Origin of the sequence: Burkholderia sp. BCC0506 (assembly GCF_902833145.1) — a bacterium.
Classification (GTDB): Bacteria; Pseudomonadota; Gammaproteobacteria; order Burkholderiales; family Burkholderiaceae; genus Burkholderia.
Window position 1 is genome coordinate 113593 of record NZ_CADFEN010000010.1, and the last position, 113046, is coordinate 226638.

The following is a 113046-nucleotide window of genomic DNA, read 5'->3' on the forward strand; positions in this document are numbered from 1 at the left end:
GGCGCGCGACCGCCTGATTCCGTATGCGGGCAAGACTGCCCGGATCGACGTGCCTCCCGTCACGCTCACGCTGCTGGTGCAGCCCGACGGTTACCTGTCGGCCGTCGACGCTCACGACGCGCAACAGGTCGATGTGTCGATCGCGCTCGCCGGCGACACGGTCGCCGCGTTCCTGCAGGGCGGCCAGGCGGCCGTGATGAAGCACGTGAAGATCGAAGGCGACGCGGAATTCGCGACGCAGATCGCAAAGCTGGCCGAGCACCTGCGCTGGGAACCGGAGGAAGATCTCGCGAAGCTGGTCGGCGACGCGGCCGCGTACCGGATCGCGACGGTCGTGCGCGACGCCGGCGCGCGCGCGCGCCGCACCGGCCGCAACGTGCTCGATTCCGTCGCCGAATACTGGCTCGACGAGAACCCGCAAGTCGTCCGGCGCGCGTCGCTCGGCGGCTTCGACGCCGAACTGGCGCGCGCACGCGATGCGCTCGCGCGGGTCGAAAAGCGGGTCGAGCGACTCGAACAAAAAATCGGCGCGCGCGCGGGTTCCGGCCCGCGCGGCGCGCACTGAGGGCCGCAGGGCATGCGCATTTTCCGTTTCATCAAGATTGTCTACACCGTCATCCGCTTTGGTCTCGACGAAGTGATGCTGTCCCGGATCGACGACCGGCGCGTGAAGCTGCTGTTGCGGATCACGACGATCGGCCGCCGCTTCTCCGATCCGCCCGCCGTGCGGCTGCGCCACGCGCTCGAAAGCCTCGGCCCGATCTTCGTGAAGTTCGGCCAGGTGCTGTCGACGCGCCGCGACCTGCTGTCGGTCGATTTCGCGAACGAACTCGCGAAGCTGCAGGACCAGGTGCCGCCGTTCGATTCGGCCGTCGCGATCGCGATCATCGAGAAGTCGCTCGGTGCGCCCGTCGACGAGCTGTTCGACGAATTCGAGCGCGAGCCGATCGCGAGCGCGTCGATCGCACAGGTGCATTTCGCGAAGCTGAAGCAGGGCGCGCATGCGGGCAAGGCGGTCGCCGTCAAGGTGCTGCGCCCGAACATGCTGCCGGTGATCGATTCCGACCTCGCGCTGATGCGCGACATCGCGACGTGGACCGAGCGCATGTGGGCCGACGGCCGGCGCCTGAAGCCGCGCGAGGTCGTCGCCGAATTCGACAAGTACCTGCACGACGAGCTCGACCTGATGCGCGAGGCCGCGAACGGCAGCCAGCTGCGCCGCAACTTCGCGGGCCTCGACCTGCTGCTCGTGCCCGAGATGTTCTGGGATTTCTCGACGTCGCAGGTGCTCGTGATGGAGCGCATGACCGGCGTGCCGATCAGCCAGGTCGAGACGCTGCGCTCGGCCGGCGTCGACATCAAGAAGCTCGCGCGCGAAGGCGTCGAGATCTTCTTCACGCAGGTGTTCCGCGACGGCTTCTTCCATGCGGACATGCACCCCGGCAACATCCAGGTGAGCCTCGACCCGAACACGTTCGGCCGCTACATCGCGCTCGATTTCGGGATCGTCGGCGCGCTGTCCGATTTCGACAAGAACTACCTCGCGCAGAACTTCCTCGCGTTCTTCAAGCGCGACTACCACCGCGTCGCGACGCTGCACCTCGAATCGGGCTGGGTGCCGCCCGAGACGCGCGTCGAGGAGCTCGAAAGCGCGATCCGCGCGGTGTGCGAGCCGTATTTCGATCGCGCGCTGAAGGACATCTCGCTCGGCCAGGTGCTGATGCGCCTGTTCTCGACGTCGCGCCGCTTCAACGTCGAGATCCAGCCGCAGCTCGTGCTGCTGCAGAAGACGATGCTGAACGTCGAAGGGCTCGGCCGCTCGCTCGACCCCGAACTCGACCTGTGGAAGACCGCGAAGCCGTATCTCGAGCGCTGGATGACCGAGCAGATCGGCCTGCGCGGCTGGTACGAGCGCTTCAAGGTCGAAGCGCCGCAGTGGAGCAAGACGCTGCCGCAGTTGCCGCGCCTGATCCACCATGCGATGGCCGCGCGCCACGACGCGCCGCGCGCCGCGAGCGAGGAGCTGATGCGCCAGATCCTCGTCGAGCAGAAACGGACGAACCGGCTGATGCAGGCGTTGCTGATCTTCGGGCTGGCCGTCGGCGTCGGCGCGCTCGTCGCGCGCGTGCTGCTCGCGCTCGCGTACGGCACCTGACCGGGGAGCACGGCGATGTCCGCTCCGAAGCAACCTGCCGCACCGTCGGCCGCCGATTTCACGACGCGCGACCCGGGCAGCGCGTCGTTCTGGAACGAGCGCTTCGAGCGCGGCGTGACGCCGTGGGAATTCGGCGGCGTGCCGGACGGCTTTCGCGTGTTCGCGCAGCGGCGCGAGCCGTGCGCGGTACTGATTCCCGGCTGCGGCAGTGCGCAGGAGGCCGGCTGGCTCGCGCAGGCCGGCTGGCCGGTGCGTGCGATCGATTTCGCCGCGCAGGCGGTCGCTGTGGCGAAGGCGCAGCTCGGCGCGCACGCGGACGTCGTCGAGCAGGCCGATTTTTTCGAGTACCGGCCGCCGTTCGACGTGCAATGGGTGTACGAGCGTGCGTTCCTGTGCGCGTTGCCGCCGAGCCTGCGCGCGGGCTATGCGGCGCGGATGGCCGAGCTGTTGCCCACGGGCGGCGTGCTGGCCGGCTATTTCTTCGTGGTCGCGAAACCGAAGGGGCCGCCGTTCGGGATCGAGCGTGCCGAACTCGACGCGCTGCTTGCGCCGTATTTCGAGCTGGTCGAGGATGTGCCCGTGACCGATTCGCTGGCCGTGTTCGACGGGCACGAGCGCTGGCTCACGTGGCGCCGCCGCTGATGTGCGGGCGTCGCGGCCATTGCCGGAGCGCGCCGGGGTTTCGGCTATAATTCAAGGTTTTGCAAGCCGTTTCCAGTTTCTGCGGGAAAAATATCATGCCGATCTACGCCTATCGATGCGAAGCGTGCGGTTTCGCGAAGGACGTGCTCCAGAAGATGAGCGATGCGCCGCTGTCGCAATGCCCTGAATGCGGGAAGGATGCCTTTCGCAAACAGGTGACCGCCGCCGGTTTCCAGCTGAAGGGCTCGGGGTGGTATGTCACCGATTTCCGCGGCGGCTCGGGCGGCACCAGCGCACCGGCGACGGCGTCGGGCGACGCGGCGCCCGCAGCACCGGCGGCGGAGGCCGCGCCTGCTGCTGCCGCGCCTGCCGCGGCGAGCGGTTCGGGCAGCACGACGACGACGAGCGCCGCGCCGGCTCCGGCCGCGACGCCCGCCGCCGGCAGTTGACCGTCGCGGCCCGGCCGGGTCGCGACCAACCCGCGCTTCCGGCGCGGCTCATTGACGGCAGATGATGAAAAAGACGACCCTGAAAACGGTGTTTCTGACCGGCCTGCTGGTTCTCGTCCCGCTCGCGATCACGCTGTGGGTGCTCGGCCTCATCATCGGCACGATGGATCAGACGCTGCTCCTGCTGCCCGAATCGTGGCAGCCCGAGCGGATGCTCGGCTTCCATCTGCCGGGGATCGGCGCGGTGCTGACGCTCGCGTTCATCTTCGTCGTCGGGCTGGCCACGCAGAACTTCATCGGCCAGAAGCTCGTCACGTGGTGGAACGCGGTCGTGCGTCACATCCCGGTCGTCGGGCCGATCTACACGAGCGTCAAGCAGGTATCGGACACGCTGCTGTCGAGCAGCGGCAATGCGTTCCGCAAGGCGCTGCTGATCGAATACCCGCGCCGCGGCTCGTATACGATCGCGTTTCTGACCGGCACGCCCGGCGGCGACGTGGTCAACCATCTGACGGAAGAGTACGTGAGCGTGTACGTGCCCACGACGCCGAACCCGACGTCGGGCTTCTTCCTGATGCTGCCGAAGAGCGAAGTCATCGAACTCGACATGTCGGTCGATGCCGCGCTCAAGTACATCGTCTCGATGGGCGTCGTGGCGCCTTCGGCGCCGGCTCCGGCGCCCGCCCGCCGTCCCGTCGAGCCGCCGCTGTAAGTAAAGAATCATCGCCCGGGCCGCGCGTTGCGGCGCCCGTTGATCAAACCGAACGAAAGCAAACATCATGTCGATGCGTACTGAATACTGCGGTCTCGTGACCGAACACCTGCTGGGCCAAACCGTGTCGCTGTGCGGCTGGGTGCAGCGCCGCCGCGATCACGGCGGTGTGATCTTCATCGACCTGCGCGATCGTGAAGGCCTCGTGCAGGTGGTGTGCGACCCGGATCGTGCCGAGATGTTCGCGACCGCCGAAGGCGTGCGCAACGAATTCTGCGTGCAGGTCAAGGGCCTCGTGCGCAACCGTCCGGAAGGCACGGTCAACGCCGGCCTGAAGAGCGGCAAGATCGAAGTGCTGTGCCACGAACTGAACGTGCTGAACGCATCGGTCACGCCGCCGTTCCAGCTCGACGACGACAACCTGTCGGAAACGACGCGCCTCACGCATCGCGTGCTCGACCTGCGCCGTCCGCAGATGCAGCACAACCTGCGCCTGCGCTACCGCGTCGCGATCGAGGCGCGCAAGTACCTCGACGAGCAGGGCTTCATCGACATCGAAACGCCGATGCTCACGAAGAGCACGCCGGAGGGCGCGCGCGACTACCTCGTGCCGTCGCGCGTGAACGCGGGCCAGTTCTTCGCGCTGCCGCAGTCGCCGCAGCTGTTCAAGCAGCTGCTGATGGTCGCGAACTTCGACCGTTACTACCAGATCACCAAGTGCTTCCGCGACGAGGATCTCCGCGCCGATCGTCAGCCCGAATTCACGCAGATCGACTGCGAGACGTCGTTTCTCGGCGAGCAGGAAATCCGCGACCTGTTCGAGGACATGATCCGTCACATCTTCAAGACGACGATCGACGTCGAACTCGACGCGAAATTCCCGGTGATGCCGTACTCGGAAGCGATGGCGCGTTTCGGCTCCGACAAGCCGGACCTGCGCGTGAAGCTCGAGTTCACCGAGCTGACCGATGCGATGAAGGACGTCGACTTCAAGGTGTTCAGCACGCCGGCCAACGCGAAGGACGGCCGGGTCGCGGCGCTGCGCGTGCCGAAGGGCGCCGAGCTGTCGCGCGGCGACATCGACGGCTACACGGAATTCGTGCGCATCTACGGCGCGAAGGGCCTTGCGTGGATCAAGGTCAACGAGAAGGCGAAGGGCCGCGACGGCCTGCAGAGCCCGATCGTCAAGAACCTGCACGACGCGTCGATCGCGGCGATCCTCGAGCGCACCGGCGCTGAAGACGGCGACATCATCTTCTTCGCGGCCGACCGCGCGAAGGTCGTCAACGACAGCCTCGGCGCACTGCGCCTGAAGATCGGCCATTCGGAATTCGGCAAGGCGAACGGTCTCGTCGAGGCGGGCTGGAAGCCGCTGTGGGTCGTCGACTTCCCGATGTTCGAATACGACGACGAAGACGCGCGCTACGTCGCCGCGCACCACCCGTTCACGAGCCCGAAGGACGAGCACCTCGAGTACCTCGAGACCGACCCGGGCCGCTGCCTCGCGAAGGCGTACGACATGGTGCTGAACGGCTGGGAAATCGGCGGCGGCTCGGTGCGTATCCACCGCGAGGACGTGCAGAGCAAGGTGTTCCGCGCGCTGAAGATCGGCGCGGAAGAAGCGCAGGCGAAGTTCGGCTTCCTGCTGGACGCACTGCAGTACGGCGCGCCGCCGCACGGCGGTATCGCGTTCGGTCTCGACCGCATCGTCACGATGATGGCCGGCGCCGATTCGATCCGCGACGTGATCGCGTTCCCGAAGACGCAGCGTGCGCAGGATCTGCTCACGCAGGCGCCGAGCCCGGTCGACGAGCGTCAGCTGCGCGAGCTGCACATCCGTCTGCGTCAGCCGGAGCAGCCGAAGGCGTAACGCGCATTCGCACCTCGTCGTGTGTGCGGCCACGCACGCACGACACCCATGAAAAGGCGCAGCAATGCGCCTTTTTCGTTTTTTGCGGTACAGTCGCAGCACTTGCCGTACGTTCGGAGCACCGGGTCGACGCACGGCCTCGTGCCGCATGAAACCAAGATGACGAAGCCGCCGAAAATCCCCGAATCCGTTCTCGTCGTGATCTACACGCCCGACCTCGATGTGCTCGTGATCAAGCGTGCCGACCAGCCCGATTTCTGGCAATCGGTCACCGGTTCGAAGGACACGCTCGACGAGCCGCTCGCGCTCACCGCCGCGCGCGAAGTGGCCGAGGAAACCGGCATCGCGGTCGGCTCGCCGGATGTGCCGGCCGCCGCGCTCGTCGACTGGCATCACCGGATCGAATACACGATCTATCCGCAATACCTGCACCGCTATGCGCCGGGCGTCACGCGCAACGTCGAGCACTGGTTCGGCCTGTGCGTGCCGCATCGCGTCGACGTGACGTTGTCGCCGCGCGAGCATGTGGACCATGCATGGCTGCCGTTCCGCGAGGCGGCCGCACGCTGCTTCTCGCCGTCGAACGCCGAGGCGATCCTGCAATTGCCCGCACGCGTGGCACTCGCGCGTGCGCCGCACGGCTCGTCCGCATGAATGCGGAGACCCGCAAGCGCTTCGCGCAATTGCGGCAGATGTTCCTGCAGGAGCGCGGCTCCGCGTCGCGGCTCGCGTTTACGGTCGGCAACACGGTGCGGCTGTGCGAAACCGGCGGCGAATTCTTCCAGGCGCTGATCGAACGGATCGACGCCGCCCGCGAGCAGGTGATGCTCGAAACCTATATCTTCTGCGACGATGCGGCCGGCCGCCCGGTGTCGGACGCGCTGATCCGCGCGGCGCAGCGCGGCGTGCGCGTGCGCGTGATCACCGACGGCATCGGCACCGCGCGCCTGCCGCTGTTCGATACGTGGGCCGAATCCGGCGTCGAGCACTGCATCTACAACCGCTTCCTGTTCGGCCGCTTCGGCTTTTCGCGCACGCACCGCAAGCTCGCGGTGATCGATCATGCGATCGCGTTCTGCGGCGGCATCAACATCGTCGACGACTACACGCAGGGCAGTGCGACGCTGCCGTTCCCGCGCTGGGACTTCGCGGTCGAGATGGCCGGGCCCGCGGTGTCGGACGTGCGCGCCGCGTTCGAACTGCAGTGGCACCGGATCCGGTTCGGCCACAAGCCGTATGCGCAGTACGCGGCCGGGCTGCACGGCGGCGAGGCGTTCCCGGACATGTTCCGGCGCTGGATGCGCAGCCACCGGTGGATCAAGGCCGGCGCGCTGCGGGTCGTGACCGAGCCGAGCGTCGCGTTCGTCGCGCGCGACAACGTCGTGAACCGCCGTGCGATCGAAAAAGCCTATCTCGCGGCGATCGGCCAGGCACGCCAGCGGATCCTGCTCGCCAATCCGTATTTCATGCCGGGCCGCAAGCTGCGCCGTGCGCTGACCGGCGCGGCCCGGCGCGGCGTCGACGTGCGGGTGCTGATCGGCCGCAAGGAGTTCGCGGCGCTCGATACGGCCGTGCCGTTCCTCTATCACACGCTGCTGCGCGCGGGCGTGCGCGTCGCCGAATACGACAAGACGATCCTGCACGGCAAGGTCGCCGTGATCGACGACAACTGGGCGACGGTCGGCTCATCGAATCTGGACGCGTTGAGCCTGATGCTGAACAATGAAGCGAACGTCGTGCTGGTGCGCTACGATGCCGTGACGAACCAGTTGCGCGACGCGATCGCCACCGCGTTCGCCGAAGGCCGGGAAATCGACGCCGCGCGCTACGCCGCGCGCCCGCGCGTCGAGCGGCTGCTGAACTGGCTCGCGTACACCGCATACCGTCTCGTGATGAAGGCACTGACGGTCGGCGGGTACGACTGACGCCGAGTAAGCATTCGCTTCAAAAATCTGTCCGCACGTTCGTGCGGAAAAGCCGCTCCGGGCCCGCCGGAATCGCGCAAAATAGCGGCTCGGTTAGACACCGGTTTCTAATAATTTCCTTGTTTCGCGAGCGGCCGCACTCAATAATAGTACGGCCGTTCGATTTTATTCGAACCCCCGAACGGTTACAGAAAAAGCTATGCGAAAAGGCGAACAGACGCGTGCCGCGATACTCGAAGCTGCTTTGGACCTCGCCAGCCGTGACGGGCTGGAGGGGCTGACGATCGGCCTGCTGGCCGAGCGCATGCAGATGAGCAAGAGCGGCGTGTTCGCGCACTTCGGATCGCGCGAGGACCTGCAGGTCGAGGTCGTCCGCGAATACCACCATCGTTTCGAGAACGAGGTGTTCTTTCCGAGCCTGCGCGAGTCGCGCGGTCTGCCGCGTCTTCGGGCGATGCTGGCGCGCTGGATCGAGAAGCGCATCCAGGAGGTGACGACCGGGTGCATCTACATCAGCGGCGCAGTGGAGTACGACGACCGGCCGGACAGCCCCGTGCGCGAGCAGTTGATCGCGAGCGTGACCGCCTGGCGTGCCGCGTTGCTGCGCGCCATTTCGCAGGCGATGGAAGAAGGGCATCTGCGCACGGACACGGATCCGGAACTGATGCTCTTCGAGTTGTACAGCTTCACGCTCGGCCTGCATCACGACGCACGCTTCCTGCATTCGCCGGACGCCGTGCGCCTCACGTGGGCCGCGCTGGAAAAGACGATTGTTTCGTATCAGAGCGAGAGCCGTTAGCGGCGCGTGACCCGCCCGCCAGGAGCTCGAGCCGTTTTGCCCACCTTTGGAGAGAGTCATGGGACAGTACGCCGCGCCGCTGCGCGACATGCAATTCGTGTTGCACGAGCTTCTGAACGTCGAAGCCGAAGTCAAGCAAATGCCCAAGCATGCGGACCTCGACGCCGACACGATCAACCAGGTCCTCGAGGAAGCGGGCAAGTTCTGCTCCGAGGTACTGTTCCCGCTGAACCAGGTCGGTGACCGCGAAGGCTGCACGTACGAAGGCGACGGCGTCGTGAAGACCCCGACCGGTTTCAAGGAAGCCTACCAGCAATACGTCGAGGCCGGCTGGCCGGCGCTCGGCTGCGATCCGGACTACGGCGGCCAGGGCCTGCCCGCGTTCGTGAACAACGCACTCTACGAAATGCTGAACTCGGCGAACCAGGCATGGACGATGTATCCGGGCCTGTCGCACGGCGCCTACGAATGCCTGCACGCGCACGGCGCGCCGGAGCTGCAGCAGCAATACCTGCCGAAGCTCGTGTCGGGCGAATGGACGGGCACGATGTGCCTGACCGAGCCGCACTGCGGCACCGACCTCGGCATCCTGCGCACCAAGGCCGAACCGAACGGCGACGGCTCGTACTCGATCAGCGGCACGAAGATCTTCATCTCGAGCGGCGAGCACGACATGTCGAAGAACATCATCCACCTCGTGCTCGCGCGCCTGCCGGACGCGCCGCAAGGCACGAAGGGGATCTCGCTGTTCATCGTGCCGAAGTTCATTCCGGACGCCGCGGGCGAGCCGGGCGAGCGCAACGGCATCAAGTGCGGCTCGATCGAGCACAAGATGGGCATCCACGGCAACTCGACGTGCGTGATGAACCTCGACGGCGCGAAGGGCTGGATGGTCGGCGAGCCGAACAAGGGCTTGAACGCGATGTTCGTGATGATGAATGCCGCGCGCCTCGGCGTCGGCATGCAGGGCCTCGGCCTCACGGAAGTCGCTTACCAGAACTCGCTGACGTACGCGAAGGAACGCCTGCAGATGCGTTCGCTGACCGGCCCGAAGGCACCGGACAAGCCGGCCGACCCGATCATCGTGCACCCGGACGTGCGCCGCATGCTGCTCACGCAGAAGGCCTACGCGGAAGGCGCGCGCGCGTTCACGTACTGGTCCGCGCTGCAGATCGACAAGGAGCTGTCGCACGCCGACGAAGCGGTGCGCAGGGAAGCGGCCGACCTCGTCGCGCTGCTCACGCCGATCATCAAGGCGTTCCTGACCGACAACGCGTTCGAGTGCACGAACCACGCGATGCAGATCTACGGCGGCCACGGCTTCATCTCCGAGTGGGGCATGGAGCAGTACGTGCGCGACGCGCGAATCAACATGATCTACGAAGGCACGAACTCGATCCAGTCGCTCGACCTGCTCGGTCGCAAGGTGCTCGGCGACATGGGCGCGAAGCTGAAGAAGTTCGGCAAGCTCGTCACCGAATTCGCGGAAGCGGAAGGCGTGAAGCCGGAGATGGCCGAGTTCATCAACCCGCTCGCGGACATCGGCGACAAGGTGCAGAAGCTGACGATGGAAATCGGCATGAAGGCGATGCAGAACCCGGACGAAGTCGGCGCGGCCGCCGTGCCGTACCTGCGCACCGTCGGCCACCTGGTGTTCTCGTACTTCTGGGCGCGGATGGCGCGTCTCGCGCTCGACAAGGAAGCGTCGGGCGATCCGTTCTACAAGTCCAAGCTTGCGACGGCCCGCTTCTACTTCGCGCGCCTGTTGCCTGAAACGGCCGCGACGATCCGCGCCGCGCGCGCCGGCTCGAAGACGCTGATGGAAGTCGACGAATCGCTGTTCTGACGCGAGTCCGGGCGGTGCGCGCCGCGCGCCGCCCGAACGCAACGGTTCCTGGTACTCACTTCGCCGTGCAGCCCTCACATTCCGCGCTGCACGACACTATCCGGAGACATCCCGTGAGCAATTTCCTGATTCGCAAGGTCGCCGTGCTGGGCGCCGGCGTGATGGGCGCGCAGATCGCCGCGCATCTCGTCAACGCGCGCGTGCCGGTGCTGCTGTTCGACCTGCCGGCCAAGGAAGGCCCGAAAAACGCGATCGCGCTGAAGGCGATCGAGAACCTGAAGAAGCTGTCGCCCGCGCCGTTCGGCGTGAAGGACGACGCGAAATACCTCGAAGCGGCGAACTACGAGGACGACATCGCGAAGCTCGCCGAATGCGACGTCGTGATCGAGGCGATCGCCGAGCGGATGGACTGGAAGCACGACCTGTACAAGAAGGTCGCACCGCACATCGCACCGAACGCGATCTTCGCGACCAACACGTCGGGCCTGTCGATCACGAAGCTGTCCGAAGGTTTCTCGGACGAGCTGAAGGCGCGCTTCTGCGGCGTGCACTTCTTCAACCCGCCGCGCTACATGCACCTCGTCGAGCTGATCCCGACCGCGCATACGCGTGCCGAGATCCTCGACCAGCTCGAAACCTTCCTGACGAGCGTCGTCGGCAAGGGCGTCGTGCGCGCGAAGGACACGCCGAACTTCATCGCGAACCGCGTCGGCATCTTCTCGATCCTCGCGGTGATCACCGAGGCCGCGAAGTTCGGCCTGCGCTTCGACGAAGTCGACGACCTGACGGGCAGCCGCCTCGGCCGCGCGAAGTCGGCGACGTTCCGCACCGCGGACGTGGTCGGCCTCGACACGATGGCGCACGTGATCAAGACGATGCAGGACAACCTCGCCGACGATCCGTTCTTCCCGGTCTACCAGACGCCCGCCGTGCTCGCCGAACTGGTGAAGCAGGGCGCGCTCGGCCAGAAGACGGGCGGCGGGTTCTACAAGAAGGAAGGCAAGGCGATCAAGGTGCTCGACGCGAAGACGGGCACCTACGTCGATTCGGGCGCGAAGGCGGACGAAACCGTCGGCCGCATCCTGAAGCGCCCGCCGGCGGAGCGCCTGAAGCTGCTGCGCGAGACGGATCATCCGCATGCGCAGTTCCTGTGGTCGATCTTCCGCGACGTGTTCCACTACATCGGCGTGCATCTCGAATCGATCGCCGACAACGCGCGCGACGTCGACCTCGCGATCCGCTGGGGCTTCGGCTGGAACGAAGGCCCGTTCGAAGGCTGGCAGGCCGCCGGCTGGAAGCAGGTCGCCGAGTGGGTGCAGGAAGACATCGCGGCCGGCAAGGCGCTCGCGAACGTGCCGCTGCCGTCGTGGGTGCTCGAAGGCCCGGTCGCCGAGAAAGGCGGCGTGCACACGGCCGAAGGCTCGTGGGCGCCGGCCGCGAAGCGCTTCGTGCCGCGTTCGGACCTGGCCGTGTACGGCAAGCAGGTGTTCCGCGCGCCGCTCATCGGCGAAGCCGGTGCCGACCCGAAGACGTACGGCAAGACGCTGTTCGAGACCGACGCGGTGCGCGCATGGGTCGACGATCGTGCCGGTGAAGACGACGTCGTGATCGTGTCGTTCAAGTCGAAGATGAACACGATCGGACCGAGCGTGATCGACGGCCTCGTGCAGGCGATCGAACTCGCGGAAAAGGACTACAAGGGCGTGGTGATCTGGCAGCCGACGTCGCTGAAGCTCGGCACGCCGGGCGGCCCGTTCTCGGCCGGCGCGAACCTCGAGGAGGCGATGCCCGCCTTCATGATGGGCGGTGCGAAAGGCATCGAGCCGTTCGTGAAGAAGTTCCAGGAAGGCATGCTGCGCGTGAAGTACGCGAACGTGCCGGTCGTCGCGGCCGTATCGGGCATCGCGCTCGGCGGCGGGTGCGAGCTGATGCTGCACAGCGCGAAGCGCGTCGTGCACGTCGAGAGCTACATCGGTCTCGTCGAAGTGGGCGTCGGCCTCGTGCCGGCCGGCGGCGGCCTGAAGGAAGCGGCGCTGCGCGCAGCGGAAGCGGCCACGGCCGCGAACGCGACCACCGACATCCTGAAGTTCGTCACGAAGTCGTTCGAGAACGCGGCGATGGCGAAGGTGTCGTCGTCCGCGCACGATGCGCGTGCGATGGGCTACGTGAAGCCGTCCGACACGATCGTCTTCAACGTGTTCGAACTGCTCGACACCGCGAAGAAGGAAGCGCGCGCGCTGGCCGACACCGGCTACCGCGCCCCGCTGCGCGCGAAGGACGTGCCGGTTGCGGGCCGCTCGGCGATCGCGACGATCAAGGCGCAGCTCGTCAACATGCGCGACGGCCGCTTCATCAGCGACCACGATTTCCTGATCGCGAGCCGCATCGCCGAAGCCGTGTGCGGCGGCGACGTCGAAGCCGGCAGCCTCGTCGACGAGCAATGGCTGCTCGCGCTCGAGCGCCGCGCGTTCGTCGAGCTGCTCGGCACGCAGAAGACGCAGGAACGGATCATGGGCATGTTGCAGACCGGCAAGCCGGTGCGTAACTGAGCGAGCAGACAAGGAGTCTGAAATGAGCAAACAACTGCAAGACGCATACATCGTCGCCGCCAGCCGCACCCCGATCGGCAAGGCCCCGCGCGGTGTCTTCAAGAACACGCGCCCCGACGAGCTGCTGGTTCACGCGATCAAGTCGGCGGTCGCGCAGGTGCCCGGTCTCGACACGAAGGTGATCGAGGACGCGATCATCGGCTGCGCGATTCCGGAAGCCGAGCAAGGGCTGAACGTGGCACGCATGGGCGCGCTGCTCGCCGGCCTGCCGCAGACGGTCGGCGGCGTGACCGTCAACCGCTTCTGCGCGTCGGGCATCACCGCGCTCGCGATGGCGGCTGACCGCATCCGCGTCGGCGAATCGGACGCACTGCTCGCGGGCGGCTGCGAATCGATGAGCATGGTGCCGATGATGGGCAACAAGCCGTCGATGTCGCCGCACATCTTCGATCGCAGCGAAGACTTCGGCATCGCGTACGGGATGGGCCTGACGGCCGAGCGCGTCGCCGAGCAGTGGAAGGTGAGCCGCGAGGACCAGGACGCGTTTTCGGTCGAATCGCACCGCAAGGCGCTCGCCGCGCAGCAGGCCGGCGAGTTCGGCGACGAAATCGCCGCCTACACGGTTACCGAGCGCTTCCCGAACCTCGCGACCGGCGAGGTCGACGTGAAGACGCGCGAGATCAAGCTCGACGAAGGCCCGCGCGCGGATACGTCGCTCGAAGGCCTCGCGAAGCTGCGCACGGTGTTCGCGAACAAGGGCTCGGTCACGGCCGGCAACAGCTCGCAGACGTCGGACGGCGCCGGTGCGCTGCTCGTCGTGTCGGAGAAGGTGCTCAAGGAGTTCAACCTGACGCCGCTCGCGCGCTTCGTGAGCTTCGCGGTACGCGGCGTGCCGCCGGAAATCATGGGCATCGGTCCGAAGGAAGCGATTCCGGCCGCGCTGAAGGCCGCCGGCCTGAAGCAGGACGATCTCGACTGGATCGAGCTGAACGAGGCGTTCGCCGCGCAGTCGCTGGCGGTGATGCGCGACCTCGGCCTCGATCCGTCGAAGGTCAACCCGATGGGCGGCGCGATCGCACTGGGCCACCCGCTCGGCGCGACCGGCGCGATCCGCGCGGCGACCGTCGTGCACGGCCTGCGCCGCCGCAACCTGAAGTACGGGATGGTCACGATGTGCGTCGGCACCGGCATGGGCGCCGCGGGCATCATCGAACGCCTGTAAGCGGGACGCGACGACAAGCGACGACGGTGCGCGGGCCACGAGCTCGCGCACCGTTTTTTCATTCCGGTAGAGACAGTCAAAGGAGACGGTTGTGGCCGACATTCAAGTGGAACGCGCCGACGGCGTGATGACGATCACGATCGCGCGCCCGGCGAAGAAGAATGCGCTGACGGCGGCGATGTACCAGACGATGGCCGATGCGCTCGCCGACGCGCAGGAAGACAAGGCGACGCGCGTGATCCTGCTGCGCGGCAGCGACGGCAATTTCAGCGCGGGCAACGATCTCGAGGATTTCCTGAAGGCGCCGCCGCAGGACGACACCGCATCGGTGTTCCAGTTCCTCGCGCGGATCAGCAGCGCGAGCAAGCCGGTCGTCGCCGCGGTGCCGGGCATCGCGGTCGGCGTCGGCGTGACGATGCTGCTGCACTGCGATCTGGTCTACGCGGCCGACACCGCGACGTTCTCGCTGCCGTTCGCGCAGCTCGGGCTGTGCCCGGAAGCCGCGTCCAGCGCGCTGCTGCCGCGCCTGGCCGGCCATCAGGTCGCCGCCGAGAAGCTGCTGCTGGGCGAGGCGTTCGACGCGCTGGAAGCGCACCGGATCGGCATCGTCAACCGCGTGCTGCCGGCGGCCGAGCTCGACGCATTCGCGGCGAAGCAGGCGGCGAAGCTGGCGGCGCTGCCGGCGGCATCGCTGCGTGTGACGAAGGCGCTGCTCAAGGACACGGGCGGCGTGGCGACGCCCGCGCGGATGGCCGAGGAAGCGCGTCACTTCGCCGCGATGCTGCGCGCGCCGGAGGCGCGCGAGGCGATGACGGCGTTCTTCGAGAAGCGCAAGCCGGATTTCCGTCAGTTCGACTGACGAAGCAGGGCGCGCCGGCGGTGGAGCGCCGGCGCGCGGCCTGGAGCGCGATCAGGCCGTGCCGTAATCGACGTGGCCCGTTTCGCGGCAGAAGCTGACGAGCCGCAGGCCGGCCGTCTTCGCGATCGCGATCGCGAGCGACGACGGCGCGGAAATGGTCGCGACCAGCGGGATGCCGACCCGCGCGGCCTTGCGCACGAGCTCGTAGCTCGCGCGGCTCGACAGGAACACGAAGCCGTCGGTGGTATCGGCGCGAGACAGCACGAGCGAGCCGATGAGCTTGTCGAGCGCGTTGTGGCGGCCGACATCCTCGAATGCCGCGTGGATCGCGCCTGTTGCGTCGCACCACGCGGCCGCATGCAGGCCGCCAGTCAGCTTCGTCAGCGCCTGGTGCGCCGGCAGCGCATGTGCGGCATGCGTCAGCGCGTCGGGCGCGAGGCGCGCGAGAAAACCGGTATCGGGCACGCGTTCGGGCGCGAGGTCGAGCAGGTCGATGCTCTCGATGCCGCAGACGCCGCAGCCCGTGCGCCCCGCGAGCGCGCGGCGCCGGTCCTTCAGCGCGGCAAACGCCTGCTGGACGACTTCCAGGTGGACTTCCGCATGCGGCAGCGGCGCGTCGGCGTGCAGGATCACCTCGATGTCCTTGATGTCGCTGCCGCGCGCGACGATGCCTTCCGAGATCGCGAAGCCGACCGCGAACGCCTCGAGGTCGCAGGGCGTACACATCATCACCGCGTGCGAGATGCCGTTGAAGACGAGTGCGACCGGCCATTCCTGGCCGACGAAGTCGTGCGCGGTTTCGAGCGCGTCGCCGCGCGTGCGGTTGACGGGCAGTTCGATCGCGCCGCGCGGTTCGTCTGATTGGGTCGGATTCACGAGCACTCCCGTTGGTTCGAAGCACGGCCGGCGACGATCGTGCCGCCGCCCGCGCGCAGAGGTTCTAAAATACCTCAGGCAAGCCGGCCGCGCCGGCATCCGCCACGTCAGGTAACGACCATGGGACTCAGCGACGCTCCGTTGCTCTTCAATTTCGAACACGATTCGTCGGAAAACTTCACGTACATCCCGATGATCGTGCGTTTCAATCTCGATCGCTTCGGCCTGCGCATTTCGCTCGAACAGTGGCAACTGCTGCCGCTCGAGGACCGCAAGCTGCTCGCGCGCTTTCCGGCCGACGACGACACCGCGATCGAGCCCAACTTCGATCACGCGCTGTTCGAAATGCTGCGCACGCACGCCGATCTGGAGCCGTCATGGTTCCAGCCGGACGAGCAGCCGGCGTGGCGCGACGTCGACACGGTGCCGGCGTCGCTCGTGCAGCAAAGCGCGCTGGCCGGGCTGCCGGCGCCGGCGCTCGCGCAGTGGCAGCGGCTCGCGCCGTTCCAGCGCTACGTGCTGGTCAAGCTGTCGCGCAAGCCGAAGCTGAATCACGATTTCCTGCCCGCGATGCGGGAGTTCGGGCTCGCGGCCACGCACTGACGGCCGCATGCCGCGCTGCAGCGCGGCGCTTGCCCGTCAGAGCGGCGGCAGTTGCCGCGGCTTGCGGTCCGGGCCGGTCGCGACGTAGGTGAGCGTCGCTTCGGTCACTTTCACGACTTCGCCCATCAGGCGCATGCGCTGCGCGTACACCTCGACGTCGACCGTGATCGACGTGTTGCCGGTGCGCGTGATGGTGGCGTAGAAGCTCAGCAGGTCGCCGACGAATACCGGCTGCTTGAACACGAACGAGTTGACCGCCACCGTCGCGACGCGGCCGTTCGCGCGCTGGCTCGCGGGGATCGAGCCGGCGATGTCGACCTGCGACATGATCCAGCCGCCGAACACGTCGCCGTGGACGTTCGCGTCGTGCGGTTGCGGGACGACGCGCAGCGCGGGCTGCTTCTGCGGGAGTTCGAGGGTCGAATCGGTCATGGCGGGGGCTTTCATCCTGTAATAAACGGGCCGCCGCGCGCAGCCCGGCCGGCGAGGCCGCCGGCAGCGGCGCGTAGCGGCTTCTGCGACAATACAACGTTCGCAAATTGTACGAGAAAGCACGCGAGCCGACCGCCGCAGCACGCGTTTCGCACCGCCGCCGATCCTTCCCCCATGCGCCGATTTCCCGCTTCCGGCGAGCCCGCGCCGGCTTCGACCGGGCCTCGCAACGACTGGCAGACCATCCGGTCGCTGCTGCCGTACCTGACCACCTACAAATGGCGCGTCGCGCTCGCGCTCGGCTGCCTGATCGGTGCGAAGGTCGCGAACCTTGGCGTGCCGGTCGTGATGAAGCGCATCGTCGACCACCTGTCCGCCGTGCAGCAGCTCACCGCGCTCGGCCGCGCCGAACAGTCGGCCGGCATCGTGCTCGCGGGCGGCGTCGGGCTGCTGGTCGTCGCGTATGCGCTCGTGCGGCTGTCGACGTCGCTGTTCACCGAGCTGCGCGAAATCCTGTTCTCGAAGGTCACCGAGAGCGCGGTGCGCCAGCTCGCGCTGCAGGTGTTCCGGCATCTGCACGGGCTGTCGCTGCGGTTTCATCTCGAACGCCAGACGGGCGGCATGTCGCGCGACATCGAGCGCGGCACGCGCGGCATCCAGCAACTGATTTCGTATTCGCTGTACAGCATCCTGCCGACGCTGGTCGAAGTCGGGCTCGTGCTCGGCTTCTTCGTGGTCAAGTACGACGCCTACTACGCGTACGTGACGTTCGCGGCGCTCGTCACGTACATCGTGTTCACCGTGAAGGTCACCAACTGGCGCACGCACTTTCGCCGCACGATGAACGAACTCGATTCGCGCGCGAACTCGCGGGCGATCGATTCGCTGATCAACTACGAGACGGTGAAGTACTTCGGCAACGAGGAGTGGGAGGCGCAGCGCTACGACGAGAACCTGAAGCGCTACCGGAAGGCCGCGATCCGCTCACAGAACTCGCTGTCGGTGCTGAACTTCGGCCAGCAGGCGATCATCGGCACGGGGCTCGTGTTCATCCTGTGGCGCGCGACGCAAGGCGTGCTCGCGGGCAGGCTGACGCTCGGCGATCTCGTGCTGATCAACACGTTCATGCTGCAGCTGTACATTCCGCTGAACTTCCTCGGCGTCGTCTATCGCGAGCTGAAGCAGAGCCTGACCGACATGGACCGGATGTTCGGGCTGCTGTCGGCGCCGAAGGAAGTGGCCGACCGGCCGGATGCGCGGCCGCTCGCGGTGGCCGGCGCGCAGGTGCGCTTCGAGCACGTGAACTTCGCGTACGAGCCGTCGCGGCCGATCCTGCACGACGTGACGTTTACGATCGAGGCCGGCACGACGACCGCGGTCGTCGGCCACAGCGGCTCGGGGAAATCGACGCTGTCGCGGCTGCTGTTCCGCTTCTACGACCTCGACCGGCAGACGGGCGGCGCGATCCGGATCGACGGCCAGGACATCCGCGACGTCACGCAGGATTCGCTGCGCGCGTCGATCGGGATCGTGCCGCAGGATACCGTGCTGTTCAACGACTCGATCTACTACAACATCGCGTACGGCCGGCCGAGCGCGACCCGCGACGAAGTGATCGCGGCCGCGCGCGCCGCGCACATCCACGATTTCATCGAGAGCCTGCCGAAGGGCTATGACACGCCCGTCGGCGAGCGCGGGCTGAAGCTGTCCGGCGGCGAGAAGCAGCGCGTCGCGATTGCGCGCACGCTGCTGAAGGACCCGCCCGTGCTGCTGTTCGACGAAGCGACGTCGGCGCTCGATTCGCGGTCGGAGCGCGCGATTCAGCACGAACTCGACCAGATCGCGCGGCATCGCACGACGCTCGTGATCGCGCACCGGCTGTCGACGGTCGTGCATGCGCAGCAGATCCTCGTGATGGACCATGGGCGGATCGTCGAGCGCGGCACGCACGACGAACTCGTGCGCGCCGACGGGTTGTATGCGCAGATGTGGGCGCTGCAGCAGCAGCGCGCGGCAGCTGGCGGGGAAGAGGCCGAGGCCGCGTAACGGTGTGGGGCGTGGGGCCCGGCGCGTGCTGCGTGCCGTGGCGCGCAGCGCGACGGCGGCCCGACGGGTGCGTGGCCGCCCGGCGGCTCTGGTCAGCCCGCGGCGCGCAGCCGCGCGTCGAGTTCCCCGAGCTGCGCGGGCGTGCCGACGTTTTCCCAGATACCTTCGTACAGTTCGCCGCTCGCGTGGCCGGTTTCGATCGCCGCGCGATAGTACGGCGTCAGCGCGCGCCGCGTGCCGGGCGCGAGGTCGCGGAACATCCGCGTGTCGTACAGGCCGATGTTGCCGAACGTGACGCGCGCCGCGCCGTCGAGCGCGAGACGGCCGTCGTCGCCGAGCGCGAAGTCGCCGGCCGGGTGGAACGGCGGGTTCGGCACCATCACGAGATGCATCGCCGGCGTGTCGAGCGCGGCCATCCGGGCGGCGCGCGGCGCGAGCGTCCGGTAGTCGAATGCGCAGTACACGTCGCCGCTGACGGCCGCGAACACGGTCGGTTGCCCGTCGCGTTCGATGAGCGGCAGCGCCTGCGCGATGCCGCCCGCGGTTTCCAGCGCTTCACCCTCGGCCGAATACGCGAGCCGCACGCCCCAGCGCGAACCGTCGCCGAGCGCGGCCTCGATCTGCTCGCCGAGCCATGCGTGGTTGATCACGATCGTCTCGATGCCCGCACGCGCGAGCGCCTCGATCTGCCACACGATCAGCGGTTTGCCGCCGGCTTCGAGCAGCGGCTTCGGGCGGGTGTCGGTCAGCGGGCGCATCCGTTCGCCGCGTCCGGCGGCGAAGATCATCGCCGTGGTCAGGGTCGTGCTCATGGTCGACTGGGTGTGAGGGCGCTCAGAACGTATAGCCGACGTCGGCCGGCGCATTGCCCTCGAGCTCGTCGAGCAGCTTCGCGAACGGTACGAGCGGGCGATAGCGCAGCGCGACCTTGCGCGCGTACGCGAGGAAGCGCGGCAGGTCGTTCAGGTAGTGCGGCTTGCCGTCGCGGTAGTTGATGCGCGCGAACAGGCCGAGGATCTTGATGTGGCGCTGCAGACCCATCCATTCGAGCTGGCGGTAGAACTCGCCGAAATCGGGATCGACCGGCAGGCCGGCCTTTTTCGCCTTTTCCCAGTAGTACGCGAAGCAGTCGAGCTCGAACGCTTCGTCCCAGCTGATGAACGCGTCGCGCAGCAGCGACACGACGTCGTACGTCAGCGGCCCGTACACGGCGTCCTGGAAGTCGAGCACGCCCGGGTTCGGCTCGCAGACCATCAGGTTGCGCGGCATGAAGTCGCGCAGCATGAAGCCTTGCGGCTGCGCGTGCGCGCTCGCGACCAGCACCGCGAAGGTGCGCTCGAGCGTGCCGCGCATCGCGTCGGTGACCGGCTTGCCGAGGTGGCGGCCGACGAACCATTCGGGCAGCAACTCCATTTCGCGGCGCAGGAACGCTTCGTCGAACGGCGGCAGCACGTCGGGCTTCGACGCGAGCTGGAAGCGGATCAGCGCGTCGAGCGCGTCGCGCATCAGCGGACGGGCCGCGACCGGGTCGGCCGGATCGAGCACCGAGATGTACGACGTGCGGCCGAGGTCGGTCACGAGCATGAAGCCCGCGTCGAAATCGTGGGCCAGCACGTCCGGCACGTGGTCGCCGGCCGCGGCGAGCAACTGCGCGACCTGGACGAACTCGCGGCACTTCTCGGGCGGCGGCGCATCGACCGCGATCAGCGTGCCGCCGGGGCTCGTGGCCGACGCGACGCGGAAATACCGGCGGAAACTGGCGTCCGACGACGCGGGCGCGAGGGTCGACAGATCGAGGGCGTAGCGCCCGGCGAGCGGCTGCAGCCACGCGGTGAGCGCTTCGAGGCGGGCGTCGGGCTGGGATGCGGCGGATGGGGGTGTCATGAAACTCGGCGGAGGGGGGAACGTCTTGCCATATAATACCCCACGACTTTTTTGACGCGCCCCGCGTCAGCTTCCGCCGTGCAGGCTCGCCGCCTGTCGCGCCGTCCGCCCGATCGCCTCCCCGGTTTGCGAAGAGCCGCAGTCGCGGCCCGACGGCGCGGCCCGCCGCGCGAAGGTGCCGTGCAGGCGCGGTTGACAAGGGGCGATTCGCCAAACGATAGATGCCGCCCAAACCGCTATTCCCGAATGTTTTCCCCGGTGACGGGGCGCCGCGCAAACGGCGGCTCGCGCTCGCGCTCCTGGCCGTGCCCGGCCTCGTGCCGGCCGTGTCGTACGCGCAGCTGTCGGGCGCGGCCGCGCAGCCGCAGCCGCTCGACTCGCCGTGGGATCTGCGTCTCGCGCCCCAGCTCGAGGATCATCCGCTGAAGGACGGCGCGAAGCCGGCCGCCTTCGTGATCGCCGACCACACGAGCGGCACCGCCGAGCAGGACCTCGCCGCGAAGGGCTCCGCCGAGCTGCGGCGCGGCGACGCCGTCGTGAAGGCCGACGCGATCCACTACGATCAGGATACCGACATGGCCGATGCGTACGGCCAGGTCAAGGTGATCAATGGCGGCACGTCGTTCGCGGGCCCCGAGGCGCACCTGAAGATCGAGGCGAACCAGGGTTTCATGACCGCGCCGAAGTACCACTTCAACGTGACGGGCGGGTCGGGCAGCGCGGAGCGCGTCGACATGGTCGACAACGAGCGCTCGGTGTTCGTCAACGGCACGTACACGGCGTGCCAGTGCTCGACGAATCCCGCGTGGTACATCAAGGGCAGCCGCTTCGATTTCGATACGGGCGCCGACGAGGGCACCGCGCGCAACGGCGTGCTGTTCTTCCAGGGCGTGCCGATCTTCGCGAGCCCGTGGATGACGTTCCCGCTGTCGGGCGAGCGGCGCAGCGGCCTGCTGCCGCCGACGTTCTCGATGAACTCGAGCAACGGCTTCGAGCTGTCGCTGCCGTACTACTTCAACATCGCGCCGAACCGCGACCTGACGCTCACGCCGCGCATCATCTCGCGGCGCGGCGTGATGACCGAGGCGACGTTCCGCTACCTGTCGCCGTCGTATTCGGGCACCTTTACGGCCAATTACCTGCCGGATGACCGGCTCGCGCACCGCAACCGCTACGCGATCTACTGGCAGCACCAGCAGAACTTCGGCGGCGGCTTCGGCGGCTACGTCTATTACAACAAGGTCTCGGACAACACGTATCCGGAAGACCTCGGGTCGGCGAACCAGTTCATCAACGGGACGCAGACGCTGTACCAGCAGGAAGCCGGCCTCACGTACAACAACGGCCCGTGGTCGGTGCTCGCGCGCTACCAGCACTGGCAGACGCTGCCGCCGTCGATCGCGCCGTACAGCCGCGAGCCGCAGTTGAACGTAAAGTACACGAAGTACAACGTCGGCGGCTTCGACTTCGGCGCGGAAGCCGACTATTCGCGGTTCCGCATCACGACCGCGGATGCGACCGAAGGCGACCGGATCGTCTTCAACCCGTACATCTCGTACGGCGTGTACGGCCCCGGCTACTTCGTCGTGCCGAAGGTCCAGTACCACTTCGCGTCGTACGACCTGAACTATCTGTCGTCGACCACGCCGAACAGCCCGAAGCGCTTCACCGAGTCGATCCCGACCGTGACCTTCGACACGGGCCTGATCTTCGACCGTTCGGTGCGCCTGTTCGGCCAGGACTTCATCCAGACCCTCGAGCCGCGCCTGTACTACGTGTACACGCCGTATCGCGACCAGTCGAACGCGCCGCTGTTCGACACCGCGGAATCGGACTTCGGCCTCGCGGAGATCTACCAGCCGAACACGTTCGTCGGCAACGACCGGATCGCCGACGCGAACCGGATCACGGCCGGCCTCACGTCGCGCTTCATCGATCCGCGCACCGGCGACGAGCGCGCGCGCTTCGTGATCGCGCAGCAGTACTACTTCGCCGACCAGCGCGTCACGCTGACCCCCGGGCAGAGCGCCGTGCTGGCGCGCCACTCGGACCTGATCGTCGGCGCCGCGCTGAAGCTCGGCTCGGGCTTCATGTCGGAAACGGCGTTCCAGTACAACCAGAACAACAATCAGCTCGTGAAGTCGAGCGTCGGTTTCGGCTACAGCCCGGGCGAGCGCCGCGTGATCAACGTCGGCTACCGCTATACGCGCGCGAACACGACGCTCGACAACCAGCCGATCAACCAGTTCCTGGTGTCCGCGCAATGGCCGCTCACGCGCCGCCTGTATGCGATCGGCCGCTTCAACTACGACCTCGCCGGCGATCGCGTGGTCGACGGTCTGGTCGGCTTACAATACGACGCGGATTGCTGGGCGCTCGGAGTCGGGGTGCAGCGGGCCGCGAACGGCATCAACACGTCGGGGCAGCAGAACTCGTCGACGCGATTCATGATGCAGCTGACGCTCAAGGGCTTGTCGACCATCGACAACGGCCTCGTGTCCGCATTCCGCGCCGGGGTGCCGGGCTACACGCCGTTGCCGCCGCCGCCGCCGCCGATGTCCCGCTTCAGCAACTACGAGTAACGCCGGCATGTCTGCACCGGTCAGCACGATTTCAATGGAGTTTCAGTGGCAATGAAGAAAACCCTTCGTTTCGCGGCAGTCGTGTCCAGCCTCGCCGCGTCCGCCGCGCTGCTCGCCGCCGCGCCGGCCGCGGCGCAGGCGCTCGGTTCGCCAGGTGCACAGCTCGCCGACGAAGTCGTCGCGGTCGTCAACAACGACGTGATCACGGGCCGCGAACTCGACCAGCGCGTCGGCCTGATCGCGCGCCGGCTGCAGCAGCAGAACGCGCCGGTGCCGCCGGCCGACCAGCTGCGCGCGCAGGTGCTGAACCAGATGGTGCTCGAACGCATCCAGGTGCAGAAGGCCAAGGACGACGGGATCCGCATCGACGACGCGACCGTGCAGGCCACGCTGCAGCGTCTCGCGCAGGCGAACGGGATGACGCTCGACCAGTACCGTGCGCGTCTCGAGGCGCAAGGCGTGCCGTGGAGCATCTTCACGAGCGACGCGCGCACCGAGCTGATGCTGTCGAAGCTGCGCGAGCGCGAGGTCGACGGCAAGATCACGGTGTCGGACGCCGAGGTCGCGAACTACATCGCGAGCCAGCGCGGGCCGAACGCATCGCAGCAGCAGGACCTGCGCTTCCAGCACATCTTCATCAAGGCGCCGACCAACGCGCCGCAGGCCGACATCGAGGCCGCGCAGAAGAAGGCCGAAGCGCTGCTGCAGCAGGCGAAGTCGGGCGCCGATTTCGAGCGCCTCGCGAAGAACAACTCCGAAGCGAACGACGCGAAGAAGGGCGGCGATCTCGGCTTCAAGTCGCCGAGCGCGCTGCCGCCCGACGTCGTCGACGCCGCGTCGAAGCTGCGCCCGGGCCAGGTCAACCCGACGCTGATCCGCGTGCCGGACGGCTTCGAGATCGTGCGTCTCGTCGATCGCCGCCAGAGCCAGGGCGCGAGCGCTGCCGCGCCGAAGATCGTCCAGACGCACGTGCGCCACATCCTGCTGCGCGTCGGCGAGGGCAAGTCGGAAGGCCAGGCGCGCCAGCAACTGATCGACATCCGCAAGCAGGTCGAGGCCGGCGGCGATTTCGCGAAGTTCGCGCGCACCTACTCGCAGGACGGCTCCGCGTCGCAGGGCGGCGATCTCGGCTGGATCAGCCCGGGCGAGACCGTGCCGGAATTCGAGCGCGCGATGAACAGCCTGCAGGACGGCCAGATCAGCCAGCCGATCCGTACCGAGTACGGCTACCACCTGATCCAGGTGCTGGACCGCCGCGAGGCGGAAGGGTCGGTGCAGCAGCAGATGGACATCGCCCGTCAGGCGATCGGCCAGCGCAAGGCCGAACAGGCATATGCCGACTGGCTGCGCGAGCTGCGCGATTCGTCGTACGTGCAGTACAAGATCGGCGGCGTCGGCCCGGCGAACTGAGCGAGCACCGGATGACCACGCCCGCGCTGCAGATCGCGATCACGACCGGCGAACCCGCGGGGGTCGGCCCGGAACTGACCGTGCAGGCGCTGCGTGACGCCGCGCAGCGCTGGCCCGACGCGCATTTCACCGTGCTCGGCGATGCGGCGCTGCTCGACGCGCGGGCGGCGGCGGTCGGCGTCGATCCGGCCACGCTGGCCGGTGGCGCGCCGGTGTCGGTCGCGCATCACGCGCTGGCCGTGCCCGCGCGGGCGGGCAAGCTGGATGCGGCGAACGGCCGCTACGTGCTCGGGCTGCTCGACGCGGCGATCGACGGCGCGCTGGCGGGCCGGTACGACGCGATCGTCACCGCACCGCTGCAGAAGAGCACGATCAACGACGCGGGCGTGCCGTTCACCGGCCATACCGAATACCTAGCCGAACGCACGCATACGCCGCGCGTCGTGATGATGCTGGCCGGCACCGGCCACCGGCCGCTGCGCGTCGCGCTCGCGACCACGCACCTGCCGCTGAAGGACGTATCGGCCGCGCTGACGATCGACGGGCTCGTCGAGACGCTCGCGATCATCGATCGCGACCTGCGGCGCGACTTCGGTCTCGCCGCGCCGCGCATCCTCGTGACGGGCCTGAACCCGCACGCGGGCGAGAACGGTTATCTCGGTCGCGAGGAGATCGACGTGATCTCGCCGGCGCTGGCCCGCGCGAACGCGCAACGCATCGACGCGCGCGGCCCGTATCCGGCCGACACGCTGTTCCAGCCGCGCCATCTGGCCGATGCCGATTGCGTGCTGGCGATGTTCCATGACCAGGGCCTGCCCGTGCTGAAGTACGCGACGTTCGGCGAGGGCATCAACGTGACGCTCGGGTTGCCGATCATCCGCACGTCGGTCGATCACGGCACCGCGCTCGATCTGGCCGGCACGGGCCGCGCGGATCCGGGCAGCATGATCGCCGCGCTCGATACGGCCGTCACGATGGCGCGCCATCGCCGCGCAGCCTGACGCTGCCGGCTTACCCCATTCGTCGTATTTTTCGTTTTACTCAGTCGATGTCGAACAGCAGACAGCACCAAGGGCATTTCGCGCGCAAGCGCTTCGGGCAGAATTTTCTCGTCGATCACGGCGTGATCGACTCGATCGTCGCGACGATCGGCCCCGCGCGCGGCCAGCGGATGGTCGAGATCGGCCCCGGGCTCGGCGCGCTGACCGAGCCGTTGATCGAGCGCCTCGCGACGCCCGAGTCGCCGCTGCACGCGGTCGAGCTCGACCGCGACCTGATCGGGCGCCTGCAGCAACGCTTCGGCGCGCTGCTGGAGCTGCACGCGGGCGACGCGCTCGCGTTCGACTTCCGCTCGCTCGCGGCGCCCGGCGACAAGCCGTCGCTGCGGATCGTCGGCAACCTGCCGTACAACATTTCGAGCCCGCTGCTGTTTCATCTGATGACGTTCGCCGATGCGGTCATCGACCAGCATTTCATGCTGCAGAACGAAGTCGTCGAGCGGATGGTCGCGGAGCCGGGCACGAAGGCGTTTTCGCGGCTGTCGGTGATGCTGCAGTACCGCTACGTGATGGAAAAGATGCTCGACGTGCCGCCGGAATCGTTCCAGCCGCCGCCGAAGGTCGATTCCGCGATCGTCCGGATGATCCCGTACGAGCCGCACGAACTGCCGGACGTCGATCCCGTGCTACTCGGCGAAGTGGTCACCGCCGCGTTCTCGCAGCGCCGCAAGATGCTGCGCAATACGCTCGGCGATTACCGCGAGACGATCGATTTCGATGCGCTCGGCTTCGATCTCGCGCGCCGTGCGGAGGACGTGAGCGTGGCCGAATACGTCGGCGTCGCGCAGGCGCTGGCGGCGGTGCGCAAGGCAGGATGACGCGCGTGGCGTAACGCCACCTGCCGGCTGTATCGAACAGGGCTGCCCGACGGGCAGCTTTTTTATTGCCCGCGCATCTGGGCGCCGGTCGTCACGCCCGCCGGCGCGGCGGCGCGTTGACGAGCGCGATGCCGGTCAGCACGAGCGCGGCCGCGGACATGAAGCGCCAGCCGACCGATTCGCCGAGCAGCAGCACGCCGAACGCGACGCCGAACAGCGGCGACAGGAACGTGAAGACGGACAGGCGGGACGCGCTGTAGCGCGTCAGCAGCCAGAACCACGACAGGTAGCTGACGAACGCGACGATCACCGACTGGTACGCGAGGCTCGCCAGCGCGACCGGCGTCACGTGCGCGAACGACATCTGGCCGAACAGCGCGGCGAGCGCGACCAGCATGAGCGCCGATACCGCGAGCTGGTAGAACAGCGTCTTGCTCGCGCTGGCCCGGGCGAGCGCCGTCGAGCGCACGACGACCGTCGTCGCGGCCCACATCGCGCCGCCGAGGATTCCGAGCGCGTCGCCGGCGAGCCCGGCCAGCACGGACGCGCCGGGCGCGCGCGGCTGCAGGAAGCCGTCCGCGAACGCGAGCGCGATGCCGGCGAACGCGACGCCCACGCCGACCCATTGCATGCGCTGGAGCCGCTCGCCCGGTGCGAACAGGTGCAGGCCGAGCGTGGTGAAGCACGGCGCGGTGTACAGGAAGATCGCCATGTGCGACGCGCTCGTCAGCGTCAGCCCGAAGAACACGCAGATGAATTCGCCGGCGAACAACGCACCGGCCGCGAGCCCCGCGCCGAACGTGCCGTCCGCCTGGAACAGCGGCGTGCCGCGCGTGCGGGCCCAGCCCCATAGCAGCAGCGCGGCGATCGCCGAGCGCAGCCCGGCCTGGAACATCGGTGCGATCGCGGCGTTCGTGCTCTTGATCGCGACCTGCTGGAAGCCCCAGATCGCGCACAGCAGCAGCATCAGGCCGACGGCGCGCGTATCGAGTGCGCGGCGCACGGGGGTGGCGGCACGTGCGGTCATGGACGGGCCTCGCGGGGGCGGTCCGGTGGCAGCGAGGTCAGGCGGGAGGCGCGTTCGGCGCGCTCGAATCGGCGGTTTCGCACGGGCAGCGTGGCGTAGGCAAGCGTGGGTGGTCGCGATCGGGCGGCGGAACGCATGCCCGATTTTGGTGCGAGGTGGAAGGATGTTACCCGATCGGCACGGCGGCCGGGCGCGCCGGATCGCACCGTTTTCGGGCGTTGCGCCGAGTCAACCGGATACGCCGCACGGCCGCGCCCCGGCTAAGGCGCCCCCGGCTAGGCGCCCCCGGCGAAGTTCACCCGACTCTGGTAGAGTTTCCGGTTCTGGAAAGTCCCCACAGGAGTACAACACATGCGTTTGCTGCATACGATGCTGCGAGTCGGCGATCTCGACCGCTCGATCAAGTTCTACACCGAATTGCTCGGCATGAAGCTGCTGCGTCGCGAGGATTATCCGGAAGGCAAGTTCACGCTCGCGTTCGTCGGCTATGAAGACGAGAGCACGGGCACCGTGATCGAGCTGACCCACAACTGGGAGACGCCGTCCTACGATCTCGGCAACGGCTTCGGCCATCTGGCGGTGGCGGTCGACGATGCCTACGCGGCCTGCGAGAAGATCAAGGCCCAGGGCGGCAAGGTCACGCGCGAGGCGGGCCCGATGAAGCACGGCACGACGGTGATCGCGTTCGTCGAGGATCCGGACGGCTACAAGATCGAATTCATCCAGAAGAAGTAAGCGCCGGGTGAACCGGGCTGCGGTGTGCGATGTGCGCCGCGGCAGCAAAAAAGGGCGGTGCGGGGTAACCCGCACCGCCCTTGTTCGTTGGCGCCGGCGTTGTGCGCGTCAAAGCGACGGCAGCAGCTCGGGCGGGTGATGCTTGAGCGTGTGCCGCGCCTCGCGGAACTCGGGGAAGATCGATTCGACGGTCTGCCAGAAGGCCGGGCTGTGGTTCATCTCGCGCAGGTGCGACAGCTCGTGCGCGACGACGTAGTCGATGATCGACATCGGGAAATGGATCAGCCGCCAGTTCAGGCGGATCTTGCCGTCGCTCGAGCAACTGCCCCAACGCGTCGCGGCCGACGACAGCGCGACCATCGAATACGTGACGCCGAGCTTTTCCGCGTAGACCGCGAGCCGTTCGCCGAAGATGCGTTTCGCTTCGCCCTGCAGCCAGCCCTGCACGCGATCCTTGATCTGCTGCATGTCGGCCTGCACGGGCAGCGGCAGCGACAGCCGCAGCGCATCGGCGTCGAACGCGACGGCGCCCGCGCCGAGCGCGATCGTCACCGTCTTGCCGAGATACGGCAACTGCGCGCCGTCGCGCCAGTCGATTTGCGGCAGCGCGCGCTGCTCGGCGCGCGTCTTCCACTCCGCGAGCTTCGCGAAGATCCAGCGTTGTTTCTCGGCGATCGCGGCTTCGATGTCGGCGAGCGTGACCCAGCGCGGCGCGGTGATCGACAGCCCGCTGCCGTCGATCGTGAAGCCGATCGTGCGGCGCGCCGAGCGTTTCAGCCGGTATTCGAGCACGCGGCTGTCGAGCGCGAACGTGCGCACGCGCGAGCGATCGGGCGGCGGGCCCGGATCGAGCGGCGCGGCGGGCGCGACTTCGGGCGGCGTCGGCGGGGCGGCAGGCGCCGACGGCGCCGCGGCCGGCCCGTCGAAGAGCGGCAGATCCATCTGGCGATGATCGAGGGCCACGACGGCAGGCCGTGGCCGCGGACGCTGTTTCATCAGTTCGCTTCTTTTTGTCGTACGCAACGGCTGCAATCCGGGGCTTCAGGCGCGCGCGGCATCGCGTGTGCCGGCGGTGCCCGCCTGACGATAGGCATCGGGATCGATGCGGCGCATTTCCGCTTCGATCCATGCTTCGACCTGCGAGTTCAATACGTCGGGCGTCTTGCCTTCGACCGGAATCGGCTTGCCGATCGACACGGTCACGACGCCCGGGAATTTCGTAAACGAGTTGCGCGGCCACACACGACCTGCATTGTGCGCGATCGGCACGACCGGCGTGCCGGTTTCGATCGCGAAGCGCGCGCCGCCCGTCTTGTACTTGCCCTGCTTGCCGACCGGCGTGCGCGTGCCTTCGGGGAACATGATCATCCATGCGCCTTCCGACAGGCGCTTCTTGCCCTGCCGGATCACCGAATTGAACGCGTTCTTGCCTTCCTTGCGATTGATGTTGACCATGTGCAGCAGCCCGAGCGCCCAGCCGAAGAACGGCACGTACAGCAGCTCGCGCTTGAACACGTAGCAGAGCGGCTTGGGCATCAGCGCCGGAAACGCGAGCGTCTCCCACGCGGACTGATGTTTCGACAGCAGCACGGCCGGGCCGTCGGGCAGGTTCTCCATCCCCTCGATCCGGTAGCGGATGCCGTTCAGCCAGCGCACGACCCACAGCGTCGACTTGCACCAGCCGGCCGCCATCCAGTAGCGTGCGTCGGGGCGCATGAACGGGAACGCGATGAAGCACGCGGTGGCGTACGGCACCGTGTACAGGATGAAGTAGATCAGCAGCAGCAGGGAACGGACGAAGCGCATCGGCGTGAGTCTGGCGTTGGGGAGGATGCGCGCGGCAGCCGCATCACTCGTGTTCGTGTGAAAGAAAATCGAGCGCGAAGGCGCGCAGATCGTCGTGGACCTTCGTGCCGTCCGGCAGATTGCCCGCGGCGAGCGTCTTCTTGCCCTTGCCGGTCAGCACGAGGTGCGGCTGGAAGCCGACCGCGACGCCGGCCAGCAGGTCGCGCAGCGAATCGCCGACGACCGGCGTGTGATCGGGATCGGTCTCGAAGCGCTCGGCGATCATCTGCATCATGCCGGGTTTCGGCTTGCGGCAGTCGCAGTGATCCTCGGCCGTGTGCGGGCAGAAGAACACCGCGTCGATGCGCGCACCGACCGCGGCCGCCGCGCGATGCATCTTCAGGTGCATCTCGTTCAACGCGGCCATGTCGAACAGCCCGCGACCGATGCCGGACTGGTTGGTCGCGACGACCACGCGATAGCCCGCGTGGTTGAGCCGCGCGATCGCCTCGAAACTGCCGGGCAGCGCGATCCATTCGTCGGGCGTCTTGATGAACGCATCCGAATCGACGTTGATCACGCCGTCCCGGTCGAGGACGACGAGCTTTCGGTTGGGGCTGGTCGGCATCGTGCGGCCCTTATGCGGCGAGCTTCGAGATGTCGGCGACGCAGTTCATCTGCTGGTGCAGCGCGGACAGCAGCGCGAGCCGGTTCGCGCGCAGCGCCGGATCTTCCGCGTTGACCATCACGTCGTTGAAGAACGTGTCGACCGGTGCGCGCAGCGCCGCGAGCGCCGACAGCGCACCCGTGTACGCACGCGCCTCGAGCTGCGACTGCACGTGCGGCGTGACGGCCGCGAGCTGTTCGTGCAGCGCCTTCTCGGCGGCCTCGACGAGCAGTGTCGGCTGCACCGCGCCGTTCGCGCCGCCTTCCGACTTCTTCAGGATGTTCGAGATCCGCTTGTTCGCGGCCGCGAGCGCTTCGGCTTCCGCGAGGCGCGTGAATTCGCGCACCGCGTCGAGGCGCGCGACGAGATCGTCGAGGCGCGTCGGGTTCAGGCTCAGCACCGCGTCGATTTCGCCGGCCGAATAGCCGCGCTCGCGCAGCAGGCCGCGCAGGCGATCCAGGAAGAACGCGAAGATCGCGTCGGTCGATTCCGCGACGCCCGGCACGCCGTCAAAGCGTGCATGGGCCGTGCGCAGCAGCGACACGAGATCGAGCGGCAGCTGCTTTTCGAGCAGCAGGCGCAGCACGCCGAGCGCGTGGCGGCGCAGCGCGAACGGATCCTTTTCGCCGGTCGGCGCGAGGCCGATGCCCCAGATGCCGACGATCGTTTCGAGCTTGTCCGCGAGCGCGACGGCGGTCGAGACCGGCGTGGTCGGCAGCGCGTCGCCGGAGAAGCGCGGCTGGTAGTGCTCGGCGCACGCGAGTGCGACGTCGTCGGCTTCGCCGTCATGGCGCGCGTAGTACGTGCCCATCGTGCCCTGCAGTTCCGGGAACTCGCCGACCATGTCGGTCAGCAGGTCGGCCTTCGCGAGACGCGCGGCGCGCTTCGCGTGCGCGGTATCGGCGCCGATCGCCGGGGCGATCTCGCCGGCCAGCGCCTCGAGGCGCTCGACGCGTGCGAGCGCCGAACCGAGCTTGTTGTGATAGACGACATTCGCGAGCTGCGGCACGCGCTCGGCGAGCGGCTTCTTCTTGTCCTGCTCGAAGAAGAACTTCGCGTCCGCAAGACGCGGGCGCACGACGCGCTCGTTGCCTTCGATAATCTCGCCCGGCGTCTTCGTCTCGATGTTCGACACGATCAGGAAGCGCGAGCGCAGCTTGCCGGCGACGTCGGTCAGCGCGAAATACTTCTGGTTCGTCTGCATCGTGAGGATCAGGCATTCCTGCGGCACCTGCAGGAATTCGTCCTCGAAGCGGCACGGATAGACGACCGGCCACTCGACCAGCGACGTCACTTCGTCGAGCAGCGCTTCGGGCATCACGACCGTGTCGCCGTTCGCATGTTCGTTCAGCTGCGTGCGGATCGTTTCGCGACGATCGGCGAAGTGCGCGATCACGCGGCCCTTGTCGCGCAGCGTGTCGGCATACGCGTGCGCATGCTGGATCGCGACGAGGCCGTCGGACAGGAAGCGGTGGCCGAGCGTCGTGTCGCCGGCATCGACGCCGAACGCGGTGACGGGCACGACGCGGTCGTCGTGCAGCACCGTCAGGCGATGCACCGGGCGCACGAACTTCACGTCCGAGCCGTCCGGGCGCTGGTACGTCATGAATTTCGGGATCGGCAGCTTCGCGAGCGCCTCGTCGAGCGCGGCCTGCAGGCCGTCGGCGAGCGTGACGCCGGCCGCCGAATAATTGATGAAGAACGCTTCGGCCTTGCCGTCCTGCGCGCGTTCGAGATCGGCGATCGACGCGTTCGGGTGGCCGAGCGCCGCGAGCTTCTTCGCGAGCGGGGCCGTCGGCTTGCCTTCGGCGTCGAGCGCGACCGACACGGGCAGGACCTTTTCGCGGACCTGTTTGTCGGGCGCGACGGCGCGCACGTTCTGCACGACGACCGCGAGGCGGCGCGGCGTGGCGTAGCGTTCGAACACGAGTTCGCCTTCGACGAGGTCGCGTGCCGCGAGGCGTTGCGCGAGACCTTCGGCGAATGCGTCGCCGAGACGCGCGAGGGCCTTCGGCGGCAGCTCTTCGGTCAGCAGTTCGACGAGAAGGGGGGCGGGATGATTGTGCGTCATGGTTGGATTGAATCTCGTCTCGTCAGTCCTGATCGATCTTGCGTTCGACCTTGAGCGGCGGCGCCCATGCCGGCTGTGCGGCGTCCTGGGCGTCGGTGGTGAGGCCCGGCACGCCCGGCGGGTTGCCGAGCATCGGGAAGCCGAGCTTCTCGCGCGAGTCGTAGTAAGCCTGCGCGACGAGACGCGACAGCGCGCGGATGCGGCCGATGTACGCGGCCCGCTCGGTGACCGAGATCGCGCCGCGCGCGTCGAGCAGGTTGAACGTGTGGCCGGCCTTCAGCACGAGCTCGTACGCGGGCAGCGCGAGCTGCGCGTCGATCATCTTCTTCGCTTCCGCTTCGTAGCTGTTGAAGAACGTGAACAGCAGGTCGACGTTCGCGTGCTCGAAGTTGTAGGTCGACTGCTCGACCTCGTTCTGGTGGTACACGTCGCCATACGACAGGCGGCGCAGCTCGGGGCCGTTCGGGCCTTGCTCTTCCCACTCGGTCCACACGAGGTCGTACACGTTCTCGACCTTCTGCAGGTACATCGCGAGGCGCTCGAGGCCGTACGTGATCTCGCCGAGCACCGGCTTGCATTCGAGGCCGCCGACTTCCTGGAAATACGTGAACTGCGTGACTTCCATCCCGTTCAGCCACACTTCCCAGCCGAGCCCCCACGCGCCGAGCGTCGGGTTTTCCCAGTCGTCCTCGACGAAGCGCACGTCGTTCTGCTTCAGGTCGAAGCCGAGCGCCTCGAGCGAGCCGAGGTACAGGTCGAGGATATTTTCCGGCGCCGGCTTGAGCACGACCTGATACTGGTAGTAGTGCTGCAGGCGGTTCGGGTTTTCGCCGTAGCGGCCGTCCTTCGGACGGCGCGACGGCTGCACGTACGCGGCGCGCCACGGCTCGGGGCCGACCGCGCGCAGGAACGTGTGGACGTGCGACGTGCCCGCGCCGACTTCCATGTCGATGGGCTGGAGCAGAGCGCAACCCTGCTTGTCCCAGTAGGACTGCAGCGTCAGGATGATTTGCTGAAACGTAAGCATGAAGAGCCTTCGTGGCGCAGGCGCTCCGTTGCGGGCGGCGCTCCGGGCAGCGCCCGGAGGGTCGGCTCGCGCGGCGGCGCGGCTTGTTAGTGTGCAGAAACGCGTAATTTTACCGGATCGGCGACCGGATGCGGCCGGAAGGCGGATGCGGGCACCGCCGCACCGTTCCGGCGGCCGGCGTATACCGGCGCCGCGCCCCTGCCGCGGCGCTTCGCGCGGGCGGTAAGATGCGCGTATTGCGGCGCGCGCCACGCGTGCCGCGTCACCGCTTGCCGACGCCGACTGCATGGACGAACCGACCGACATCCTGATTCCGCTGCTTCCGCCGTTCCTCGCGCTGCTCGGGCAGGCCGCCGACGCGCAGGCGCGCGGCGAGCGCGCCGCGCACGATCTGTGGCTGGCCGCCGCCGCCCATCTGCATGCGGTCGATGCCGACGCACTGGTGCGGCTCACGGCGACGCTCGTCGCGCGGCAGCGCACGGCCGACGCGCTCGCGCTCGCCGAATGCGCGGTACGCGTGCAGCCGGGCGCGGCCACGCACTTCAATCACGGCTACGTGCTGCAGATGGCCGACCGTCACGCGGACGCGGTCGCGCCGTACCGCGCGGCGCTCGCGATCGATGCCGGCTGGCCGTCGCTGCGCAACAACCTCGCGATCGCGCTGCGATTGTCGGGCGGCGACCGCGCGGAAGAGATCGCGCTGCTCGACGCGGCCGTGAAGCACGATCCGCGCGACGTGCAGGCGTGGATCAACCTCGTCGTCGCGCGGATCGCGACACACGACCTGGACGGCGCGCTCGCGTGCGCCGCGCGGCTCGTCGAGCTCGCACCCGAGAACGCACTCGCGATGAACAACGTCGCGATGGCGATGAAGGAGGCGCAGCGCTGGGACGATGCCGAGCGCCATGCGGCGCGTGCATGCGAGCTCGCGCCCGACGATGCGTCGTTCCGCTTCAATCTGGCGATCATCCAGCTCGTGCGCGGCAACCACGCGGCCGGCTGGCGCGGTCACGAGGCGCGCTGGGACGGCGCGGGCGAATTGCGCGGCCGCCGGCCGGCGCTGCCGGGCCCGCGCTGGCAGGGCGAGCCGCTCGCCGGCAAGACGCTGCTGGTGTGGGGAGAACAGGGGCTCGGCGACGTGCTGCAGTTCTGCCGCTTCGTCGTGCCGCTCGCCGAGCGCGTGCATCGCGAGGGCGGCCGGCTCGCGTGGAATACGTTTCCGGCGCTCGGCACGCTGATGCAGCGCAGCCTCGGCGCGCATGCGGACGTGTTCGGCGCGGGCGGCGGCGTCGACACGCTGCCGGCGTTCGATTACGAAGTGCCGCTGATCGGCCTGCCGCTGATGCTCGGCATGGAGGCGTCGACGCTCGCCGCGTCGGTGCCGTACCTGCGGGCCGAGCCGGGCGCACGCGACGCCTGGCGCGCGCGGCTCGCGGGCGACCGCCCGCTGAAGGTCGGGCTCGTGTGGACGGGCAGCGCGGGCCACCAGCGCAATCCGTTCCGGCGCGTCGGGCTCGAGCGCTATGCCGACGCGTTTCGCGGCATCGACGGTGTCACGTTCTATTCGCTGCAGCCGGGGGCGGACGCGGATGTCGCCGCCGCGCGCGCGGCCGGTTTCGCGATCGAAGACTACACGGCCGAACTGAAGAGCTTCGACGATACGGCCGCGTTCATCGGCGCGCTGGATCTCGTGATCACCGTATGCACGTCGGTCGCACACCTGGCCGGCGCGCTCGGCGCGCGCACCTGGGTGCTGCTCGACGTGAATCCGCACTGGCCGTGGCTGCTCGATCGCCGGGACAGTCCGTGGTATCCGACCGCGACGTTGTACCGGCAGCCGACGTTCGGCGCGTGGGCGCCGGTAATGGAGGAAGTGAGTCGCGACCTGCGGGGCTTCGCCGCGCAGCCGGATCGGCTGGATCAGCCGCGCCGGTCGTCCCGGCAGGCCTGAACGGCCGGCCGGTTCACGGCGGGCCGCCGCGCGCGGCAGCGGCCCGTTGCGTCATGCCGCTTCGCCGCCGCCGGGCCGCCGGCCGTTGCGCCGGCGCAGCCCGGGCCCGAACGTGAAGCCGAACGCGAGCAGCACGAGCGACACCGCGAGCACGATGTTGTTGCCGCTCGTCACGTACGGCGTGAAGCCGCTCGTGCCTTCGATCCGCACGTCGAGCGAGCCGATCGTGAACGGCTTGAGCTGGCCGAGCACGCGGCCGTGCGCGTCGATCGCGGCCGTCATCCCGGTATTAGTCGAACGCAGCATCGGCCGGCCCGTTTCGAGCGAGCGCATCCGCGCGATCTGCAGATGCTGGTCGAGCGCGATCGTGTCGCCGAACCACGCGAGGTTCGTCACGTTGACGAGCACGCCGGGCGGTTGCGGGTTGTCGCGGATCGTCGCGGCGATTTCCTCGCCGAACAAGTCCTCGTAGCAGATGTCGGCCATCACCGGCTGGTTGTGCACGAGGAACGGCTTCTGCACCGGCGCGCCGCGCGCGAAGTCGCCGAGCGGCATCTTCATCAGGTTGACGAACCAGCGGAAGCCCCACGGGATGAATTCGCCGAAGGGCACGAGGTGGTGCTTGTCGTAGTGATAGATGTCGCGCGAATTCGGCGTCACGCCGTACAGGCTGTTCGTGTAGTCGACGTAGCGGCCGTCCTCGGTCACCGACGCGCCGACCGCGCCGAACAGCACGGCCGAGCCGGTCGTGTCGCTGAACTTGCGGATCGCGACGGCGAACGGCTCGGGCAGCTCCTGGATCATCACCGCGATCGCGGTCTCGGGCGTGACGATCAGGTCGGCCGGCTTCTCGACGATCATCTGCGTGTACATCTTGATCGCCGCGTCGATGCCTTCCTGCTCGAACTTGATGTCCTGCTTCACGTTGCCCTGCAGCAGCCGCACGGTGAGCGGCGCGTTCGCGGGCACGGTCCACGTGAGCTGCGACAGCCCGAGGCCGGCCGCGACGAGCGCGACGGCGATGCCGGCCGGCGCGGCGATGCGCACGCGGGCGTCGCCGCCCGATGCGCCGGCTGCGCCGTCACGCACCGGCGACGGGCGCGCGGCGGCGAGCGCCTGCACGACCAGTGCGGCGAACAGCGCGAGCACCCACGCGATTCCGTACACGCCGACCACCGGCGCAAAGCCCGCGAACGGGCCGTCGACCTGCGGGTAGCCGCTCGCGAGCCACGGGAAGCCGGTAAACACGGTGCCGCGCAGCCATTCGCCGAGCGCCCACGCGCTCGCGAACGCAAACGCGCCGTGCCAGGTGGGCGAGAACGGCCGCGGGTCGGGCTCGCGGCGATGCCACGCGTGGCCCGCGCAGAACGACCACAACCCGGCCGAGAACGCCGGGTACAACGACAGGTACAGCGCGAACAGCACGAGCGCGCCGCCCGCGAGCGGCGCGGCCATCTCGCCGTACACGTGCATGCTGATGTAGAGCCACCAGACGCCGGTGATGAAGTTGCCGAAGCCGAACGCGCCGCCGGTGAGCGCGGCGCCGCGCCAGCTCGACGTGCGCGTCAGTTGCGCGAAAAACCAGACGAATACGACGAGCTGCAGCCAGCCGCCATGCGGCGTGGGCGCGAAGCTGAGCGTATTGGCCGCGCCGGCGAGCAGCGCGGCCGGATAGTGCCAGCGCGGCAGCGTGCGGCCGGGCGCCGGCGCGAGCAGGCCGCCAGCCGGGCGGGACGGGATCGGATCGTCCATGTGAAGCGGAAGTGGGCGAGCGGTTGAAGGAAGCGCGGCTGGCGCGGAACGGTCAGTCTTCGTGCGAGGCTTCGGCGCGACGGCTGGCGAGCGGGTTGCGGCGCACCAGCAGCACGTGAACCTGGCGCGCATCGCCGCGCTGGATCTCGAACACGAGGTTGCCGAGCTGCAGCTTCTCGCCGCGGTGCGGCACGCGGCCGAAATGATGGGTGATCAGCCCGCCGATCGTGTCGACTTCGTCGTCGGGGAAATCGGTGCCGAATACCTCGTTGAACTGCTCGATCTCGGTGAGCGCGCGCACGCGGTAGCGGCCGTCCGGCCCCGAGATGATGTTGCCGGCTTCCTCGTCGAAGTCGTATTCGTCCTCGATGTCGCCGACGATCTGTTCGAGCACGTCCTCGATCGTGATCAGGCCCGCGACGCCGCCGTATTCGTCGACGACGATCGCCAGGTGGTTGCGGTTCACGCGGAAGTCGTGCAGCAGCACGTTCAGGCGCTTCGATTCCGGAATGAACACGGCCGGGCGCAGCATCCCGCGCACGTCGAACTCTTCCTCGGCGTAGAAGCGCAGCAGATCCTTCGCGAGCAGCACGCCGATCACGTTGTCACGGTTTTCCTCGTACACGGGATAGCGCGAGTGCGCCTTTTCGAGGACGAACGGGATGAAATCCTCGGGCTTGTCGGCGATGTTGATCGCGTCCATCTGCGCGCGCGGCACCATGATGTCGCGGGCGCACAGATCGGATACCTGGAACACGCCTTCGATCATCGACAGCGAATCGGCGTCGATCAGGTTGCGTTCGTGGGCGTCCTGGAGGATTTCCAGCAACTCGCCGCGGGATTCGGGCTCGGGCGAGATGAAGTCGGTCAGGCGCTCGAGCAGCGAGCGCTTTTCTTGCGGTTTGTCGGTTGGCTTACGACTGGGATACGAATCGTTCATGGTGGTGCGCCCGGGTCATGCCGGGGCGCGCGGTCACGGAGTAGGCAAGGATACACCAAGGGCACGACGCGACCGTGTCACCCCGGCCGCACGGCCAGGATGGGCGGCTCGCGCGGACCCCGCTCGCGGACGGCCGCGCCGGGCGCGACGCCGTCCTCGGGTCCATCCTATCGCAGAAAGGGGCGGCGGCCAAAAAACGGTGGCGGCGCGGCGGCGGCGCCCGACGCGGGAAATCGGCCGTGACGGCGGCATTCTGCCGCATGCGGGGCGCCGCCGGCGCGCGGTTCAGAACCGCATGCCGGCCGAGCAGCCGCCGGCGGCCGCGCCGTTGGTCGCGGCGCCGCCGCAGCCGAGTATTCCGCAGCCGGACAGCGCGACGCTCGCGGCGACGAGCAGCGCGGCGATCCTGCAACGCGACCGGCGTGACGGTTTCATCGGGTGTGTCCTCGTGCGGATGCGCGGGCGGCGCGGTGTCGGATCATCGGCATCGCGCGAGCAGCCCTTCCAGCGCGCGGTCGGGAATGCCGCTCGCGCGCAGCGCGTCGACCGTGCGGCTCACGTAATCGAGCGTCGTGCCGTAGCGGCCGGCCGCGCAGCCGAACACTTCCTTCACGACCGAGTCGGCCAGCTTGCCCGTATAGGTCGGCGCGTCGCGGCGCATCACGAACGCGAGCGCGTTCACGCGTTCGCCGGTCTCGAGCGAACACGGCAGCCACGCGGGCCGGTACGAGCCCATCGGCATCTCGCGCTTCCACAGCGTCTCGAGATGCGGCTGCGCGGTCGGGCCGGCGAGCCGGAATGCGATGCCCGAGCACGAGCCGCCGCGATCGAGCGCGAGCACGAGGCCCGGCCGTTCGGGCGTGCCGCGGTTCACGCGCGACCACAGGTAGAGCCCGCGGTGATAGCCGTGCACCTTGGCGCGCACGGCGGCGACGGTCGGCAGCCCGGGGTTCCAGATCAGCGAGCCATAACCGAACAGCCAGAGATCCTGCCGGCCGTCCCAGTCGCGCATCGTATGCGCGAGCGACGCCGCGAGCTCGTCTTCCGTCAGCAGACGGCCTTCGCCGATCGACGGCGGGTAGGCGGGCGGCAGCATCGCGGGGTGACGCATCGGGCGGACGGCTTACTGGTAAGGGTTCGGGAAACCCAGCTTCGCGAGGATGTCGACTTCGAGCGCTTCCATTTCGGCCGCATCCTCGTCGCTGGTCTCGTGGTCGTAGCCCTGCGCGTGCAGCGCGCCGTGCACCAGCAGGTGCGCGTAATGGGCCATGAGCGGCTTGTCCTGGTCGTGCGCTTCCTTCTCGACGACCGGGCAGCACAGCACGAGGTCGCCGATCACGGTGCCGTCGGGCGCCGCGTCGTACGCGAAGGTCAGCACGTTGGTCGGATAGTCCTTGTGGCGGTAGCCGGCGTTCAGCGTACGGCCTTCGTTTTCGCCGACGAAGCGCACGGTGAGCTGCGCGCTCGCGAACAGCGCCGGCTCGAGCCATTCGGCGATCAGCTTGCGTTTGGGCAGCGTCTTGCGCACGTCGCTCGTGATCTCGTCGCCGTACTGCACGGACAGGTCGAGTTCCAGCGCGCGCGGCTCGTTTTCGGGGTCGTCCTCGCGCGGCGCGAACTCGGCGCCGACGTGCAGCGTCACGCTGTCGTAGTGCTCGGGTTGCAGCGCGAGCTTCGCGCGCATCGCCGGATCGCTGTGCTGCGCGACGATCGCGACCGCCGCGTCGCCCGAGCTGCCCGACAGGTCGAACATCAGGCTGCGGCCGTCCGGGAAGTCGATCCGCAGCCCTTGCGCGTTGACGGTGCGGGCTTTGCCCTTCGCGTCGAACAGCGAAAGGCGGGGGGATTCGGGCGCGGCGGACTGGGCGCGACCGGACTTGCGGGAACGGGAGGATTTCATGACGCGTGCGGCGATTGGGACGCGTTGAGGATACACCAAACGGCCGATCGCGCCCGAATTCGACCGGGCGGCGCGCGGCCGAAAAAAAGCCCGGCGCGCCGTCTGGCGGGCCGGGCCGGCTAGCCGGGCAGCGCGTGGCGCGCCGCCGCTCAGCCGTCCTGGTGCTGCGCGTGGAATTCGTCGTACGCCTCGACGATGCGCGCGACGAGCGGATGGCGCACCACGTCCGCGCTCGTGAAGCGCGTGAGCGCGATGCCGCGCACGCCGCCGAGCACCTGCTGCGCCTCGACGAGGCCGCTCTTGTGGCCGCGCGGCAGGTCGACCTGGCTCGTGTCGCCGGTCACGACCGCCTTCGAGCCGAAGCCGATCCGCGTGAGGAACATCTTCATCTGCTCGGGCGTCGTGTTCTGCGCCTCGTCGAGGATGATGAACGCGTGGTTCAGCGTGCGGCCGCGCATGTACGCGAGCGGTGCGATCTCGATCATCTGGCGCTCGAACATCTTGGCCGTCTTGTCGAAGCCGAGCAGGTCGTACAGCGCGTCGTACAGCGGGCGCAGGTACGGGTCGACCTTCTGCGCGAGATCGCCCGGCAGGAAGCCGAGCCGCTCGCCGGCCTCGACGGCCGGGCGCGTCAGCACGATCCGCTTGACCTGGTCGCGCTCGAGCGCGTCGACCGCGCACGCGACCGCGAGGTAGGTCTTGCCGGTGCCGGCCGGCCCGATGCCGAACGTCACGTCGTGCGACAGGATCTGCTTCAGGTATTCACGCTGGGCGGGCGTGCGCCCGCGCAGGTCGGCGCGCCGCGTGTAGAGCTTCGGTGCCGGCTCTTCGTCCGGCTCGTCGGCGTCGAGGTGCACGACGGGCTCGTCGAACGGATGGTCGGGGTCGCCGCGAAAGCGCACGTCGAGCGTGTCCTGGCGGCCGTTGCCGGCCGTGTGGCGCACTTCGACCAGCGCGAGCTGGATGTCGTCGACCGACAGCGGATCGCGCGCGCGGTTGTAGAAGTTTTCGAGCGCGGCGAGCGCGAGCTTGGCGCCGCGCCCGCGGATCGTGATCCGGTGGCCGCGCCGCGCGAGCGTGACGTCGAGCGCCTGTTCGATCTGCCGCAGGTTTTCGTCGAGCGGGCCGCAGAGGTTGGCGAGGCGCGCGTTGTCGTCGCGCGGGGCGGTGAATTCCAGTGCTTGGACGGTCTTCAAAGTAGCGTCGGGCTCCTGTCGGGCGTCGGTCGGGCGTCAGTGGGTGGCCGCGCTCGCGTCGTCGCTGACGAGCACGAGCTCGCCGCGCAGCGAGTGCGGGTACGCATGGTTGATCTTCACGTCGATCATCTGGCCGATCAGGCGCGGGTGCGACGCGAGCGGCGCCGGGAAATTCACGACCCGGTTGTTCTCGGTGCGGCCCGCGAGCTCGTTCGGGTCCTTGCGCGACGGGCCCTCGACGAGGATCCGCTCGACCTTCCCGACCATCGACTGGCTGATGCGCGCGACGTTCTCCTCGATCGTCGCCTGCAGATGTTGCAGGCGTTTGAGCTTCACTTCGCGCGGCGTGTCGTCGGCGAGGTTCGCGGCCGGCGTGCCGGGGCGCGGGCTGTAGATGAACGAGAAGCTGGTGTCGTAGCCCATCTCGTGCACGAGCGCCATCATCTTGTCGAAATCCTCCTCGGTCTCGCCGGGGAAGCCGACGATCATGTCGGTCGACAGCGACAGGTCGGGGCGGATCGCGCGCAGCTTGCGGATCACCGACTTGTATTCGAGCACCGTGTAGCCGCGCTTCATCGCCATCAGGATGCGGTCGGAGCCATGCTGGACCGGCAGGTGCAGGTGGCTCACGAGCTTCGGCACCTTCGCGTACGTGTCGATCAGGCGCTGCGTGAATTCCTTCGGATGCGACGTCGTGTAGCGGATCCGCTCGATGCCGGGGATGTCGGCCACATATTCGATCAGCGTCGCGAAATCGGCGATCTCGGACGAGCCGGCCGCCAGCGCGCCGCGGTAGGCGTTCACGTTCTGGCCGAGCAGCGTGACTTCGCGCACGCCCTGGTCGGCAAGGCCGGCCACTTCGGTCAGCACGTCGTCGAGCGGGCGCGACACTTCATCGCCGCGCGTGTACGGCACGACGCAGTAGCTGCAGTACTTCGAGCAGCCTTCCATGATCGACACGAACGCGCTCGGCCCCTCGACGCGCGCGGGCGGCAGGTGGTCGAACTTCTCGATTTCGGGGAACGTGATGTCGACCTGCGCGCGGCCGCTCGCGCGGCGCGCGTCGATCATCTGCGGCAGGCGGTGCAGGGTCTGCGGGCCGAACACGAGGTCGACGTACGGCGCGCGCGACACGATCGACGCGCCTTCCTGGCTCGCCACGCAGCCGCCGACGCCGATCAGCAGGCCCGGCTTCGCTTCCTTCAGCTCGCGCACGCGGCCGAGATCGGAGAACACCTTCTCCTGCGCTTTTTCACGCACCGAGCACGTGTTGAACAGGATGATGTCCGCGTCTTCGGGCGTGTCGGTCTTTTCGAGGCCTTCGGCCGCATTGAGCACGTCCACCATCTTGTCCGAGTCGTACTCGTTCATCTGGCAGCCGAAGGTCTTTACGTAAACTTTCTTGGTCATGGGGATTCGCCGTTCGCAGTGGTTGACCTGGGGGCGTCGTCAAGGGTGAGTCGGGACGGCCGCGCGCGGCACGCGAATCGCGCGCGGCGGGCGGAAAGAGGCCGTCGGGAAAGCCTTCCATTATAGCTTTTCACGCCGAGACGGACGGGTGGCCGGTTGCGGGCGCACCACGCGCGATCGAGGGTTTCGACCCCTCGATGGCAGGCCGGCCGTCATCGGCACGCGTTCAGCAGGTCGTCGAGCGCGGCTTCCTCGCGCGCGAAGCGTTCGGCGAGAAAGTCGAGCAGCACGCGCACGCGCGGCGCCATGTAGCGCTTGCTGTGATAGATCGCGTGCAGCGGCGCGTCCTGGTGCCGCCACTCGGGCAGCAGCACGCGCAGCCGGCCCGCACGGACGTCGTCGGCGATGTCCCACAGCGATTTCAGCGCAATGCCGTGGCCGCGCAGCGTCCATTCGCGCGTGAGGCCGCCGTCGTTGGTCTCGAATGCGGTCGACACGGGCACCGTGTGGATCTGCACTTCGTCGCCGCGCGTGAAGTGCCAGGTGTTCATCGGGCCGGACGCGATCGTGATCACGTTGCACGGAAAGCGGGCCAGATCGTGCGGATCGGCCGGCACGCCATGGCGCTCGACGAACGACGGCGCCGCGCACAGCACGCGCCGGTTGGCCGCGAGCCGGCGGGCGATCAGCGCGCCGTCGGGCGGCGCGGCGAAGCGGATCGCGAGGTCGATCTCGTCCTGCCACAGATTCGACGACGAATCGGACGCCGTCAGCGAGAACGTGACGCCCGGATGCAGCGTCGTGAATTCGTCGAGCCAGTCGAGCAGCTGGTGGCGGCCGAAATCGGACGTCGACGACAGGCGCACCTTGCCGCTCACGACGTTGCGGCCTTCCTGCAGCATCGCGTCCGCGTCGTCGAGCGCCTGCAGCGCCTGGCGGCAGCAGTTCAGGTACAGCTTGCCTTCGTCGGTGAGCCGCAATTGCCGCGTCGAGCGTTCGAACAGCCGCGTCGCGATCTTCGCCTCGAGCTTCGCGAGCCGCGCGCTCGCGGCGGCCGGCGTGAGGTTCAGCTTGCGTCCGGCGGCGGACAGGCTGCCCAGTTCCGCCGCCTCGACGAACAGCCGGATGTCGCCCAGTCGGTCCATGCGATTTTCCAGAAATATTTGAAAATGGTTCAAATGACGCGCCAATTATCAAATATAGGCGTCTTCGGGACAATGCGCGCACATCCCGCTTTCTTGTGCGGTGCGGCACCGATCGGGCGCCGGCCGCCGCCTTCCGGAGAACGTCATGCCCATTCCGTTACTGGCGCTCGCGATCAGCGCCTTCGCCATCGGCACCACCGAATTCATCATCATGGGCCTGCTGCCCGAAGTCGCGCACGACCTGGCCGTGTCGCTGCCGTCGGCCGGCCTGCTCGTCACCGGCTACGCGCTCGGCGTCGCGGTCGGCGCGCCGCTGCTCGCGGTGCTGACGAGCCGCATGCCGCGCAAGGCCGCGCTGCAGTTGCTGATGGCGATCTTCATCGTCGGCAACGTGCTGTGCGCGACCGCGTCCGGCTACGCGATGCTGATGGTCGCGCGCGTCGTCACGTCGTTCGCGCACGGCTCGTTCTTCGGCATCGGCGCGGTGGTCGCCGCGTCGCTCGTGCCGGCCGACAAGCGCGCGAGCGCGATCGCGCTGATGTTCACCGGGCTCACGCTGTCGAACGTGCTCGGCGTGCCGTTCGGCACGTTCGTCGGCCAGGTGCTCGGCTGGCGCGCGTCGTTCTGGATCGTCGCCGCGCTCGGCGTGCTCGCGCTCGGCGGCGTGGCCGCGCTGGTGCCGAACCGCCACGACAGCGGGCCGGTCGGCCTCGGCCACGAAGTGCGCGTGCTGAAGGAGCCGCAGGTGTGGCTCGCGCTGCTGATGACCGTGCTCGGCTTCGGCGGCGTGTTCGTCGTGTTCACCTACATCGCGCCGATTCTCGAGACCGTATCGGGCTATTCGCCGCGCGCGGTCGCGCTGATCCTCGTGCTGTTCGGCGCGGGGCTGACGGTCGGCAACACGATCGGCGGCAAGCTCGCCGATCGCGCGCTGATGCCGTCGCTGATCGCGATCCTCGTCGCGCTGATGGCCGTGATGGCCGTGTTCGCGAAGACGAGCCACCTGCCGGTCGCGGCCGCCGTCACCGTATTCGTCTGGGGGATCGCCGCGTTCGCGACGGTGCCGCCGCTGCAGGCGCGCGTGGTCGAGAAGGCCGCGAGCGCGCCGCATCTCGCGTCGACGCTGAACATCGGCGCGTTCAACGTCGGCAATGCGGGCGGCGCGTGGCTCGGGGGCCTCGCGCTGGAACACGGCTTCGCGCTCGATGCGCTGCCGTGGGTCGCGGTCGCGGTGACGTTCGCGGCGCTGGTCGTCACGTGGCTCGCGATGCGGCTCGACGCACGCGGCCCGGCACGCGGCGCGGCGCCGGCGGCGCAGTGAGCGGCGCCACGGCGCGCTGACGGCGACGCCATAGCGGCGGGAAAAGGTTCGCGAGAAACGCATTCCTCCGCGATGCTGATAACGGTGTGAAGATAACTTCGTTTGCCCGTGCCAGGCCGGGTGATAGCGTCTCGATACGCGCCAATGACCGGCGCAACCCGATTCCGATTCCGGCTTACCCCCTACGCAGGGCCGCACGGCGGCCCGGAGGCAATGCTATGTCTTCATCCCTGGCGCTCGTGCGCGACGTGTCTTCCTTCGAGTCCGGTAATGCCGCCGACCTGCGCGCGTCCGCGTCGCTCGACGCGCTCGAGCAGGTCGTCGGCGTGAACCTCGCGCGCTTGCGCGCCGAGCGGCAACTGTCGCTCGATGCGCTCGCGCGGTTGTCCGGCGTGTCCCGCGCGATGCTCGCGCAGATCGAATCGGCGCGCAGCGTGCCGTCGATCAAGGTGCTCTGCAAGATCGCCGCGGCGCTGAAGGTGTCGGTCGCCGCGTTCCTGCGGCGCCACGCGGTGAACGGTTTCGAGCACCTGGCGGCCGAGCGCGCGTCGCGCGTCGTCAGCTCGAACGGCCGCTTCTCGGCCCGTGCGCTGTACCCGGAAGGCGAGCCGGCCGCGGCCGAATTCCACGAACTGCGGATCGCGCCGTTGCATACGGAGCCCGGCGCGCGCCGCGCACCGGGCACGACGGTCAACCTGGTCGTCAGCGAAGGCACGCTCGAAGTGAGCGTGCACGATCGCCGCCAGTTGCTCGCGACGGGCGATGCGATCGTGTTCGATGCCGACCAGCCGTACAGCCTGCGCAACCCGGGCGACAGCGAAGCGCGGGCGTTCCGCGTGACGGTGAGCCCCGAGGTGCCGCCGCGCTGGCTCGTGCCCGACGCGGCGCACGCGGCTGCCAACTGATCGTGCAGGCCGCGCGAAGCGACTGCGTTCCCGGGTTGTCGCGGGATCGCGGGGCGGTCCGCCGGCCATGCGGACGATGCCGTTAGACGGAGTCGTCAGTCAGGTTTTACGGGTAGCGGGCTGCGCGTCGCGCGCGGCTGTTGTATGCTTGGCCCGCCGGTCACGGGGCGTTCCCGTCCGGCAATCAGTGCGTCTTCAGGGCGGGGCGAAATTCCCCACCGGCGGTAGGCTGGCGTAAGCCGGCGAGCCCGCGAGCGCCCGCGCATTCCGCGCGGGGTCAGCAGATCTGGTCGAATGCCAGAGCCGACGGTCACAGTCCGGATGAGAGAAGATGTGCAGATAGTCATGTCCGTCAGGGCCGCTTCGCGCTGCGTGCGAAGCGGGTTGTCGTTCTGTCTGTTTGCAATGCCCTGAAACGTTTTTCGCCCAAATCGTATTTGCGAGGAGCGTTTCACATGTCCTTGATGTCCGTTTCGTCGGCACCCGCCGACGCCTTTGCCGATCTCCCGTTGCTGGATTCCGAACCGGTGCCGCCGCGCATCGCCGCCGCGCTCGACGCGATGCGCGCGGGCCGCGCGGTCGTGCTGCAGGACGACCACGACCGCGAGAACGAGGCCGACCTGATCGTCGCCGCCGAGCGCATCACGCCCGAGACGATGGCGCTGCTGATTCGCGAGTGCAGCGGCATCGTGTGCCTGTGCTTGACCGACGACACGGTGCGCGCGCTCGAGCTGCCGCCGATGGTGCAGACCAACGAAAGCCGTAATGGCACCGCGTTCACGGTGTCGATCGAGGCGCGCGAAGGCGTGCATACCGGCGTGTCGGCCGCCGATCGCGTGACGACGATCCGCGCGGCGATCGCCGACGGCGCGAAGCCGCACGACATCGTGCGCCCCGGCCACGTGTTTCCGTTGCGTGCGCAACCGGGCGGCGTGCTGGCGCGCCGCGGGCACACCGAAGGCACGGTCGACCTGTCGATCCTCGCGGGCCTGAAGCCGGCCGGCGTGCTGTGCGAGCTGATGAATCCGGACGGCACGATGACGCGCGGCGACGATGTCGAACGCTTCGCGCAACGTCACGGGCTGCCGATGCTGACGATTGCCGAACTCGTCGAATTCCGCGAAGCGCTGGCGGCGGCGCGCGAATGCTGCGTCAGCGAGGCGTGACGCGGCGAGCGGATCGTGGCGACGGCCCCGTGCGTCGCGCAAGGCACGGATGCGGGCGCACCGCCATGCAGGCCGGCGTACGCAAAATGGACATTCGGTGATGTTCGTCGCCCGGATCGCTACCTAGACTCTCCACTCCCGAGGACGTCGACACGTTGTCCGCCGACTTTGGGAGCGTGGCCGGCACGCGCGTGCCGGCGATCATTCAATCGATGGAGAGAAGACTCATGCGTGAAATTCGCGATGCGGAGTGCCGCTACGTATCCGGCGGCGTCGACATGTCGGGTGTCCGGCCAACGCCGATGCCTACCGCGCGGCCGAGCCCGCTCGGCGACATTCTGGCGAAGATCGGCAATTGGCTGAACGGTCGGGCAAGCGGTACTAGCCGGCCCCCCGTTCGCCCGATCGGCAAGATCTGACGAATCGGCGGCCTGACGGCGGCTACCGGCAGTTTCCCGCGGGTACCATTGCACGCCGCCGGGCCCGTCGGCGCGCGGCGGCGCGCCATTCGACCGCCGCCGCGTATCAGGACTGCACGTCGCCGAATTCGCCGCGCATGCCGGCTTCGACGAGCGCCGGCAGTTCGTCCATGTTGCGCATGATCCGCGTGATGCCCATCGCGCGCAGCGCGTCCGCGTAGTTGTCGGGGATGTGGCTCGCGCCGACGAACGCGATCGTCTTCATCCCGGCCGCGCGCGCGGCATTCAATCCCGAGATGCTGTCCTCGACGACGACGCAGCGCGCCGGCGCGACGCCGAGCGTCTGCGCCGCGTGCAGGTAGACGTCGGGGTAGGGCTTCGGCCGCGCGACCTGTTCGGAGCTGAACACCCGCTCGCCGAAGATCTCGGTGAGCGACGCGCGCTTGAGCGAGCTGCGCACGCGCACGAGCCGGCTGTTCGACACGACGGCGGCCGGCAGCGTGACCTTCAGCAGTGCGTCGCGCACGCCGCCGATCGGCGCGAGCGATTGCGCGAGCGCGACTTCGATGTTGTGCTCGATGGTCTCGATGAAGTTGGCGGGCATCTCGATTCCGAAGCGGGCTTCGATGCCGGTGAGGAAACGCGACGTCTGCTGCCCGAATGCCGACTTCGCGGCGGCTTCGAAATCGAGGTTCGGGAACGTGGCGGACAGCGTGTCGAGCAGCACGCGGTCGGCGATGACTTCGCTGTCGACGAGCACGCCGTCGCAGTCGCAGATGAGGTGATCGAGCATGGTGATGAAAACGCGGGATATCGGCGGCGCCGATCGATTCGCCATCATACGTGCTTTCACGCGCATGCCGCGCGACGCGGCGGCAAAAGTGCCCGATGCGGCCGTGCGGTTGCCGCATGCCGTACCGGCGTGCCGCCGCTCGCGTGGCCGCCTCGCTCCGCTTGCCCGGATCGCTGTCGCCGTTCGCGGCGTCACAGCTCGATCACGCGCCCCGTTTTCCACGACGTCATCGCGGCGTCGGCCAGTTCGAGCGCGGCGAGCCCGTCGTCGATCGTCGTCCTGACCGGCGTGCCGTCGCGCAGCGCGTCGACGAAGTGCGCGATCTCGGCCGCGTACGCGTGCCGGTAGCGTTCGAGGAAGAACGGCTCCGGCACGTCTGTCGCGATGCCGCCCGCGCACCACGCGCTCACCTCGGTCGGCCGCACGTTGCCGGCCTGCAGCATCCCATGGCTGCCGAGCAGTTCGAAGCGCTGGTCGTAGCCGTAGGCCGCGCGCCGCGACGTGTTGATCTGGCACAGCAAGCCGCGCCGCGTGCGGATCGTCACGGCCGTCGAATCGATGTCGCCCGCGTCGCGCACGGCCGGATCGGTCAGGCAACTGCCCGTCGCATGCAGCGTCTGCGCCTCGTCGCCGAGGATCCAGCGGAACACGTCGAAGTCGTGGATCAGCATGTCCTTGAAAATGCCGCCTGAACTGCGGATGTAGTCGGCCGGCGGCGCGCCCGGGTCGCGGCTCGTCACGATCAGCATTTCGGGCGCGCCGATCTCGCCCCGCGCGACGCGTGCCTTCAGCGCCGCGAAGGTCGGGTCGAAGCGGCGCTGGAAGCCGATCATGCAGGTCACGCCGGTGCGCCGCACGACGTCCGCGCACGCGCGCGAGCGTTCGACGGTCAGGTCGACCGGCTTCTCGCAGAACACCGCCTTGCCCGCGTTCGCGGCCGCGACGATGAGGTCCGCATGCGTGTCGGTGCTCGACGCGATCACGACGGCCTGCACCGCCGCATCGCCGAGCGCGCGCTCGATGTCGGCGACCTGCGCGCCGTGCGCGTGCGCGAGCGCTTGCGCCGACGGCGCATGGCGGTCGATCACGTACTTCAGTTTCGCGCCCGGATGGCGCGCGAGATTCGCCGCATGGATCTTGCCGATCCGGCCCGCGCCGAACAAAGCGAATTCGATCATTCCGTTCTCCTGTGGATTCTGTTGTCTTGCCGATGCGCGACCCGCGTGAGTCGCGCACCGTCACGGCGGTCCGCTCAGCGATCCGCCAGCTCCCCGCGCACGTAGTCGATGCTCGCGCGCAGCCGGTCCTCGATGTCGCCGGCTTCGGCGATTTCGCTCGCGAACGGCTCGAACGACAACGCGCCGCGGTAGCCGCGCGCGAGCAGTTCGCGCAGTTGCCGGACGTTGCCGAGCCGGTCCGCGCCGCCGACCAGCACGCGGTGGCCGTCGCGCATCCGCTCGATTGGCAGGTCGGCTTCCTCGACGCCCGAGAGGTGCACGAGGCCCGTCAGGTTCGGGAAGAAGATGTCCTCGCCGGCGAGGTGATGATGGAACGTGTCGTGCACGAGCCGGAACACCGGCTCGCCTGCGGCCGCGTAGATGCCCTTCACCGCGTCCGACTTGCGGCGCAGCGCGCACTCTTCGAAGCCGAGCGGCTCGATGAAGCCGAGCAGGCCGCGGGCTTCGAGGGTCGGCTTCAGCGCCTTCAGTGCGGTCACGAGATCCGCATGGCGGGCGTCTGCGCTGCGCGTGTCGCCGCGGCTGTTGGTCGGGCACAGCACCAGCGCGCGTGCGCCGCATTGCGACGCGTAGTCGGCCAGCACGGTCGCCTCGTCCGCGCGCTCGGCATTCCACTGCTCGAAGCGCTGCAGCGCGTTGATCGTCAGGATCGTCACGCCGCCGGCTTCGGCCGTCGCGCGGACGGCGGCGGCCGGCGTGCCGTCGGCGATCTCGACGCCGTCGAGGTCGTTGCGGATCTCGATCGTATCGACGCCGAGACGCCGGCACAGCGCGACGTAGCGGTCGAGCGGCAAGCGCGGCGCGCTCATCCGGTTCAGCGAAAAGTGGAAGGCTTGCGTCATCGTTCTGTCCTTGGGGCTTGGGTGGGACGGGTCCGAATCAGGTGCCGGCGCGCGCGGCGAGTGCTTGCCACGTGTCGCGCAGCCAGTGCGCGCACGCGACGTTGTTGTCGAAGATCGAGTAGCGCGCGCCGCCGCCGTAGTCGGGAAACGGGATGAACTCGCAACTGATCTGCTCGAGTCGTGCCGGGTGCGCATGAGCGGGAGCGCGAACCTGCGTCTGCGCTTGCAGCAACTGGCGCAGCGCGGCTTTCCACGTGTCGAGCGCATCCGCGCGCCATTGGCCGTGATAGGCGCCCGGTGCGGGTGCGACGAACGGGTACTGGATGCCGCGGCCGGGCCGGCCGTCCGCGCGGCGCATCCAGCGGTTGACGGGGTTGTCCGGGCTCACGCTGCGCGCATGCGCATGCCGGACCCAGCCGCGCGCGATCCAGTCGGCGTAGATCGCGGCGGGTGAAGCGGGGTCGAGCATCGCGCGGCCACCGTCGGCCGATTCGCGCACGCCCGACGCGTCGAGTTCGGCGCGGTTGCCGATCTTGAACAGCAGGTGCGCATGATCGAGCGTGATCCGGAACGGCGCGCCGGCCTGCTCGACATGCCGCGCGACGCGCGCCACGCGCGCGAAATCCTCGCTCCACATGTCGACGTGCACTTCGAGGCTCGGCAGGCAGCCGACCGGATCGCCGCATTCATAGGCGCGCAGGTAGAAATCGGCGACCTCGCGATCGGACAGCGGATGGCCGTCCGCGTGATGCGCGAACAGCTGGCAGTTGAGCACCGTGCTGCCGAAGCGTGCGCCTGCCGCGACGATCTCGGCGACATGCGCTTCGTCGCGGCCCGCGCGCCAGATGCCGCCGATCACGCGAATCGGCAGCGCGTGGCGCTCGACCAGCGCGAAATACGGCGACAGGTCCTCGCCGCGCGCCGGGTTCTTTTCGATGTAGTCGAACACGCCGGCGGCGGCGACCCGCCGGAAGCGCTCGGCGGGCGTGGGCGGCGGCAGCCCGTCGTGTTCGAGCACGCCGTCGAGGTTCACGCCGATGAGGATCGGTTCGGCCATCGTCTCCTGTCCGTTGTCGTTCGTGGATGGCTGATCAATGTACGGATGCGCGGCACGCGCCGCATGACAAACGTTGGCGAAAAATCGCCAACGCGACGGTCGATTTTTTCGCCGCGAGCACGCGGCCCGCCGCGCGGCGCGATTCACGGCTGCAGGTACGCGCTCGTCCTCACGTTCGCCGGACAGAACACGCGGAATTCGACCGGATCGTCCGGCGGCGGCTGCTCGACGATGCCGCACGCATGCAGCACGTGCTGCAATGCGGAAATCGCCTGACCGTCGGGATCCTGGTCGATCGCGAGATCCATCGCGCCCGCTTCGATGAAGGTGCGGTGCAGGTCGATCATCTCGTGGCCGATCCACACGACGCGCCCGACCGCGCCGGCCTTGCGCAGCGCGGCTTCGATGCCGGCCGACCCGGCGCCGCTGTTGTAGATCGCGACCACGTCGTCGTGCGCCTGCAGCGCCTTCGACACCGCGCGGTAGCAGCGGTCGTCCTGGTCGAGCGTCTCGATCGGTTCGTCGTCGCAGCGCAGGGCGGCGAATGCGTCGGCGAGCTGGTCGCGGCAGCCGGCCATCCGGTCGGCGTGGGCGCGGTAGCCCATCCGCCCGCCAAGCAGCAGCACGCGGCCGGCGCGCGCGGCAAGGCGGCCGATGTAGTAGCCGGCCGTGCGCCCCGCGCGATAGTTGTCGATGCCGGCGAAGTGCGCGCGGTCGATGCCGCCGATGTCGGTGACCATCGTGACGACGGTCTCGCCCCGCGCGATCGCGCCGGCCAGTGCGTCGCGTATGCGGGCCGTGTCGTGCGCGGTAACGATCAGCGCCGCGCGCCGGTAAGCGGGCCGCTCGATCAGCGCGGCGGCGCGCGCGTCGTCCGCGGCGGGCAGGATCGTCCGGTGCACGACCACGCGCCGGTCGAGCATCTGCAGCGAGCGCTGCAGCGCCTGCTGCAATCGTCGGAAGAACGGCGCGTCGGTGTCCGGCAGCAGTACGTCGACATGGATCAGCCCGTGCCGCGTGTCGGGCAGCTGGCGCGGCACGCCGAGTTGCCGCGCGGCCGCCACCACGCGTTCGCGTGCCTGCGCGGAGACGCTGCCGCGCTCGTTCAGCACGCGGTCGACGGTCGTCGTGCTGACGCCGGCGAGCGCGGCGATTTCGTCGAAGCGCGCGGTGCGCTTGCGCCAGCGCGGCCCGGATTCACCTGCCATGGTCGTCTCCATCGTGAGGGTCGCCATCGATCGCGTGGCGTTGTCGGGCACGCTAAAGCGATGGCGAAATCTCGTCAACGTTTCGATTGAGGCGGGGTGGCCGCTCGCCTAATTTCGCTCTTGTGGCGAAGCGCGTCCCGCGCACAAGGCACTCCAGGAGACAGACGTGACCCATATCGACGACCCGGCACGCGAGCACACGGCGGCGCGCCGTCGGGCATACCGAATGATCGGCGGCGCCGGCGAGCGCGCGCAGGCCGCCGGGCTCGTCAACGCTGCGTGGTACCGGTGCGCGGTGCCGCGGCCGTTGATGAAGCAACTGATGCAGCGCAGCGATGCGCGTGCGATTCGCGACACGCTGATCTGGTACGCGGCGATCGCGATCACGGGCGCGCTCGCGTGGCTGGCGTGGCGCGCGCATTCGGCGTGGGCGATCCCTGCGTTCTTCGTGTACGGCACGCTGTACTGCAGCCCGGCCGATTCGCGCTGGCACGAATGCGGGCACGGCACCGCGTTCCGCACACGCTGGATGAACGACGTGCTGTACCAGGTCGCCTCGTTCCAGGTGTTCCGCCGCGCGACCGCATGGCGCTGGAGCCATGCACGCCATCACACCGATACGCTCGTCGTCGGGCGCGATCCGGAAATCGCCGCGCCGAAGCCGACCGACTGGCTCGCGCTCGCGCTGAACGTCGTCGCGCTCAAGCACGCGGCCGGCGAGCTGCGCAAGATGGTCGCGGTATCGTTGACCGGCCGGCTCGACGACGAGGAACGCACGTACGTGCCCGAAGCGGAATGGCCGAAGGTCGTGCGCGAGTCGCGCATCCATCTCGCGATCCACGCGCTCGTGACGGGCGCCGCGCTCTACTGGCACACGATCCTGCCGCTGCTCTACATCGGCCTGCCGAGCCTCTACGGCGCATGGCTGTACCTGTACTTCGGGCTCACGCAGCACGCGGGCATGCCCGAGAACGTGCTCGATCACCGGCGCAACTGCCGGACCGTGATGATGAATCCGGTATTCCGCTTCCTGTACTGGAACATGAACTATCACGTCGAGCACCACATGTTCCCGATGGTGCCGTTCCATGCGCTGCCGAAGCTGCACGAAGCCGTGAAGGCCGACATGCCGCCGCCGTACCGCAGCACGCTTGCGGCGTACGCGGAGATCGTGCCGGCGCTGGTCCGGCAGACGCGCGACCCGTCCGCTTGCGTCGTGCGGCCGGTGCCCGATGCCGCGCGCGCCTAGCCGTTATCGAATATCCCGACGAAGGAGACACACACCATGACGCAATGGATCGACACCGGCGCGCTCGACGACATCGACGACGAAGACGTCGCGCGCTTCGATCATGCCGGCCACACGTATGCGATCTACCGGATCGACGGCCAGGTTTATGCGAGCGACGGCCTGTGCACCCACGAGCAGGTGCATCTCGCGGACGGGCTCGTGATGGATCACGTGATCGAATGCCCGAAGCACAACGGCCGCTTCGACGTGCGCGACGGCCGGCCGCTGTCGGCACCCGCGTGCGAGAAGCTGCGCACGTACCGTGCGAAGATCGAGGACGGTCGCATCCTGATCGAGGTGTGACGCGATGACCAGCGACCGGGTGATGGCGATCGTCGGCGCGGGCCATGCGGGCGGGCGTGCCGCGCAGGTGCTGCGCGCGTCCGGCTGGCGCGGGCGCATCGTGCTGATCGGGGCGGAGCCGCATGGGCCGTACGAGCGGCCGCCGTTGTCGAAGGGCGTGCTGACGGGCGAGCGCAGCGCGGCGCAATGCCGGCTGCGCGATACCGAAGCCTGGGCGGCCGACCGCATCGAGCGGATCGTCGGGACCGTCGAGCGCATCGATCCGCGCGCACGCGAGGTGCGCGTGTCGGGCGGGCACGTGTTCGGCTACGACGCGCTGCTGCTGGCCACCGGCGGCCGCGCGCGCCGTCTGGCCGTTCCGGGCGCGGCGCTCGACGGCGTGGTCGCGTTGCGCACGCTCGACGACGCGGCCGCGCTCGGCGCGCGGCTCGTGCCCGACGCGCGGATCGTGCTGGTCGGCGGCGGCTTCATCGGTCTCGAAGTCGCGGCGTCGGCGCGGCAGCGCGGCTGCCGCGTGACCGTGCTCGATGCGGCGCCGCGGCTGCTCGGCCGCGCGGTGCCCGAAGCCATCGCGATGCGCGTGCAGTCGCTTCATGACGAGCGGGGCGTGGCGATCCGCCTGAACCGGACGCCGGTTGCGATCGAGCGGGCATCGGGCGGTGCACTGGCCGTCGTGCTCGACGACGGCGACACGCTGCTCGCCGACACGGTCGTAACCGGCATCGGCATCGAGCCGGCTGACGAGCTGGCGCGCGATGCGGGCCTCGCGGTCGAGCGCGGCATCGTCGTGAACGCGCAGCTCGAGACGTCGGCGCGCGGGGTCTTCGCGGCGGGCGACGTCGCCGTGTTCCCGAGCGTGTTATCGGGGCGGCCGGTTCGACAGGAGACGTGGCACGGCGCCGACACGCAGGCGCACGTCGCCGCCCGCAACATGCTCGGTGCGGGCGAGCCGTATCGCGACATGCCGTGGTTCTGGTCCGATCAATACGATGCGCAATTGCAGGTGGCCGGGGAGCCGGCGCTCGGCACGCGGTCGGTCGCGCGCGTGCTCGGCGACGACGCGGAAATCCATTTCCATTTCGATGCGCTCGCGCGGCTCGTCGCGGCGAGCGGCTTCGGCCGTGCAGCGGGATTCGTGAAGGACATGCGCGTGGCGCGCATGCTGGTCGAGCGCGGGATCGACGTGACGCCGGCGGCGCTCGCGGACGTCGGCGTGAAGCTGAAGTCGCTGGTGACGGCCGCGAACGGCCGGTAGAAGCAAGGAAGGGCGTGAAGCGCGCGGCAGGGAAGGCCGCGCGCGTCGTTCAAACCGCGATCAGGCCATCGCGTGCAGGCGCAGATACAGCCCGGCCGCCGCGGCGCCGCCGAGCAGCGGGCCGATCACCGGCACCCATGCATAGCGCCAGTCGCTGTCGCGCTTGCCGGGAATCGGCAGCAGCGCATGCATGATGCGCGGCGACAGGTCGCGCGCGGGGCTCATCGCATAGCCGGTCGGGCCGCCGAGCGAGATGCCGATGCCGAGCACGAGCAGGCCGACGGGCAGCGCATCGAGTGCGCCGAGGCCGACCTGCGGCGACGCGAGATACAGCACGCCGAGGATCAGCACGAACGTGCAGATCGCTTCGGTCAGCACGTTGTGCGTGACGCTGCGGATCGCCGGCGCGGTGCAGAACACCGCGAGCTTCAGGTCCGCATCGGCTTCCTTCGCGAAGTGCTGGCGATACGCGAGCCACACGAGCAAGGCGCCCGCCATCCCGCCGAGCATCTGCGCGAGCACGTAGCCGCCGACTTTCGACCACGCGAACTTGCCCGCGAGCGCGAGGCTGATCGTGACGATCGGGTTCAGGTGCGCGCCGCTGAACGACGCGGTCACGTAGACCGCGACGAACACCGCCATCGCCCAGCCCATCACGATCACGATCAGGTCCGCGCCTTTGCCCTTGGTCTTTGCAAGCAGCACGTTTGCGACCGCGCCGTTGCCGAGCAGCACGAGGATCGCGGTGCCGATGAATTCTGCAATATAAGGTGACATGATTGTCTCTCGAAGTCACGGCGGACTCGCGCGCTGCGCGGTCCGCCGGTGTTGTTGTATGTCGTTTGGTGTCTTTCGATTACTGGGTGTCGTCGGCCCATGCCTTGGCCGCGCGCACCGCACGCTGCCAGCCGGCCATGCGCTGCTCGACCTGGTCCTTCGGCATCGACGGTGCGAAGCGGCGATCGAGCTGCCACTGGTTGCGCACTTCGTCGAGGTTCTTCCAGTAGCCGATCGCGAGGCCCGCGAGGTAGGCCGCGCCGAGCGCGGTCGTCTCGGTGATCTGCGGACGCACCGCGTCGACGCCGAGCAGGTCGGCCTGGAACTGCATCAGCAGGTCGTTCGCGCTCGCGCCGCCGTCCACGCGCAGCTCGCCGATGCTGATGCCCGAATCGGCTTCCATCGCGGCCAGCACGTCGAGCGACTGGTACGCGATCGCATCGAGCGCCGCGCGGGCCAGATGAGCGGCGGTCGTCCCGCGCGTGACGCCGAACACCGAGCCGCGCGCCCGCGCGTTCCAGTGCGGCGCGCCGAGGCCGGCGAAGGCGGGCACGAGATACACGCCGTCGGTATGCGGCACGCTGGCCGCGAGCGCTTCGATCTCGGCGGCCGTCTTGATGAGCCCGACGCCGTCGCGCAGCCACTGCACGACCGCGCCCGCGATGAAGATGCTGCCCTCGAGCGCGTACTGCACGTCGTCGCCGATCTGCCACGCGATCGTCGTGACGAGGTTGTTCTTCGACTCGATCGGCTTGTCGCCGGTGTTCATCATCAGGAAGCAGCCGGTGCCGTAGGTGTTCTTCACCATGCCCGAGGTCGTGCACATCTGGCCGAACAGCGCGGCGTGCTGGTCGCCGGCGATGCCCGCGAGCGGGATCTTCGACGCGAACACGGTGGTCTTCGTGTGGCCGTAGATTTCCGACGACGCCTTCACCTCCGGCAGCATGCTGCGCGGAATGTCGAGCAGTTCGAGCAGCTCGCTGTCCCACTCGCGCGTGTGGATGTTGAACAGCATCGTGCGCGACGCGTTGGTCACGTCGGTCACGTGCAGTTCGTGCTTCGTGAAGTTCCACACGAGCCAGCTGTCGACGGTGCCGAACGCGAGCTTGCCCTGGCGCGCCTTGTCGCGCGCGCCCGGCACGTTGTCGAGGATCCAGCGGATCTTCGTCGCGGAGAAGTACGAGTCGATCGGCAGGCCGGTCTTCGCGCGCACCTTCGCTTCGAGGCCCTGTGCCTTCAGCGAATCGCAGAAGTCGGCGGTGCGGCGATCCTGCCAGACGATCGCGTTGTAGACGGGCTGGCCCGTCTCGCGATCCCACACGATCGTGGTTTCTCGCTGGTTCGTGATGCCGATCGCGGCGATCGACGTGCCGTTCAGGCCCGTGCGCGTGACGGCTTCGGCGGCGACGCCGGCTTGCGTCGACCAGATTTCCTGCGGGTCGTGCTCGACCCAGCCGGGTTGCGGGTAGATCTGTTCGAATTCCTTCTGGGCGATCGATACGATATTGCCCTGGCGATCGAACAGCATCGCGCGGGAACTCGTGGTGCCCTGGTCAAGCGCGAGGATGTACTGGTCCTGCATGTCTCTCATCTCCATCCGTGGATTGGCTTAGTTGTGATGCGCGCCGCATGTCGGGCGGCGCGTCGGTGAATCAACGTCGGTCAGGCAACTGCTGCTGCAACTGCATTCGAATCAGGCATGCGGCGCATGCGCGGCGGCGAACCACGCGTCGACCGCGGCGGTCACCGCATCGAGCGAGCCGGGCGCGACGTGCAGGCCGAGCTTCGAGCGGCGCCACAGCACGTCCTGCGCGCAGGTCGCCCATTCGGCGTCGCGCAGGTAGCGCAGTTCGGCGTCGTGGATGCCCGGTGCGATTTCGGCGCCGAGATCGGCGAGCGATTTCGCGCCGTCGATCACGCGTTCCGCACGCGTGCCGTACGCACGCGCATAGCGGCGCGCGAGCGCGGCGGGCAGCCACGGGTGGCGTTGCGCGAATGCGTTGGCGAACACGTCGAACTTCGCGTCCGCGATGTCGCCGCCCGGCAGCGCGACGCCGGCCGTCCAGGTCTTCGCGTCGCGGCCGAGCGCGCGGCACAGCATGTCGCCGGCTTCTTCCGCGAGCTTGCGGAACGTCGTGATCTTGCCGCCGAACACCGACAGCAGCGGGGCGCCCGCGCCGTCGTCGAGTTCGAGGCGATAGTCGCGCGTGACGGCCGACGCGTTCGCCGCGTTTTCGTCCTCCAGCAGCGGGCGCACGCCCGAATAGGTCCAGTGCACGTCGGCCGGCGAGATCTTGCGCTTGAAGTAGCGGTTGATCGAATCGCACAGGTACTGCGTCTCGTCGCGATCGATCGCGACCTTCGCGGGATCGCTCGTGTATTCGACGTCGGTCGTGCCGATCAGCGTGAAGTCGTGTTCGTACGGAATCGCGAAGATGATCCGCTTGTCCGGGTTCTGAAAGATGTACGCGTGATCGTGATCGAACAGGCGGCGCGTGATGATGTGGCTGCCCTTCACGAGCCGCACGCTGTGGTGCGCGCCGCGCCCGAGCGCGCCGTGCAGCACTTCGCCGACCCACGGGCCGGCCGCGTTCGCGATCGCGCGTGCATGCACGACGCGGATCGAACCGTCGGGCTGCTGCAGCCGCGCTTCCCATTCGTCGCCGCGGCGCTCGGCGGAAACGAGCTTCGTGCGCGTGAGGATCTCGGCGCCGCGCTCCTTCGCATCCATCGCGTTCAGCACGACGAGGCGGGCATCGTCGACCCAGCCGTCGGAGTACACGAAGCCGCGCTTGATCGAATCGATCAGCGGCGCGCCGGCCGCATGGCGGCGCATGTCGATGCCGCGCGAGCCGGGCAGCAGTTCGCGTTTCGCGAGGTGATCGTAGAGGAACAGGCCGATGCGGATCAGCCAGGCCGGGCGCAGGTTCGGCATGTGCGGCATCACGAAGCGCAGCGGCCACATGATGTGCGGCGCCGCGCGCAGCAGCGTTTCGCGTTCCTGCAGCGCCTTGCGCACCAGCCCGAACTCGTTGTACTCGAGGTAACGCAGGCCGCCGTGAATCAGCTTCGTGCTGGACGACGACGTATGCGACGCGAGGTCGTCCTGCTCGCAGAGCATGACCGACAGGCCGCGGCCGGCCGCATCGCGCGCGATCCCCGCGCCGTTGATGCCGCCGCCGACGACGAGCAGATCGTAGCGATTCGGTTGGGTCACCTGCTGTCCTTATCGTCTGTTGAAATAGGGCGAACACGAAATGTTCGAATTCGAAATTTAACGAACGAAATCGAAAAAGTAAAGTTCGAAAAAGCGGGGCCAGTAGCGCGCGGCACGATCCCGGACGATACTGACGGAATCGACCGTTTCGCGAGGTGAATCATGCGTATTGGGATGTGGGCCGGCGTGTGTGCGGTCCTTCTGGCGGGCTGCAGCGCGGGTGCGCCGCCGCTCGCCGGCAACTGGCGAGCGCCGTCGTTCATCGACCTGCAGACGTCGTGCGGCGGCGCCGCGCGCGATTGGGGCGCGGACGCACAGCCGGTCTACTCGACGCTGTACGACGCGTACGTGGCGAAACGGTATCGCGGGCTGACCGAAGCGAACTATTGTGCGTTCGTAAACGAACTTTCGACCCGCTATGCGGCGCCCGACGCGGCGGCACGGGCCGGCTGGATCGCCTACTTCAACGGCGCACGCGCGCAGGCCATCAGCTGGCGGGCGGCGGTCGACCCGACGCTGCGCGGCGGTTGAGGCCGGCGGCGGCGAACGGACGGAAGGGAGGGCAGGAACGACCGCGCGGCCGGATGGCGGCCGCGCGATCAGGTCGGGTCAGGGACAGCGGGGCTTACGAATAGCGGTACTTGATGGATCGCAGCGCGGCGTCGCCGGTCTCGGTCACGCAGTATTTGCGCCCCGAGCCGAGCCCTTCCAGGCGGACGAGCTGTTGTTCGAGCAGGATGTCCAGTTCATCCCGATCCATGTCGCGCTGATCAGGCGCGTCCTTCACAAGCAAGAGCGTGGCGAATTCATGCGGACTCAGCATCGTTCTCTCCGTGGCAATCAGACTGCCCGCGCGGCCGGCGCACCGCCGACGCGCGATACCCCGCGGGGGTATGGCTTGGGGGGGAAAGCTGCATTCGCCGGCCTGCGATTCGCACCGCCCTGGCACAGGCGGATCGGCGAACGGGCCGGGGAACTGGAGTCTAGTCGAGTGCGCAGGCAACGACAAATCGTGCCCCGTTAATTTTCCGTTTGACAGAAGCGCACACCGCAAGCGGTTCGCGCGCGGCGCCAACTTCTTGATTTCACTTGAAGTTCGAGGTGCGGTGCAGCATCGCAACCGTCATTCCGCGACGTACACCTGCGTGCCGGCGGCGGCCACCGTATCGGCCATGTCGGGCGGCAGCGGCTTGTCGGTGAAGAGTGCGTGCACCTGGCTCAGATGGCCCTGGCGCACCAGCGCCGGGCGGCCGACCTTCGAATGGTCGGTCACGAGGTACACCGTGCGCGCGTGCTGCATGATCGCCTCGGCGACGCGCACCTCGCGCGTGTCGAAATCGCGCAGCGTGCCGTCGGCCTCGATCGCCGACGTGCCGATGATCGCGTAGTCGACCTTGAACTGGCGGATGAAGTCGATCGCGAGCTCGCCGACGATGCCCTTGTCCCACGGCCGCACGATGCCGCCCGTGATCAGCACCTCGCAGTCGGGGTAGCCGCTCATCATCGATGCGACGTTCAGGTTGTTCGTGATCACGTGCAGCCCGTGATGGCGGTTCAGCGCACGCGCGACTTCCTCGGTCGTCGTGCCGAGGTTGATGAACAGCGACGCCTGGTCGGGGATGTGCGACGCCGCGAGCGCCGCGATGCGCCGCTTCTCGTCGTGGAACATCCGCTGACGCGCCGTATACGACACGTTCTCCGAGCTGGTCGGCAGGCTCGCGCCGCCGTGATAGCGGCGCAGCAGGTTCAGGTCGGCGAGCCAGTTCACGTCGCGGCGGATCGTCTGCGGCGTCACCGCGAAGTGCGCGGCGAGATCGTCGACGGTCACGAAGCCGTCGCGCTGCACCCATTCGAGCAATTCCTGCTGGCGCGCGTTGAGGGTGAGGCGGGGATCTCGGGTCATGGCTCGATGGTCGTGTCGTGAGACGGAGCGGGTATTGTAAGGGCGGCAACGGCGTTCGGCCGGCCTGCCGGGCATCGGCGCGCACAATTCATGCGCGAATCGCATGGATTCATGTGACAAATGAATTTGTACGATCGCGCTGATCGCGCTGCAATGGCGGATTGCCCGCTCACCCGGGCACGTTCATCCAGCTTTCGACGAGGTGGTATCGATGAGTGGCTTCAACTGGCACAACCCGTATCCGACGACCCGCATTCCGGTGTTCGCGCGCAACGTCGTGTCGACGTCGCACCCGCTGGCCGCGCAGGCCGGGCTGCGGATGCTGTGGAAGGGCGGCAACGCGGTGGATGCGGCGCTGGCCGCGGCCGCCGCGATCACGGTCGTCGAGCCCGTGTCGTGCGGCCTCGGCGGCGATGCGTTCGCGCTCGTGTGGGACGGCGAGCGGCTGTCCGGGCTGAACGCATCGGGCGTCGCGCCGGCCGCATGGAACGTCGACTACTTCCGCCAGCGTCACGGCGAGGACGCGCGCGGCATCGCGAACAAGCCGACGCGCGGCTGGGACACCGTCACCGTGCCGGGCGTGATCGCGGGCTGGGAAGCACTACACGCGAAGTTCGGTTCGCTGCCGTTCGCGGACCTGCTCGAACCGGCGATCGAGATCGCGGAGCGCGGCTATGCGGTGCCGCCGATCGTCGCGCACAAGTGGGCGGCGGCCATTCCCGAACTGCAGGGCCTGCCGGGCTTCGCGGACACCTTCATGCCGCGCGGCCGCGCACCGCTCGTCGGCGAACGCGTGTGCCTGCCCGGTCACGCGCGGACGCTGCGCACGCTCGCGAAGGACGGCGCCCGTGCGTTCTACGAAGGTGCGCTCGCCGAGCGTGTCGCCGCGTTCGCGCGCGAAGGCGGCGGCGCGCTGACCGAAGCCGACCTGCGCGCGTACCGGCCGGAATGGGTCGAGCCGATCGGCAAGCGCTTCGGCCGCCATACGATTCACGAGATCCCGCCGAACGGGCAGGGCATCGCCGCGCTGATCGCGCTCGGCATCGCCGAGCATGCGGGCGTGACCGAATGGCCGGTCGACTCCGTCGATTCGCAGCATTTGCAGATCGAGGCGATGAAGCTCGCGTTCGCCGACGTCTATCGCTACGTCGCCGATCCGCGCGCGATGGACGTCACGCCCGAACAGATGCTCGACGACGCGTATCTCGCCGAACGCGCGAAGCTGATCGATCGCGCGCGGGCGACGCACTTCGCCGCCGGCCGCCCGCATTCCGGCGGCACGATCTACCTGTCGGCGGCCGACGAGCGCGGGATGATGGTGAGCTTCATCCAGTCGAACTACATGGGCTTCGGTTCGGGGCTCGTCGTGCCCGGCACGGGCATTGCGCTGCAGAACCGCGGGCACGGCTTCTCGATGGACCCGGCTTCGCCGAACGTCGTCGCGGGCGGCAAGCGGCCGTTCCACACGATCATCCCGGCGTTCGTCACCGAGGAAGCCAACGGCCGCACCGAGGCCGTGATGAGCTTCGGCGTGATGGGCGGCGACATGCAGCCGCAGGGCCACCTGCAGACCATCGTGCGGATGCTCGGCTATGGCCAGCAGCCGCAGGCCGCGTGTTGCGCGCCGCGCTGGAAGGTCAACCGCGACTTCACGCTCGACGTCGAGGCGACGATGAACCGCGCGACCGTCGACGCGCTCGCCGCCCGCGGCCATACGATCCAGTCGATCGACGATCCTTACATGGATTTCGGTTCGGGGCAGTTCGTGTGGCGCCTCGATCCCGACGATCCCGAGCGCGGCTACGTGGCCGCGAGCGACAGCCGGCGCGACGGGCTGGCGGCCGGTTTCTGACGGATCGCTTCCAGCTTGCGTTGCAGTTTCCCGGCATCGCGGGCGGCCCGGCGGCCGCCCGTTTCGTTTGGCGCGGCCGCCCATCGTCGAACCCGCGCAAGCGGTTTGAAGGGCTCGTCTAACGAACGGCAACAGACGCCGTGGAACTGCGCCTGTCGGGTATGGTCAGTGCTCTGGAGCACGAACGTCAAAGTCCGGCTAAGATGCCAGGAATGGTTCGGCCGGACCAACTCACTATAAACGCAAGTAAAACGCCGCCTGCGGACCGGCTGGCGCCTGTGCCCAGGCACGGGCCGGCCCCCGCGCGACGACTGGGAGCGCACCACCATGGACATGAAAACGACGCATGTGATGCCGTGGCGTATCGAGGACATCGACCTGAACCGGATCGATCGTCAGCGTGCCGCCGCGAACGAGGATCTGTTGCTGCTGCTGTGCGCGTCGTCGTTCATCGAAAGCGGCTCGGATCTCTATACGAGCAATCTGAGCGAATTCTTCAATGACGATCCGGAAGTCTCCGCATGGCTCAACAATGCATGGGAGCCCGAAGAATTGCAGCACGGCCGCGCGCTGAAGGCGTACATCGCGCACGTGTGGCCGGAGTTCGACTGGGATACCGCGTTCGCGAATTTCTTTGCCGAGTATTCGAAGACCTGCTCGGTCGAGGCGTTCGAAAAAACCCGCGCGCTCGAAATGGTCGCACGCTGCGTCGTCGAGACGGGCACGGCCACGCTCTACCGCGCGATCAACGAGTGCTCGGACGAGCCGGTGCTCAAGGAAATCACCGACAACATCCGCACGGACGAAGTGCGCCACTACAAGCACTTCTTCAAGTTCTTCAAGAAGTACAACCAGGTCGAAGGCAACGGCCGGCTCGCGGTGCTCGGCGCGCTCGCGCGCCGCGTGATGGAAATCAAGAACGAGGATTCCGAGATCGCGCTGCGCCACGTTTTCGCGATCCGCTATCCGGACCGCGTCGGCGACAGCCAGTACAACCGCGAGCGCGCCGCACGCATCAATTCGCTCGTCCGGCGCAACCTGTCGGCCGACATGTGCGTGAAGATGCTGCTCAAGCCGCTCGACCTGCCCGCGAAGATCCAGCCGGGCGTCCACTACCCGCTCACGAAGATCACGCGGCACGTTTTCCTGCGCTGATCGCCGCGGCACGGCCCGTCGCGCGTATGCTGATGCATCCTCATCCGTCCCGCACCCGCGCCACGCCATCATGACCGATACCCATCGCCACGCGCTCGAACAATGGACGTTCGACGCGTGGCCGCCTGCCGTCGTGTCGCTGTTCGACGGCACCGCGCTCGAGCGTCATGCCGACGTCGCCGCGTCGCTGATCGTCGCGACCGACGACGGCCAGTTGCGCACGACGCTGCTCGGCGTCGGCGAGATCTACGCGCGCGATGCGCGCACGCTGCTGATCGCGCTGTGGCCGCAGTCGCGGGCGGCGCGCGCGATCGCGCAGCGGCGCACGGCCGCGCTGACGCTCGTCGCCGACGGTGCGTTCCTTCAGGCGCAACTGGAGATGGCGCCGCTCGAAGGAGACTTCGGCGGGCTGGCCGGATTCGCCGCGACGATCGCGCACGGCGATGCGCAGCGGGTCGGCTATGCGCGTCTCGCGACCGGCGTCACGTTCACGCTGGAAGGGGAGCGCGCCGCGGTGCTCGCACGCTGGCAACGCCAGATCGAGCACCTGCGGCGCGCGGCCGCGCGGCTTCAGTGACCGCGCTGGCCGCTGCGCGACGAACGGTTGCGGTTCGGGTGCGCGGCGTTGCCGTTCGCCGGGCGGGCGCCGTTGCCACCGCCTGCCGGACGCGCGCCGCCATTGCCGCCGGCGCCGCCTTGCGGGCGCGGCTTCGCGGCCTTCTGCTGCGCGGCCTTCGGTTGCGCGTTGCCGTCGCGTTTCGCGGCCGGATGGCCTGAACCGCCGGCGCGCGGCTGGCGATTGCCGCCGCCACCGCCGCGCGGCTGCTGCTGCCCGCGGCGCTGCTGGATCGGCTCCGGCTTCGCGTTCGGGTCGGGTTCGAAGCCCGCGATCACTTCCTGCGGGATCTCGCGCTTGATCAGCCGCTCGATGTCGCGCAGCAACTGCTTCTCGTCGACGCACACGAGCGACACCGCTTCGCCGGTCGCGCCCGCGCGGCCCGTGCGGCCGATCCGGTGCACGTAATCCTCGGGTACGTTCGGCAGGTCGAAGTTGACGACGTGCGGCAACTGGTCGATGTCGATCCCGCGCGCGGCGATATCGGTCGCGACGAGCACCTGCAGCGTGCTGTTCTTGAACTCGGCCAGCGCGCGCGTGCGGGCCGACTGGCTCTTGTTGCCGTGGATCGCCATCGCGCTGATGCCGTCCTTCGTCAGTTGCTCGGCGAGCCGGTTCGCGCCGTGCTTGGTACGCGTGAACACGAGCACCTGGAACCAGTTGTGTTCGCGGATCAGGTGGGTGAGCAGCTCGCGCTTGCGGTCGCGGTCGACCGGGTGGATCTTTTGCGCGACGCTCTCGGCGGTCGTGTTGCGGCGAGCGACCTCGATCAGCGCGGGCGAGTCGAGCAGGCTGTCGGCGAGCGCCTTGATTTCGTCGGAGAAGGTGGCCGAAAACAGCAGGTTCTGGCGCTGCGGCGGCAGCTTCGCGAGCACGCGCTTGATGTCGTGGATGAAGCCCATGTCGAGCATCCGGTCGGCTTCGTCGAGCACGAGGATGTCGAGATCCGACAGGTCGATGGTCTTCTGCTGCATGTGGTCGAGCAGGCGCCCCGGCGTCGCGACGACGATGTCGACGCCGCGCTTGAGCGCGTCGATCTGCGGATTGATGCTGACGCCGCCGAACATCACGGTCGAGCGCAGCTTCAGGTACTTGCTGTATGCACGGACGCTTTCCTCGACCTGGGCGGCGAGTTCGCGCGTCGGCGTGAGGATCAGCGCGCGCACCGCGCGCTTCGCGCCACGGTGTTCGGCGTAGAACGTGTGCAGGCGTTGCAGGATCGGCAGCGTGAAGCCGGCGGTCTTGCCGGTGCCCGTTTGTGCGCCGGCGAGCAGGTCGCCGCCGCCGAGGACGGCCGGGATGGCCTGTTGCTGGATCGGGGTCGGCGACGTGTAGCCGAGCTCGTTGACCGCCTTGACCAGCGGTTCGGCCAGGCCGAGAGATTCGAAAGACATAGATACCACTCTTGAGTTTTATGATCGGCGATGCATCGCGCGGCCCGCGCGGCAAACCTGCATCGCAAAACAGCCAAAAAGCAAAAGGGCGCGGCCGCGGTTTCCCGCAGCCGCGCCCCGTTTGTGTGAGCCGCTTCTTAGTCGAGCGGCGCGGAACGCAGGTCGCTCACCTGTTGCGGCGAGATCGGCGTACCGTTGTTACCCCAGGACATCCGGATATACGTGACGACTGCCGCGACTTCCTGGTTCGACAGCGACTGTGCGAACGGCGGCATCCCGTACGGACGCGGATTCTTGAACGTGCTCGGCGGGTAGCCGCCATTCAGCACCATGCGGATCGGGTTGACGGCCGATTCCATCATGATCGAGTGGTTGCCCGCGAGCGGCGGATAGGCCGGCGGCTTGCCGGCGCCGGTTTCGGCGTGGCAGGTCGCGCAGTTGTCCGCGTAGATCTTCTTGCCCTGTTCGAACAGCGCGTTGCCGAACTGCTTCGACGGCTCGTACTGCATGTTCTTCGGCGCTTCAGCCTTCTGCGGGATCGACTTCAGGTACGTCGACATCGCGCGCGTATCTTCGTCGGTCATGTACTGCAGGCTGTTGTGGACCACGTCCGCCATCGGGCCGAACACCGCGCCCTTCTGCGACACGCCGGCCTGCAGCAGGTCGGACAGCTCCTGCACGTGCCAGTCGCCGAGGCCGAGTTCCTTGTCGTTCGTCAGCGACGGCGCGTACCAGTTCTGCAGCGGGATCAGGCCGCCGGCGAACGCCGACGAGTTCACCGGGCCGCCCATCATGTTGATCGACGTGTGGCACATCGAGCAGTGGCCGAGGCCTTCGACGAGATACGCGCCGCGGTTCCATTCGACCGACTTCGTCGGATCCGGCTTGTACTCGCCTTCCTTGAAGAACAGCGTGCGCCAGCCGATCAACAGGTTGCGGTTGTTGAACGGGAACTTCAGTTCGTGCGGACGGCTCGGCACCGACACCGGCGGGACCGAACGCAGGTACGCGTAGATCGCGTCCGAATCGGCGCGCGTGACCTTCGTGTAGCTCGCGAACGGGAAGCCCGGGTACAGCAGGCTGCCGTCCTTCGAGCGGCCCGTGTGCATCGCGCGGTAGAAGTCGTCCGACGTCCACTTGCCGATACCGTTCTGGTCGTCCGGCGTGATGTTCGGCGTGTACATCGTGCCGAACGGCGTCGCCATCGGCAGGCCGCCCGCGAACGACTTGCCGCCGCGCACGGTGTGGCACGCGATACAGTCGCCGACGCGCGCGAGGTATTCGCCCTTCTTGATCAGCGCGGCCTGATCGGCCGGCGTGGCCGCGACGGCGGCGGCGCCGTGCAGCGTGTCGTTGCCCGGCCACAGGACCGGCACGAGGGCGGCAGCCGCGACGATCGCGACGGCCGAGAGTGCAAACAGGGACTTGCGTTTCATTGTGTCTGTCTCCCTTGCCTTATTGCGGTTCGCTGCCGCAGGCGAGCGGAGTCTTCATCGAACGCGCCGGGGCCGGCACGGGGTTGGCGGGCGCCGGTTGCGCGGCGAGCCATGCGGTCACGGCCGTCACGTCTTCGTCGGAAAGCTTCGCGGCGATGTCGTGCATGCAATCGGGCGCCTTCGCGTGGCGGTTGCCCGAGCGCCATGCGCCGAGCTGGGCGCTCAGGTAATCGGCGTGCAGGCCGACGAGGCCCGGGATCGCCGGCTGCATGCCGGTCAGCCCTGCGCCGTGGCAGGCCACGCAGGCCGGCAGCTTGCGCGACGGGTCGCCCTGCGTGACGAGCTGCTTGCCGCGTGCGAGCGTCGAGGCCGGCAGCGTCGGCTTCGCGGGCGTCGGGTACGGCGGACGTTCGGCCGAGAAGTGCTCGGCGATTTCGCGCAGGTAGTCGTCGTTCAGGTACGTCAGCAGATAGTTCATCGGCGGGTACTTGCGCCGGCCGTCGCGGAAGTTGACGAGCTGGTTGTACAGGTACTCGGCCGGCTTGCCGGCAAGACGCGGGAAGTAGTCGTTGTCGGTGCCCTGGCCGTGGACGCCGTGGCATGCGGTACAGCCGCGCACGCGCTCGGCCATGGTATCGGGTGCCTTGAGCGGCGCCTGCTGGGCGTGCGCTTGCTCCGTGGGCTTGGTCTGCGCTTGGGCAGCGCTCATAAGGCCCGCGCCGCCGATCATCAGAACGGCGAGCAGCGGACGGAAGAGGCGTCTTGAAGACACACGAGACTCCATGTTTATTCGTCGGGGACCTTGTCCGGGCTACGATCGGCTCGGCGCATGGACGGCAGGACAGCCGGGCTGCTGCGACGCGGCATTCTATCATCGATGGGTAATGACGGCTATTTGACGAAAGGACATCGGTTCCTGTTCGTTTGCGACTTGCGACAATTTGACGCGCATGGCGGCCCGGTCGTGTGAACCGGCGTGCGTTTTCACCCTCGAAGACCGTACACTCGCGGGTCGCGCGGCGCCTGCGCCGCGGATCCAGTCATTTCTCCCGTTTCCGGATTCATCGATGACGTTTTCTACCGTGCCGTTGCCTGCCTCACGCTGTCCGTTCCGTTGCCGCCGCGCTGCCGGCCTGCCGCTTGCGGGAGGGTGCGCGCGATGAAATTCGACAGCTTGTGGATCGGCCAGGTCGCGCTCGCGGCGCTGATGGATGCGGCGTTCGCGATGGCGGTCGGTTCGGCGCTGCTCAAGGCATGGCTCGGCAAGGACGGCGCGCGGCCGGTCGTCGCGCCGTCGCACCCCGCGTGGCTGCGCGCGCAACATTCGCTGGTCGCGGCGGCGCTGGCGCTGGTGCTCGCCGACCTCGGCTGGCTCGTCTACGAGGCCGCGACGATGAGCGGCGCGGGGCTCGGCGGCGCGTTCGCCGCGATTCCCGTCATGCTGACGCAGACGCACACGGGCTTTGCGTGGAGCGTCGCGTTCGCCGGCGCGGCGGTGCTCGCGATCGTCGCGCTCGCGAAGCCGGACGGCCCGCTCGCGCATGCGGTGCTGTGGCTCGCGGTGATCGTGGTCGCGGCCGGCAAGGCCTCGCTCGGCCATGCGGCCGATAGCGGCGTGCTGTCCGCGGCGGTCGGCGTGCAGACGCTGCACCTGCTGGCCACCGCCGTGTGGGGCGGCCTCGTGCTCGCGGGCGGGCTCGCGGTGCTGCCGGCGCTCGGCTCGTCGGTCGCGCGCGGCGCGCTGATCCGCATCGGCCAGCAGCTGTCGCGCACGTCGATCGTCGCGGTCGTCTTCGTGCTCGGCACCGGCGTGCTCAACGCGATCCGCGGGCTCGGCGGCTCGCTCGCGCCGCTCGACGGCAGCACGTGGGGGCGCGTGTTGCTGCTGAAGCTGCTGCTCGTCGCGCTGGCGCTCGTGCTCGGCGGGCTCAACCGGTTCTCGGCGCTGCCGCGCCTGCGCCGCACCGCGTCGACCGAGGATGCGCACACGTTCCGCAACATCCTGCATCTCGAAGGGATGACGATGATCGGCGTGTTCGTCGCGGCGGCCGTGCTGTCGTTCAGCGTGCCGGGGTTCGCGGCGCTCGGCTGACGGCCGAACGCCGCGGCGCGGGGCGCCGGCGCGCGCCGCTCGCATGGCGCGGATGCAAGAACGGCCGCCTGGTGCGGGCGGCCGTGTCGAACGTGTGGCGCGGCGCGCGTGCCGCACCGCGCATCTTGCTTATCTCACGCGTTCATCACCACTCGGCAACGCTGCCGTCCGCGTGACGCCACACCGGGTTGCGCCAGCGATGGCCCGTCTTCGCCATCTCGCGCACCTTTTCCTCGTTCACGTCGATGCCGAGCCCCGGGCCCTGCGGGATCGCGACGAAGCCGTCCTCGTAACGGAATACCTCGGGATTGCGCAGGTAGTCGAGCAGGTCGTTGCCCTGGTTGTAGTGGATGCCGAGGCTCTGTTCCTGGATGAACGCGTTGTAGCTGACCGCGTCGAGCTGCAGGCACGCGGCGAGCGCGATGGGGCCGAGCGGGCAGTGCAGCGCGAGCGCGACGTCGTAGCTTTCCGCGAGCGTCGCGATCTTGCGGCACTCGGTGATGCCGCCCGCGTGCGACGCGTCCGGCTGGATGATGTCGACGTAGCCGCCCGCGAGGATGTGCTTGAAGTCCCAGCGCGAGTAGAGCCTTTCGCCGAGCGCGATCGGCGTGTTGGTCTGGTTGACGATGTCGCGCAGCGCCTCGGCGTTCTCCGACAGCACCGGCTCCTCGATGAACATCAGCTTGTACGGATCGAGTTCCTTCGCGAGCACCTTCGCCATCGGCTTGTGCACGCGGCCGTGGAAGTCGACGCCGATCCCGACGTGCGGGCCGACCGCGTCGCGTACCGCCGCGACGTTCGCGATCACCTGCTCGACCTTGTCGTAGGTGTCGACGATCTGCAGCTCCTCGGAGCCGTTCATCTTCACGGCCTTGAAGCCGCGCTCGACCACCGCGCGCGCATTGTTCGCGACGTCGCTCGGCCGGTCGCCGCCGATCCACGAATACACCTTGATGCGCTCGCGCACCTGGCCGCCGAGCAGCGCGTGCACGGGCACGCCGTGATGCTTGCCCTTGATGTCCCACAGCGCCTGGTCGACGCCCGCGATCGCGCTCATCGTGATCGGCCCGCCGCGGTAGAAGCCCGCGCGGTACATGACCTGCCAGTGATCCTCGATCAGGAGCGGGTCGCGCCCGACGAGGTAGTCGGCCAGTTCCTGCACGGCGGCCTCGACCGTATGCGCGCGGCCTTCGACGATCGGCTCGCCCCAGCCGACGATGCCCTCGTCGGTTTCGATCTTGAGGAACAACCAGCGGGGCGGGACGACGAACGTTTCGAGGCGGGTGATTTTCATGACGCGAGTCTCCATGATTGACGGGCGCGGCCGCTTGGGGCCGGCGCACGATCCGTGCTTTCGCGGTTATCCTAGCGTAGTCGAATAAAAAATAGTATTAATAGCATTAATGTGCAGATAGTGGGCAGCCCGCCCGACGGAGAACGATCATTCAACGCGACCTGCATGGACAGACGGCCTTCCGGCTCGCGACGGCGATCCTGCGCGGCGACTATCCGCCCGAATCGCTGCTGCCGAGGGAGCCCGACCTGATGGAGATGTACGGCGTGAGCCGCACGGTGATGCGCGAGGCGCTGCGCACGCTGACGTCGAAGGGGCTGGTCGAGTCGCGGCCGAAGGTCGGCACGCGCGTGCGGCCGCGCCGCGCGTGGAACCTGCTCGATGCCGACCTGCTCGACTGGTATGCGCGCGTCGCGCCGCCGCTCGCGTTCGCACTGAAGCTGCAGGAGATGCGCGAGATGATCGAGCCGCACGCGGCCGCGCTGGCCGCGCGCACCCATACACCCGAAGCGTTCGACGCGATCGACGGCGCGGTGCGCGCGATGGCCGCCGCGCGCAACGTCGACGAATGGGTGCGCGCCGACCTGCGCTTTCACCTGAGCGTGCTGGAGGCCGGCGGCAACGAGCTGCTGGTGCCGCTCGGCGCGCTGATCGACCGCACGCTCGAGGCGCAACTGCAGCTGAATGCGCGCCGGGCGGACGTGTACAACGCGTCGCTTGCCGAGCATACGGCCGTCAGCGACGCGATCCGCGTGCGCGACGAGGACGGCGCGCGCCGCGCGATGGCGACACTGCTCGCGGTGACGCGCGCGCGGATCGAGACGTCGTGACGGAAGCAGGGCGGGCGGCGCCGTGCCCGCGCCGTCAGGCGCTCGCGCAGCCGCCCGGCTTGTGGATGCGTTTCGTCGACGGCGGGTACTTCGCGAGCAGGCTCGCCGGCCGCCGCGGGCGGGCGACCAGGTCGCCGCCACAGTTCGGGCAGCGGCCCTTCAGCACGTCGTCCGCGCACGTCGCGCAAAACGTACACTCGAACGTGCAGATGCGGGCGTCCGCCGAATCGGGCGGCAGGTCCTTGTCGCAGCATTCGCAGCCGGGGCGCAGTTCGAGCATGATGGTCTCCTGGGTCGATGAGGGATGGCGCCGCCCGCACATTGCGTGCGGCGCATGCGAGCGCTACTGTACGCGTTTGGATCGGCCCGGCCAACGGTGTCCCGCCCGGGCGCCGGCGCTGCGCACGGGCTGCACCGGGAGACGACCATGCTTTATCGCGGAAGCTGTCACTGCGGAGACGTGACGTTCGAGGCGGAAGGCGAGCTGCAGGGCGTGATGGCCTGCAACTGCTCGATCTGCCGGCGCAAGGGCGCGCTGATGTGGTTCGTGCCGCGCGACCACATGAAGCTGCTGACGCCCGACGAGCACCTCGCGAGCTACATGTTCAACAAGCACGTGATCCGCCATCGCTTCTGCAAGCGCTGCGGGATTCACACGTTCGGCGAAGGTGTCGATCCGAAGGGCGCCGCGATGGCCGCGATCAACGTGCGCTGCCTCGAGGGTGTCGACCTCGACGCGCTGCCCGTCACGCATTACGACGGCCGCTCGCACTGAGCGCGGCGCCGGCGCGGGCACCCCCGCGCGGCGGCGATCGGGTCAGGACGGTTGCACGGCCGCCGCACCCGGCGCAGGCGTTTCCGCCTGCGGCGCCGGGCCCGCGGTGCGCGTGCCGGCGTCGGCCGGGCGCTCGATCAGCGGCGCGAGCGCCGGCGCCATCGACTTCAGCAACTGCACGGCCATCGCGCTCGTGAAGTCGTAGCGCGCCGCATACGGCTCGTGCGCGGTCGCCGTCAGCACCCCGAAGAACCGGTCGCCGATCGCGAACACGAAGGTGCCGCTGCGGTTGACCTTGCGCGACTCGATCAGCCGCGCGCCGCGCGCGTACACGTTGAAGCGCTGGTCGCCCGTCCCCGTCTTGCCGTACACGTCGAGCGTCTTGCCGTCGGGCAGCGTGAGCCCGCCCGCGAGGCGGCGCGCGGTGCCGTGGAGCACGACGTCGCGCAGCAGCGTGCGCGTCACGTTGACGACCTCCGGCGACAGCATCGGCTGCGGCTGAGCGGGCGCGCGCACGAAGCGGGTTTCGTACGGCGTGCCCTTCGCGAAATCGAGCCGGGTGATCGTCTCGGTCGGCGCCTTCTGGCCGCCGTTCGCGATCAGGCCGATCAGTTTCGCGAGCGCGTCGGGCTGGTCGCCCGATGCGCCGATCGCGGCCGCATACGATGGCGTCACTTCCGCGAACGGGTAGCCGAGCGCGCGCCACGACTTCGTGATCTCCGCGTACGCGCGCAGCTCGACCATGCGGCGGATGCGCCGGTCCTGCGTCGCGTGGTAGCGGGTCTTGTACAGCCACGAATACGTGTAGAAACGCGCATCGCGACTGTCGCGCTGAACCTCGGCGAGCGACGCGCCGGGGTGCGCGCGCAGATAGTTGAGCGTCCACAACGCGAGCGGATGGATGCTCGCGATATAGCCGCGGTCGTTGAGGTTGAAGCGGTCGATCGCGTATTTCGCGTAGAGCGCGGCGAGATCGTCGTCGGACAGCGTCGCGGCCGGCGTGCCCTTCAGTTGCGCGCGCATCTGCGCATCGAACCACGCGAGCGATTCGTTCGGCGCGACGCTGCGCAGCACCGTCGCGAGCTTCGGCGGCGACTTGCGTACGTCGCGCAGCATCAGCGCGAGTGCGTCGTCGGGCGCCTTGCCCGCATAGCGCGTGTAGTAGCGCTTCACGTAGACCTGGCTTTCGCCGTCGACGAACTGCTGCAGGTAATGCTGGCGCTGCGCGGCATCGTTGAGCCACGACGACGACGGGCCGGCCGCCTGCAGCGTCTCGTAGTGGACGATGTCGCGCATCAGCCGCACGAACACGAGGTTGACCGAGTGCTCGAACGCCGCGTGCAGCGTCATGATGCGGCCGTTGTCCGACTTCTCGAAGTTGGAGAACACCTGCGCGCCGCCGCCCGTGTAGAACACGTCCGGGCTCGCCGAATACTTGCGTTCGACGGACGCATCGAGCATCGCCTGCAGCGAGCGGTCGCGCGTATGCGACAGGTAGTCGAGCGCCCAGCGCGACAGCGCGTCGATCGGATCGGGCTTCACGCGCGCCAGCGCCGCGTTCGACAGGCTCGCATAGCGCGCATGCAGGTCGGAGACGATCTGCAGGTACGTGATCAGCGTGCGCAGCTTCGCGGTCGAGCCGAGGTTGATGCGGCCGCCGCGATTCACGTCGAACGGCTGGTTCACGCTGTCGGTCTGCACGCGCAGCATGTTCGCGCCGTTGCGGTGCTCGTACAGCGTGAAGCTGTACGTGAGGTGCGACGGGTCGTCCTTCGGCGCGAGCATCTCGAAACCGTACAGGCCGGCGGCCTGCGCGCCGTCGCGCGTCGACGCCCGTGCGAGCCGCTCGGCGACGGCCTGCTGCACGCCGTTGTCGAGGGTGCTGGTCGCCTGCAGGTCGAGCTGGTCGAGCTGGTACAGGTCGCCGATGCCGAGCGCCGACAGCAGCGACGCGCGTGCGGAGGTGACGGCCTTGCGCGACACGAACGACTGCACGTGCGCGGCGGCCGGCGGCGCGCTGCGTTCGATCTGCGCGGCGAGCGCGGCGTCGCGCAGCGCGGGCGAGATCACGCCGCCGTTCGACAGCAGCCGCAGGTAGCTGTCGGTCAGCTTCTGCAGCGCCGGATAGCCGCGGTTGAGGAAGTACGACGGCGCGCGCTGCGCGATCAGCAGCGACAACACCTCGCGAAACGTCTTGCCCTGCCGGTCGACGTTGTCGCCGGTGGTCGGCGCGGACAGGATGCGGTTCACGTCGTTGAAGTCGCGGCCGTACCACGCGGCGAGACCGTCGCCGATGCCGGTGATTTCGCCCACGTGCGGCCGCGCGGCGAGCGGCACCGAATTCAGGTAGCGCACCACGATCGTGCGGCGCGCGAGCATCGTCTGCGGGCCGTTCAGATACGCGCGCACCGACGCGGAGGCGATCTGCCGCAGCTTTTCGGGCGGCGTGGCGGTGCGGCCCTCCGGCGAATGGCGGAACTTCTCGATCTGCGTCGCGAGCGTGCTGCCGCCCGGGCGCGCCTGGTGGCGATTGACGACGTGCAGCGCCTGGTCGGCGAGTGCACGGCTGAAGCGCCCCCAGTCGATCGCCGGGTTGCGGTTCGGCTCGTTCGCATCGAGCAGGTAGCGATCCTCGATGAACAGCAGCGAGTCGGTGATCACGCGCGGCACCGTGTCGAAGTCGGCATAGACGCGTTGCGGGAACACGGTCGCGAACAGCGGCGAGCCGGTCGAATCGAACAGCATCAGGCCCGTCTGGTCTTTCTCTTCGTAAGGGAGGAACAGCCCGCGCTCGCCGAGCGACAGCATCCGCTGCGAATCGCGCGCCTGCTCGCTGACGACGAAGCCGCGCGCGAGCAGCCGCTGCTGGAACGCGGGAATCATCGCGTAGCCGAAGCGCTGGTCGTACGGGCCGTTCGCGGGGAAGCGGATGTGGTCGCTCGGTCCCGCCTCGACCGTGTAGCCGACGTCGCGGGCGAGCTCGGACAGGTAGTGCGCCTGCAGCCGCGACGTTTCGATCTCGGTCTGCACGAGCCGCGCGACGATCGCCACCGCGATCAGCAATGCGGCGAGCAAGGACCACTTGATCCACGTCCAGACCGATGCGGGCCCGGTCACGCGCGGCAGGATACGATTCAGCGGCCGATTCATGGCGGCGTCTCCCTGAGGGCGCGGTTATCCGGCCGCACCCCATTAAGGATTAGTGTAGTCCTCCGCGGCGGGCTGCCAAGGGCGGTCGACTACCGAGATGCGCCGGCGCAACAGGCGTGCCCGCGCCCGCCGGGCGACGAGCCGTGCGCCGCCGAAGCCCTGCCGGCGGGCCGTGCGGGCCATGCAATAGGCGAGCGGGCGGCGGCCGATCGGCGTGAAAAATGGTGCGCGATTTCGCGGTTCATTCAACCGACGAAATGCGCGATCAGGTGATCGACGAAAAGCCGCGCCTTGCGCGGAAAGTGCCGGCGGCTCGGGTACGCGACGTTCATCTCGAGGGCGTCGAGCCGATAGCCGGGCAGCAGCGCGAGCAACCGGCCCGCGTCGAGGTCCTCCTTGACGAGGAACTCGGGCAGGACCGCGATGCCCATGCCGGACAGCGCCCAGTTCCGGATCAGCCCGACGTTGTTCGACGACGCGGACTTGTTCGGGCGCACGGTGATGCGCGTCTGGTCGTGTTCGAACGACAGGTGCTCGCCCGCGAAATCGGCATGGAACGCCAGGCCCGCGTGCGACGCGAGATCGTGCGGATGGGCCGGCGCGCCATGCCGTTCGACATAGTTCGGCGCTGCGCAGACGATCCGTCCGATTCGCGTGAGCGGACGCTTCACGAGCGTGTTGTTGCTGATGTGCTGGGACAGCAGCAGCCCGATGTCGAAGCCCTCCGACACGAGGTCGACGTGACGGTCCACGATCGTGACTTCCGGCACGATGGCCGGATGGCGCGCCTTGAACGCGTCGATGGCCGGCGCGAGCACGTGCATGCCGAACATGACCGGCGCGGCGATCTTCAGCGATCCGATCGGTTCGTGATGCATCGACGCGATCGTTTCCTCGACCCAGTCGATTTCGTCGATCACGTGGCGGATCTGCGCCAGATAGAGGTGGCCCGCGTCGGTCAGCGACAGGCTGCGGGTGGTGCGGTTCAGCAGGCGTGCGCCGAGCCGATCCTCGATGCTCATGACGAGGCGGGTGGCTGACGAATTGGAGATGTTCAGTTCCGTGGCTGCGCGCGCGAAACTGCGAAGTTCGGCGACCTTGACGAATAGTCGCATCGGGAGGAGTTCGTCCATTTTTTATCGATAAACAGAAAGCGTTGATTGAATTCTATCTATCGGATTGCTGCGCTTTAACGACCTGTATTAACGAATGGTTATTGTGAAATCGCGTATTTATCGGCAGTGAGACCGGGCGGAAAATAATAGGTTTCGAGATGATCGGCCCGCCGAATCGACGATTCGATTCGGCTTGCTATTAAAGCTTTTTGATGTATTTGTATTTAGTAAGTGTACGAAAATATAGGCGAAATTTTTCGTTAAAGCGTCCGGCATTATCGATGCAACGCGATGCCGAATCGGACGCGTCTCTATCGCCGCAGCGTCGCGCAAGCGTGCCGCCGCGCGCAGGCGCGCGTCATCCGCGCGGCATCGACGCCCCGACGGCCGCCGTCAGACGCTGCCCGCGGTCTCGATCACGAGGATGCGCGCGGCGCCGAGCGGATGCGCGACGTGCTCGGTGCCGACCGTCGCGTGGAAGACGTCGCCCGTTTCGAGCACGGTCGCATGCTCGACGCCCGCTTCGCGGTAGCGCATCTCGACGCGGCCATCGAGCACCGCGAACACCTCCTCGCCGTCGTTCACGTGCCAGCGATACGGCTCGTCGGTCCAGTGCAGCCGGACCGTGATGCCGTTCAGGTTCGCGATGTCGAGCGCGCCCCACGCGCGGTCCGCCGTGAATGCGGCACTCCGGATGATGTTCATCGATCGGTTCCCCCGCACACGCGTGCACCGCTTTCCAGTGTTTTTTTCGACATCCGCATTCAGCGCGACGTCGTACGCAGCGCCTGCTCGATGATCTGCTTGCGCTTGGCGAAGCCGGCCGCCGAACGTTCGGTGACGCGCGCCGCGACCGCAGCCGGCGCGGTGTCGGGCGAGCCGGCGTCGAACGGCGGCGCGGGCGCATATTCGAGCTGCAGCTGGATCGCCTGCGCTTCTTCGTCGCCGACCAGCTCGGCGGCGATCGTCAGCGCGAAATCGATGCCGGCCGTCACGCCGCCGCCCGTGACGAGGTTGCCGTCGCGTACGACACGCTCGCGCACGGGTATCGCGCCCAGCGGTTCGAGCAGCGTGTGGAACCTCCAGTGTGTCGTCGCGCGCCGCCCGCGTAGCAGGCCGGCCACGCCGAGCAGCAGCGACCCGGTGCAGACCGACGTCACGTAGCGCGCGGTGGCCGCGCTCCGCTGCACGAACGCGATCGTTTCGGTGTCGAGCAGCAGGTCGTTGATCCCGATCCCGCCCGGGACGCAGATCACGTCGAGCGGCGGGCAATCGTCGAACGTGCAGGTCGGCGCGAGCGCGAGGCCGCTGCTCGACGCGACCGCATCGCGCGACTTCCACACCAGATGGACGGCGGCGTCGGGCAACGACGCGAGCACGTCGTGCGGGCCCGTGAGGTCCAGTTGCTGGACGCCCGGAAAGACGAGAAGGCCGATATGCAGGGTCATGCGAAGGCTCCGAGAGGAAAGGGAACGCGCGCCGTTCGGCACGGGATGGACAGTTCGATTCTAGGCGCGTAGTGTTTGGCGAAATTGCCATATCACCCACGTTTTCAGCCAATCGTCATGCCTGCCGCCGCCCCGCGTTCGATCGTCGTCCTCGCGTTTCCCCGTGCGCAACTGCTCGATGTGACCGGGCCGCTGCAGGTGTTCGCGTCCGTCAACGAGCTCGCGCTGGAACGCGGGCAGCCGGCGCCGTATGCGCCGCGCGTCGTGGCCGTCGAGGCGGGGCCGGTCGAGACGTCGTCCGGTCTCGTCGTGATGGCCGAGTCGCTGCGCGCGGCCGCGCGCCGTCCGGATACGCTGATCGTCGCCGGCGGCAAGGGCGTGCACGCCGCGTCGAAGGACGCGCGGGTGGTGCGCTGGGTGCGGCAGCAGGCCGGGCGCGCGCGGCGCGTGGCGTCGGTCTGCACCGGCGCGTTCCTGCTCGCCGAGGCCGGCCTGCTCGACGGGCGGCGGGCGGTCACACACTGGGCGCGCTGCGACGAATTCGCGGCGCGCTACCCGAACGTGCGCGTCGAACCGGATCCGATCTTCATCCGCGAGGGCGCGCTGTGGACGTCGGCCGGCGTGACCGCCGGCATCGATCTCGCGCTCGCGCTCGTCGAGGAGGATCTCGGGCGGGCGACGGCGCTCGACGTCGCGCGCGAGCTCGTCGTGTTCCTGAAGCGTCCCGGCGGGCAGGCGCAGTTCAGCACGATGCTGTCGATGCAGCGCACCGCCGACCGGTTCGGCGAGTTGCACGCATGGATGGCCGAGCACTTGACGGCCGACCTGTCGGTGCCCGCGCTCGCCGAGCGCGTGAGCATGAGCGAGCGCAGCTTCGTGCGCCACTATCGCGCGCAAACCGGCCGCACGCCCGCGCGTGCGGTCGAGCAGATCCGGGTCGAGGCCGCGCAACGCCTGCTCGGCGAAACGGCGTGGTCCGTCAAGCGGATCGCCGGGCGTTGCGGCTTCGGTTCCGAGGAGACGCTGCGGCGCAGTTTCGTGCGCGTGCTCGGCGTGTCGCCGCAGGGATATCGCGAGCGGTTCGTGCGGTGACGCATAACCGATGAGCGGGGCCGCGGGCGGCCGCTGGGCGGAACTGAACGGAAACCGGTCGGTTTCCAGTCCGAAGCGTCGAAACTATTCAGGATCGGAGAACAATGGGCGGGGGCTTGTGCCGCGCCTGCCGCGGGCTCTATTCTGTTCCGTTGGCGATTCGAAGGGGAAGGCAGCATGGACCGAATCCAGGCAATGGAAGTTTTTACCCGCGTGGTCGACGCGAACAGCTTCACGCGGGCGGCCGACACGCTCGCGATGCCGCGCGCGTCGGTGACGACCATCATCCAGAATCTCGAGGCGCTGCTCGGCGTGCGCCTGATGCACCGGACCACGCGCCGGCTGTCGCTGACGCCGGAGGGCGCCGCGTACTACGAGCATTGCATGAAGATCATCGCGGAGATCGCCGAGGCCGACGCGAGTTTCCAGGCCGGCAACCGCAAGCCGAGCGGCGTGCTGCGCGTCCACATGCCGAGTTCGCTCGGGCGGCGCATCGTGCTGCCGTCGCTGTCGACCTTCCGGCAGCGCTACCCGGACATCACGCTCGAGCTGGGGTTGTCCGACCGCTACGTCGATCCGGTCGAGGAAGGCATCGACTGCATGATCCGGGTCGGGCCGCTCGAGGATTCGTCGATGGTCGCGCGGCGCATCGGGATGCTCAAGCGCGTGACGTGCGCATCGCCCGATTACCTCGCCCGTCACGGCGAGCCGAACGAGATTGCCGATCTCGTCGAACATCATGCGGTGAATTTCCGGTCGAGCCACGGCGCGCGGGCGATTCCGTGGGTGTTCATGATCGACGGCAAGCCGTTCGCGGTGCGGATGAACGCCAGCGTCACGGTCAACGATTCGGATGCCTATGTGACGTGCGGTCTCGAAGGCTTCGGGATGATCCAGCCGACGCTGTTCATGGTGCTGCCGAACCTGCTCGACGGCTCGCTCGTCGAGGTGCTGCCGGACTGCAATCCGAAGCCGAAACCGATTTCGATCGTGTATCCGCACAACCGGCATCTGTCGCAGAAGGTGCGCGTGTTCGCCGACTGGATCGCGGAGGTGTTCGAGTCGACGCCGGCGCTGGAGGGTGGGGAGAACTGGCGGGGGCGGGTGGGGGTGCAGGCGGCGGAGGCGCGGCGCGGAGCAGTGGTGGCGTAGTCGCGGCGCAGCGCGCGGCCTGAAGGATGGGCAACGCGCGACATCGCGTGCGCTGGATGAAGCAATGAAAAAAGCCGCTGTTTCTTCCGAAACAGCGGCTTTTCGCATTTGGTGGCGAATCAGGGACTCGAACCCCGGACCTGCGGATTATGATTCCGTCGCTCTAACCGACTGAGCTAATTCGCCGAAGAGTTGAATTATGTCGATCGCCTGCCGGGCTGTCAACACCTTTTTTCATCTTTCCCGAAAAAAGTTGCCGCCGGCCCGTGCCGGCCTTCACGACGGGCGGGAGCCGGTCACCGGAGCGCATGGGCCCGCCGGCCGTCTCCCGCGCCGCGCATGCGATCAATCCTGCGCGTAGATGTTCGAGTCCTTCGTCTCCTTGACGAACAGCAGGCCGATCACGAACGTAACCAGCGCGATCACGATCGGATACCAGAGCCCCGAGTAGATGTCGCCCTTCGCGGCGACGATCGCGAACGCGGTCGCCGGCAGGAAGCCGCCGAACCAGCCGTTGCCGATGTGATAGGGCAGCGACATCGACGTGTAGCGGATCCGCGTCGGGAACATCTCGACCAGCATCGCGGCGATCGGGCCGTAGACCATCGTCACGTAGATCACGAGGATCGTCAGGATCACGATCGTCATCGGCCAGTTGAGCTGCGCCGGGTCGGCCTTCGCCGGGTAGCCGGCCCCCTTCAGCGTCGACGCGAGCGTCTTGTCGAACGCCGCGCCCTGCGCCTTCGCGTCGGCCGCCTTGCCGTCGTAGGTCTGGATCACCGTGTCGCCGACCTTGATCTGGGCCGGCGTGCCGGCCGGTGCCGCGACGTTCTCGTAGTTCAGGCCGGCCTTCGCGAGCGCGCTCTTCGCGATGTCGCACGAGCTGGTGAACTTCGACGTGCCGACCGGGTTGAACTGGAACGAGCAGCTGGCCGGATCGGCGACGACCGTGATCGGCGCCTTCTGCGTCGCGAGTTCGAGCTGCGGGTTCGCGTAGTGCGTGAGCGCCTTGAACAGCGGGAAGTACGTGAGCGCCGCGATCAGGCAGCCCGCCAGGATGATCGGCTTGCGGCCGATCTTGTCCGACAGCGAACCGAAGAACAGGAAGAACGGCGTGCCGATCAGGAGCGCAATCGCGATCAGGATGTTCGCGCTGGCGCCGTCGACCTTCAGCGTCTGCGTCAGGAAAAACAGCGCGTAGAACTGACCCGTGTACCACACGACGGCCTGGCCGGCCGTCAGGCCGACGAGCGCGAGGATCACGATCTTCAGGTTCTTCCACTGGCCGAACGCTTCGGTCAGCGGCGCCTTCGACGTCTTGCCTTCCGCCTTGATGCGCAGGAACACCGGCGACTCGTTCAGCTGCATCCGGATCCACACCGACACCGCGAGCAGCAGGATCGACGCGACGAACGGCACGCGCCAGCCCCAGCTGCCGAACGCTTCCTCGCCGACGAACGTGCGCACGCCGAGGATCACGAGCAGCGACAGGAACAGGCCGAGCGTGGCCGTCGTCTGGATCCATGCGGTGTAGAAGCCGCGCCGGTTGGCCGGCGCATGCTCGGCGACGTAGGTCGCCGCGCCGCCGTACTCGCCGCCGAGCGCGAGGCCCTGCAGCAGCCGCATCGCGATGAAGATCACCGGGGCGGCGATGCCGATCGACGCGTAGCCGGGCAGGAAGCCGACCACGAACGTCGACACGCCCATGATCACGATCGTCACGAGGAACGTGTGCTTGCGGCCGACGAGGTCGCCGAGCCGGCCGAACACGATCGCGCCGAACGGCCGCACCGCGAAGCCGGCCGCGAAGCCGAGCAGCGTGAAGATGAACGCGGCGGTCGGATTGACGCCGGAGAAGAAGCTCTTGCTGATGTAGGCCGCGAGCGAGCCGGCCAGGTAAAAGTCGTACCACTCGAACACGGTGCCGAGCGACGACGCGAAGATCACCTTCTTCTCTTCGCCCGTCATCGGCGAGTGCGAAATTTGCCCGCCTAACGTTGCCATGAATCGTCTCCAAGTCCCTTGATATAGATGTGCGGCCGCCTTGGGAGGGGCGGGCCTGTCGACGATTATTGGCACGGAAACTTACGGCGCACTGACTCGCGCGTACAAAACGACTGCGCGTTAACCCGTGTCGAATCGGCGGCTTCGTGCGCCGATCGTGGCGTGAACGTCGGATAAGGCGCCGGTTTCGGCGTATCGGCGCCGAGCCGCGGCGGCGCGTGTCAGGGTTAATCCGGGGCGGTGCCGGTCAGCGGCAGGGTGATGCGCACGAGCGTGCCGGCGAGGCGCGGCGCATGCTGATAGACGTGATCGTCGAGCGTCAGCGTGCCGCCGTGCTGCGTGGCGATCTCGCGCACGATCGCGAGCCCGAGGCCGCTGCCGTCGCCTTCGCGGCCGAGGATCCGGTAGAAGCGCTCGACGACGCGCTCGCGTTCGCCGGCCGGGATGCCGGGGCCGGTATCCTCGACTTCGAGATGCACGCGCCGCGCCGCCGGCTCGGCCCGCACGCGCACGGTGATGCGGCCGCCTTCCGGCGTGTAGCGGATCGCGTTGTCGACCAGGTTGCCGAGCATCTCGCGCAGCATCACCGGGTTGCCGTCGACGTCGAGCCGCGCGTCGTCGTCCGGGCCTTCGTACCCGAGATCCATGCGTTTCGCGAGCGCGGCCTGCACCCAGTCGCGCACCGTGCGCCGCGCGAGCGAACCGATCTCGACCGGCTCGAACGTCAGCCCGCTCGCGCGGTTCTCGGCGCGCGCGAGCGCCAGCAACTGCGTGACGAGCCGCGCGGCCTGCTCGGAGCTCGTCGCGATCTGCTCGAGGGAGCGCTGCACGTCGGGCGGGACCGGGTGGCGCAGCGCGAATTCGGCCTGCGTGCGCAGGCCCGCGAGGGGCGTCTTCATCTGGTGCGCGGCGTCGGCGATGAAGCGCTTCTGCAGCGCCATGTTCTGTTCGAGGCGCGCGAGCAGGTCGTTGAACGACGTGACGAGCGGCTCGATCTCGGGCGGCGCGCGCTGCGCCTCGACGGGCGACAGGTCGTCGGGCCGGCGGGCGCGAATGTGCGCCTGCAGCGCGTTGAGCGGCGCGAGCCCGCGCGACAGCCCGAACCAGACGAGCAGGATCGCGAGCGGCAGGATCACGAATTGCGGCAGGATCACGCCCTTGATGATGTCGTTCGCGAGCGCGTTGCGCTTGTCGAGCGTCTCGCCGACCTGCACGAGCACCGGCTGCGTGCCGCTCGCCTGCGGCAGCGCGACGGTCGTATACGCGACGCGCACGTCGTTGCCGCGCAGCAGGTCGTCGCGGAACACGACGACGCCCGGCGGCGGGCGGTCCTCGTCGCGCGGCAGCGGCATGTCGGCTTCGCCCGCAACCAGCTCGCCGCGCGTGCCGAGCACCTGGAAGTAGACGCTGTCGATGTTGTCCGCGCGCAGGAAGTCGCGCGTCTGCGCCGGCAGCGTCAACTCGGCGACGCCGTTGACCGGATGGATCTGCCGCGCGAGCACGTACGCGTTGGTCTCGAGCGTGCGATCGAACGGGCTGTTCGCGATCGTCTTCGCGACGAGATAGGTGACGGCGATGCTCATCGGCCACAGCAGCAGCAGCGGCGCGAGCATCCAGTCGAGGATTTCGCCGAACAGCGAGCGCGGGCGCGGCGTTTCGGGCGACTCGGTTTCGTCGGGCGGGGCGAACGGATTCTCGTAGCGCGCGTCGCGCGCCTCGTCGGCAGCCGACGACGGCGCGCCGGTCGGGTGGCGGGAATGGGCCGGCGTGGCCATCGCGGCGACGCCCGGCGTCAGCGCAGCGGCGTGCCGGCCACCGCGGGCTGGGGCGCCGCCGTGTCGGCCGGCGCCGCGGGTGCGGCCTTCTCGAGGCAATAGCCGAGGCCGCGCACGGTCGAGATCCGCACGCCGCTCGGCTCGATCTTCTTGCGCAGCCGGTGCACGTAGACCTCGATCGCGTTGTTGCTGACTTCCTCGCCCCATTCGCACAGGTGATCGACGAGCTGTTCCTTCGACACGAGCCGGCCGATCCGCTGCAGCAGCACCTCGAGCAGGCCGAGTTCGCGCGCGGAGAGATCGAGCACGCGATCGTTCGCATACGCGATGCGGCCGACCTGGTCGAACGCGAGCGAGCCGTGGCGCACGACGGTCGGGCCGCCGCCGGCGCCGCGCCGGGTCAGCGCGCGCACGCGCGCCTCGAGCTCGTTGAGCGCGAACGGCTTGGCCATGTAGTCGTCGGCGCCGAGATCGAGCCCCTTCACGCGTTCGTCGACGCTGTCGGCGGCGGTCAGGATCAGCACGGGGAGATTGGAATTGCGCGCGCGCAGGCGCTTGAGCACGTCGAGGCCGGACATTTTCGGCAGCCCGAGATCGAGGATCAGCAGGTCGAAAGTCTGCATCGACAGTGCGGTGTCGGCGTCGACGCCGCTCTTCACGTGATCGACGGCATAGCCCGACTGGCGGAGTGACCGGGTAAGGCCGTCCGCGAGTATGCTGTCGTCTTCGGCGATGAGAATTCGCATGGTGCTGACCGATGGCCGGCAGGGCATTCGCGCCGGCGCGGCTGTCTCCGAAGTTATTCGTGCACGACGCGCTGCATTGCGGGCTTGCACAAAACACTGTTTTTTTATACAGTGTCTGCATTCGTGGGCAGCGCTTGAAAGGGGCGCGCCTCCAACAGACGCTGCTCATCATAGCAAAGGACGATTCATGGAAGATAGCAAGAAGGGCTCCGGGATGACCGCCGAGAAGAGCAAGGCGCTGGCGGCCGCGCTCGCGCAGATCGAGAAGCAGTTCGGCAAAGGCTCGATCATGCGCATGGGCGACGGCGAGGCGAAGGAAGACATCCAGGTCGTCTCCACGGGCTCGCTGGGTCTCGATATCGCGCTCGGCGTCGGCGGCCTGCCGCGCGGCCGGGTGGTCGAGATCTACGGTCCGGAATCGTCCGGTAAAACCACGCTCACGCTGCAGGTCATCGCCGAGCTGCAGAAGCTGGGCGGCACCGCAGCGTTCATCGACGCCGAGCACGCGCTCGACGTCCAATATGCGGCGAAGCTCGGCGTGAACGTGCCGGAGCTGCTGATCTCGCAGCCGGACACCGGCGAGCAGGCGCTCGAAATCACCGACGCGCTGGTGCGCTCGGGCTCGATCGACATGATCGTCATCGACTCGGTCGCGGCGCTCGTGCCGAAGGCCGAAATCGAAGGCGAGATGGGCGATTCGCTGCCGGGTCTGCAGGCTCGCCTGATGTCGCAGGCGCTGCGCAAGCTGACGGGTACGATCAAGCGCACGAACTGCCTGGTGATCTTCATCAACCAGATCCGGATGAAGATCGGCGTGATGTTCGGCAATCCGGAAACCACGACGGGCGGCAACGCGCTGAAGTTCTACTCGTCGGTGCGTCTCGATATTCGCCGGATCGGCTCGATCAAGAAGAACGACGAGGTGATCGGCAACGAAACCCGCGTGAAGGTCGTCAAGAACAAGGTGTCGCCGCCGTTCCGCGAAGCGATTTTCGACATCCTGTACGGCGAAGGCATTTCGCGTCAGGGCGAAATCATCGATCTCGGCGTGCAGGCGAAGATCGTCGACAAGGCAGGCGCGTGGTACAGCTACAACGGCGAGAAGATCGGTCAGGGCAAGGACAACGCGCGTGAATTCCTGCGCGAGAATCCGGAAATCGCGCTCGAGATCGAGAACCGCATTCGTGAGTCGCTCGGCGTCGCCGCGATGCCCGATGGCGTAGTCGACGAAGCCGAGGCGATGGACGAAGAAGAGTGATGGTCGGGCGCCGAGGTCAGGCGGGCGAACCGGAGTCGAGCGACGCGCCCGAAACGGCGGGTCGCTCCGGCCGGCGAGCCGAATCCTCGGGTGCCGACCGGCGGCGCGCGGGCAGTCATGCCGCGCACCGCACCGCGACGAGGGCATCCGACGATGCCCTCGTTTCGTTTGAGATTGCCGCACCGGACGATCCGTTCGACGACGATGAGTCGTTCGACGCGCACGATCGCTCCCGCCGTCGCCTGTCCGGTGTCCGCTTCCCGGCCGACCGCGCAGCCGATGCACCTGCAGCAGAAGATGTGTACACGCGCAGCAGCCAGCATCCGCGTCGAACACGCCGCGCAGCCGGCGCATCTTCCGACGGCGCTGCTTCAAGCGATGCTCCGGGTGCCGGCGAACGCAAGTCGTCGAAGCCGCAACGATCGTTGAAGGGCCGCGCGCTCGGCTATCTGTCGAGGCGCGAATACAGCCGCGCGGAGCTTGCGCGCAAGCTCGCACCCTACGTCGGTGAGGACGAAGCCGTCGACCCGGTGCTCGACGCGCTGGAAAAGGAAGGCTGGCTGTCCGACGCGCGTTTCGCCGAGAGCCTCGTGCATCGCCGCGCGTCGCGTGTCGGCGTCGCGCGCATCGTCAGCGAGCTGAAGCGCCATGCGGTCGGCGACAGTCTCGTCGAAGAGGTGAACGCGCAATTGCGCGAGACCGAATGGACGCGCGCGCAGGCCGTCTGGCGCAAGAAATTCGGTGCACTGCCGCAAACGCCCGCCGAGCGTGCGAAGCAGGCGCGCTTCCTGGCCGCGCGCGGCTTCTCGAGCGCGACCATCGTGAAGTTGCTGAAGGTCGGCGACGATTTCCCGATCGACGACTGAGCCGCCCGGTCGCGCGCGTGGCGCGCGATTTTGTTGCATCGCAACCGTTTCCGGACAGACGGGAATACCCGCCGTCGGGGCCGAATGCCTCAAATACCCAATATGCTAAAATCCACGGGTTTTCCTCTTCGGCCTCAACCTCCAGCATGCCGCTATCCGAGCCCGTGCCCCGTCAGTTGCGACATCGACGCGCAATCCGAGCGGAAGCCTACGAGCGCGGCGACGGCTTGTGGGACATCGAAGCCTGCCTGACCGACCACAAGCCGCGCGATGTCGCGCTTGCGTCGGGCATCCGGCCCCAGGGCCTGCCGATCCACGAACTCTGGCTGCGCGTGACCATCGATCGTGACCTCAATGTCGTCGACGCCGAAGCGTCTTCGGAATGGGTTCCCTATCCCGGTCACTGTCAATCCGCTTCTCCCGCCTATCGGGCCCTCATCGGGCTCAACCTCTTCCGCAATTTCCGCCGCAACGCGAACCGGCTGCTCGCCGGCGTCGCAGGCTGCTCCCATCTCACCGAATTGTGCGCCGTGCTGCCGACCGCAGCGATCCAGGCGTTCGCCGGTGACGTGTGGAACGTGCACGAGGAGGGCGGCGAAGGGCCGGATCACGACGGCGAGCACGCCGAACCGCCTTTCCAGCTCGGCCGCTGCCGCGCGCTGCGCTTCGACGGTGAGGTCGTGCGGCAGTACTACCCGCGCTGGTATGGCCCGATTCGGCCGGATTTGCCCGGTGAAGGCAGCACGAAGGAATGAACGGAAATCATTCGAAGAAGCGTCTCAAGCGACATTTCATCCAACTCTCAGACTGAAGGGAATCACGCATGAAGATTCACGAGTACCAGGGTAAGGAAATCCTGCGGAAATTCGGCGTCGCGGTACCGCGCGGCAAGCCGGCGTTCTCGGTGGACGAGGCCGTCAAGGTGGCGGAAGAGCTCGGCGGCCCGGTTTGGGTCGTGAAGGCTCAGATTCACGCGGGTGGCCGTGGCAAGGGCGGCGGCGTGAAGGTGGCGAAGTCGATCGAGCAGGTCCGCGAATACGCGAACCAGATCCTCGGCATGCAGCTCGTCACGCACCAGACGGGTCCGGAAGGCCAGAAGGTCAACCGCCTGATGATCGAAGAAGGCGCCGACATCAAGCAGGAACTGTACGTCAGCCTGGTCGTCGACCGCATCTCGCAGAAGATCGTGCTGATGGGTTCGAGCGAAGGCGGCATGGACATCGAAGAAGTCGCCGAGAAGCATCCGGAACTGATCCACAAGGTCATCGTCGAGCCGTCGACGGGCCTGCTGGACGCGCAGGCCGACGACCTCGCCGCGAAGATCGGCGTGCCGGCCGCGTCGATTCCGCAAGCGCGCGCGATCCTGCAAGGCCTGTACAAGGCATTCTGGGAAACCGACGCATCGCTGGCCGAAATCAACCCGCTGAACGTCTCCGGCGACGGCAAGGTCACCGCACTCGACGCGAAGTTCAACTTCGACTCGAACGCGCTGTTCCGCCACCCGGAAATCGTCGCGTACCGCGATCTGGACGAAGAAGATCCGGCTGAAATCGAAGCGTCGAAGTTCGACCTCGCGTACATCTCGCTCGACGGCAACATCGGCTGCCTCGTGAACGGCGCGGGCCTCGCGATGGCGACGATGGATACCATCAAGCTGTTCGGCGGCGAACCGGCGAACTTCCTGGACGTCGGCGGCGGTGCGACGACCGAGAAGGTCACGGAAGCGTTCAAGCTGATGCTGAAGAATCCGGATCTGAAGGCGATCCTCGTGAACATCTTCGGCGGCATCATGCGCTGCGACGTGATCGCGGAAGGCGTGATCGCCGGTTCGAAGGCCGTGAACCTGAACGTGCCGCTCGTCGTGCGCATGAAGGGCACGAACGAGGACCTCGGCAAGAAGATGCTGGCCGATTCGGGCCTGCCGATCATCTCGGCGGACAGCATGGAAGAAGCCGCGCAGAAGGTCGTCGCGGCTGCCGCAGGCAAGTAAGCACGCGCTCATGAACACGTATGGCGGCGCGGTTTGCACGCGACGCCAATCGAACAGAGGTCAAAATACATGTCGATTCTGATCAACAAGGACACGAAGGTCATCACGCAGGGCATCACCGGCAAGACCGGTCAGTTCCATACGCGCGCCTGCCGTGAATACGCAAACGGCCGCGAAGCATTCGTCGCGGGCGTGAACCCGAAGAAGGCCGGCGAAGATTTCGAAGGCATTCCGATCTACGCGAGCGTCAAGGAAGCGAAGGCCGAAACCGGCGCGACCGTGTCGGTCATCTACGTGCCGCCGGCAGGGGCTGCTGCTGCGATCTGGGAAGCGGTCGAAGCCGATCTGGATCTCGCGATCTGCATCACGGAAGGCATCCCCGTGCGCGACATGATCGAAGTGAAGGACCGCATGCGTCGCGAAGGCCGCAAGACGCTGCTGCTCGGGCCGAACTGCCCGGGCACGATCACGCCGGACGAGCTGAAGATCGGCATCATGCCGGGTCACATCCACCGCAAGGGCCGCATCGGCGTCGTGTCGCGTTCGGGCACGCTGACGTACGAAGCGGTTGCCCAACTGACGGCACTCGGCCTCGGCCAGTCGTCGGCAGTCGGTATCGGCGGCGACCCGATCAACGGTCTGAAGCACATCGACGTGATGAAGATGTTCAACGACGATCCGGATACGGATGCGGTCGTGATGATCGGCGAAATCGGCGGTCCGGACGAAGCCAACGCGGCAGAGTGGATCAAGGACAACATGAAGAAGCCGGTCGTCGGCTTCATCGCGGGCGTCACGGCGCCTCCGGGCAAGCGCATGGGCCACGCCGGCGCGCTGATCTCGGGCGGTGCGGATACGGCCGAAGCGAAGCTGGAAATCATGGAAGCGTGCGGCATCACCGTCACGCGCAACCCGTCGGAAATGGGCCGTCTGCTGAAGAAGGCGCTGTAATATTTCCGGGCTCGTCCTGCAGAAAACGCCGGCTTCGCCGGCGTTTTTTGTTATGCTCGTGCAATGAATTCGTAAGCACCGGGCATGCGTCCTGCATGTGCCGGCGATGAACCGGGTCGCCCGCGAGGCGGCCGTTGTCCTTTCCTCACCGCCATGCTCGAATTCCTGACCTCGCTGCACTGGGGCGCGATTCTCCAGATCGTCATCATCGATATCCTGCTCGGCGGCGACAACGCGGTCGTGATCGCGCTCGCGTGCCGCAACCTGCCGGCGAACCAGCGGCTGCGCGGCGTCGTCTGGGGCACGGCGGGGGCGATCCTGCTGCGGGTCGCGCTGATCACGTTCGCGGTCGCGCTGCTCGACGTGCCGTTCCTGAAGCTCGGCGGCGGGCTGCTGCTGCTGTGGATCGGCATCAAGCTGATGGCGCCGGCCGCCGATGCGCACGACAACATCAAACCGGCCGACCGGCTGTGGGATGCCGTGAAGACGATCGTGATCGCCGATGCGGTCATGAGCCTCGACAACGTGATCGCGATCGCCGGCGCGGCCGAGCAGGCCGATCCGGCGCACCGGATCGCGCTCGTGATCTTCGGGCTCGTCGTCAGCGTGCCGATCATCGTGTGGGGCAGCACGCTGGTGCTGAAGCTGCTCGACCGTTTTCCGGTCGTCGTGGCGTTCGGCGCGGGGCTGCTCGGCTGGATAGCGGGCGGGCTGATCGTGAACGACCCGGTCGGCGACCGCTGGCCGGTGCTCGATACGCCGCCGGCGCTCTACGGCGCGAGCATCGCCGGCGCGCTGTTCGTCGTCGCGATCGGTTACGCGCTCAGGAAACGCCGAAGCGTGCCGCACGCGCACTGACTGGCCATCCGGCCGACTGCCGCCTGCGCGGCCCGCTGGCTACGATCGAGACGCCTGCCTGTATCGGCAGGCGTTTTTCGTTTCCGGAGCCTGTCATGTTCGAAGCCTTTTCCGTTTCCCTGTTCCGTCGCGTTGCCGCCGACCTGCGGCGCGCGAACCGGCCGTCGCCGCGCTGGCGGCCGGCCGGCTTCACGCTGATCGAACTGATGATCGTGCTGGCGATCGTCGGCGTCGTCGCGGCCTATGCGATTCCCGCGTACCAGGATTACCTCGCGCGGTCGCGCGTCGGCGAGGGCCTTGCGCTCGCGTCGTCGGCGCGGCTCGCGGTCGCCGACAACGCGGCGAGCGGCGCGAGTCTCGACGGCGGCTACAGCCCGCCTGCCGCGACCCGCAACGTCGAATCGGTTGCGATCGACGGCGCGACCGGCCAGATCACGGTCGCGTTCACCACCCGCGTCGCCGCGGCCGGCACGAATACGCTGGTGCTCGTGCCGTCCGCGCCCGACAAGGCCGATGCGCCCACCGCACGCGTGCCGCTCAAAAAGGGCACGATACAGGCAGGCGCGATTGCGTGGGAATGCTTCGCGGCCGGCAAGGACGCGTCGTCGCTGCCGGCACCCGGAGCGGGGCCGTTGCCGGGTAGCGCCGCGACGCTGCCCGCGAAATATGCGCCCGCGGAGTGCCGCGCGTAGGGCTTGTCGGAGAAGAAGGGCGGCTGCATGGGCGGCCGCCGGCCGCCGCTTCGGCCGGCGGGGCGGCGGTCCTGCGCCGGCTCGCGGCGCGACGGCCCCGCACAGAGCGGGGAAAGTTTTGTATAGTGCGCCGGTTGCTGACATCCGGTTCGCTCATGCCTTCCACTTTTTCCCGTTCGTTGTCGCTCGTTGCGCTGGCTGTCGCCCTGATCGTGCCGTACGCGATCACGAATCACACGTACCCGATCCCGACCTTCTATTCCGAATTTTCCGCGCTGGTGCTGTATCTGCTGCTGGGCGTGTCCGTCGTGCTGCTCGCGCGCAGCGGTCGCGCGGCCGAGTCGTTTGCCGCGCCGGCTGCGTTCGCGGTACCGCTCTGCTTTGCGGCGGTGCTGATCGTGCAGGTTGCACTGATTCCGCTCAAGGTGCCGTCGATGAACTGGCTGGCGGTCGGCTATCTCGCCGCCGCGCTGGTTGCGATGCAGGCCGGCTACGCGCTCGCGCGCGACGGCATGGCGGAAACCGTATCGCGGATGATGGCCGGTGCGCTGCTCGTCGGCGGCGTGTTCGCGGTCGGCACGCAAATCGTGCAGTTGTTCCACCTAGAATCGGCCGTCTCGCCGTTCGTCGTCGTGTACAACATCGCGGTCGACCGCCGTCCGTACGGCAACATGGCGCAGGCGAACCATCTGGCCAGCTACATCGCCTTCGCGCTCGCGGGCGCGTTGTATCTGGTGCAGACGCGCCGGCTCGCGGTATGGGCGTGGCTCGTGCTGTCGATCGTGCTGTCGGTCGGTCTCGCGCTGACGGTGTCGCGCGGGCCATGGCTGCAGGTGGCGGTGATGGTCGTCGCGGGCTTCTGGATGGCGTGGGTCGAATCGCGCCGCACGCCGGGCAATGCGCGGGCGTGGCTGATACCGATCGTGCTCGCGGCCGCGTTCATCGCGGTGAACGTCGCGGTGCGCTGGGCCAACGTGCACTATCACCTGAATCTCGCGGAATCGGCCGCCGACCGCATGCGCGACGCAGGGCAGATCGCGCCGCGCCTCGCGCTGTGGAAGTACGGGCTCGCGATGTTCCGCGAGCATCCGCTGCTCGGCGTCGGCTGGGGCGAATTCCCGTCGCACCAGTTTGCGCTCGTGCGCACGCTCGGCGGCGTCGAGATCGCGAACAACTCGCACGACATCTTCATCGACCTGCTCGCGAAGTCCGGTCTCGTCGGGCTCGGCGTGCTCGTCGTCACGCTCGTCACATGGTTCGTGCGCGCGGTGCGGGCGCCGCAGTCGAGCATGCGCGTGTTCGGCTTCGCGCTGATCGGCATCCTGCTGATGCATGCGCTGGTCGAATATCCGCAGCAATACATGTTCTTCCTGCTGCCGGCGATGTTCGTGATCGGGCTGCTCGACGTGAAGCCGCTGCGCATCCTGCCGGGGCGTGCGGCATTCGGGCTGTTCGCGGTGCTGTCGTTCGGCGGCGTGCTGGCGGCGGTGCCCGTGCTGCGCGACTACCAGCGCGCGGAAGTGCTCTATTACGGCAGCAATCCGGCCGAGCAGTACCGCGATGCGCCGTCGCGGCTGTTCGGCGCGTGGGGCGATTACGGTGCGGCGACGCTGCTGACCATTTCGGCGGACAACCTGCCGCTCAAGCTCGCCGCGCACGAGCGCGCGATCGCGCTGCTGCCGGGCGAGACGGTGCTGCGCCGCTACGCAGTGCTGCAGGCGCTGGCCGGCCGCGAAGCCGACGCGCTCGATACCGTCGCGCGTCTGCACGTGTTTGCGAAGGAGTTGAAGGACTGGCCGCAACAACTGGCCGCGTTGTACAAGCTGTGCGACCAGGAACCGGCGCTGAAGACGTTCCGGGCGGCCGTGGTCGCGAAGTACGGGGAAGCGCCGGCCGATGAGGGCGACGACTCGGACGACGACGATTCGGATTGATCCAGGAAGTACCGGCCGGAACGGGGCATTCCGGCGTTGGCCGGATTGCGATGAAAGCAGGTTGACGTCGGCGCAACACGACGCGGCGCGTGGCGCGCCAATCCGGTCGGATCTCGATTACCTCGCGGATCGCGCGGATTCCGGCCGGATGAGCGGCGATTCGCGTCAATCATTGTCAAATCGCCGCCGCTGGCCGGGCGGCACGTGCACAATGCGCGAAAGCGCTCGCGTACCCGCCGGCGCAGGGTGTCGCCAGAGCGAACGCGGAAAATTCCCGGCTATCCGGGCATTCCGCCGAGCAGGATCGCGGCCGGGCATCGCTCGGCCGTGCGGCCGTAGCGGGGCGCCGGTCCGATGGCCGCGGCGCGGTGCGACACACGGGATGCGGCCGGGAAAGGCTGCCGGCGCGCGACACGTGTGCCCAACAGGACTGAAGAACGACATTCGACCATGGCCATTCGCTCGACCTATCTGATCCTGCCCGCCGTCGCGATGCTGTTTTCCGGCTGCGCGATGCTGTCGTCGTCGCAGGAAAGCAAGCTGACCTGCCACATTCCGCGTGCGGTCTATCCGGATACCGCGAAGCCGCTCACGCGCCCGGCAACCGTGCTCGTGCGTGCGTTGATGACGACGTCCGGCGAAGCGCAGAACGTCACCGTGACGACGAGCAGCCGCAATGCGGCGGCCGATCGCGCGGCCGTCGAAGCGATGACGCACGCGAGCTGCGTGCAGACCGGCGCGACCGCGAATCCGTTCCTGCTGACCCAGCCGTTCGTGTTCGAGCCGCAGCGCGGGCAGTGACGCGGTGTGGGGTGTCGGCGTCGTTGTGCGTCACCGCCGGCAGTCGCGATGCGCGTGGTTCGGTGCTGCGCGATCGGCTTCGCGTCGCGGCCGGCCGGCTCGGCCGCATGGCGCGGCCCGGACAGCGTGAACCCGTGGCGCTTCCGTCGATCGGTGCATCGCGCCGGCTCCGCACTTGCCGGTCAGCGCCAAATCACCGGGAAGCGGGCACCGTAGGCCCAGCCGCGCACTGGGAACGCAGATACGGCAGCGGCGTCGCGCATGCCACCGAATCGCTTCCCTCCAGCGGCGTGTTTTTGTGATTGTCTGTCGTTCGATCGGGGAGCCACTCCGGCCAACGCTTCCCCGCAATCGGCGCACGACGCGTCGCGACGGGCGCTCAACCTGCCGCGTCTTCCGCCTTCCAGTCCCCCGACTTCCCGCCGCGCTTTTCCCGCACGCTCACGTCGGTGATCACCATCCCGCGATCGACGGCCTTGCACATGTCGTAGACGGTCAGCAGCCCGACCTGAACGGCCGTCAGCGCCTCCATCTCGACGCCGGTCCGGCCGAACGTCTCGACCTGCACAACGCAATGCACGCCCGGCAACGCGTCGTCGAGCTCGAAGTCGACGGCCACGCGCGTCAGCGCGAGCGGGTGGCACAGTGGAATGAGGTCGGCCGTGCGCTTCGCGCCCTGGATCGCCGCGATGCGCGCGACCCCGAGCACGTCGCCCTTCTTGGCCTTGCCGTCGCGGATCAGCGCGAACGTGGCCGGCAGCATCCGGATCGTGCCGCGCGCGATCGCGATGCGCCGCGTTTCCTGCTTGTCGCCGACGTCGACCATGTGCGCATGGCCGGCAGCGTCGAAATGGGTGAGTCCTGACATGTCTTCCTCTGGTGGAACGGAGTGCGCTCGCACGTCCCTCGATCCTGCTTCGCGATCGGCCGGGCACCGAATCCCATGCCGGCGCGACGAACCGATCCAACGTCTCAACGGGCGCCTATCATAGCAGCGGCGTTCGCGTTGCCGGACGCGCAGATGACGCACGCGCGGCACGGGACAGTCGTCGCGGCGCCGGTACAATGACCCGAATATTCAGACCAAACGCCGCGATGCGCGCCGCTCGCGCGGGACGGCGTCGTTTTCATCCTGCCATGCGTGTCAAACAGTTGCTTGCCGTGTCGCTGTCGGCGGCGCTCGCGCTGCCGCCGGGCGGCCATGCGCAGAGCGCATCCGCGCCGCCGCTCGAGCCGGCGGCCGGCGGCGCGACGTCGATTTCCACCGTGCCGTCCGGCATCGCGACCGGTGTGTTCGGCACATACGGCGGCGCGGAGAGCCGGTTCTCGGGCGCGGGCGGTGCGTCGGCGCCGGTCGCGAGCCTGCGCGCGCCGCTGCGTGCGCTGGAGCTGCCCGATCTCGGCGACGGCTCCGGCGGTTCGCTGACGCCGCAGGCCGAGCGCCGGCTCGGCGAGCGCGTGATGCGCGAAGTGCGGCGCGATCCCGACTATCTCGACGACTGGCTCGTGCGCGACTACCTGAACGCGATGGCGGCGCGGCTCGCGGCCGCGGCGGCCGCGCGCTACATCGGCGGCTACACGCCCGACTTCGACCTGTTCCCGGTGCGCGATCCGCAGATCAACGCGTTCTCGATGCCGGGCGGCTTCATCGGGATCAACAGCGGGCTGGTGGTGACGACTCAGACGGAGTCGGAACTCGCGTCGGTGGTCGGCCACGAGATGGGGCACGTGCTGCAGCGGCACATCGCCCGGATGATCGGCGCGAACGAGAAGACCGGCTACACGGCGCTCGCGACGATGCTGCTCGGCGTGCTGGCCGGCGTGCTCGCGCGCAGCGGCGATCTCGGCAGCGCGATCGCGATGGGCGGGCAGGCGTACGCGGTCGACAACCAGCTGCGATTCTCGCGGTCGGCCGAGCGCGAGGCCGACCGCGTCGGCTTCCAGTTGCTCGCGGGCGCCGGCTACGACCCGTACGGGATGCCCGGCTTCTTCGAGCGGCTCGACCGCGCGTCGATGGGCGATGCGGGCGTGCCGGCCTATGCGCGTACGCACCCGCTGACCGGCGAGCGGATCGCCGACATGGAGGATCGCGCGCGCCGCGCGCCGTACCGGCAGCCGCGCCAGTCGGCCGAATACGGGTTCGTGCGCGCGCGGCTGCGTGTCCTGCAGAACCGCGCGCCGACCGACCTCTCGGCCGAGGCGCGGCGGATGCAGCTCGAGATCGACGATCGCACGGCGCCGAACGTCGCGGCGAACTGGTACGGCATCGCGCTCGCGAACACGCTGCTCGGCCAGTACGACGCGGCCGACAGGGCACTTGCGTCGGCCCGTGCCGCCTTCGATGCGCGCGAGCGGCGCGAGGACGACCCGGCGACCAGCTCGCCGAGCCTCGACGTGCTGGCCGCCGACATCGCGCGCCGCGCGGGTAGGGCCGACGATGCGGTACGGCTGGCCGCACTTGCCCAGCGCCGCTGGCCGGCATCGCACGCGGCGATCGTCGCGCACCTGCAGGCGCTGCTCGCCGCACGCCGCTTCGCCGAAGCGCAGACGCTCGCCCGGGCGCAGGCGAAGGCCGACCCCGAACAGCCGGACTGGTGGGATTACCTCGCGAAGTCGAGCGACGGCAAGGGCGATGTGCTCACGCGGCGCCGCGCGCTGGCGGAGAAGCTGGCGCTCGACGGCGCGTGGCCGTCGGCGATCCGGCAGCTGAAGGAAGCGCGCGACGCGAAGGACGTGTCGTTCTACGAGCAGTCGATCATCGGTGCGCGGCTGCTGGAATTCGAGGCACGCTACAAGGAAGAGCGCGACGACGAGAAGAACGGCCGCGGGTAGCGGCCGCCGCGGGGGCCGCCGCGTCAGTTGCCGCCGTCGGCCGTGTCGCGTGCATGGCGCGTCGGGCTCGCGACGTAGCCGAACCGGCCAGGCACGTCGGCGCACGCGATGCTGCCGAGCGGCAGCGCGCGGCCGTCGCGCCAGCGGAGCACGGGCGGCTCGGCATCGAAATCCGCGTGATCGGCGAACAGCCCGAGGTCGTGGTCGTGCAGCGCCGCGATGCGCGGGGGTGTGCCGGCCTCGCGAAACAGTACGCCGCCGCCGTCGTCGAGCCAGGCTGCGTCCGGTTCGAACGGGGCGCCGGTCTGGTCGGTGAGCGCAAGCTGCCCGTCACGCTCGGCGAGCCGCACGACCCACGGCGTATAGGCGAGTTCGACGTACACGCGCTGCGGCCCGTTCTGGAAGAACCACCGGCCCTGCGCGTCGCAGTCGTAGTTGCGGCCGATGAACGCGTTCAGCGCGGCATGCCGGATCGGCGAGCCGAGCTCGCCGGCCGCCTGCGCGGCGTCGTCGCGCAGCCGCCACGTGCCGCGCCGGTCGAGCAGCAGCCAGCCGGTGCAATGCGGCACGTTCGGCCATTTGGCGAGCGCCTGCCTGACGATGTCATCCATGGTCGACGAATTTCGAGCAATAGCCGAACACCCGCGCCGACAGCCAGTCGAGGCGGCCGGGGAACGGCCCGGTCATGAAGCCCGCATGGCCGCCGTGCGCGGGCTGGTCGAGCTCGACGGCCGGCGATACGTCGGCCGGCCCCGGCAGCGCCGATTCGGGCAGGAACGGGTCGTTGCGGGCGTTGAGGATCAGCGTCGGCACGTCGATCGCGGGCAGCAGCGGCCGCGTGGTCGCCTTCGTCCAGTAGTCGTCCGCGTTCGCGAAACCGTGCAGCGGCGCGGTCACGACTTCGTCGAAGTCGCGCATCGTCACGGCCTGCAGCATCGCTTCGCGGTCGAACAGCCCCGGATACTGGTCGAGCTTGGCGAGCGCCTTGCGCTTGAGCGTCTTCAGGAAGCTGCGCGTGTAGACCATCGCGAACCCCTGCGACAGCGCGCGGCCGCCCGCATGCACGTCGATCGGCGTCGAGATCGCGGCGGCGGCGCGCACGATCGACGTGTCGCTGCGATGCTCGCCGAGCCAGCGCAGCAGCACGTTGCCGCCGAGCGACACGCCGGCCGCGACGAGCGGCCCGCGATGCTGCGCGGCGAGCCGGCGCAGGATCCAGTCGACTTCGGCGCTGTCGGCGAGATGGTAGAAGCGCGGCTGGCGGTTGATCTCGCCGCTGCAACTGCGGAAGTGCGGGACGACCGCGTGCCAGCCGTTCGCGCGCGCGGCGGCCATCATCGCGAGCGCGTAGTGCGAGCCGGAGCTGCCTTCGAGGCCGTGGAACAGCACGAACAGCGGTGCGTCGGGGGCCGGCGCCGCGCTGTCGAGATGCGCGACCCAGTCGAGATCGATGAAGTCGTGGTCGGGGGTTTCCCATCGCTCTCGCCGGTAAGCGACGACCGGACGCCGCGCGAACAGCGCGGGCACGATGGTTTGCACATGGCTGTTGGGCAGCCAGCGCGGTGCGCGATAGCGCAATGAATCGTCGTCGGGGGCCGGGGCCCCGGTGAGCGGCGAGGTGGGCGGAGAAGCCGTACTCATGATCGCCCCGCTAATGCGTTGCTTCGTTTTTCGTCAGTGCAGCGGACCCTGCCCGTGACGGATCTTCGCGGCGAATTGTCCGGCCGCCTGTTCAGGAATCGGGCTCGCGTGGATGTGCGCGATGCGCCACTCGCCGCGTTCGTGGATCATCACGTACGTCGCGAAAACCATGTCGGGTTCGGCCGTCAGGTCGGCCTGCTGATGCGCTTCGGCGATCGTATAGACGACCGTGCCGAGGCTGTCGTACACGCGGATGTCGAGCGGCTCGATCGTGACCGGGCGCGTCGCGAGCCGGTTGGCGAGCCCGCCGCGAATCTGGTCGAGGCCGTGCAGATGCTCGCCGTCCGCCCACACGCAGCTGGCGAAATCCTCGTCGATCCACAGCGCCAGCAGCGCGTCGAGATTGGCATCCGCGACGGCCTGGTAGTAGGCGTTCAGCGTATCGGCAGCAGCTTCGAACAGGCGGGCAAAACGTGGCATCGGGGTTGTCTCTCGCGCGCGTCGCGCGCCGTATTCAGCACGGCGGCCCGGATCGAGCCGCCGCACACCGGTGAATCGGATTGCCCGGCGCGCCGTGCGACGCTGCCGGTCAGGGTCAGCGCTGCCCGACGAGCATGCCGCGCAAATCGCCGAATACCTGCTCGGGACCGAGTTCGCGCAGGCATTTCAGGTGGCCGAGCGGGCACTCGCGTTCGAAGCAGGGACTGCATTCGAGATGCAGCCATTGTACCTTCGCCAGGTCCGACAGCGGAGGGGTGTGGCGCGGATCGGTCGATCCGTACAACGCGACGAGCGGCCGGCGCAACGCGGCGGCGACGTGCATCAGCCCGGAATCGTTGGTGACGACCGCGTTCGCGCGCGCAATCAGCGCGCACGCCTCGGACAACGACGTCTGCCCGCACAGGTTGTGCACGTTCGGCGCATGGTCGGCGATCGCCTGCGCGGCCGCGGCATCCTTCTGCGAGCCGAGCGCGACGATCTGCGTGTACGGGAACGACTGGTGCACGATGGTCGCGAGCGACGCGAAGTGCTCGGGTGGCCAGCGCTTGGCCGGGCCGTATTCGGCGCCCGGGCAGAACACGACGAGCGGCTTGCGCGTATCGAGATTGAAACGCGCGGACACGCGCGCCGTCTCGTTCAGGTCGGCATCGAGGCGCGGCGCGGGCAGGGTTTTCATCGACTCGGGCAGCTTCGCGCCCGGCGCATACGCAAGCGCCGCGTAGTGCGTCGTCATCGGCGGCCGCTCGCCCGACTTGTCGGGGTTCGCGTGCCGCACGTTCAGCAGCCCGTAGCGGTGCTCGCCCGTATAGCCGATCCGCAGCGGAATGTTCGCGAGCCACGGAATCACGGCGGACTTCAGCGAATTCGGCAGCACGTACGCCGCATCGTAGCCGACGTCGCGCAGGTCGCTCGCGAGCTGCCAGCGGCGCAGCAGCTGCAGCTTGCCGTGCGCGAGATCGGTCGCGTAGACATCGTGGATCTCGGGCATCCGCTCGAGCACGGGCGCGACCCACGTGGGTGCGACGGCATCGATCGCGATGCGGGGATGGAGTTTCTTCAGCAGCGCAAAAAGCGGCTGCGCCATCAATGCGTCACCGATCCAGTTCGGTGCGATAACCAGCGCTCGACGCATCAGGTCGACTTCCGATGTCGTAATGAAGCACGGCGCTCGGGCGCCGCGTTCGGGTTGCCAGAATGGGGAAGGGCGGCGCGCCGGGCCTCCGGCTGCGCCGCCTTGCGGGTCGGCGGGCCATCAGGCCCGGCCGCCGGGGCTCAGTGGCCCTTGACGACCTCGCCGTCGCGCAGCTTGTAGCGCGTGCCGCAGTACGGGCAGCGCGCCTCGCCGTGCGATACGTCGATGAAGACGCGCGGGTGTGCGTTCCAGCGCGTCATGGCCGGGTTCGGGCAGTAGGCGGGAAGATCCTTGGCCGACAGCTCGACCAGCGGCATTTCCTTGATTTCACTCATGAGACTTTCTCTTTATCACTCTTGTGTGGGGCGGTCGGGGCGCGGCGCGCTCAGACCTTCGTCAGCCAGTGCGCGTACTTCGCGTTCTTGCCCGACACGATATCGAAAAACGCCGACTGGAGCTTTTCCGTGACGGGGCCGCGCGCGCCGCTGCCGATCGTGCGGTTGTCGAGCTCGCGGATCGGCGTGACTTCGGCGGCCGTGCCGGTGAAGAATGCTTCGTCGGCCGTGTAGACCTCGTCGCGCGTGATGCGTTTCTCGATCACGTCGATGCCGGCGTCCTTCGCGAGCGTGATGACCGTGTCGCGCGTGATGCCGTCGAGGCACGACGACAGGTCGGGCGTGTACAGCTTGCCGTTGTTCACGAGGAAGAAGTTCTCGCCGGAGCCTTCGGACACGTAGCCGTCGACGTCGAGCAGCAGCGCTTCGTCGTAGCCGTCGGCCGTCGCTTCCTGGTTCGCGAGGATCGAGTTCACGTACCAGCCCGACGCCTTCGCGCGCACCATCGACACGTTCACGTGGTGGCGCGTGAACGACGACGTCTTCACGCGGATGCCCTTCGCGAGGCCGTCCTCGCCGAGGTACGCGCCCCACGGCCACGCGGCGATCGCGACGTGGATCGTGTTGCCCTTCGCGGCCACGCCGAGCTTTTCCGAGCCGACCCAGATGATCGGGCGCAGGTAGCACGACTCGAGCCGGTTCTCGCGCACGACCGCGAGTTGCGCGGCTTCGAGCGTTTCCCGGTCGAACGGCACGTCCATCTGGAAGATCTTCGCCGAATTCAGCAGACGTTTGGTGTGCTCGCGCAGGCGGAAGATCGCGGTGCCGCCGTCGGCCGTCTTGTACGCGCGCACGCCCTCGAAGACGCCCATGCCGTAGTGCAGCGTGTGGGTCAGGACGTGGATCTTGGCGTCGCGCCAGTCGATCAGCTTGCCGTCCATCCAGATCTTGCCGTCGCGGTCGGCCATTGACATACGATTCTCCTGGAAGCGGTGATGTGCTGCGGGTGGTGTGCAGCGTTGAGCCGGAAAGACGCTTATTTTAGCGTCATTTGGCGGCGATCCGGTCGGACGGCACGGGGCCGGCGCTATAATCGTCCGGTACCGATTCCAATAACGATGGGTCGCACCGGCAGGAGGCGCCGGCGTCCCGACGAACCGCCCGCTGCGGCCCGCTTTCCGATGCTCGCTCGATTGTCCGCCACCGACCGCTTCGCGCTGATCCAGGGCGCGCGCGACTATTCCCCGACACTGATGGCGATCCTGTCGTGGGGGCTCGTCACCGGCATCGCGATGAGCAAGTCCGTGATGACGCTCGGGCAGGCGAGCGCGATGTCGCTGTTCGTCTACGCGGGCTCGTCGCAGCTCGCGGTGCTGCCGCTCCTCGCGGCGAAGCTGCCGATCTGGACCGTGCTGCTCACGGCCGCGATGGTCAACCTGCGCTTCGTGATCTTCAGCGCCGGGCTGGCGCCTCATTTTTCCTACCTGCCGCTGTGGCGGCGCCTCGCGATCGGCTATTTCAACGGCGACGTGATCTACCTGCTGTTCCAGAAGCAAGGCTTCGCGTACGGCCGCGTGCCGGGCAAGGAAGCGTATTTCTGGGGGATGGCGCTCGCGAGCTGGGCGTCATGGCAGGTGTCGTCGCTCGCCGGCATCCTGCTCGCGAGCTTCTTTCCGGCGAGCTGGGGGCTGGAGCTGGCCGGCACGCTCGCGCTGATCCCGATCATGGTGTCGGCGGTCGCGAACCGCTCGACGCTCGCGGCCGTCGCGGTCGCCGGGATCGTGTCGCTCGTCGCGTTCGACCTGCCGTACCGGCTCGCGCTGCCGCTCGCGGTGCTCGCCGCGCTCGCGGCCGGCTGCACGGCCGACTTCTTCGTCGAGCGGGCCGACTGGCGGCGCATCCGTACCGAAACCGTGCACGAAAAGGAGATCGAATGAGCGCGACGGAGATCTGGATCGTCATCGTCGGGATGACGATCGTCACGGCCGTCACGCGCGCGCTGTTCCTGATCGGCGGCGAGCGCACCGTGCTGCCCGAACGCGCGCAGCGCGCGCTGCGCTACGCGCCGGCCGCCGCGCTCGTCGCCGTCGTGCTGCCCGACGTGCTCGAAACGCCGGCCGGGCTGTCGTTCGCGCTGTCCAATCATCCGTTCTACGCGGCGCTCGCCGGCCTCGGCTGGTTTTTGTGGCGGCGCAGCATGCTCGGCACGATCGTCGTCGGGATGCTCGTGTTCACCGTCCTGCGCCTGATCTTCTGATGGGCCGCCGTTCAGGCCCGGCCGGCGCCGCGCGCCTGCGCGTGCGGATTGCTGCATTGCGGCAACGCATCGGTTTCCCCGCGCGATCCCAAATAGGCGGAATTCGCCGCCGCACGGGTCAGTCTGCCGGGTGGATCGGCTAGAATGCCCGTTCGAGATTTTTTACCCGTGCGCGCCATGCGAACCGCCAGCCACGGCCGCATCCGGCGCCCTTTCGCGGCAGCCCGCGCACGTCCAGCGTGAACCCCCTTTCCCCATCCACTACTTCAATCTGTTCAACATGAGCCAAGTCAAGCGTCTTACCGACCTGATCGCCGCCGGCCAGCTCGCCGGCAAGCGGGTGTTCATCCGCGCCGACCTGAACGTCCCGCAGGACGATCACGGCAACATCACCGAGGACACGCGCGTGCGTGCGTCCGTGCCGGCCATCCAGGCCGCGCTCGACGCCGGCGCGGCCGTGATGGTCACGTCGCACCTCGGCCGTCCGACCGAAGGCGAATTCAAGCCGGAAGACTCGCTCGCGCCGGTCGCGAAGCGACTCGCCGAGCTGCTCGGCCGCGACGTGCCGCTGGTGTCGAACTGGGTCGAGAACGGCGTGAACGTCGCGCCGGGCCAGGTCGTGCTGCTCGAGAACTGCCGCGTGAACAAGGGCGAGAAGAAGAATTCGGACGAGCTCGCGCAGAAGATGGCGAAGCTCTGCGACGTGTACGTGAACGACGCGTTCGGCACCGCGCACCGCGCGGAAGCGACCACCCACGGGATCGCGAAGTACGCGCCGGTTGCCTGCGCGGGCCCGCTGCTTGCTGCGGAACTCGACGCGCTCGGCAAGGCGCTCGGCAACCCGGCCCGTCCGCTGGTGGCGATCGTCGCCGGCTCGAAGGTGTCGACCAAGCTGACGATCCTGAAGTCGCTGGCCGGCAAGGTCGACCAGCTGATCGTCGGCGGCGGCATCGCGAACACGTTCATGCTCGCGGCCGGCCTGTCGATCGGCAAGTCGCTCGCGGAAGCCGATCTCGTCGCCGAGGCGAAGGCGATCATCGACGAAGCGCGCGAGCGCGGCGCGTCGGTGCCGATCCCGACCGACGTCGTGACGGCCAAGGAATTCTCGCCGACGGCCGCGGCCACGGTGAAGCAGGTCGCCGACATCGAAGCGGACGACATGATCCTCGACATCGGCCCCGATACGGCCCGCGCGCTCGCGAGCCAGCTCGAGAAGGCCGGCACGATCGTGTGGAACGGCCCGGTCGGCGTGTTCGAGTTCGACCAGTTCGGCAACGGCACCAGGACGCTCGCCGAAGCGATCGCCAAATCGTCCGCGTTCTCGATCGCGGGCGGCGGCGACACGCTCGCGGCCATCGCGAAGTACGGCATCCACGACCAGGTCAGCTACATCTCGACGGGCGGCGGCGCCTTCCTCGAGTTCCTCGAGGGGAAGAAGCTGCCGGCGGTGGAAGTGCTCGAAACGCGGGCGGCCTGAGCGTGGCGGCGCGCGCAGGGGCGACGAAGGCCGCGCGCTCCGCGAAAGCGGCGCAGCCGGCCGGCGCGGGCAAGCGCAAGCGCGCGCCCGCGCGGGCGAACCCCGCCACGCGCGCACCGGCGGCCGCCGGCGACGCGGCCGACCAGCACCACGGGATTCAGAACAAAGCGATGCCGGGCGCCAGCACCGGCACGCCCTCCGGAACGGCCGCCGCTGGGCCTGCCGCTTCCGGCTCTCGCAGCGTTTCACCCAGCGCATCCACCTTGATCCAGATGAGGAGTTTCATGCAGCGCGCCACCAAGATAGTCGCCACGATCGGCCCGGCATCCAGTTCGCCGGAGATTCTGCTGCAGATGATGCAGGCGGGCCTCGACGTCGTGCGGCTCAATTTTTCGCACGGCACGGCCGACGATCACCGCCAGCGCGCCGAAATGGTGCGCGAGGCCGCCCGCAAGGTCGGGCGCGAGATCGCGATCATGGCCGACCTCCAGGGCCCGAAGATCCGCGTCGGCAAGTTCGAGAACGGCAAGACGACGCTCGTGCCGGGGCAGCCGTTCATCCTCGATGCGGGCTGCGAACTCGGCAACGACGAGCGCGTCGGCCTCGACTACAAGGAGCTGCCGCGCGACCTGAAGCCGGGCGACCTGCTGCTGCTGAACGACGGCCTGATCGTGCTGACCGTCGAGCGCGTGCTCGGCGACGAGATCCACACGATCGTCAAGGTGGGCGGCGAGCTGTCGAACAACAAGGGGATCAACCGCCAGGGCGGCGGCCTGTCGGCGCCGGCGCTGACCGCGAAGGACATGGAGGACATCCGCACCGCGATGTCGCTCGGCGCGGACCTCGTCGCGGTGTCGTTCCCGAAGAACGCGACCGACATGGAAATGGCGCGCCAGCTCGCGAACATCGCGGGCGCGCCGTACGGCATCAAGCCGAAGATGATCGCGAAGATCGAGCGCGCGGAGGCGATTCCGGCGCTGCAGAGCATCCTCGACGCGTCCGACGGCATCATGGTCGCGCGCGGCGACCTCGCGGTGGAAGTCGGCAACGCGGCCGTGCCGGCGCTGCAGAAGCGGATGATCCGGATGGCGCGCGAGTCGAACAAGCTCGTGATCACCGCGACGCAGATGATGGAATCGATGATCTACGCGCCGGTGCCGACCCGCGCGGAAGTGTCGGACGTCGCGAACGCGGTGCTCGACGGCACCGACGCGGTGATGCTGTCGGCCGAGACGGCCGCCGGCAAGTACCCGGTCGTCACGATCGAGACGATGGCGGCGGTGTGCGTCGAGGCGGAAAAGTCCGAGCACGTCGAGCTGGACAAGGACTTCCTCGACCGCACGTTCACGCGGATCGACCAGTCGATCGCGATGGGCGCGCTGTTCACCGCCTATCACCTGGGCGCGAAGGCGATCATCGCGCTGACCGAATCGGGCGCGACCGCGCTGTGGATGTCGCGTCACTACACGCACGTGCCGATCTTCGCGCTGACGCCGCGCGTCGGCAGCGAGCGCACGATGGCGCTGTACCGCAACGTGACGCCGCTGCACGTCGACTTCAACAGCGACCGCGACTCGGCGCTGCAGGCGGCGCTCGAGATCGTCGTCAAGCAGGGTTACGTGCAGCACGGCGACATGGTCGTGCTGACCGTCGGCGAGCCGATGGGGCAGGCGGGCGGCACCAACACGCTGAAGATCGTGCGGGTCGGCGAGCACTATTGAGCGCCGGCTGAGCCTCCTCGAGCCGGCCCAGCCCGGCAGCCCGGATCGGCCGAAGTCGATCCGGCACCGCTTTTTGCGCGGAAGCCGCGCGGGGTCCGCAGCCCCGCGCGGCTTTTTTTCTCCTTTTTGGCCGCATTGTGCCGTGCGAACGTAACAAATTGCGAGCGCGGGCCACCGGGCGGTCGGAATCGGAGGCGCTTCGCGATAAAATGCGGCTATTCGACGCTCAGCCGTGCCGCGCCGTCCCGGTTCAGTGGGGAGCGAGCGCCGCGCCGGCGTCAGGGCGCACCGGTTTTCATTCCAAGGAGTTCCACAATGCCTCTCGTATCAATGCGTCAATTGCTGGACCACGCGGCAGAGCACGGTTACGGCCTGCCGGCCTTCAACGTGAACAACCTGGAGCAGGTCCAGGCGATCATGGCGGCGGCGGACCAGGTCGGCGCGCCCGTGATCATGCAGGCATCGGCCGGCGCGCGTAAATATGCGGGCGAGCCGTTCCTGCGCCACCTGATCGAAGCGGCGGTCGAGTCGTATCCGCACATCCCGGTCGTGATGCACCAGGATCACGGCCAGTCGCCGGCCGTGTGCATGGCCGCGATCCGCAGCGGCTTCACGAGCGTGATGATGGACGGTTCGCTCGAAGCCGACGGCAAGACAGTCGCGTCGTATGAGTACAACGTCGACGTGTCGCGCAAGGTCGTCGAGATGGCGCACTCGATCGGCGTGACGGTCGAGGCCGAACTGGGCGTGCTCGGCTCGCTCGAGACGATGAAGGGCGACAAGGAAGACGGCCACGGCGCGGAAGGCACGATGACCCGCGAGCAGTTGCTGACCGATCCGGAGCAGGCCGCCGACTTCGTGAAGCTCACGCAGTGCGATGCGCTCGCGATCGCGATCGGCACGTCGCACGGCGCGTACAAGTTCTCGAAGAAGCCGACGGGCGACATCCTGTCGATCCAGCGCATCAAGGAAATCCACGCGCGCATTCCGAACACGCACCTGGTGATGCACGGTTCGTCGTCGGTGCCGCAGGAACTGCTGGCCGAGATCCGCGAATTCGGCGGCGACATGAAGGAAACCTACGGCGTGCCGGTCGAGGAAATCCAGGAAGGCATCAAGCACGGCGTGCGCAAGATCAACATCGACACCGACCTGCGTCTCGCGATCACCGGCGCGATCCGCCGCTACATGGTCGAGAACCCGGGCAAGTTCGATCCGCGCGACTACCTGAAGCCCGCGCGCGAAGCCGCGAAGAAGGTGTGCGTCGACCGTTACCTCGCGTTCGGCTGCGAAGGCCAGGCCGGCAAGATCAAGCCGGTGTCGCTCGACAAGATCGCCGAGCAGTACAAGTCGGGCGCGCTCGCCCAGGTCGTGCGCTGAGACTGTAGTACGATTGCCCCGCCCGGTTCTGCCGCCGGGCATGGGCTGGCCGCCCGGTCGGCCGGATCCGATCCGGCCCCGGCAGCCGTTCCGTCCGGCCGAACGAGGGCCGGCCGGCAACCGCCCGGGCATGGCGCCCGCCGGTTCGCCGACGCATTGCAAGACCGCCGTTCCCGCCTGCCGCGGGGAACGGCGTTTCCCTTTTTGTTTGGCTCCTTATCTGCGAAAAGACGATGTCTACCCTTTACGAATCCACGCTCCGCTCGCTGCCGCTCCTCGGTCGCGGCAAGGTTCGCGATAACTACGCGGTCGGCAACGACAAGCTCCTGATCGTCACGACCGATCGCCTGTCGGCCTTCGACGTGGTGATGGGCGAGCCGATTCCGAACAAGGGCCGCGTGCTGAACCAGATGGCGAACTTCTGGTTCGACAAGCTCGCGCACATCGTGCCGAACCACCTGACTGGCGACGCGCCGGAATCGGTCGTCGCGGCCGACGAGGTCGAGCAGGTCAAGGGCCGCGCGGCGGTCGTCAAGCGCCTCGAGCCGATCATGATCGAAGCGGTCGTGCGCGGCTACCTGGCCGGCAGCGGCTGGAAGGAATACCAGGCGTCGGGCGCCGTGTGCGGCGTGCCGCTGCCGGCAGGCCTGCAGAACGCGCAGAAGCTGCCCGAGCCGATCTTCACGCCGGCCGCGAAGGCCGAGATGGGCGAGCACGACGAGAACATCACGTTCGAGGAAACCGAGCGCCGCATCGGCACCGAGCTGGCCGCGACGATCCGCGACATCTCGATCAAGCTGTACAAGGAAGCGGCAGACTACGCGGCGACGCGCGGCATCATCATCGCCGACACGAAGTTCGAATTCGGCCTCGACAACCACGGCAAGCTGTATCTGATGGACGAAGTGCTGACCGCCGATTCGTCGCGCTTCTGGCCGGCCGACCAGTACGAAGTGGGCACGAACCCGCCGTCGTTCGACAAGCAGTTCGTGCGCGACTGGCTCGAGGCGCAGCCGTGGGGCAAGACGGCGCCGGCGCCGGCGCTGCCGGCCGACGTCGTCGAGAAGACGGCCGCGAAGTACCAGGAAGCGCTCGAGCGCATCACGGGCCAGTCGCTCGCCTGAGAAGGAACGCACGAAAATGAGTGAAGTCCAGACTGCCCACACGCACAGCGCGCCGCTCGTCGGCGTGCTGATGGGTTCGAGTTCCGACTGGGACGTGATGAAGCATGCGGTCGCCATCCTGCAGGAATTCGGCGTGCCGTACGAAGCGAAGGTCGTGTCCGCGCACCGGATGCCCGACGAGATGTTCGACTATGCGGAGAAGGCGCGCGAGCGCGGGCTGCGCGCGATCATCGCGGGCGCCGGCGGCGCCGCGCACCTGCCCGGCATGCTCGCCGCGAAGACCACGGTGCCCGTGCTCGGCGTGCCGGTCGCGAGCAAGTACCTGAAGGGTGTCGATTCGTTGCACTCGATCGTGCAGATGCCGAAGGGCGTGCCCGTCGCGACGTTCGCGATCGGCGAGGCCGGCGCCGCGAATGCCGCATTGTTCGCCGTGTCGATCCTGTCCGGCACGTCGGTCGACTACGCGAACCGGCTCGCCGCGTTCCGCGTGCGCCAGAACGAAGCCGCGCACGCGATGGTGCTGCCGCCGCTGGAATGACGGCATGGCGCGCGGCCGCACGACGCGGCCGGCGCCGGATTTTCCCACTGCGGCGGGCATCCGCGTTCCGCCGCGATCGACCACTGACATGACCGCAACTCCTGATTCCGTTTCCCCGATCCTGCCCGGCGCGTGGCTGGGCATGGTCGGCGGTGGCCAGCTCGGCCGCATGTTCTGCTTTGCCGCCCAGTCGATGGGCTATCGCGTCGCCGTGCTCGACCCCGATCCGGCGAGCCCGGCCGGCGCGGTCGCCGATCGCCACCTGCGCGCGGCGTACGACGACGAAGCCGCGCTCGCCGAGCTGGCCGACCTGTGCGAGGCCGTATCGACGGAGTTCGAGAACGTGCCGGCCGCGAGCCTCGATTTCCTCGCGCGCACGACGTTCGTCGCGCCGGCCGGCCGCTGTGTCGCCATCGCGCAGGACCGGATCGCGGAGAAGCGTTTCATCGAGGCGTCGGGCGTGCCGGTCGCGCCGCACGTCGTGATCGAATCGGCGGCGGCGCTCGCCGCGCTCGACGACGCGGCGCTCGACGCCGTGCTGCCGGGCATCCTGAAGACGGCCCGGCTCGGTTACGACGGCAAGGGCCAGGTGCGCGTCGCCACCGCACGCGAAGCACGCGACGCGCATGCCGCGCTCGGCGGCGTGCCGTGCGTGCTGGAGAAGCGCCTGCCGCTGAAATACGAAGTGTCGGCACTGATCGCGCGCGGCGCGGACGGCCGTTCGGCCGCGTTCCCGCTCGCGCAGAACGTGCACCACAACGGCATCCTCGCGCTGACGGTCGTGCCGGCGCCGGCGGCCGATGCCGCGCGCGTCGAAGAGGCGCAGCGGGCGGCCGTGCGGATCGCCGATACGCTCGGCTACGTCGGCGTGCTGTGCGTCGAGTTCTTCGTGCTGGAAGACGGCTCGTTCGTCGCGAACGAAATGGCGCCGCGCCCGCACAACTCCGGCCACTACACGGTCGATGCGTGCGCAACGAGCCAGTTCGAGCAGCAGGTGCGCGCGATGACGCGCATGCCGCTCGGCAATCCGCGCCAGCATTCGCCGGCCGCGATGCTGAACATCCTCGGCGACGTGTGGTTCCCCAACGGGGCGACCGGCGTAGGTGTGACAGCCGAGGCCGTCACGCCGCCGTGGGACACGGTCGCCGCGATGCCGGCCGCGCACCTGCACCTGTACGGCAAGGAAGAAGCGCGCGTCGGCCGCAAGATGGGCCACGTGAACTTCACGGCCGAGACGCGCGACGAAGCCGTCGCCGCCGCCACCGCGTGCGCGCAGCTGCTGCGCGTGCCGCTCGACTGAGGCGCCGGCCGATGTCCATCGATCTGCCGAACACCGTGACGCCTGCCCAGGTCGACGCGGCCGCCGCATTGCTCGACGCGGGCCAGCTCGTCGCGTTTCCGACCGAAACCGTCTACGGGCTCGGCGGCGACGCGGCGAATCCGGAGGCCGTCGCACGCATTTATGCGGCGAAAGGGCGACCGGCGAACCATCCGGTGATCGTGCATCTGCCGCCCGGCGGCGATCCCGGCTACTGGGCCGACGACCTGCCGGCCGATGCGCACGCGCTGATCGATGCATTCTGGCCGGGGCCGCTCACGCTGATCCTGAAGCGCCACGCGCGCATTCCGGATGCCGTGAGCGGCGGGCAGGATTCGGTCGGGCTGCGCTGCCCGTCGCATCCGGTCGCGCAGGCGCTGCTGGCCGCGTTCAGCGCGCGGCGCGGCGGCCACGGCGGCGTGGCCGCGCCGTCCGCGAACCGGTTCGGCCACGTGAGCCCGACGACCGCGCAGCACGTGCGCGACGAATTCGGCGATACGGTGCACGTGCTCGACGGCGGCGCGTCGGAAGTCGGCATCGAGTCGACGATCCTCGACCTGTCGCGCGGTTTCCCGGCGCTGCTGCGCCCGGGCCACGTGACGCCGCGGCAGATCGCCGACGTGCTCGGCCGCGCGCCGAAGCTGCCGGACGGCAGCGATGCGACGGCGCCCCGCGCATCGGGCACGCTGAAAGCGCATTACGCGCCGCGCACGCCGCTCGCGCTGCTGCCGTTCGACGCGCTCGAGCCGCTGCTCGCGGCCGCGCAAACCGACGGCGAGCGCGTCGCGCTCGTCGCCCGCGCGTCGCGGGCCGGGCGCTGGGCGCAGGCCGACGGCGTGCATTTCGTCGCGGCGCCGGAAGATCCGCAGGCTTATGCACGCGACCTGTACGGGATGCTGCGGGCGCTCGACCGCGCGCAGGTTGCGCGCATCCTCGTCGAGAAGCTGCCCGAGACCGTCGAATGGATCGCGGTCAACGATCGTCTCGGCCGCGCGGCGGCCGCGTTCGAAGCGCGCGACTGACGCAGTTTTCGCCTTTCGCTCGGGAATGAAAAAACGCCTGACCGGTTCGCACCGGTCAGGCGTTTTCGTTTGGGCGCGTGGCCAGGTGCTTACTTGCCGACGCCCGACTTCGCGATCTGCTGTTCGACGTACTGCGCGAACAGCGCATGCAGGCGCGTCGTCGGGTGGACCGTGTCGGCGAACATGTAGGTCTGGTCCGCGTTCGCGACCGTGTAGGTCTGCGGCGAGCAGAACAGCGACGAGCCGAACGCGGTCGCGTTCGCGACGCCGTACTGCGTGGCGGCCTGGACCATCGCCTTCAGGTTGCACGCCGTGTCGGTGTTCGACACGCTGAAGCCGTTCGCCTGGTAGTTGGCCGCGATGCCGTCCTGCCACGTGAACGAATCGACCACCACGGCCTTCGTCGGGTCGACCTTGAGCGCCGCGAGCGTGCCGGCGAGCGTCTTGTTGAACA

105 protein-coding genes, 1 tRNA gene and 1 riboswitch (2 of these 107 cut by a window edge) are annotated in these 113046 nt (G+C 68.3%); of the genes, 56 read left to right on the forward strand and 50 right to left on the reverse strand.

What is annotated here, in order from left to right; all coding sequences use genetic code 11:
* From HWX62_RS22860 to HWX62_RS22920, 13 genes are all read left to right on the forward strand, one after another.
* Positions 1 to 565 carry the 3' portion of an SCP2 sterol-binding domain-containing protein gene (locus HWX62_RS22860; protein ID WP_011546187.1) on the forward strand. Its footprint begins 62 nt before the window's first position, so the window shows 565 of its 627 coding nt (coding positions 63-627); its start codon lies off the left edge, out of view; its stop codon occupies positions 563 to 565.
* Between the two features lie 12 nt (positions 566 to 577).
* On the forward strand, positions 578 to 2155 hold the full coding sequence (gene ubiB, locus HWX62_RS22865) for a ubiquinone biosynthesis regulatory protein kinase UbiB (RefSeq protein ID WP_175927801.1): 1578 nt from the start codon (positions 578 to 580) through the stop codon (positions 2153 to 2155).
* Positions 2156 to 2170: 15 nt separating this feature from the next.
* Positions 2171 to 2797: an SAM-dependent methyltransferase gene (locus HWX62_RS22870; protein WP_175927800.1), complete on the forward strand. Its 627-nt coding sequence runs from the start codon at positions 2171 to 2173 to the stop codon at positions 2795 to 2797.
* A gap of 95 nt (positions 2798 to 2892) precedes the next feature.
* A complete protein-coding gene (locus HWX62_RS22875) occupies positions 2893 to 3246 on the forward strand; it encodes an FmdB family zinc ribbon protein (protein ID WP_175927799.1) in 354 nt (117 codons plus the stop codon).
* A 61-nt stretch (positions 3247 to 3307) separates the two neighbouring features.
* Positions 3308 to 3958, forward strand: coding sequence for a DUF502 domain-containing protein (locus tag HWX62_RS22880; protein ID WP_006477842.1), 651 nt, complete (start codon positions 3308 to 3310; stop codon positions 3956 to 3958).
* A 67-nt stretch (positions 3959 to 4025) separates the two neighbouring features.
* Positions 4026 to 5828 carry an aspartate--tRNA ligase gene (gene aspS, locus HWX62_RS22885; protein WP_175927798.1) on the forward strand — a complete coding sequence of 601 codons (1803 nt, stop codon included), beginning with the start codon at positions 4026 to 4028 and terminating at the stop codon, positions 5826 to 5828.
* Between the two features lie 159 nt (positions 5829 to 5987).
* Positions 5988 to 6482: a dihydroneopterin triphosphate diphosphatase gene (gene nudB, locus HWX62_RS22890; protein ID WP_175927797.1), complete on the forward strand. Its 495-nt coding sequence runs from the start codon at positions 5988 to 5990 to the stop codon at positions 6480 to 6482.
* Entirely contained in the window at positions 6479 to 7753 is a 1275-nt protein-coding gene (gene clsB / locus HWX62_RS22895; RefSeq protein WP_175927796.1) for a cardiolipin synthase ClsB, read from the forward strand. Before nudB ends, clsB begins: the two co-directional genes overlap by 4 nt.
* A gap of 199 nt (positions 7754 to 7952) precedes the next feature.
* Positions 7953 to 8552, forward strand: a complete 600-nt coding sequence (locus HWX62_RS22900) for a TetR/AcrR family transcriptional regulator (protein WP_006485742.1) — start codon at positions 7953 to 7955, stop codon at positions 8550 to 8552.
* Between the two features lie 58 nt (positions 8553 to 8610).
* A complete protein-coding gene (locus HWX62_RS22905; protein WP_175927795.1) occupies positions 8611 to 10398 on the forward strand; it encodes an acyl-CoA dehydrogenase C-terminal domain-containing protein in 1788 nt (595 codons plus the stop codon).
* Between the two features lie 113 nt (positions 10399 to 10511).
* Positions 10512 to 12947, forward strand: a complete 2436-nt coding sequence (locus tag HWX62_RS22910; protein WP_175927794.1) for a 3-hydroxyacyl-CoA dehydrogenase/enoyl-CoA hydratase family protein — start codon at positions 10512 to 10514, stop codon at positions 12945 to 12947.
* Between the two features lie 22 nt (positions 12948 to 12969).
* Entirely contained in the window at positions 12970 to 14169 is a 1200-nt protein-coding gene (locus tag HWX62_RS22915) for an acetyl-CoA C-acyltransferase (RefSeq protein WP_175927793.1), read from the forward strand.
* 91 nt (positions 14170 to 14260) lie between these two features.
* Positions 14261 to 15028 (forward strand): enoyl-CoA hydratase, encoded by a 768-nt coding sequence (locus tag HWX62_RS22920; protein WP_175927792.1) that lies wholly within the window; start codon positions 14261 to 14263, stop codon positions 15026 to 15028.
* Positions 15029 to 15079: 51 nt separating this feature from the next.
* Here HWX62_RS22920 and fdhD read toward each other — a convergent pair whose 3' ends face one another.
* The gene (gene fdhD / locus HWX62_RS22925; protein WP_175927791.1) at positions 15080 to 15910 is read right to left on the reverse strand and encodes a formate dehydrogenase accessory sulfurtransferase FdhD; all 831 of its coding nucleotides are present in this window, start codon (positions 15908 to 15910) and stop codon (positions 15080 to 15082) included.
* A 114-nt stretch (positions 15911 to 16024) separates the two neighbouring features.
* On the opposite strand from fdhD, the gene HWX62_RS22930 reads away from it, so the two are divergent.
* Positions 16025 to 16507 (forward strand): nitrate reductase associated protein, encoded by a 483-nt coding sequence (locus HWX62_RS22930; RefSeq protein ID WP_175927790.1) that lies wholly within the window; start codon positions 16025 to 16027, stop codon positions 16505 to 16507.
* 36 nt (positions 16508 to 16543) lie between these two features.
* On the opposite strand, the gene HWX62_RS22935 is transcribed toward HWX62_RS22930, so the two are convergent.
* Positions 16544 to 16939, reverse strand: coding sequence for an acyl-CoA thioesterase (locus tag HWX62_RS22935; protein ID WP_059533053.1), 396 nt, complete (start codon positions 16937 to 16939; stop codon positions 16544 to 16546).
* 174 nt (positions 16940 to 17113) lie between these two features.
* Between HWX62_RS22935 and HWX62_RS22940 the strand changes: the two genes are divergently transcribed.
* A complete protein-coding gene (locus HWX62_RS22940) occupies positions 17114 to 18985 on the forward strand; it encodes an ABC transporter ATP-binding protein/permease (RefSeq protein WP_175927789.1) in 1872 nt (623 codons plus the stop codon).
* A gap of 92 nt (positions 18986 to 19077) precedes the next feature.
* On the opposite strand, the gene murU is transcribed toward HWX62_RS22940, so the two are convergent.
* Positions 19078 to 19797, reverse strand: coding sequence for an N-acetylmuramate alpha-1-phosphate uridylyltransferase MurU (murU, locus tag HWX62_RS22945; protein ID WP_175927788.1), 720 nt, complete (start codon positions 19795 to 19797; stop codon positions 19078 to 19080).
* Between the two features lie 22 nt (positions 19798 to 19819).
* Positions 19820 to 20869 (reverse strand): phosphotransferase, encoded by a 1050-nt coding sequence (locus HWX62_RS22950; RefSeq protein WP_175927787.1) that lies wholly within the window; start codon positions 20867 to 20869, stop codon positions 19820 to 19822.
* A 221-nt stretch (positions 20870 to 21090) separates the two neighbouring features.
* Here HWX62_RS22950 and HWX62_RS22955 point away from each other — a divergent pair, with 221 nt between their 5' ends.
* From HWX62_RS22955 to rsmA, 4 genes are read left to right on the forward strand one after another with little or no spacing between them, the layout of a single operon-like run.
* A complete protein-coding gene (locus HWX62_RS22955; protein ID WP_175927786.1) occupies positions 21091 to 23451 on the forward strand; it encodes an LPS-assembly protein LptD in 2361 nt (786 codons plus the stop codon).
* Positions 23452 to 23502: 51 nt separating this feature from the next.
* Positions 23503 to 24861: a peptidylprolyl isomerase gene (locus HWX62_RS22960; RefSeq protein WP_175927785.1), complete on the forward strand. Its 1359-nt coding sequence runs from the start codon at positions 23503 to 23505 to the stop codon at positions 24859 to 24861.
* Between the two features lie 11 nt (positions 24862 to 24872).
* On the forward strand, positions 24873 to 25862 hold the full coding sequence (gene pdxA / locus HWX62_RS22965; protein ID WP_175927784.1) for a 4-hydroxythreonine-4-phosphate dehydrogenase PdxA: 990 nt from the start codon (positions 24873 to 24875) through the stop codon (positions 25860 to 25862).
* Positions 25863 to 25909: 47 nt separating this feature from the next.
* Positions 25910 to 26737 carry a 16S rRNA (adenine(1518)-N(6)/adenine(1519)-N(6))-dimethyltransferase RsmA gene (gene rsmA, locus HWX62_RS22970; RefSeq protein ID WP_174973311.1) on the forward strand — a complete coding sequence of 276 codons (828 nt, stop codon included), beginning with the start codon at positions 25910 to 25912 and terminating at the stop codon, positions 26735 to 26737.
* A 91-nt stretch (positions 26738 to 26828) separates the two neighbouring features.
* Here rsmA and HWX62_RS22975 read toward each other — a convergent pair whose 3' ends face one another.
* Positions 26829 to 27764: a DMT family transporter gene (locus tag HWX62_RS22975; RefSeq protein WP_175927783.1), complete on the reverse strand. Its 936-nt coding sequence runs from the start codon at positions 27762 to 27764 to the stop codon at positions 26829 to 26831.
* A 351-nt stretch (positions 27765 to 28115) separates the two neighbouring features.
* On the opposite strand from HWX62_RS22975, the gene gloA reads away from it, so the two are divergent.
* Complete coding sequence (gene gloA, locus HWX62_RS22980) at positions 28116 to 28499, forward strand: lactoylglutathione lyase (RefSeq protein ID WP_006477863.1); 384 nt, start codon at positions 28116 to 28118, stop codon at positions 28497 to 28499.
* A gap of 108 nt (positions 28500 to 28607) precedes the next feature.
* On the opposite strand, the gene HWX62_RS22985 is transcribed toward gloA, so the two are convergent.
* Genes HWX62_RS22985 through glyQ form a run of 5 tightly spaced genes read right to left on the reverse strand, consistent with a single transcriptional unit; the run spans position 28608 to position 34049 of the window.
* On the reverse strand, positions 28608 to 29495 hold the full coding sequence (locus HWX62_RS22985) for a SprT family zinc-dependent metalloprotease (protein ID WP_175927782.1): 888 nt from the start codon (positions 29493 to 29495) through the stop codon (positions 28608 to 28610).
* A 45-nt stretch (positions 29496 to 29540) separates the two neighbouring features.
* Positions 29541 to 30305 carry a lysophospholipid acyltransferase family protein gene (locus HWX62_RS22990; protein WP_175927781.1) on the reverse strand — a complete coding sequence of 255 codons (765 nt, stop codon included), beginning with the start codon at positions 30303 to 30305 and terminating at the stop codon, positions 29541 to 29543.
* Positions 30306 to 30348: 43 nt separating this feature from the next.
* Positions 30349 to 30912: a D-glycero-beta-D-manno-heptose 1,7-bisphosphate 7-phosphatase gene (gmhB, locus tag HWX62_RS22995; protein WP_175927780.1), complete on the reverse strand. Its 564-nt coding sequence runs from the start codon at positions 30910 to 30912 to the stop codon at positions 30349 to 30351.
* Between the two features lie 10 nt (positions 30913 to 30922).
* Positions 30923 to 33022 (reverse strand): glycine--tRNA ligase subunit beta, encoded by a 2100-nt coding sequence (gene glyS, locus HWX62_RS23000; RefSeq protein WP_175927779.1) that lies wholly within the window; start codon positions 33020 to 33022, stop codon positions 30923 to 30925.
* Positions 33023 to 33044: 22 nt separating this feature from the next.
* Entirely contained in the window at positions 33045 to 34049 is a 1005-nt protein-coding gene (glyQ, locus tag HWX62_RS23005) for a glycine--tRNA ligase subunit alpha (RefSeq protein ID WP_006477868.1), read from the reverse strand.
* 286 nt (positions 34050 to 34335) lie between these two features.
* On the opposite strand from glyQ, the gene HWX62_RS23010 reads away from it, so the two are divergent.
* Complete coding sequence (locus HWX62_RS23010) at positions 34336 to 36000, forward strand: hypothetical protein (protein ID WP_175927778.1); 1665 nt, start codon at positions 34336 to 34338, stop codon at positions 35998 to 36000.
* Between the two features lie 51 nt (positions 36001 to 36051).
* Here HWX62_RS23010 and lnt read toward each other — a convergent pair whose 3' ends face one another.
* From lnt to HWX62_RS23050, 8 genes are all read right to left on the reverse strand, one after another.
* Complete coding sequence (lnt, locus tag HWX62_RS23015) at positions 36052 to 37752, reverse strand: apolipoprotein N-acyltransferase (protein ID WP_175927777.1); 1701 nt, start codon at positions 37750 to 37752, stop codon at positions 36052 to 36054.
* 52 nt (positions 37753 to 37804) lie between these two features.
* On the reverse strand, positions 37805 to 38692 hold the full coding sequence (locus HWX62_RS23020) for a transporter associated domain-containing protein (RefSeq protein ID WP_175927776.1): 888 nt from the start codon (positions 38690 to 38692) through the stop codon (positions 37805 to 37807).
* Between the two features lie 285 nt (positions 38693 to 38977).
* Positions 38978 to 39127, reverse strand: a complete 150-nt coding sequence (locus tag HWX62_RS23025) for a hypothetical protein (protein ID WP_164728356.1) — start codon at positions 39125 to 39127, stop codon at positions 38978 to 38980.
* 43 nt (positions 39128 to 39170) lie between these two features.
* Complete coding sequence (locus HWX62_RS23030) at positions 39171 to 39803, reverse strand: gamma-glutamylcyclotransferase (protein WP_175927775.1); 633 nt, start codon at positions 39801 to 39803, stop codon at positions 39171 to 39173.
* A 12-nt stretch (positions 39804 to 39815) separates the two neighbouring features.
* Positions 39816 to 40592 carry an rRNA maturation RNase YbeY gene (gene ybeY, locus HWX62_RS23035; protein ID WP_175927774.1) on the reverse strand — a complete coding sequence of 259 codons (777 nt, stop codon included), beginning with the start codon at positions 40590 to 40592 and terminating at the stop codon, positions 39816 to 39818.
* Positions 40593 to 40741: 149 nt separating this feature from the next.
* Complete coding sequence (locus HWX62_RS23040) at positions 40742 to 41788, reverse strand: PhoH family protein (protein WP_175927773.1); 1047 nt, start codon at positions 41786 to 41788, stop codon at positions 40742 to 40744.
* A gap of 36 nt (positions 41789 to 41824) precedes the next feature.
* On the reverse strand, positions 41825 to 43198 hold the full coding sequence (miaB, locus tag HWX62_RS23045; RefSeq protein WP_175927772.1) for a tRNA (N6-isopentenyl adenosine(37)-C2)-methylthiotransferase MiaB: 1374 nt from the start codon (positions 43196 to 43198) through the stop codon (positions 41825 to 41827).
* A 212-nt stretch (positions 43199 to 43410) separates the two neighbouring features.
* Positions 43411 to 44343: a LysR family transcriptional regulator gene (locus HWX62_RS23050; protein WP_175927771.1), complete on the reverse strand. Its 933-nt coding sequence runs from the start codon at positions 44341 to 44343 to the stop codon at positions 43411 to 43413.
* A 145-nt stretch (positions 44344 to 44488) separates the two neighbouring features.
* Here HWX62_RS23050 and HWX62_RS23055 point away from each other — a divergent pair, with 145 nt between their 5' ends.
* The 4 genes from HWX62_RS23055 (at position 44489) to HWX62_RS23070 (ending at position 48154) form a co-directional block, all read left to right on the forward strand.
* The gene (locus HWX62_RS23055) at positions 44489 to 45664 is read left to right on the forward strand and encodes an MFS transporter (RefSeq protein WP_175927770.1); all 1176 of its coding nucleotides are present in this window, start codon (positions 44489 to 44491) and stop codon (positions 45662 to 45664) included.
* Positions 45665 to 45882: 218 nt separating this feature from the next.
* On the forward strand, positions 45883 to 46569 hold the full coding sequence (locus tag HWX62_RS23060) for an XRE family transcriptional regulator (RefSeq protein ID WP_027785365.1): 687 nt from the start codon (positions 45883 to 45885) through the stop codon (positions 46567 to 46569).
* Between the two features lie 187 nt (positions 46570 to 46756).
* A riboswitch (FMN riboswitch) is annotated at positions 46757 to 46906 on the forward strand.
* A gap of 118 nt (positions 46907 to 47024) precedes the next feature.
* Entirely contained in the window at positions 47025 to 47735 is a 711-nt protein-coding gene (ribB, locus tag HWX62_RS23065; RefSeq protein ID WP_175927769.1) for a 3,4-dihydroxy-2-butanone-4-phosphate synthase, read from the forward strand.
* Positions 47736 to 47890: 155 nt separating this feature from the next.
* Positions 47891 to 48154 carry a hypothetical protein gene (locus HWX62_RS23070; RefSeq protein WP_175927768.1) on the forward strand — a complete coding sequence of 88 codons (264 nt, stop codon included), beginning with the start codon at positions 47891 to 47893 and terminating at the stop codon, positions 48152 to 48154.
* 106 nt (positions 48155 to 48260) lie between these two features.
* On the opposite strand, the gene HWX62_RS23075 is transcribed toward HWX62_RS23070, so the two are convergent.
* From HWX62_RS23075 to HWX62_RS23095, 5 genes are all read right to left on the reverse strand, one after another.
* Positions 48261 to 48947: an HAD family hydrolase gene (locus HWX62_RS23075; RefSeq protein WP_175927767.1), complete on the reverse strand. Its 687-nt coding sequence runs from the start codon at positions 48945 to 48947 to the stop codon at positions 48261 to 48263.
* Between the two features lie 191 nt (positions 48948 to 49138).
* Positions 49139 to 50125 carry an inositol 2-dehydrogenase gene (gene iolG / locus HWX62_RS23080; RefSeq protein ID WP_175927766.1) on the reverse strand — a complete coding sequence of 329 codons (987 nt, stop codon included), beginning with the start codon at positions 50123 to 50125 and terminating at the stop codon, positions 49139 to 49141.
* Positions 50126 to 50199: 74 nt separating this feature from the next.
* The gene (locus HWX62_RS23085) at positions 50200 to 51027 is read right to left on the reverse strand and encodes a TIM barrel protein (RefSeq protein ID WP_175927765.1); all 828 of its coding nucleotides are present in this window, start codon (positions 51025 to 51027) and stop codon (positions 50200 to 50202) included.
* Positions 51028 to 51064: 37 nt separating this feature from the next.
* Positions 51065 to 52084, reverse strand: a complete 1020-nt coding sequence (locus tag HWX62_RS23090) for a xylose isomerase (RefSeq protein ID WP_175927764.1) — start codon at positions 52082 to 52084, stop codon at positions 51065 to 51067.
* 143 nt (positions 52085 to 52227) lie between these two features.
* Positions 52228 to 53292: a LacI family DNA-binding transcriptional regulator gene (locus HWX62_RS23095; protein ID WP_175927763.1), complete on the reverse strand. Its 1065-nt coding sequence runs from the start codon at positions 53290 to 53292 to the stop codon at positions 52228 to 52230.
* Between the two features lie 166 nt (positions 53293 to 53458).
* Here HWX62_RS23095 and HWX62_RS23100 point away from each other — a divergent pair, with 166 nt between their 5' ends.
* From HWX62_RS23100 to HWX62_RS23110, 3 genes are read left to right on the forward strand one after another with little or no spacing between them, the layout of a single operon-like run.
* Positions 53459 to 54541, forward strand: coding sequence for a fatty acid desaturase family protein (locus HWX62_RS23100; RefSeq protein WP_175927762.1), 1083 nt, complete (start codon positions 53459 to 53461; stop codon positions 54539 to 54541).
* Positions 54542 to 54577: 36 nt separating this feature from the next.
* Entirely contained in the window at positions 54578 to 54886 is a 309-nt protein-coding gene (locus tag HWX62_RS23105) for a non-heme iron oxygenase ferredoxin subunit (protein WP_175927761.1), read from the forward strand.
* 4 nt (positions 54887 to 54890) lie between these two features.
* The gene (locus tag HWX62_RS23110; RefSeq protein WP_175927760.1) at positions 54891 to 56141 is read left to right on the forward strand and encodes an FAD-dependent oxidoreductase; all 1251 of its coding nucleotides are present in this window, start codon (positions 54891 to 54893) and stop codon (positions 56139 to 56141) included.
* A 60-nt stretch (positions 56142 to 56201) separates the two neighbouring features.
* Here the strand turns inward: HWX62_RS23110 and HWX62_RS23115 are convergent, their stop codons facing one another.
* From HWX62_RS23115 to glpD, 3 genes are all read right to left on the reverse strand, one after another.
* Positions 56202 to 56918, reverse strand: coding sequence for an MIP/aquaporin family protein (locus HWX62_RS23115; RefSeq protein WP_175927759.1), 717 nt, complete (start codon positions 56916 to 56918; stop codon positions 56202 to 56204).
* A gap of 79 nt (positions 56919 to 56997) precedes the next feature.
* Positions 56998 to 58500, reverse strand: a complete 1503-nt coding sequence (glpK, locus tag HWX62_RS23120; protein ID WP_175927758.1) for a glycerol kinase GlpK — start codon at positions 58498 to 58500, stop codon at positions 56998 to 57000.
* Positions 58501 to 58611: 111 nt separating this feature from the next.
* The gene (glpD, locus tag HWX62_RS23125) at positions 58612 to 60135 is read right to left on the reverse strand and encodes a glycerol-3-phosphate dehydrogenase (RefSeq protein ID WP_175927757.1); all 1524 of its coding nucleotides are present in this window, start codon (positions 60133 to 60135) and stop codon (positions 58612 to 58614) included.
* 162 nt (positions 60136 to 60297) lie between these two features.
* Between glpD and HWX62_RS23130 the strand changes: the two genes are divergently transcribed.
* Complete coding sequence (locus HWX62_RS23130) at positions 60298 to 60666, forward strand: hypothetical protein (protein WP_175927756.1); 369 nt, start codon at positions 60298 to 60300, stop codon at positions 60664 to 60666.
* Between the two features lie 94 nt (positions 60667 to 60760).
* On the opposite strand, the gene HWX62_RS23135 is transcribed toward HWX62_RS23130, so the two are convergent.
* Positions 60761 to 60958 carry a hypothetical protein gene (locus HWX62_RS23135; RefSeq protein WP_006477892.1) on the reverse strand — a complete coding sequence of 66 codons (198 nt, stop codon included), beginning with the start codon at positions 60956 to 60958 and terminating at the stop codon, positions 60761 to 60763.
* A gap of 300 nt (positions 60959 to 61258) precedes the next feature.
* On the reverse strand, positions 61259 to 62038 hold the full coding sequence (locus HWX62_RS23140) for a DeoR/GlpR family DNA-binding transcription regulator (protein ID WP_034208319.1): 780 nt from the start codon (positions 62036 to 62038) through the stop codon (positions 61259 to 61261).
* Positions 62039 to 62249: 211 nt separating this feature from the next.
* Here HWX62_RS23140 and HWX62_RS23145 point away from each other — a divergent pair, with 211 nt between their 5' ends.
* The 3 genes from HWX62_RS23145 (at position 62250) to HWX62_RS23155 (ending at position 65622) form a co-directional block, all read left to right on the forward strand.
* Positions 62250 to 63890, forward strand: a complete 1641-nt coding sequence (locus HWX62_RS23145; RefSeq protein ID WP_175927755.1) for a gamma-glutamyltransferase family protein — start codon at positions 62250 to 62252, stop codon at positions 63888 to 63890.
* Between the two features lie 327 nt (positions 63891 to 64217).
* Positions 64218 to 65045, forward strand: a complete 828-nt coding sequence (locus tag HWX62_RS23150) for a ferritin-like domain-containing protein (protein WP_175927754.1) — start codon at positions 64218 to 64220, stop codon at positions 65043 to 65045.
* 70 nt (positions 65046 to 65115) lie between these two features.
* Positions 65116 to 65622: a hypothetical protein gene (locus HWX62_RS23155; RefSeq protein ID WP_175927753.1), complete on the forward strand. Its 507-nt coding sequence runs from the start codon at positions 65116 to 65118 to the stop codon at positions 65620 to 65622.
* On the opposite strand, the gene HWX62_RS23160 is transcribed toward HWX62_RS23155, so the two are convergent.
* The 3 genes from HWX62_RS23160 to HWX62_RS23170 all read right to left on the reverse strand — a co-directional run bounded on the left by HWX62_RS23160 (position 65616) and on the right by HWX62_RS23170 (position 69275).
* Complete coding sequence (locus HWX62_RS23160; protein ID WP_175927752.1) at positions 65616 to 67055, reverse strand: DEAD/DEAH box helicase; 1440 nt, start codon at positions 67053 to 67055, stop codon at positions 65616 to 65618. The genes HWX62_RS23155 and HWX62_RS23160 overlap by 7 nt on opposite strands.
* Before the next feature lie 137 nt (positions 67056 to 67192).
* Entirely contained in the window at positions 67193 to 68491 is a 1299-nt protein-coding gene (locus HWX62_RS23165; protein ID WP_175927751.1) for a cytochrome c, read from the reverse strand.
* A gap of 19 nt (positions 68492 to 68510) precedes the next feature.
* Positions 68511 to 69275, reverse strand: a complete 765-nt coding sequence (locus HWX62_RS23170; RefSeq protein ID WP_175927750.1) for a c-type cytochrome — start codon at positions 69273 to 69275, stop codon at positions 68511 to 68513.
* Positions 69276 to 69650: 375 nt separating this feature from the next.
* On the opposite strand from HWX62_RS23170, the gene HWX62_RS23175 reads away from it, so the two are divergent.
* The gene (locus tag HWX62_RS23175; protein ID WP_175927749.1) at positions 69651 to 70583 is read left to right on the forward strand and encodes a CopD family protein; all 933 of its coding nucleotides are present in this window, start codon (positions 69651 to 69653) and stop codon (positions 70581 to 70583) included.
* 145 nt (positions 70584 to 70728) lie between these two features.
* On the opposite strand, the gene dgoD is transcribed toward HWX62_RS23175, so the two are convergent.
* Positions 70729 to 71877, reverse strand: coding sequence for a galactonate dehydratase (dgoD, locus tag HWX62_RS23180; RefSeq protein WP_044844540.1), 1149 nt, complete (start codon positions 71875 to 71877; stop codon positions 70729 to 70731).
* Positions 71878 to 72023: 146 nt separating this feature from the next.
* On the opposite strand from dgoD, the gene HWX62_RS23185 reads away from it, so the two are divergent.
* Positions 72024 to 72707 carry a FadR/GntR family transcriptional regulator gene (locus tag HWX62_RS23185; protein ID WP_175928164.1) on the forward strand — a complete coding sequence of 228 codons (684 nt, stop codon included), beginning with the start codon at positions 72024 to 72026 and terminating at the stop codon, positions 72705 to 72707.
* A gap of 34 nt (positions 72708 to 72741) precedes the next feature.
* Here the strand turns inward: HWX62_RS23185 and HWX62_RS23190 are convergent, their stop codons facing one another.
* Entirely contained in the window at positions 72742 to 72987 is a 246-nt protein-coding gene (locus tag HWX62_RS23190) for a DUF1272 domain-containing protein (RefSeq protein WP_175927748.1), read from the reverse strand.
* Positions 72988 to 73134: 147 nt separating this feature from the next.
* On the opposite strand from HWX62_RS23190, the gene HWX62_RS23195 reads away from it, so the two are divergent.
* A complete protein-coding gene (locus HWX62_RS23195; RefSeq protein WP_175927747.1) occupies positions 73135 to 73482 on the forward strand; it encodes a GFA family protein in 348 nt (115 codons plus the stop codon).
* Positions 73483 to 73524: 42 nt separating this feature from the next.
* Here HWX62_RS23195 and HWX62_RS23200 read toward each other — a convergent pair whose 3' ends face one another.
* The 4 genes from HWX62_RS23200 to HWX62_RS23215 all read right to left on the reverse strand — a co-directional run bounded on the left by HWX62_RS23200 (position 73525) and on the right by HWX62_RS23215 (position 79195).
* The gene (locus tag HWX62_RS23200; protein ID WP_175927746.1) at positions 73525 to 76632 is read right to left on the reverse strand and encodes a transglycosylase domain-containing protein; all 3108 of its coding nucleotides are present in this window, start codon (positions 76630 to 76632) and stop codon (positions 73525 to 73527) included.
* Between the two features lie 245 nt (positions 76633 to 76877).
* Positions 76878 to 77765, reverse strand: coding sequence for a LysR family transcriptional regulator (locus HWX62_RS23205; protein WP_175927745.1), 888 nt, complete (start codon positions 77763 to 77765; stop codon positions 76878 to 76880).
* 375 nt (positions 77766 to 78140) lie between these two features.
* Positions 78141 to 78452, reverse strand: coding sequence for a cupin (locus HWX62_RS23210; protein ID WP_175927744.1), 312 nt, complete (start codon positions 78450 to 78452; stop codon positions 78141 to 78143).
* 59 nt (positions 78453 to 78511) lie between these two features.
* Entirely contained in the window at positions 78512 to 79195 is a 684-nt protein-coding gene (locus HWX62_RS23215) for a DJ-1/PfpI family protein (RefSeq protein WP_175927743.1), read from the reverse strand.
* Positions 79196 to 79312: 117 nt separating this feature from the next.
* Between HWX62_RS23215 and HWX62_RS23220 the strand changes: the two genes are divergently transcribed.
* A complete protein-coding gene (locus HWX62_RS23220) occupies positions 79313 to 80287 on the forward strand; it encodes a GlxA family transcriptional regulator (RefSeq protein WP_175927742.1) in 975 nt (324 codons plus the stop codon).
* A gap of 177 nt (positions 80288 to 80464) precedes the next feature.
* Complete coding sequence (locus HWX62_RS23225) at positions 80465 to 81439, forward strand: LysR family transcriptional regulator (RefSeq protein WP_175927741.1); 975 nt, start codon at positions 80465 to 80467, stop codon at positions 81437 to 81439.
* 109 nt (positions 81440 to 81548) lie between these two features.
* Here HWX62_RS23225 and HWX62_RS23230 read toward each other — a convergent pair.
* The 4 genes from HWX62_RS23230 to HWX62_RS23245 form a co-directional block, all read right to left on the reverse strand.
* A tRNA-Met gene (locus HWX62_RS23230) sits at positions 81549 to 81625 on the reverse strand.
* Between the two features lie 159 nt (positions 81626 to 81784).
* The gene (locus tag HWX62_RS23235; protein WP_175927740.1) at positions 81785 to 83443 is read right to left on the reverse strand and encodes an MFS transporter; all 1659 of its coding nucleotides are present in this window, start codon (positions 83441 to 83443) and stop codon (positions 81785 to 81787) included.
* Between the two features lie 227 nt (positions 83444 to 83670).
* Positions 83671 to 85218 carry a sensor histidine kinase gene (locus HWX62_RS23240; protein WP_175927739.1) on the reverse strand — a complete coding sequence of 516 codons (1548 nt, stop codon included), beginning with the start codon at positions 85216 to 85218 and terminating at the stop codon, positions 83671 to 83673.
* Positions 85219 to 85235: 17 nt separating this feature from the next.
* On the reverse strand, positions 85236 to 85964 hold the full coding sequence (locus HWX62_RS23245; protein WP_175927738.1) for a response regulator transcription factor: 729 nt from the start codon (positions 85962 to 85964) through the stop codon (positions 85236 to 85238).
* A 187-nt stretch (positions 85965 to 86151) separates the two neighbouring features.
* Between HWX62_RS23245 and recA the strand changes: the two genes are divergently transcribed.
* The 9 genes from recA (at position 86152) to HWX62_RS23290 (ending at position 95314) form a co-directional block, all read left to right on the forward strand.
* Positions 86152 to 87222, forward strand: a complete 1071-nt coding sequence (gene recA, locus HWX62_RS23250) for a recombinase RecA (RefSeq protein ID WP_040141800.1) — start codon at positions 86152 to 86154, stop codon at positions 87220 to 87222.
* Positions 87222 to 88088 carry a recombination regulator RecX gene (recX, locus tag HWX62_RS23255; RefSeq protein ID WP_175927737.1) on the forward strand — a complete coding sequence of 289 codons (867 nt, stop codon included), beginning with the start codon at positions 87222 to 87224 and terminating at the stop codon, positions 88086 to 88088. Before recA ends, recX begins: the two co-directional genes overlap by 1 nt.
* A gap of 146 nt (positions 88089 to 88234) precedes the next feature.
* Positions 88235 to 88843, forward strand: a complete 609-nt coding sequence (locus HWX62_RS23260) for a DUF2889 domain-containing protein (protein ID WP_175927736.1) — start codon at positions 88235 to 88237, stop codon at positions 88841 to 88843.
* 68 nt (positions 88844 to 88911) lie between these two features.
* Positions 88912 to 90078 carry an ADP-forming succinate--CoA ligase subunit beta gene (gene sucC / locus HWX62_RS23265; RefSeq protein WP_006477915.1) on the forward strand — a complete coding sequence of 389 codons (1167 nt, stop codon included), beginning with the start codon at positions 88912 to 88914 and terminating at the stop codon, positions 90076 to 90078.
* A gap of 69 nt (positions 90079 to 90147) precedes the next feature.
* A complete protein-coding gene (gene sucD, locus HWX62_RS23270; protein ID WP_006477916.1) occupies positions 90148 to 91029 on the forward strand; it encodes a succinate--CoA ligase subunit alpha in 882 nt (293 codons plus the stop codon).
* Positions 91030 to 91182: 153 nt separating this feature from the next.
* Positions 91183 to 91887 carry a TerC family protein gene (locus HWX62_RS23275; RefSeq protein WP_175927735.1) on the forward strand — a complete coding sequence of 235 codons (705 nt, stop codon included), beginning with the start codon at positions 91183 to 91185 and terminating at the stop codon, positions 91885 to 91887.
* Between the two features lie 95 nt (positions 91888 to 91982).
* Positions 91983 to 92579: a pilin gene (locus HWX62_RS23280; protein ID WP_175927734.1), complete on the forward strand. Its 597-nt coding sequence runs from the start codon at positions 91983 to 91985 to the stop codon at positions 92577 to 92579.
* 155 nt (positions 92580 to 92734) lie between these two features.
* The gene (locus HWX62_RS23285; RefSeq protein WP_175927733.1) at positions 92735 to 94513 is read left to right on the forward strand and encodes a Wzy polymerase domain-containing protein; all 1779 of its coding nucleotides are present in this window, start codon (positions 92735 to 92737) and stop codon (positions 94511 to 94513) included.
* Between the two features lie 450 nt (positions 94514 to 94963).
* Positions 94964 to 95314, forward strand: coding sequence for a TonB family protein (locus HWX62_RS23290; protein ID WP_175927732.1), 351 nt, complete (start codon positions 94964 to 94966; stop codon positions 95312 to 95314).
* Positions 95315 to 95693: 379 nt separating this feature from the next.
* Here HWX62_RS23290 and moaC read toward each other — a convergent pair whose 3' ends face one another.
* Complete coding sequence (gene moaC / locus HWX62_RS23295; RefSeq protein WP_050014564.1) at positions 95694 to 96182, reverse strand: cyclic pyranopterin monophosphate synthase MoaC; 489 nt, start codon at positions 96180 to 96182, stop codon at positions 95694 to 95696.
* A gap of 269 nt (positions 96183 to 96451) precedes the next feature.
* On the opposite strand from moaC, the gene HWX62_RS23300 reads away from it, so the two are divergent.
* Positions 96452 to 98146 carry a M48 family metalloprotease gene (locus tag HWX62_RS23300; RefSeq protein WP_175927731.1) on the forward strand — a complete coding sequence of 565 codons (1695 nt, stop codon included), beginning with the start codon at positions 96452 to 96454 and terminating at the stop codon, positions 98144 to 98146.
* Positions 98147 to 98169: 23 nt separating this feature from the next.
* Here the strand turns inward: HWX62_RS23300 and HWX62_RS23305 are convergent, their stop codons facing one another.
* From HWX62_RS23305 to HWX62_RS23330, 6 genes are all read right to left on the reverse strand, one after another.
* On the reverse strand, positions 98170 to 98757 hold the full coding sequence (locus tag HWX62_RS23305; RefSeq protein WP_175927730.1) for a DUF2946 family protein: 588 nt from the start codon (positions 98755 to 98757) through the stop codon (positions 98170 to 98172).
* Positions 98750 to 99787, reverse strand: coding sequence for a hydrolase (locus HWX62_RS23310; protein WP_175927729.1), 1038 nt, complete (start codon positions 99785 to 99787; stop codon positions 98750 to 98752). Before HWX62_RS23310 ends, HWX62_RS23305 begins: the two co-directional genes overlap by 8 nt.
* A gap of 33 nt (positions 99788 to 99820) precedes the next feature.
* Positions 99821 to 100267: a nuclear transport factor 2 family protein gene (locus HWX62_RS23315; protein ID WP_006477934.1), complete on the reverse strand. Its 447-nt coding sequence runs from the start codon at positions 100265 to 100267 to the stop codon at positions 99821 to 99823.
* A 115-nt stretch (positions 100268 to 100382) separates the two neighbouring features.
* Positions 100383 to 101420 (reverse strand): lipopolysaccharide heptosyltransferase II, encoded by a 1038-nt coding sequence (waaF, locus tag HWX62_RS23320; protein ID WP_175927728.1) that lies wholly within the window; start codon positions 101418 to 101420, stop codon positions 100383 to 100385.
* A 140-nt stretch (positions 101421 to 101560) separates the two neighbouring features.
* A complete protein-coding gene (locus tag HWX62_RS23325) occupies positions 101561 to 101755 on the reverse strand; it encodes a zinc-finger domain-containing protein (protein ID WP_175927727.1) in 195 nt (64 codons plus the stop codon).
* A 50-nt stretch (positions 101756 to 101805) separates the two neighbouring features.
* A complete protein-coding gene (locus tag HWX62_RS23330; RefSeq protein WP_074802239.1) occupies positions 101806 to 102729 on the reverse strand; it encodes a branched-chain amino acid transaminase in 924 nt (307 codons plus the stop codon).
* Between the two features lie 207 nt (positions 102730 to 102936).
* Here HWX62_RS23330 and HWX62_RS23335 point away from each other — a divergent pair, with 207 nt between their 5' ends.
* The 3 genes from HWX62_RS23335 (at position 102937) to HWX62_RS23345 (ending at position 105489) form a co-directional block, all read left to right on the forward strand.
* A complete protein-coding gene (locus HWX62_RS23335) occupies positions 102937 to 103692 on the forward strand; it encodes an AzlC family ABC transporter permease (protein WP_175927726.1) in 756 nt (251 codons plus the stop codon).
* Entirely contained in the window at positions 103689 to 104012 is a 324-nt protein-coding gene (locus tag HWX62_RS23340; protein WP_059511805.1) for an AzlD domain-containing protein, read from the forward strand. Before HWX62_RS23335 ends, HWX62_RS23340 begins: the two co-directional genes overlap by 4 nt.
* A gap of 280 nt (positions 104013 to 104292) precedes the next feature.
* Positions 104293 to 105489, forward strand: coding sequence for a phosphoglycerate kinase (locus HWX62_RS23345; RefSeq protein WP_175927725.1), 1197 nt, complete (start codon positions 104293 to 104295; stop codon positions 105487 to 105489).
* 157 nt (positions 105490 to 105646) lie between these two features.
* Here the strand turns inward: HWX62_RS23345 and HWX62_RS33225 are convergent, their stop codons facing one another.
* Positions 105647 to 105775: a hypothetical protein gene (locus tag HWX62_RS33225; RefSeq protein ID WP_268991145.1), complete on the reverse strand. Its 129-nt coding sequence runs from the start codon at positions 105773 to 105775 to the stop codon at positions 105647 to 105649.
* On the opposite strand from HWX62_RS33225, the gene pyk reads away from it, so the two are divergent.
* From pyk to HWX62_RS23375, 6 genes are all read left to right on the forward strand, one after another.
* On the forward strand, positions 105774 to 107210 hold the full coding sequence (gene pyk / locus HWX62_RS23350) for a pyruvate kinase (RefSeq protein WP_175927724.1): 1437 nt from the start codon (positions 105774 to 105776) through the stop codon (positions 107208 to 107210). The two genes, HWX62_RS33225 and pyk, sit on opposite strands and share 2 nt — an antisense overlap.
* Before the next feature lie 315 nt (positions 107211 to 107525).
* Entirely contained in the window at positions 107526 to 108590 is a 1065-nt protein-coding gene (gene fba, locus HWX62_RS23355; protein WP_175927723.1) for a class II fructose-bisphosphate aldolase, read from the forward strand.
* Positions 108591 to 108823: 233 nt separating this feature from the next.
* Positions 108824 to 109714: a phosphoribosylaminoimidazolesuccinocarboxamide synthase gene (locus HWX62_RS23360; protein WP_175927722.1), complete on the forward strand. Its 891-nt coding sequence runs from the start codon at positions 108824 to 108826 to the stop codon at positions 109712 to 109714.
* Positions 109715 to 109730: 16 nt separating this feature from the next.
* A complete protein-coding gene (gene purE / locus HWX62_RS23365) occupies positions 109731 to 110252 on the forward strand; it encodes a 5-(carboxyamino)imidazole ribonucleotide mutase (protein ID WP_006413303.1) in 522 nt (173 codons plus the stop codon).
* 88 nt (positions 110253 to 110340) lie between these two features.
* The gene (locus tag HWX62_RS23370; RefSeq protein WP_175927721.1) at positions 110341 to 111552 is read left to right on the forward strand and encodes a 5-(carboxyamino)imidazole ribonucleotide synthase; all 1212 of its coding nucleotides are present in this window, start codon (positions 110341 to 110343) and stop codon (positions 111550 to 111552) included.
* A gap of 11 nt (positions 111553 to 111563) precedes the next feature.
* Positions 111564 to 112592, forward strand: a complete 1029-nt coding sequence (locus HWX62_RS23375; RefSeq protein WP_175927720.1) for an L-threonylcarbamoyladenylate synthase — start codon at positions 111564 to 111566, stop codon at positions 112590 to 112592.
* Positions 112593 to 112681: 89 nt separating this feature from the next.
* On the opposite strand, the gene HWX62_RS23380 is transcribed toward HWX62_RS23375, so the two are convergent.
* Positions 112682 to 113046, reverse strand: partial view of an SGNH/GDSL hydrolase family protein gene (locus tag HWX62_RS23380; protein ID WP_175927719.1) — the 3' portion only. 775 nt of this gene lie beyond the right edge of the window; only the last 365 of its 1140 coding nucleotides appear in the window; its start codon lies off the right edge, out of view; its stop codon occupies positions 112682 to 112684.

Bases quoted from the DNA above. Each gene is read 5' to 3' on its own strand.
- HWX62_RS23130 (WP_175927756.1), top strand. From the start codon at position 60,298: ATGCGTATTGGGATGTGGGCCGGCGTGTGTGCGGTCCTTCTGGCGGGC.
- HWX62_RS23240 (WP_175927739.1), bottom strand. From the start codon at position 85,218: ATGGCCACGCCGGCCCATTCCCGCCACCCGACCGGCGCGCCGTCGTCG.
- rsmA (WP_174973311.1), top strand. From the start codon at position 25,910: ATGTCGAACAGCAGACAGCACCAAGGGCATTTCGCGCGCAAGCGCTTC.
- recX (WP_175927737.1), top strand. From the start codon at position 87,222: ATGGTCGGGCGCCGAGGTCAGGCGGGCGAACCGGAGTCGAGCGACGCG.
- HWX62_RS23340 (WP_059511805.1), top strand. From the start codon at position 103,689: ATGAGCGCGACGGAGATCTGGATCGTCATCGTCGGGATGACGATCGTC.
- HWX62_RS23090 (WP_175927764.1), bottom strand. From the start codon at position 52,084: ATGGCCGAACCGATCCTCATCGGCGTGAACCTCGACGGCGTGCTCGAA.
- HWX62_RS23105 (WP_175927761.1), top strand. From the start codon at position 54,578: ATGACGCAATGGATCGACACCGGCGCGCTCGACGACATCGACGACGAA.
- HWX62_RS22930 (WP_175927790.1), top strand. From the start codon at position 16,025: ATGGGACTCAGCGACGCTCCGTTGCTCTTCAATTTCGAACACGATTCG.
- HWX62_RS23210 (WP_175927744.1), bottom strand. From the start codon at position 78,452: ATGAACATCATCCGGAGTGCCGCATTCACGGCGGACCGCGCGTGGGGC.
- HWX62_RS23135 (WP_006477892.1), bottom strand. From the start codon at position 60,958: ATGCTGAGTCCGCATGAATTCGCCACGCTCTTGCTTGTGAAGGACGCG.
- HWX62_RS23155 (WP_175927753.1), top strand. From the start codon at position 65,116: ATGACCGATACCCATCGCCACGCGCTCGAACAATGGACGTTCGACGCG.
- clsB (WP_175927796.1), top strand. From the start codon at position 6,479: ATGAATGCGGAGACCCGCAAGCGCTTCGCGCAATTGCGGCAGATGTTC.
- HWX62_RS23020 (WP_175927776.1), bottom strand. From the start codon at position 38,692: ATGAACGATTCGTATCCCAGTCGTAAGCCAACCGACAAACCGCAAGAA.
- HWX62_RS23085 (WP_175927765.1), bottom strand. From the start codon at position 51,027: ATGACGCAAGCCTTCCACTTTTCGCTGAACCGGATGAGCGCGCCGCGC.
- HWX62_RS23300 (WP_175927731.1), top strand. From the start codon at position 96,452: ATGCGTGTCAAACAGTTGCTTGCCGTGTCGCTGTCGGCGGCGCTCGCG.
- HWX62_RS23235 (WP_175927740.1), bottom strand. From the start codon at position 83,443: ATGGCAACGTTAGGCGGGCAAATTTCGCACTCGCCGATGACGGGCGAA.
- HWX62_RS23220 (WP_175927742.1), top strand. From the start codon at position 79,313: ATGCCTGCCGCCGCCCCGCGTTCGATCGTCGTCCTCGCGTTTCCCCGT.
- HWX62_RS22905 (WP_175927795.1), top strand. From the start codon at position 8,611: ATGGGACAGTACGCCGCGCCGCTGCGCGACATGCAATTCGTGTTGCAC.
- HWX62_RS23110 (WP_175927760.1), top strand. From the start codon at position 54,891: ATGACCAGCGACCGGGTGATGGCGATCGTCGGCGCGGGCCATGCGGGC.
- glyS (WP_175927779.1), bottom strand. From the start codon at position 33,022: ATGACGCACAATCATCCCGCCCCCCTTCTCGTCGAACTGCTGACCGAA.
- HWX62_RS23275 (WP_175927735.1), top strand. From the start codon at position 91,183: ATGCTCGAATTCCTGACCTCGCTGCACTGGGGCGCGATTCTCCAGATC.
- murU (WP_175927788.1), bottom strand. From the start codon at position 19,797: ATGAGCACGACCCTGACCACGGCGATGATCTTCGCCGCCGGACGCGGC.
- glyQ (WP_006477868.1), bottom strand. From the start codon at position 34,049: ATGCTTACGTTTCAGCAAATCATCCTGACGCTGCAGTCCTACTGGGAC.
- HWX62_RS22915 (WP_175927793.1), top strand. From the start codon at position 12,970: ATGAGCAAACAACTGCAAGACGCATACATCGTCGCCGCCAGCCGCACC.
- nudB (WP_175927797.1), top strand. From the start codon at position 5,988: ATGACGAAGCCGCCGAAAATCCCCGAATCCGTTCTCGTCGTGATCTAC.
- HWX62_RS23060 (WP_027785365.1), top strand. From the start codon at position 45,883: ATGTCTTCATCCCTGGCGCTCGTGCGCGACGTGTCTTCCTTCGAGTCC.
- HWX62_RS23160 (WP_175927752.1), bottom strand. From the start codon at position 67,055: ATGTCTTTCGAATCTCTCGGCCTGGCCGAACCGCTGGTCAAGGCGGTC.
- glpK (WP_175927758.1), bottom strand. From the start codon at position 58,500: ATGCAGGACCAGTACATCCTCGCGCTTGACCAGGGCACCACGAGTTCC.
- HWX62_RS23370 (WP_175927721.1), top strand. From the start codon at position 110,341: ATGACCGCAACTCCTGATTCCGTTTCCCCGATCCTGCCCGGCGCGTGG.
- HWX62_RS23345 (WP_175927725.1), top strand. From the start codon at position 104,293: ATGAGCCAAGTCAAGCGTCTTACCGACCTGATCGCCGCCGGCCAGCTC.
- HWX62_RS23055 (WP_175927770.1), top strand. From the start codon at position 44,489: ATGCCCATTCCGTTACTGGCGCTCGCGATCAGCGCCTTCGCCATCGGC.
- HWX62_RS23245 (WP_175927738.1), bottom strand. From the start codon at position 85,964: ATGCGAATTCTCATCGCCGAAGACGACAGCATACTCGCGGACGGCCTT.
- HWX62_RS23310 (WP_175927729.1), bottom strand. From the start codon at position 99,787: ATGAGTACGGCTTCTCCGCCCACCTCGCCGCTCACCGGGGCCCCGGCC.
- HWX62_RS22975 (WP_175927783.1), bottom strand. From the start codon at position 27,764: ATGACCGCACGTGCCGCCACCCCCGTGCGCCGCGCACTCGATACGCGC.
- HWX62_RS23375 (WP_175927720.1), top strand. From the start codon at position 111,564: ATGTCCATCGATCTGCCGAACACCGTGACGCCTGCCCAGGTCGACGCG.
- HWX62_RS23205 (WP_175927745.1), bottom strand. From the start codon at position 77,765: ATGGACGAACTCCTCCCGATGCGACTATTCGTCAAGGTCGCCGAACTT.
- HWX62_RS22955 (WP_175927786.1), top strand. From the start codon at position 21,091: ATGCCGCCCAAACCGCTATTCCCGAATGTTTTCCCCGGTGACGGGGCG.
- HWX62_RS23215 (WP_175927743.1), bottom strand. From the start codon at position 79,195: ATGACCCTGCATATCGGCCTTCTCGTCTTTCCGGGCGTCCAGCAACTG.
- ribB (WP_175927769.1), top strand. From the start codon at position 47,025: ATGTCCTTGATGTCCGTTTCGTCGGCACCCGCCGACGCCTTTGCCGAT.
- fba (WP_175927723.1), top strand. From the start codon at position 107,526: ATGCCTCTCGTATCAATGCGTCAATTGCTGGACCACGCGGCAGAGCAC.
- HWX62_RS23335 (WP_175927726.1), top strand. From the start codon at position 102,937: ATGCTCGCTCGATTGTCCGCCACCGACCGCTTCGCGCTGATCCAGGGC.
- HWX62_RS22940 (WP_175927789.1), top strand. From the start codon at position 17,114: ATGCGCCGATTTCCCGCTTCCGGCGAGCCCGCGCCGGCTTCGACCGGG.
- HWX62_RS23200 (WP_175927746.1), bottom strand. From the start codon at position 76,632: ATGAATCGGCCGCTGAATCGTATCCTGCCGCGCGTGACCGGGCCCGCA.
- HWX62_RS22985 (WP_175927782.1), bottom strand. From the start codon at position 29,495: ATGAAACAGCGTCCGCGGCCACGGCCTGCCGTCGTGGCCCTCGATCAT.
- HWX62_RS22950 (WP_175927787.1), bottom strand. From the start codon at position 20,869: ATGACACCCCCATCCGCCGCATCCCAGCCCGACGCCCGCCTCGAAGCG.
- HWX62_RS23030 (WP_175927775.1), bottom strand. From the start codon at position 39,803: ATGCGTCACCCCGCGATGCTGCCGCCCGCCTACCCGCCGTCGATCGGC.
- gloA (WP_006477863.1), top strand. From the start codon at position 28,116: ATGCGTTTGCTGCATACGATGCTGCGAGTCGGCGATCTCGACCGCTCG.
- HWX62_RS22875 (WP_175927799.1), top strand. From the start codon at position 2,893: ATGCCGATCTACGCCTATCGATGCGAAGCGTGCGGTTTCGCGAAGGAC.
- dgoD (WP_044844540.1), bottom strand. From the start codon at position 71,877: ATGAAAATCACCCGCCTCGAAACGTTCGTCGTCCCGCCCCGCTGGTTG.
- HWX62_RS22870 (WP_175927800.1), top strand. From the start codon at position 2,171: ATGTCCGCTCCGAAGCAACCTGCCGCACCGTCGGCCGCCGATTTCACG.
- purE (WP_006413303.1), top strand. From the start codon at position 109,731: ATGAGTGAAGTCCAGACTGCCCACACGCACAGCGCGCCGCTCGTCGGC.
- HWX62_RS23140 (WP_034208319.1), bottom strand. From the start codon at position 62,038: ATGACCCGAGATCCCCGCCTCACCCTCAACGCGCGCCAGCAGGAATTG.
- pyk (WP_175927724.1), top strand. From the start codon at position 105,774: ATGCAGCGCGCCACCAAGATAGTCGCCACGATCGGCCCGGCATCCAGT.
- HWX62_RS23260 (WP_175927736.1), top strand. From the start codon at position 88,235: ATGCCGCTATCCGAGCCCGTGCCCCGTCAGTTGCGACATCGACGCGCA.
- iolG (WP_175927766.1), bottom strand. From the start codon at position 50,125: ATGATCGAATTCGCTTTGTTCGGCGCGGGCCGGATCGGCAAGATCCAT.
- HWX62_RS23315 (WP_006477934.1), bottom strand. From the start codon at position 100,267: ATGCCACGTTTTGCCCGCCTGTTCGAAGCTGCTGCCGATACGCTGAAC.
- HWX62_RS22960 (WP_175927785.1), top strand. From the start codon at position 23,503: ATGAAGAAAACCCTTCGTTTCGCGGCAGTCGTGTCCAGCCTCGCCGCG.
- waaF (WP_175927728.1), bottom strand. From the start codon at position 101,420: ATGCGTCGAGCGCTGGTTATCGCACCGAACTGGATCGGTGACGCATTG.
- recA (WP_040141800.1), top strand. From the start codon at position 86,152: ATGGAAGATAGCAAGAAGGGCTCCGGGATGACCGCCGAGAAGAGCAAG.
- HWX62_RS23325 (WP_175927727.1), bottom strand. From the start codon at position 101,755: ATGAGTGAAATCAAGGAAATGCCGCTGGTCGAGCTGTCGGCCAAGGAT.
- HWX62_RS23305 (WP_175927730.1), bottom strand. From the start codon at position 98,757: ATGGATGACATCGTCAGGCAGGCGCTCGCCAAATGGCCGAACGTGCCG.
- HWX62_RS22935 (WP_059533053.1), bottom strand. From the start codon at position 16,939: ATGACCGATTCGACCCTCGAACTCCCGCAGAAGCAGCCCGCGCTGCGC.
- HWX62_RS22880 (WP_006477842.1), top strand. From the start codon at position 3,308: ATGATGAAAAAGACGACCCTGAAAACGGTGTTTCTGACCGGCCTGCTG.
- HWX62_RS22990 (WP_175927781.1), bottom strand. From the start codon at position 30,305: ATGCGCTTCGTCCGTTCCCTGCTGCTGCTGATCTACTTCATCCTGTAC.
- HWX62_RS23225 (WP_175927741.1), top strand. From the start codon at position 80,465: ATGGACCGAATCCAGGCAATGGAAGTTTTTACCCGCGTGGTCGACGCG.
- ubiB (WP_175927801.1), top strand. From the start codon at position 578: ATGCGCATTTTCCGTTTCATCAAGATTGTCTACACCGTCATCCGCTTT.
- ybeY (WP_175927774.1), bottom strand. From the start codon at position 40,592: ATGAAATCCTCCCGTTCCCGCAAGTCCGGTCGCGCCCAGTCCGCCGCG.
- moaC (WP_050014564.1), bottom strand. From the start codon at position 96,182: ATGTCAGGACTCACCCATTTCGACGCTGCCGGCCATGCGCACATGGTC.
- HWX62_RS23190 (WP_175927748.1), bottom strand. From the start codon at position 72,987: ATGCTCGAACTGCGCCCCGGCTGCGAATGCTGCGACAAGGACCTGCCG.
- HWX62_RS23165 (WP_175927751.1), bottom strand. From the start codon at position 68,491: ATGAAACGCAAGTCCCTGTTTGCACTCTCGGCCGTCGCGATCGTCGCG.
- HWX62_RS23280 (WP_175927734.1), top strand. From the start codon at position 91,983: ATGTTCGAAGCCTTTTCCGTTTCCCTGTTCCGTCGCGTTGCCGCCGAC.
- HWX62_RS23115 (WP_175927759.1), bottom strand. From the start codon at position 56,918: ATGTCACCTTATATTGCAGAATTCATCGGCACCGCGATCCTCGTGCTG.
- HWX62_RS23290 (WP_175927732.1), top strand. From the start codon at position 94,964: ATGGCCATTCGCTCGACCTATCTGATCCTGCCCGCCGTCGCGATGCTG.
- HWX62_RS22900 (WP_006485742.1), top strand. From the start codon at position 7,953: ATGCGAAAAGGCGAACAGACGCGTGCCGCGATACTCGAAGCTGCTTTG.
- HWX62_RS23050 (WP_175927771.1), bottom strand. From the start codon at position 44,343: ATGGACCGACTGGGCGACATCCGGCTGTTCGTCGAGGCGGCGGAACTG.
- pdxA (WP_175927784.1), top strand. From the start codon at position 24,873: ATGACCACGCCCGCGCTGCAGATCGCGATCACGACCGGCGAACCCGCG.
- HWX62_RS23010 (WP_175927778.1), top strand. From the start codon at position 34,336: ATGGACGAACCGACCGACATCCTGATTCCGCTGCTTCCGCCGTTCCTC.
- gmhB (WP_175927780.1), bottom strand. From the start codon at position 30,912: ATGCCGACCAGCCCCAACCGAAAGCTCGTCGTCCTCGACCGGGACGGC.
- miaB (WP_175927772.1), bottom strand. From the start codon at position 43,198: ATGACCAAGAAAGTTTACGTAAAGACCTTCGGCTGCCAGATGAACGAG.
- HWX62_RS23285 (WP_175927733.1), top strand. From the start codon at position 92,735: ATGCCTTCCACTTTTTCCCGTTCGTTGTCGCTCGTTGCGCTGGCTGTC.
- HWX62_RS23170 (WP_175927750.1), bottom strand. From the start codon at position 69,275: ATGGAGTCTCGTGTGTCTTCAAGACGCCTCTTCCGTCCGCTGCTCGCC.
- HWX62_RS33225 (WP_268991145.1), bottom strand. From the start codon at position 105,775: ATGAAACTCCTCATCTGGATCAAGGTGGATGCGCTGGGTGAAACGCTG.
- HWX62_RS23145 (WP_175927755.1), top strand. From the start codon at position 62,250: ATGAGTGGCTTCAACTGGCACAACCCGTATCCGACGACCCGCATTCCG.
- HWX62_RS23025 (WP_164728356.1), bottom strand. From the start codon at position 39,127: ATGAAACCGTCACGCCGGTCGCGTTGCAGGATCGCCGCGCTGCTCGTC.
- lnt (WP_175927777.1), bottom strand. From the start codon at position 37,752: ATGGACGATCCGATCCCGTCCCGCCCGGCTGGCGGCCTGCTCGCGCCG.
- HWX62_RS23075 (WP_175927767.1), bottom strand. From the start codon at position 48,947: ATGCTCGATCACCTCATCTGCGACTGCGACGGCGTGCTCGTCGACAGC.
- HWX62_RS23330 (WP_074802239.1), bottom strand. From the start codon at position 102,729: ATGTCAATGGCCGACCGCGACGGCAAGATCTGGATGGACGGCAAGCTG.
- HWX62_RS23195 (WP_175927747.1), top strand. From the start codon at position 73,135: ATGCTTTATCGCGGAAGCTGTCACTGCGGAGACGTGACGTTCGAGGCG.
- sucD (WP_006477916.1), top strand. From the start codon at position 90,148: ATGTCGATTCTGATCAACAAGGACACGAAGGTCATCACGCAGGGCATC.
- HWX62_RS23095 (WP_175927763.1), bottom strand. From the start codon at position 53,292: ATGGCAGGTGAATCCGGGCCGCGCTGGCGCAAGCGCACCGCGCGCTTC.
- HWX62_RS23150 (WP_175927754.1), top strand. From the start codon at position 64,218: ATGGACATGAAAACGACGCATGTGATGCCGTGGCGTATCGAGGACATC.
- HWX62_RS23175 (WP_175927749.1), top strand. From the start codon at position 69,651: ATGAAATTCGACAGCTTGTGGATCGGCCAGGTCGCGCTCGCGGCGCTG.
- aspS (WP_175927798.1), top strand. From the start codon at position 4,026: ATGTCGATGCGTACTGAATACTGCGGTCTCGTGACCGAACACCTGCTG.
- HWX62_RS23360 (WP_175927722.1), top strand. From the start codon at position 108,824: ATGTCTACCCTTTACGAATCCACGCTCCGCTCGCTGCCGCTCCTCGGT.
- sucC (WP_006477915.1), top strand. From the start codon at position 88,912: ATGAAGATTCACGAGTACCAGGGTAAGGAAATCCTGCGGAAATTCGGC.